106 protein-coding genes and 1 pseudogene (1 of these 107 running past the window's edge) are annotated in these 115,343 nt (G+C 40.7%); 67 read left to right on the forward strand and 40 right to left on the reverse strand.

Annotated elements, in window-relative coordinates; all coding sequences use genetic code 11:
* The 5 genes and pseudogenes from HMPREF1516_RS10085 to HMPREF1516_RS09060 all read left to right on the forward strand — a co-directional run.
* Positions 1 to 128: pseudogene (locus HMPREF1516_RS10085) on the forward strand (restriction endonuclease subunit S); the annotation flags it as partial.
* A gap of 28 nt (positions 129 to 156) precedes the next feature.
* On the forward strand, positions 157 to 3,507 hold the full coding sequence (locus tag HMPREF1516_RS09045; protein WP_033606386.1) for a DEAD/DEAH box helicase family protein: 3,351 nt from the start codon (positions 157 to 159) through the stop codon (positions 3,505 to 3,507).
* A gap of 17 nt (positions 3,508 to 3,524) precedes the next feature.
* Positions 3,525 to 4,298 carry a nucleotidyltransferase domain-containing protein gene (locus tag HMPREF1516_RS09050; protein ID WP_033606387.1) on the forward strand — a complete coding sequence of 258 codons (774 nt, stop codon included), beginning with the start codon at positions 3,525 to 3,527 and terminating at the stop codon, positions 4,296 to 4,298.
* An 8-nt stretch (positions 4,299 to 4,306) separates the two neighbouring features.
* Complete coding sequence (locus HMPREF1516_RS09055) at positions 4,307 to 5,359, forward strand: hypothetical protein (RefSeq protein ID WP_000521320.1); 1,053 nt, start codon at positions 4,307 to 4,309, stop codon at positions 5,357 to 5,359.
* 17 nt (positions 5,360 to 5,376) lie between these two features.
* On the forward strand, positions 5,377 to 5,988 hold the full coding sequence (locus HMPREF1516_RS09060; RefSeq protein WP_001070706.1) for a tetratricopeptide repeat protein: 612 nt from the start codon (positions 5,377 to 5,379) through the stop codon (positions 5,986 to 5,988).
* 20 nt (positions 5,989 to 6,008) lie between these two features.
* Here HMPREF1516_RS09060 and HMPREF1516_RS09065 read toward each other — a convergent pair whose 3' ends face one another.
* The 3 genes from HMPREF1516_RS09065 to HMPREF1516_RS10190 are packed head-to-tail and all read right to left on the reverse strand — an operon-like array spanning position 6,009 to position 7,858.
* On the reverse strand, positions 6,009 to 6,824 hold the full coding sequence (locus HMPREF1516_RS09065) for a TIGR03943 family putative permease subunit (RefSeq protein WP_033606388.1): 816 nt from the start codon (positions 6,822 to 6,824) through the stop codon (positions 6,009 to 6,011).
* A complete protein-coding gene (locus HMPREF1516_RS09070; RefSeq protein ID WP_033606389.1) occupies positions 6,821 to 7,726 on the reverse strand; it encodes a permease in 906 nt (301 codons plus the stop codon). Before HMPREF1516_RS09070 ends, HMPREF1516_RS09065 begins: the two co-directional genes overlap by 4 nt.
* Entirely contained in the window at positions 7,727 to 7,858 is a 132-nt protein-coding gene (locus tag HMPREF1516_RS10190) for an SPJ_0845 family protein (RefSeq protein WP_007522079.1), read from the reverse strand.
* A 136-nt stretch (positions 7,859 to 7,994) separates the two neighbouring features.
* Here HMPREF1516_RS10190 and HMPREF1516_RS09080 point away from each other — a divergent pair, with 136 nt between their 5' ends.
* From HMPREF1516_RS09080 to HMPREF1516_RS09100, 5 genes are all read left to right on the forward strand, one after another.
* Positions 7,995 to 10,124, forward strand: a complete 2,130-nt coding sequence (locus tag HMPREF1516_RS09080; protein WP_033606390.1) for a Tex family protein — start codon at positions 7,995 to 7,997, stop codon at positions 10,122 to 10,124.
* A complete protein-coding gene (locus HMPREF1516_RS09085; protein ID WP_000778614.1) occupies positions 10,111 to 10,554 on the forward strand; it encodes a SprT family protein in 444 nt (147 codons plus the stop codon). The genes HMPREF1516_RS09080 and HMPREF1516_RS09085 overlap by 14 nt, the downstream gene beginning before the upstream one ends.
* Positions 10,555 to 10,613: 59 nt before the next feature.
* Positions 10,614 to 10,886: a PspC domain-containing protein gene (locus tag HMPREF1516_RS09090; RefSeq protein ID WP_001060204.1), complete on the forward strand. Its 273-nt coding sequence runs from the start codon at positions 10,614 to 10,616 to the stop codon at positions 10,884 to 10,886.
* Between the two features lie 379 nt (positions 10,887 to 11,265).
* Positions 11,266 to 12,024: an ABC transporter ATP-binding protein gene (locus HMPREF1516_RS09095; RefSeq protein WP_000173377.1), complete on the forward strand. Its 759-nt coding sequence runs from the start codon at positions 11,266 to 11,268 to the stop codon at positions 12,022 to 12,024.
* A gap of 1 nt (position 12,025) precedes the next feature.
* Complete coding sequence (locus tag HMPREF1516_RS09100; protein ID WP_000489341.1) at positions 12,026 to 14,014, forward strand: FtsX-like permease family protein; 1,989 nt, start codon at positions 12,026 to 12,028, stop codon at positions 14,012 to 14,014.
* A gap of 39 nt (positions 14,015 to 14,053) precedes the next feature.
* Here the strand turns inward: HMPREF1516_RS09100 and HMPREF1516_RS09105 are convergent, their stop codons facing one another.
* Positions 14,054 to 14,749, reverse strand: coding sequence for a VIT1/CCC1 transporter family protein (locus HMPREF1516_RS09105; protein ID WP_000136037.1), 696 nt, complete (start codon positions 14,747 to 14,749; stop codon positions 14,054 to 14,056).
* Positions 14,750 to 14,954: 205 nt separating this feature from the next.
* Here HMPREF1516_RS09105 and HMPREF1516_RS09110 point away from each other — a divergent pair, with 205 nt between their 5' ends.
* Genes HMPREF1516_RS09110 through ftsY form a run of 3 tightly spaced genes read left to right on the forward strand, consistent with a single transcriptional unit; the run spans position 14,955 to position 17,863 of the window.
* Positions 14,955 to 15,746 carry a Cof-type HAD-IIB family hydrolase gene (locus HMPREF1516_RS09110; protein ID WP_002877833.1) on the forward strand — a complete coding sequence of 264 codons (792 nt, stop codon included), beginning with the start codon at positions 14,955 to 14,957 and terminating at the stop codon, positions 15,744 to 15,746.
* A complete protein-coding gene (locus HMPREF1516_RS09115; protein ID WP_000227643.1) occupies positions 15,746 to 16,564 on the forward strand; it encodes a Cof-type HAD-IIB family hydrolase in 819 nt (272 codons plus the stop codon). The genes HMPREF1516_RS09110 and HMPREF1516_RS09115 overlap by 1 nt, the downstream gene beginning before the upstream one ends.
* Positions 16,565 to 16,567: 3 nt before the next feature.
* Positions 16,568 to 17,863: a signal recognition particle-docking protein FtsY gene (gene ftsY, locus HMPREF1516_RS09120; protein ID WP_033606391.1), complete on the forward strand. Its 1,296-nt coding sequence runs from the start codon at positions 16,568 to 16,570 to the stop codon at positions 17,861 to 17,863.
* A 44-nt stretch (positions 17,864 to 17,907) separates the two neighbouring features.
* On the opposite strand, the gene zwf is transcribed toward ftsY, so the two are convergent.
* The 3 genes from zwf to HMPREF1516_RS09135 form a co-directional block, all read right to left on the reverse strand.
* A complete protein-coding gene (gene zwf, locus HMPREF1516_RS09125; protein ID WP_000096113.1) occupies positions 17,908 to 19,395 on the reverse strand; it encodes a glucose-6-phosphate dehydrogenase in 1,488 nt (495 codons plus the stop codon).
* 148 nt (positions 19,396 to 19,543) lie between these two features.
* Positions 19,544 to 20,284 carry an amino acid ABC transporter ATP-binding protein gene (locus tag HMPREF1516_RS09130; protein WP_000057879.1) on the reverse strand — a complete coding sequence of 247 codons (741 nt, stop codon included), beginning with the start codon at positions 20,282 to 20,284 and terminating at the stop codon, positions 19,544 to 19,546.
* Positions 20,284 to 22,449 carry an ABC transporter substrate-binding protein/permease gene (locus tag HMPREF1516_RS09135; protein WP_033606392.1) on the reverse strand — a complete coding sequence of 722 codons (2,166 nt, stop codon included), beginning with the start codon at positions 22,447 to 22,449 and terminating at the stop codon, positions 20,284 to 20,286. The genes HMPREF1516_RS09130 and HMPREF1516_RS09135 overlap by 1 nt, the downstream gene beginning before the upstream one ends.
* 180 nt (positions 22,450 to 22,629) lie before the next feature.
* Between HMPREF1516_RS09135 and uvrB the strand changes: the two genes are divergently transcribed.
* The 5 genes from uvrB to HMPREF1516_RS09160 all read left to right on the forward strand — a co-directional run bounded on the left by uvrB (position 22,630) and on the right by HMPREF1516_RS09160 (position 26,825).
* Positions 22,630 to 24,618: an excinuclease ABC subunit UvrB gene (gene uvrB / locus HMPREF1516_RS09140; RefSeq protein ID WP_000610400.1), complete on the forward strand. Its 1,989-nt coding sequence runs from the start codon at positions 22,630 to 22,632 to the stop codon at positions 24,616 to 24,618.
* 14 nt (positions 24,619 to 24,632) lie between these two features.
* Positions 24,633 to 25,259 (forward strand): NAD(P)H-dependent oxidoreductase, encoded by a 627-nt coding sequence (locus tag HMPREF1516_RS09145; RefSeq protein WP_000699277.1) that lies wholly within the window; start codon positions 24,633 to 24,635, stop codon positions 25,257 to 25,259.
* A gap of 8 nt (positions 25,260 to 25,267) precedes the next feature.
* Positions 25,268 to 25,831, forward strand: coding sequence for a GNAT family N-acetyltransferase (locus HMPREF1516_RS09150; RefSeq protein ID WP_000262762.1), 564 nt, complete (start codon positions 25,268 to 25,270; stop codon positions 25,829 to 25,831).
* Positions 25,797 to 26,285: a GNAT family N-acetyltransferase gene (locus HMPREF1516_RS09155; protein WP_001054579.1), complete on the forward strand. Its 489-nt coding sequence runs from the start codon at positions 25,797 to 25,799 to the stop codon at positions 26,283 to 26,285. Before HMPREF1516_RS09150 ends, HMPREF1516_RS09155 begins: the two co-directional genes overlap by 35 nt.
* 72 nt (positions 26,286 to 26,357) lie before the next feature.
* On the forward strand, positions 26,358 to 26,825 hold the full coding sequence (locus tag HMPREF1516_RS09160; RefSeq protein WP_000085292.1) for an 8-oxo-dGTP diphosphatase: 468 nt from the start codon (positions 26,358 to 26,360) through the stop codon (positions 26,823 to 26,825).
* On the opposite strand, the gene HMPREF1516_RS09165 is transcribed toward HMPREF1516_RS09160, so the two are convergent.
* The 5 genes from HMPREF1516_RS09165 to coaB all read right to left on the reverse strand — a co-directional run bounded on the left by HMPREF1516_RS09165 (position 26,822) and on the right by coaB (position 29,854).
* Entirely contained in the window at positions 26,822 to 27,337 is a 516-nt protein-coding gene (locus tag HMPREF1516_RS09165) for a transcription repressor NadR (RefSeq protein ID WP_000205862.1), read from the reverse strand. The two genes, HMPREF1516_RS09160 and HMPREF1516_RS09165, sit on opposite strands and share 4 nt — an antisense overlap.
* An 11-nt stretch (positions 27,338 to 27,348) precedes the next feature.
* Positions 27,349 to 27,876 (reverse strand): ECF transporter S component, encoded by a 528-nt coding sequence (locus HMPREF1516_RS09170; RefSeq protein WP_001026212.1) that lies wholly within the window; start codon positions 27,874 to 27,876, stop codon positions 27,349 to 27,351.
* A gap of 178 nt (positions 27,877 to 28,054) precedes the next feature.
* Positions 28,055 to 28,618, reverse strand: a complete 564-nt coding sequence (locus HMPREF1516_RS09175; RefSeq protein WP_033606393.1) for an ECF transporter S component — start codon at positions 28,616 to 28,618, stop codon at positions 28,055 to 28,057.
* Positions 28,602 to 29,153 carry a phosphopantothenoylcysteine decarboxylase gene (coaC, locus tag HMPREF1516_RS09180; protein WP_033606394.1) on the reverse strand — a complete coding sequence of 184 codons (552 nt, stop codon included), beginning with the start codon at positions 29,151 to 29,153 and terminating at the stop codon, positions 28,602 to 28,604. The genes HMPREF1516_RS09175 and coaC overlap by 17 nt, the downstream gene beginning before the upstream one ends.
* Before the next feature lie 11 nt (positions 29,154 to 29,164).
* Complete coding sequence (coaB, locus tag HMPREF1516_RS09185; RefSeq protein WP_007522039.1) at positions 29,165 to 29,854, reverse strand: phosphopantothenate--cysteine ligase; 690 nt, start codon at positions 29,852 to 29,854, stop codon at positions 29,165 to 29,167.
* 232 nt (positions 29,855 to 30,086) lie between these two features.
* Here coaB and HMPREF1516_RS09190 point away from each other — a divergent pair, with 232 nt between their 5' ends.
* The 4 genes from HMPREF1516_RS09190 to radC all read left to right on the forward strand — a co-directional run bounded on the left by HMPREF1516_RS09190 (position 30,087) and on the right by radC (position 35,446).
* Positions 30,087 to 31,757 (forward strand): formate--tetrahydrofolate ligase, encoded by a 1,671-nt coding sequence (locus tag HMPREF1516_RS09190; protein WP_033606396.1) that lies wholly within the window; start codon positions 30,087 to 30,089, stop codon positions 31,755 to 31,757.
* Between the two features lie 73 nt (positions 31,758 to 31,830).
* On the forward strand, positions 31,831 to 32,343 hold the full coding sequence (locus HMPREF1516_RS09195; RefSeq protein ID WP_001142348.1) for a GNAT family N-acetyltransferase: 513 nt from the start codon (positions 31,831 to 31,833) through the stop codon (positions 32,341 to 32,343).
* An 88-nt stretch (positions 32,344 to 32,431) separates the two neighbouring features.
* Positions 32,432 to 34,723, forward strand: a complete 2,292-nt coding sequence (gene pcrA, locus HMPREF1516_RS09200; RefSeq protein WP_033606398.1) for a DNA helicase PcrA — start codon at positions 32,432 to 32,434, stop codon at positions 34,721 to 34,723.
* Between the two features lie 42 nt (positions 34,724 to 34,765).
* Positions 34,766 to 35,446 carry a RadC family protein gene (radC, locus tag HMPREF1516_RS09205; RefSeq protein WP_033606399.1) on the forward strand — a complete coding sequence of 227 codons (681 nt, stop codon included), beginning with the start codon at positions 34,766 to 34,768 and terminating at the stop codon, positions 35,444 to 35,446.
* On the opposite strand, the gene HMPREF1516_RS09210 is transcribed toward radC, so the two are convergent.
* The 7 genes from HMPREF1516_RS09210 to HMPREF1516_RS09240 all read right to left on the reverse strand — a co-directional run bounded on the left by HMPREF1516_RS09210 (position 35,443) and on the right by HMPREF1516_RS09240 (position 40,210).
* Positions 35,443 to 36,132: a gamma-glutamyl-gamma-aminobutyrate hydrolase family protein gene (locus HMPREF1516_RS09210; protein WP_033606400.1), complete on the reverse strand. Its 690-nt coding sequence runs from the start codon at positions 36,130 to 36,132 to the stop codon at positions 35,443 to 35,445. The two genes, radC and HMPREF1516_RS09210, sit on opposite strands and share 4 nt — an antisense overlap.
* 15 nt (positions 36,133 to 36,147) lie before the next feature.
* Complete coding sequence (locus HMPREF1516_RS09215; protein ID WP_000653419.1) at positions 36,148 to 36,789, reverse strand: redox-sensing transcriptional repressor Rex; 642 nt, start codon at positions 36,787 to 36,789, stop codon at positions 36,148 to 36,150.
* A 93-nt stretch (positions 36,790 to 36,882) separates the two neighbouring features.
* Positions 36,883 to 37,086, reverse strand: coding sequence for a DUF4649 family protein (locus HMPREF1516_RS09220; protein ID WP_025169551.1), 204 nt, complete (start codon positions 37,084 to 37,086; stop codon positions 36,883 to 36,885).
* 6 nt (positions 37,087 to 37,092) lie between these two features.
* The gene (locus HMPREF1516_RS09225) at positions 37,093 to 37,440 is read right to left on the reverse strand and encodes a DUF1831 domain-containing protein (protein WP_000863524.1); all 348 of its coding nucleotides are present in this window, start codon (positions 37,438 to 37,440) and stop codon (positions 37,093 to 37,095) included.
* A 4-nt stretch (positions 37,441 to 37,444) separates the two neighbouring features.
* Entirely contained in the window at positions 37,445 to 38,560 is a 1,116-nt protein-coding gene (locus HMPREF1516_RS09230) for a cysteine desulfurase family protein (RefSeq protein WP_033606401.1), read from the reverse strand.
* Positions 38,561 to 38,569: 9 nt separating this feature from the next.
* Positions 38,570 to 39,529 (reverse strand): ribose-phosphate diphosphokinase, encoded by a 960-nt coding sequence (locus tag HMPREF1516_RS09235; protein ID WP_001283847.1) that lies wholly within the window; start codon positions 39,527 to 39,529, stop codon positions 38,570 to 38,572.
* Between the two features lie 111 nt (positions 39,530 to 39,640).
* Positions 39,641 to 40,210: a CYTH domain-containing protein gene (locus HMPREF1516_RS09240; protein ID WP_033606402.1), complete on the reverse strand. Its 570-nt coding sequence runs from the start codon at positions 40,208 to 40,210 to the stop codon at positions 39,641 to 39,643.
* 128 nt (positions 40,211 to 40,338) lie between these two features.
* Between HMPREF1516_RS09240 and HMPREF1516_RS09245 the strand changes: the two genes are divergently transcribed.
* The 8 genes from HMPREF1516_RS09245 to HMPREF1516_RS09280 all read left to right on the forward strand — a co-directional run bounded on the left by HMPREF1516_RS09245 (position 40,339) and on the right by HMPREF1516_RS09280 (position 47,901).
* The gene (locus tag HMPREF1516_RS09245; protein WP_000151551.1) at positions 40,339 to 41,010 is read left to right on the forward strand and encodes a GTP pyrophosphokinase; all 672 of its coding nucleotides are present in this window, start codon (positions 40,339 to 40,341) and stop codon (positions 41,008 to 41,010) included.
* Positions 40,994 to 41,812 (forward strand): NAD kinase, encoded by an 819-nt coding sequence (locus HMPREF1516_RS09250; RefSeq protein ID WP_007522021.1) that lies wholly within the window; start codon positions 40,994 to 40,996, stop codon positions 41,810 to 41,812. The genes HMPREF1516_RS09245 and HMPREF1516_RS09250 overlap by 17 nt, the downstream gene beginning before the upstream one ends.
* Entirely contained in the window at positions 41,809 to 42,705 is an 897-nt protein-coding gene (locus HMPREF1516_RS09255; RefSeq protein WP_001210027.1) for an RluA family pseudouridine synthase, read from the forward strand. The genes HMPREF1516_RS09250 and HMPREF1516_RS09255 overlap by 4 nt, the downstream gene beginning before the upstream one ends.
* Positions 42,706 to 42,748: 43 nt before the next feature.
* Positions 42,749 to 43,723: a phosphate acetyltransferase gene (pta, locus tag HMPREF1516_RS09260; RefSeq protein ID WP_000451563.1), complete on the forward strand. Its 975-nt coding sequence runs from the start codon at positions 42,749 to 42,751 to the stop codon at positions 43,721 to 43,723.
* 82 nt (positions 43,724 to 43,805) lie between these two features.
* Positions 43,806 to 44,984, forward strand: a complete 1,179-nt coding sequence (gene mutY / locus HMPREF1516_RS09265; RefSeq protein ID WP_002877683.1) for an A/G-specific adenine glycosylase — start codon at positions 43,806 to 43,808, stop codon at positions 44,982 to 44,984.
* A gap of 56 nt (positions 44,985 to 45,040) precedes the next feature.
* Positions 45,041 to 45,748: a response regulator YycF gene (yycF, locus tag HMPREF1516_RS09270; protein ID WP_033606404.1), complete on the forward strand. Its 708-nt coding sequence runs from the start codon at positions 45,041 to 45,043 to the stop codon at positions 45,746 to 45,748.
* A complete protein-coding gene (vicK, locus tag HMPREF1516_RS09275; RefSeq protein ID WP_033606405.1) occupies positions 45,741 to 47,099 on the forward strand; it encodes a cell wall metabolism sensor histidine kinase VicK in 1,359 nt (452 codons plus the stop codon). Before yycF ends, vicK begins: the two co-directional genes overlap by 8 nt.
* Positions 47,092 to 47,901, forward strand: a complete 810-nt coding sequence (locus HMPREF1516_RS09280; protein ID WP_033606406.1) for an MBL fold metallo-hydrolase — start codon at positions 47,092 to 47,094, stop codon at positions 47,899 to 47,901. Before vicK ends, HMPREF1516_RS09280 begins: the two co-directional genes overlap by 8 nt.
* 34 nt (positions 47,902 to 47,935) lie before the next feature.
* On the opposite strand, the gene HMPREF1516_RS09285 is transcribed toward HMPREF1516_RS09280, so the two are convergent.
* Entirely contained in the window at positions 47,936 to 48,283 is a 348-nt protein-coding gene (locus HMPREF1516_RS09285; RefSeq protein ID WP_033606407.1) for a thiol reductase thioredoxin, read from the reverse strand.
* A 111-nt stretch (positions 48,284 to 48,394) separates the two neighbouring features.
* Positions 48,395 to 50,113 (reverse strand): phospho-sugar mutase, encoded by a 1,719-nt coding sequence (locus HMPREF1516_RS09290; RefSeq protein WP_033606408.1) that lies wholly within the window; start codon positions 50,111 to 50,113, stop codon positions 48,395 to 48,397.
* Positions 50,114 to 50,339: 226 nt separating this feature from the next.
* On the opposite strand from HMPREF1516_RS09290, the gene HMPREF1516_RS09295 reads away from it, so the two are divergent.
* The 12 genes from HMPREF1516_RS09295 (at position 50,340) to HMPREF1516_RS09350 (ending at position 68,326) form a co-directional block, all read left to right on the forward strand.
* A complete protein-coding gene (locus HMPREF1516_RS09295) occupies positions 50,340 to 52,241 on the forward strand; it encodes an ABC transporter ATP-binding protein (RefSeq protein ID WP_033606409.1) in 1,902 nt (633 codons plus the stop codon).
* 3 nt (positions 52,242 to 52,244) lie between these two features.
* Complete coding sequence (locus HMPREF1516_RS09300; protein ID WP_033606410.1) at positions 52,245 to 53,108, forward strand: Rgg family transcriptional regulator; 864 nt, start codon at positions 52,245 to 52,247, stop codon at positions 53,106 to 53,108.
* An 80-nt stretch (positions 53,109 to 53,188) separates the two neighbouring features.
* Positions 53,189 to 54,367 (forward strand): MFS transporter, encoded by a 1,179-nt coding sequence (locus HMPREF1516_RS09305; protein ID WP_001079349.1) that lies wholly within the window; start codon positions 53,189 to 53,191, stop codon positions 54,365 to 54,367.
* A gap of 89 nt (positions 54,368 to 54,456) precedes the next feature.
* Positions 54,457 to 56,415 carry an NAD-dependent DNA ligase LigA gene (gene ligA / locus HMPREF1516_RS09310; RefSeq protein ID WP_001005749.1) on the forward strand — a complete coding sequence of 653 codons (1,959 nt, stop codon included), beginning with the start codon at positions 54,457 to 54,459 and terminating at the stop codon, positions 56,413 to 56,415.
* A gap of 147 nt (positions 56,416 to 56,562) precedes the next feature.
* Complete coding sequence (pulA, locus tag HMPREF1516_RS09315) at positions 56,563 to 58,848, forward strand: type I pullulanase (protein WP_000286531.1); 2,286 nt, start codon at positions 56,563 to 56,565, stop codon at positions 58,846 to 58,848.
* A 197-nt stretch (positions 58,849 to 59,045) separates the two neighbouring features.
* Positions 59,046 to 60,470, forward strand: a complete 1,425-nt coding sequence (locus tag HMPREF1516_RS09320) for an NADP-dependent glyceraldehyde-3-phosphate dehydrogenase (RefSeq protein WP_000199365.1) — start codon at positions 59,046 to 59,048, stop codon at positions 60,468 to 60,470.
* Positions 60,471 to 60,743: 273 nt separating this feature from the next.
* Positions 60,744 to 62,639, forward strand: coding sequence for a 1,4-alpha-glucan branching protein GlgB (gene glgB, locus HMPREF1516_RS09325; protein WP_033606411.1), 1,896 nt, complete (start codon positions 60,744 to 60,746; stop codon positions 62,637 to 62,639).
* 157 nt (positions 62,640 to 62,796) lie between these two features.
* A complete protein-coding gene (locus tag HMPREF1516_RS09330; protein WP_033606414.1) occupies positions 62,797 to 63,939 on the forward strand; it encodes a glucose-1-phosphate adenylyltransferase in 1,143 nt (380 codons plus the stop codon).
* Complete coding sequence (gene glgD, locus HMPREF1516_RS09335; protein WP_000687056.1) at positions 63,929 to 65,068, forward strand: glucose-1-phosphate adenylyltransferase subunit GlgD; 1,140 nt, start codon at positions 63,929 to 63,931, stop codon at positions 65,066 to 65,068. Before HMPREF1516_RS09330 ends, glgD begins: the two co-directional genes overlap by 11 nt.
* The gene (gene glgA / locus HMPREF1516_RS09340; RefSeq protein WP_033606415.1) at positions 65,065 to 66,498 is read left to right on the forward strand and encodes a glycogen synthase GlgA; all 1,434 of its coding nucleotides are present in this window, start codon (positions 65,065 to 65,067) and stop codon (positions 66,496 to 66,498) included. The genes glgD and glgA overlap by 4 nt, the downstream gene beginning before the upstream one ends.
* 58 nt (positions 66,499 to 66,556) lie before the next feature.
* Positions 66,557 to 67,201 (forward strand): phosphoserine phosphatase SerB, encoded by a 645-nt coding sequence (gene serB, locus HMPREF1516_RS09345; RefSeq protein ID WP_033606417.1) that lies wholly within the window; start codon positions 66,557 to 66,559, stop codon positions 67,199 to 67,201.
* A gap of 9 nt (positions 67,202 to 67,210) precedes the next feature.
* Positions 67,211 to 68,326, forward strand: coding sequence for a glycerate kinase (locus tag HMPREF1516_RS09350; protein WP_033606418.1), 1,116 nt, complete (start codon positions 67,211 to 67,213; stop codon positions 68,324 to 68,326).
* Here HMPREF1516_RS09350 and HMPREF1516_RS09355 read toward each other — a convergent pair.
* Positions 68,323 to 68,769, reverse strand: a complete 447-nt coding sequence (locus HMPREF1516_RS09355) for a DUF1694 domain-containing protein (protein WP_000131096.1) — start codon at positions 68,767 to 68,769, stop codon at positions 68,323 to 68,325. The genes HMPREF1516_RS09350 and HMPREF1516_RS09355 overlap by 4 nt on opposite strands.
* Before the next feature lie 162 nt (positions 68,770 to 68,931).
* Between HMPREF1516_RS09355 and eno the strand changes: the two genes are divergently transcribed.
* The 20 genes from eno (at position 68,932) to HMPREF1516_RS09455 (ending at position 89,914) form a co-directional block, all read left to right on the forward strand.
* Positions 68,932 to 70,236, forward strand: a complete 1,305-nt coding sequence (gene eno, locus HMPREF1516_RS09360) for a surface-displayed alpha-enolase (RefSeq protein ID WP_000022821.1) — start codon at positions 68,932 to 68,934, stop codon at positions 70,234 to 70,236.
* Between the two features lie 128 nt (positions 70,237 to 70,364).
* On the forward strand, positions 70,365 to 70,859 hold the full coding sequence (locus tag HMPREF1516_RS09365; RefSeq protein WP_033606420.1) for a YkgJ family cysteine cluster protein: 495 nt from the start codon (positions 70,365 to 70,367) through the stop codon (positions 70,857 to 70,859).
* A gap of 202 nt (positions 70,860 to 71,061) precedes the next feature.
* Positions 71,062 to 71,898, forward strand: a complete 837-nt coding sequence (locus HMPREF1516_RS09370; protein WP_033606421.1) for an AraC family transcriptional regulator — start codon at positions 71,062 to 71,064, stop codon at positions 71,896 to 71,898.
* Positions 71,899 to 72,081: 183 nt separating this feature from the next.
* Positions 72,082 to 72,996, forward strand: coding sequence for a hypothetical protein (locus tag HMPREF1516_RS09375; protein ID WP_001178523.1), 915 nt, complete (start codon positions 72,082 to 72,084; stop codon positions 72,994 to 72,996).
* Between the two features lie 126 nt (positions 72,997 to 73,122).
* Positions 73,123 to 73,665, forward strand: a complete 543-nt coding sequence (locus tag HMPREF1516_RS09380; protein WP_002880645.1) for a ClbS/DfsB family four-helix bundle protein — start codon at positions 73,123 to 73,125, stop codon at positions 73,663 to 73,665.
* A gap of 286 nt (positions 73,666 to 73,951) precedes the next feature.
* Positions 73,952 to 74,455, forward strand: coding sequence for a hypothetical protein (locus HMPREF1516_RS09385; RefSeq protein ID WP_000504321.1), 504 nt, complete (start codon positions 73,952 to 73,954; stop codon positions 74,453 to 74,455).
* 327 nt (positions 74,456 to 74,782) lie between these two features.
* Complete coding sequence (locus HMPREF1516_RS09390) at positions 74,783 to 75,670, forward strand: hypothetical protein (protein ID WP_001016297.1); 888 nt, start codon at positions 74,783 to 74,785, stop codon at positions 75,668 to 75,670.
* 60 nt (positions 75,671 to 75,730) lie between these two features.
* On the forward strand, positions 75,731 to 76,423 hold the full coding sequence (locus tag HMPREF1516_RS09395) for a YjjG family noncanonical pyrimidine nucleotidase (protein ID WP_001146396.1): 693 nt from the start codon (positions 75,731 to 75,733) through the stop codon (positions 76,421 to 76,423).
* A gap of 61 nt (positions 76,424 to 76,484) precedes the next feature.
* Entirely contained in the window at positions 76,485 to 77,138 is a 654-nt protein-coding gene (locus tag HMPREF1516_RS09400; RefSeq protein WP_001164843.1) for a uracil-DNA glycosylase, read from the forward strand.
* 9 nt (positions 77,139 to 77,147) lie between these two features.
* The gene (locus HMPREF1516_RS09405) at positions 77,148 to 77,612 is read left to right on the forward strand and encodes an NUDIX hydrolase (RefSeq protein WP_001135762.1); all 465 of its coding nucleotides are present in this window, start codon (positions 77,148 to 77,150) and stop codon (positions 77,610 to 77,612) included.
* A gap of 12 nt (positions 77,613 to 77,624) precedes the next feature.
* Complete coding sequence (locus tag HMPREF1516_RS09410; protein ID WP_000924514.1) at positions 77,625 to 78,893, forward strand: dihydroorotase; 1,269 nt, start codon at positions 77,625 to 77,627, stop codon at positions 78,891 to 78,893.
* A 41-nt stretch (positions 78,894 to 78,934) separates the two neighbouring features.
* Positions 78,935 to 80,275 carry an MATE family efflux transporter gene (locus tag HMPREF1516_RS09415; protein WP_033606422.1) on the forward strand — a complete coding sequence of 447 codons (1,341 nt, stop codon included), beginning with the start codon at positions 78,935 to 78,937 and terminating at the stop codon, positions 80,273 to 80,275.
* 178 nt (positions 80,276 to 80,453) lie between these two features.
* Positions 80,454 to 81,422, forward strand: coding sequence for a thiamine pyrophosphate-dependent dehydrogenase E1 component subunit alpha (locus HMPREF1516_RS09420; protein WP_033606423.1), 969 nt, complete (start codon positions 80,454 to 80,456; stop codon positions 81,420 to 81,422).
* Between the two features lie 15 nt (positions 81,423 to 81,437).
* Positions 81,438 to 82,430 carry an alpha-ketoacid dehydrogenase subunit beta gene (locus tag HMPREF1516_RS09425; RefSeq protein WP_033606424.1) on the forward strand — a complete coding sequence of 331 codons (993 nt, stop codon included), beginning with the start codon at positions 81,438 to 81,440 and terminating at the stop codon, positions 82,428 to 82,430.
* Between the two features lie 449 nt (positions 82,431 to 82,879).
* The gene (locus HMPREF1516_RS09430; RefSeq protein WP_000752733.1) at positions 82,880 to 83,923 is read left to right on the forward strand and encodes a dihydrolipoamide acetyltransferase; all 1,044 of its coding nucleotides are present in this window, start codon (positions 82,880 to 82,882) and stop codon (positions 83,921 to 83,923) included.
* 41 nt (positions 83,924 to 83,964) lie between these two features.
* Positions 83,965 to 85,668 (forward strand): dihydrolipoyl dehydrogenase, encoded by a 1,704-nt coding sequence (gene lpdA / locus HMPREF1516_RS09435; RefSeq protein ID WP_033606425.1) that lies wholly within the window; start codon positions 83,965 to 83,967, stop codon positions 85,666 to 85,668.
* A 58-nt stretch (positions 85,669 to 85,726) separates the two neighbouring features.
* On the forward strand, positions 85,727 to 86,716 hold the full coding sequence (locus HMPREF1516_RS09440) for a lipoate--protein ligase (protein WP_000874002.1): 990 nt from the start codon (positions 85,727 to 85,729) through the stop codon (positions 86,714 to 86,716).
* A gap of 196 nt (positions 86,717 to 86,912) precedes the next feature.
* Positions 86,913 to 87,209, forward strand: coding sequence for a lactococcin 972 family bacteriocin (locus tag HMPREF1516_RS09445; RefSeq protein WP_025169552.1), 297 nt, complete (start codon positions 86,913 to 86,915; stop codon positions 87,207 to 87,209).
* Between the two features lie 61 nt (positions 87,210 to 87,270).
* Entirely contained in the window at positions 87,271 to 89,280 is a 2,010-nt protein-coding gene (locus HMPREF1516_RS09450; RefSeq protein ID WP_033606426.1) for a DUF1430 domain-containing protein, read from the forward strand.
* Between the two features lies 1 nt (position 89,281).
* Positions 89,282 to 89,914, forward strand: a complete 633-nt coding sequence (locus HMPREF1516_RS09455; RefSeq protein ID WP_000590110.1) for an ABC transporter ATP-binding protein — start codon at positions 89,282 to 89,284, stop codon at positions 89,912 to 89,914.
* Between the two features lie 68 nt (positions 89,915 to 89,982).
* On the opposite strand, the gene xerS is transcribed toward HMPREF1516_RS09455, so the two are convergent.
* The 4 genes from xerS to ylqF form a co-directional block, all read right to left on the reverse strand.
* Complete coding sequence (xerS, locus tag HMPREF1516_RS09460) at positions 89,983 to 91,053, reverse strand: tyrosine recombinase XerS (RefSeq protein WP_000817874.1); 1,071 nt, start codon at positions 91,051 to 91,053, stop codon at positions 89,983 to 89,985.
* 561 nt (positions 91,054 to 91,614) lie between these two features.
* On the reverse strand, positions 91,615 to 93,165 hold the full coding sequence (locus HMPREF1516_RS09470) for a ClC family H(+)/Cl(-) exchange transporter (protein ID WP_033606427.1): 1,551 nt from the start codon (positions 93,163 to 93,165) through the stop codon (positions 91,615 to 91,617).
* Positions 93,166 to 93,180: 15 nt separating this feature from the next.
* A complete protein-coding gene (locus HMPREF1516_RS09475) occupies positions 93,181 to 93,966 on the reverse strand; it encodes a ribonuclease HII (protein ID WP_000207520.1) in 786 nt (261 codons plus the stop codon).
* Entirely contained in the window at positions 93,953 to 94,804 is an 852-nt protein-coding gene (ylqF, locus tag HMPREF1516_RS09480; RefSeq protein WP_000201291.1) for a ribosome biogenesis GTPase YlqF, read from the reverse strand. The genes HMPREF1516_RS09475 and ylqF overlap by 14 nt, the downstream gene beginning before the upstream one ends.
* Positions 94,805 to 95,015: 211 nt before the next feature.
* Between ylqF and mazE the strand changes: the two genes are divergently transcribed.
* Positions 95,016 to 95,231 (forward strand): type II toxin-antitoxin system PemI/MazE family antitoxin, encoded by a 216-nt coding sequence (gene mazE / locus HMPREF1516_RS09485; protein ID WP_001098936.1) that lies wholly within the window; start codon positions 95,016 to 95,018, stop codon positions 95,229 to 95,231.
* Positions 95,215 to 95,571 (forward strand): type II toxin-antitoxin system PemK/MazF family toxin, encoded by a 357-nt coding sequence (locus HMPREF1516_RS09490; RefSeq protein ID WP_000560800.1) that lies wholly within the window; start codon positions 95,215 to 95,217, stop codon positions 95,569 to 95,571. The genes mazE and HMPREF1516_RS09490 overlap by 17 nt, the downstream gene beginning before the upstream one ends.
* A gap of 32 nt (positions 95,572 to 95,603) precedes the next feature.
* On the opposite strand, the gene HMPREF1516_RS09495 is transcribed toward HMPREF1516_RS09490, so the two are convergent.
* The 5 genes from HMPREF1516_RS09495 to HMPREF1516_RS09515 all read right to left on the reverse strand — a co-directional run bounded on the left by HMPREF1516_RS09495 (position 95,604) and on the right by HMPREF1516_RS09515 (position 104,702).
* On the reverse strand, positions 95,604 to 96,782 hold the full coding sequence (locus HMPREF1516_RS09495; protein ID WP_033606428.1) for a hypothetical protein: 1,179 nt from the start codon (positions 96,780 to 96,782) through the stop codon (positions 95,604 to 95,606).
* A 17-nt stretch (positions 96,783 to 96,799) separates the two neighbouring features.
* Positions 96,800 to 100,450 (reverse strand): helicase-exonuclease AddAB subunit AddA, encoded by a 3,651-nt coding sequence (gene addA, locus HMPREF1516_RS09500; RefSeq protein ID WP_033606429.1) that lies wholly within the window; start codon positions 100,448 to 100,450, stop codon positions 96,800 to 96,802.
* On the reverse strand, positions 100,447 to 103,722 hold the full coding sequence (gene rexB / locus HMPREF1516_RS09505; RefSeq protein ID WP_033606430.1) for an ATP-dependent nuclease subunit B: 3,276 nt from the start codon (positions 103,720 to 103,722) through the stop codon (positions 100,447 to 100,449). Before rexB ends, addA begins: the two co-directional genes overlap by 4 nt.
* 106 nt (positions 103,723 to 103,828) lie before the next feature.
* Positions 103,829 to 104,248: an EVE domain-containing protein gene (locus HMPREF1516_RS09510; protein WP_001138495.1), complete on the reverse strand. Its 420-nt coding sequence runs from the start codon at positions 104,246 to 104,248 to the stop codon at positions 103,829 to 103,831.
* On the reverse strand, positions 104,241 to 104,702 hold the full coding sequence (locus tag HMPREF1516_RS09515) for a MarR family winged helix-turn-helix transcriptional regulator (RefSeq protein ID WP_000049664.1): 462 nt from the start codon (positions 104,700 to 104,702) through the stop codon (positions 104,241 to 104,243). Before HMPREF1516_RS09515 ends, HMPREF1516_RS09510 begins: the two co-directional genes overlap by 8 nt.
* A 146-nt stretch (positions 104,703 to 104,848) precedes the next feature.
* Here HMPREF1516_RS09515 and HMPREF1516_RS09520 point away from each other — a divergent pair, with 146 nt between their 5' ends.
* The 3 genes from HMPREF1516_RS09520 to HMPREF1516_RS09530 all read left to right on the forward strand — a co-directional run bounded on the left by HMPREF1516_RS09520 (position 104,849) and on the right by HMPREF1516_RS09530 (position 107,472).
* Positions 104,849 to 105,658 (forward strand): Cof-type HAD-IIB family hydrolase, encoded by an 810-nt coding sequence (locus tag HMPREF1516_RS09520; protein WP_033606431.1) that lies wholly within the window; start codon positions 104,849 to 104,851, stop codon positions 105,656 to 105,658.
* A 142-nt stretch (positions 105,659 to 105,800) separates the two neighbouring features.
* The gene (locus tag HMPREF1516_RS09525; RefSeq protein ID WP_000859672.1) at positions 105,801 to 106,709 is read left to right on the forward strand and encodes an ABC transporter ATP-binding protein; all 909 of its coding nucleotides are present in this window, start codon (positions 105,801 to 105,803) and stop codon (positions 106,707 to 106,709) included.
* 10 nt (positions 106,710 to 106,719) lie between these two features.
* Positions 106,720 to 107,472, forward strand: a complete 753-nt coding sequence (locus tag HMPREF1516_RS09530) for an ABC transporter permease (RefSeq protein WP_000581966.1) — start codon at positions 106,720 to 106,722, stop codon at positions 107,470 to 107,472.
* Positions 107,473 to 107,510: 38 nt separating this feature from the next.
* Here the strand turns inward: HMPREF1516_RS09530 and HMPREF1516_RS09535 are convergent, their stop codons facing one another.
* From HMPREF1516_RS09535 to HMPREF1516_RS09575, 9 genes are all read right to left on the reverse strand, one after another.
* Positions 107,511 to 108,389, reverse strand: coding sequence for a sensor histidine kinase (locus tag HMPREF1516_RS09535; protein ID WP_000990193.1), 879 nt, complete (start codon positions 108,387 to 108,389; stop codon positions 107,511 to 107,513).
* The gene (locus HMPREF1516_RS09540; protein WP_000146581.1) at positions 108,386 to 109,087 is read right to left on the reverse strand and encodes a response regulator transcription factor; all 702 of its coding nucleotides are present in this window, start codon (positions 109,085 to 109,087) and stop codon (positions 108,386 to 108,388) included. Before HMPREF1516_RS09540 ends, HMPREF1516_RS09535 begins: the two co-directional genes overlap by 4 nt.
* 106 nt (positions 109,088 to 109,193) lie before the next feature.
* Positions 109,194 to 109,931: a TraX family protein gene (locus HMPREF1516_RS09545; RefSeq protein WP_033606432.1), complete on the reverse strand. Its 738-nt coding sequence runs from the start codon at positions 109,929 to 109,931 to the stop codon at positions 109,194 to 109,196.
* Positions 109,932 to 110,075: 144 nt separating this feature from the next.
* The gene (aguB, locus tag HMPREF1516_RS09550) at positions 110,076 to 110,951 is read right to left on the reverse strand and encodes an N-carbamoylputrescine amidase (RefSeq protein WP_033606433.1); all 876 of its coding nucleotides are present in this window, start codon (positions 110,949 to 110,951) and stop codon (positions 110,076 to 110,078) included.
* Between the two features lie 9 nt (positions 110,952 to 110,960).
* Complete coding sequence (aguA, locus tag HMPREF1516_RS09555; protein WP_033606435.1) at positions 110,961 to 112,046, reverse strand: agmatine deiminase; 1,086 nt, start codon at positions 112,044 to 112,046, stop codon at positions 110,961 to 110,963.
* The gene (gene nspC, locus HMPREF1516_RS09560) at positions 112,043 to 113,170 is read right to left on the reverse strand and encodes a carboxynorspermidine decarboxylase (RefSeq protein ID WP_033606436.1); all 1,128 of its coding nucleotides are present in this window, start codon (positions 113,168 to 113,170) and stop codon (positions 112,043 to 112,045) included. Before nspC ends, aguA begins: the two co-directional genes overlap by 4 nt.
* A complete protein-coding gene (locus tag HMPREF1516_RS09565) occupies positions 113,170 to 114,429 on the reverse strand; it encodes a saccharopine dehydrogenase family protein (RefSeq protein ID WP_033606437.1) in 1,260 nt (419 codons plus the stop codon). Before HMPREF1516_RS09565 ends, nspC begins: the two co-directional genes overlap by 1 nt.
* The gene (gene speE, locus HMPREF1516_RS09570) at positions 114,426 to 115,286 is read right to left on the reverse strand and encodes a polyamine aminopropyltransferase (protein WP_000366713.1); all 861 of its coding nucleotides are present in this window, start codon (positions 115,284 to 115,286) and stop codon (positions 114,426 to 114,428) included. The genes HMPREF1516_RS09565 and speE overlap by 4 nt, the downstream gene beginning before the upstream one ends.
* A protein-coding gene (locus HMPREF1516_RS09575) for an aminotransferase class I/II-fold pyridoxal phosphate-dependent enzyme (protein WP_033606438.1) crosses the window boundary here: on the reverse strand, positions 115,287 to 115,343 show its 3' end. The gene runs 1,404 nt beyond the window's last position; 57 of the gene's 1,461 nt are visible here — the last part of the coding sequence; the start codon falls outside the window, past its right edge; it ends in the stop codon at positions 115,287 to 115,289.

Here is a 115,343-nt window from a genome sequence, read left to right on the forward strand (position 1 = left end):
TCCCCCTCCCCCCTCTTTCCCTCCAAAACGAATTCGCAGACTTTGTGGCTCAAGTCGACAAATCACAATTTGCTTGTGGGATAGTTATAAAACTGTGGAGAAATAGCTTGAAATCTAGTATAATATAGCTATCTATTTATTCAAAGTGAGAGAAAAATGGGAAATTTTGATTTTCTTTTAAATAACGAAGAGTATGAATCTTTTTCAAAGCCTTGTATAGAAGCTGAGAAAATGATCGCGACATCTACTGTAGCTACTGCTTTTATGGCACGCCGTGCTTTGGAGCAGGCTGTTCATTGGATATATAGTCACGATTCATATTTAGAAGCTCCCTATCGTGCTACCTTATCTTCTTTGGTATGGGATGATGATTTTAGAGAGATTGTGGATCCTGAGCTCCATAGGCAGATTGTTCTTTTAATTCGATGGGGAAATCATGCTGCACATGGTGGAGAAATTAAGGAACGAGAAGCGATTTTGGCTTTGCATCATTTGTATCAGTTTGTCAATTTTATTGATTATTGCTACAGTAACGAGTTCGTGGAGCGTTATTTCGACGAGCAATTATTGCCACTTTCAGCAAACATCAAGTTTCGAGAAACGCCACAATCTATGGCGAAATTACAAAACAGTTTGTCAGATCTTCCTGATTTCGATGAACAGATGGCTAGTCAGTCATTGGCTGTTCAAGAGACTTATACTGAAAAACGTGAAACAGCAGCTCTACGGCAAGATGTATCTTTCCATATCGATCAACTATCTGAATCAGAGACAAGAAAACTCTTTATAGATATCGATCTCCGTTTAGCAGGTTGGACATTTGAGGAAAACTGTTGTGTTGAGGTAGCCGTTCATGGTTTGAAGCATGGTACAGGAACTGGATACTGTGACTATGTCCTTTATGGCAAAAATGGGAAAGTTCTAGCAATTGTTGAAGCTAAAAAGGCATCTGTAAATCCAGAAGTAGGGGAGGTGCAGGTCAAGGAATATGCTGAAGTTCTTGAGAAACAAATCGGCTATCGGCCAATTTGCTTTATTACCAATGGTTTAAAGCACTACATACTTGATGGTGTTAATCGTCGCCAGATTGCAGGGTTCTACTCTCAAGAAGAGTTGCAACTGTTGATGGACAGACGTCACTTGCAAAAACCACTCGAGGATATTTCTAGCAAAATTAGGGACGACATTTCTGGACGTTATTATCAGAAACATGCGATTACAAGTGTCTGTGAAGCATTCTCCAATAATCGGAGACAGGCACTCTTGGTCATGGCAACTGGGTCTGGGAAAACCCGTACAGCGGTTTCCCTAGTTGATATCCTTTCGCGTCATAACTGGGTAAAAAATGTTCTTTTTTTAGCTGATAGAACTTCCCTAGTTAAGCAAGCTTATGATTCGTTTAGGAAATTACTTCCAGATCTTTCGGTTTGTAATTTCTTAGAAGATAAAGATAGTGCTCGATCTAGTCGTATGGTTTTTTCAACCTATCCGACTATGATAGGAGCGATCAGTGATCAAGAAGAAGTAAATCAACGCCCCTTCACTGTTGGGCACTTTGATCTCATCATAATTGACGAGTCTCACCGTTCTATTTATCAGAAATACAAATCAATTTTTGATTATTTTGATGCAAGGATTGTAGGATTAACTGCCACTCCGCGTCAAGATTTGGATAAAAATACCTATAGTTTCTTTAACTTGGAGAATGGTGTTCCAACATACGCATACGATTTGGAAGAGGCTGTAAAAGATGGTTATTTAGTAGCTTATCATTCGATTGAAACTAAGTTAAAACTACCAACGGATGGTCTACATTACGATGATTTATCCCAAGACGAAAAAGAATATTTTGATAGCCAATTTGAAGATGGTAGTTCTGAGAAAGATATTGATCCTGAGGATTTTAATACCTCTATTTTCAATAGAAAAACAGTCAAAATTGTTCTAGATGAACTAATGACAAGAGGAATTCAGACAGCTTCAGGTGACGAAATTGGTAAAACCATTATCTTTGCTAAAAACCATCGACACGCTGAATATATCAGAGATATTTTTAACGAACGCTATCCTGAAAAAGGAAGCGATTATGCTCAAGTGATTGATTATAGCATTAAGCATTATCAAACCTTAATTGATGATTTTAAAATTAAGGAGAAATACCCTCAAATTGCAATTTCTGTTGATATGTTGGATACAGGTATTGATGTACCAGAGGTTGTTAATTTAATCTTTTTCAAGAAAGTGCGCTCTAAAACTAAGTTTTGGCAGATGATTGGTCGTGGAACCCGTCTTTGTAAAGATTTATTCGGACCTGAGCAGGATAAGGAAAATTTCTTGGTATTTGATTATGGTGATAATTTTGAATATTTCAAAGCTGATCCAAGAGAAGGAGATGGCCGTCACATTGTTTCTCTGACTCAACGTTTGTTTAACATCAAAGTGGACTTGATTCGAGAACTGCAGGGGCTTCATTATCAAGATAATCAGTTTGCTAGAGAATACCGTCAGCAACTCGTCTCAGAACTTCATGAACGTATGGTGAGCTTAAATGAGTTAGACTTTAGGGTTCGTATGGTCTTAGATACAGTTTATACTTACAGAAAGTTGGAAAATTGGCAAAATCTAACGACCGTCACAAGTGAAACAATCCAGAAAGATCTTTCTCCGATTCTATTTGAAGAAAATAAAGAAGACGAGATGGCGAGACGATTTGATTTATGGCTGTTTCAGATACAGTTAGGACAACTGTTGGCTAAGCCAGCAACTGTCCATATATCTCAAGTTATGAAAACAGCTAAAGCCCTTGCTAAGGTTGGCAATATACCACAAGTTTTTGCACAGGCTGAAATTATCAGGAAAGTACAAGAACCTGAATTTTGGGAAGAAGTTAGTTTGTCTGAACTTGAAAAAATCCGCCTTTCTCTAAGAGATTTATTGCAATTCTTAGATAAAACGAGCCGAAAAGTCTATTATGTCAATTTTGATGATCACATTCTTTCCACTGTCCATGATACTAAGCCATATTTACAAGTCAATGACCTGCGATCTTATAATGAAAAAGTTGAACATTATTTGAAAACTCATCTAGATGATGAAGCAATTTCTAAGTTATACCATAATGAAAAATTGACCTCTCAAGATTTACTTGCACTTGAAACATTGCTATGGGAAAAATTAGGTAGCAAGTCAGATTACCAACAACATTATGAAAATAAGGCAATTCCTAGATTGGTTCGTGAGATTATTGGTTTAGATAGAGAGGCTGCCAATCAAGTTTTTTCTAAATTTTTATCGGATGAGAGTCTCAATGCCAAGCAGATTTCCTTTGTGAAATTGATTGTAGATTACATTGTAGAAAATGGTTGCTTGGAGACTAAAGTTTTAACACAAGAGCCGTTTAAATCGTATGGTTCAGTTCAACTACTCTTTCAACACCAACTCCCTATACTTCGTAATATTGTCCAAACAATTGAACTCATTAATGATCGAGCTGGAGAAGCAGCGTAAATAATAAGAGGTTGTAAATGCAAACGCAAGATGAAATGAATGTTCTGGTACCAGAAAAATTAGTAGAAATTGAGCGTGATTACGATGTCAAAGTTTTGTGGGCTATTGAGTCTGGTAGTCGTGCTTGGGGATTTGAGTCTCCAGACAGTGACTTTGATGTACGGTTTATCTACAAACACAAGCGAGATTTTTATCTCCGTTTGAATGAACAGCGAGATGTTATCGAGTTACCAATTGACGATACTTGGGATGTGAGCGGCTGGGATTTAGACAAAACTTTAAAACTCCTTTATAAGTCAAATCCAACATTGTTTGAATGGTTACAGTCACCAATTGTTTATCAACAAACGGATTTTATCGAGCGCATACGTCCTCTTGCGAACCAGTATTTTTCAGAGAAAAAAATGCTTTACCATTACTTGAACACTGCTAGAACTCAAATGAATAAGTATCTTTCAGGAGACAAGGTCAAACCTAAAAAGTATTTCTATGCGCTGCGTCCCATTTGGGCTTGTCGTTGGATTGAAAAATACCATTCTATTCCGCCGATTTTATTTGATGATTTGGTCAAAGAATTATTACCGTCTCAAATGAAGGAGCATGTGTCAAGATTGCTTGATATCAAGGTAAAGGGACCTGAAGGTATGGAAATTGAGCCTATAAAGCCAATTCAAGATTATATTTTAGATAATATCCAAGAGCTCGATGTTTACATCCAAAACGTTACTGAGAAGAAAAAAGAGTGGGAAACCCTAAATCAATTTTTCCTTGAAGAATTAGGCCACGACTGAGGTTATTTATGGGTAAATGGACATGTAGATGCGGGCAAGCAATGAACGACCACCGAGCGCCCGATCCAAATGCTTATTCAGTTTATTCGGATGAGTTGTTTGAAGAAATCATAAATAAAGCTGACGACCATAATAAAATTTCTTATGATGATATTTCTGAAGCATCCTTTTATATGTGGAAGTGCCCTGAGTGTGGTAGTTTCATGGTTTTTGGCGAAGACGGGGATAGGGAACGCTTTACTTTTTATGAGCGCCAAGAAGCAGAACAGGTTGAGCCTCTCTTTGATCCGAATCAAGAGCTAAATCTCGTTGTTGTTGAGTTTCAGGAGGGAGGGAATGGCTATACTTATATCTGCGATGACCCAAATATCCATATTAGGCATGCTGTAGTTGTCCCAGTGGGGAAGGAAAATACTGAAAAAACTGCTCTAGTTGTACAGAAGTATCATGCTCTACCAAAGGATATCACTTTTCCTGTTGAAAAGTTAAAACGAGTCACCCGTAGGTATTCACATTTCGACCCACACACTTCAAAAATCGTTTGTAGAAATTTAATTAAGCTTGGAAGAATTCTTGATGCTTGCTCTAAAAATGCTAAACCTGTCACTCAGCAAACATATTATAGTATCAAAACTCCCTTAGGCTATTTCTGGTTAGAATTAAATGGAGTTCCGATTCCAATGAAAATCACACAGATTCAAGTCAGAGATAAAAAGTACCAAGTAGAAGGTGCGTTTTATATTAAGCCTTTAGAGATTAACTGTAGAAGATTCTATGAACTGGAATTATGTGCAGATTTTGATATTGATGCTTCTAGATGGATCGATGTTCTCTCGGATGAAAATGTTTGGGGCAATAGCTGGGAACTAAATGGTCTTCAATTTGGTATTACTGCAGGGGAATCTCCAGAATTTGAAGACGAAGTTGTTGCAAGAAAATATAGTCGTATCCCACTTTATTATGACTGGCACCCTGAATTTGAAGATTATTATGGCTTCAGTTTAGCTTGGAAAAAATATAAGTCTGATAGCGATTTATCAATAGATTTCTATACAACGTAAGATGCAGGAGAATAAGCATGAATCAAGCATGGGAATTATTGTTTGAGGGCAAAATTGAAGAGGCTAAAAAATTAGTTGAAGCTGATTTTTCTTTGGAAACTTGCACTAATTTTAGTTTATTAAATTTAATGGGTTATATCTATCTTGAAGAGCAAAAATACAACGAGTGCTTAAGTATCTATCAGCGTTTCATTGACTTAGCACGAACTAAAAGTGATCCAGAAAATGAACATATAGGCTATCATCAGTTAGCCATGGTTTATCGTGAAATGAATGAATTTCAAACGGCCCTTTTCTATATCGAAAGAGAGCAAAAAGTCATTGAAGAAGCTTTTACAGAGGATACCCTCAAATCTTCTGTTAACAATTATGAGCAAGGTTATTTACGATTAAAGCTAGGGAAAGTAGCAGAAGCATTCATGTATATGGAACAGTCCTTAAAACAAGCTTTGCAAACAGATGATTTGATTGCCCAAGCTTGTGCCTATAGAGGTTTAGGAGAGATTGGTTCGATACAAAATCCTGAAGAATCACATGAAAATTTTTTACAAGCTATCGCTCTTTTTGAAAAGGCAGGCGATCAGATTGGTGCTCAAGAGGTTAGAAAATTGCTAAATAATAAAAAGTAGCCTGAAAAGGCTACTTTTTATTAAAACACGCGATATACATAAGGATTTTCTGGTTTGTCTACTTTTGTGAAACTCTCAACCTCTAGTGTTGGGAGTTTTTGTTTGAGTTCTTTATGGTAGTGGAGTGTCAGGGTTCCCCTAGCGGTAATCCAGGTATTGTCAGGATACTGGCGTGAGTTTCCCTTGGTCAAGAGTCCATACACACCAGAGTCTGCGATACAGTGGATGATCCCAAAGCGAAAGAGGAACTGGCTATCTGGATGGCTAGGATCGTTATAGACAAAGCCTGTAAACTCAATTTTCTTTCCTTCAAACTCTTGAGGATAGTCATAGAGAACTTCCATGACCTCCAGATAGTTTTCATCTGTAACTTGAATGGTTGGCTGGGAGAGGTATTTATCTGCTGTAGTCCTCATTTCCTTTTCATAAGCAGATTTGGAAAAATAGGTACTGGTATCGGGTTTGAGGTATTGACTGGATGTTCCTTCGCTTGCCTGAATAGCTGTATCGATTCCCTCAGCAAGTGGGAAATGATAGCCTTTGGCAGATACGGTTCTTGAGTCCAAACTTACTGTCGGAAAGGCAACTCCAATCAAGAGAGGTAGTGACAGTAACAGGATGCTGATTTGTCTAGCTCGACGACTTTCCATATGGCTGTGAGAGTTGATTTTCTTGATCCAGATGTAGAATTGGACCAGAGCCAACAGAAGAGAAAGGAGCATGGAGATATAGACTAGATAGGAATAGTGGAGGTTGATGTAGTGACTGAGCTTGCCAGATAGCTGCAGATACAGAGTTAGGGCAAAATAACCAAGTAAAATGAAAAATCGGATCATAGCATCACTCCTATCATGTAAGAATAAAGCAAGACAAGCACTGTCACGATGCCCATGAATTGCCAGATGAAGCGCGCTTTGAGATAGTGTTTCATCATGAGAAGATTTTTGATATCAAGCATGGGGCCAATGACCAGAAAGGCAAGGACTGGCGCTAGGCCGAAGCTCGAGAGGAGAGAAGCACCGATAAAGGCGTCCGCCTCGCTACAAAGAGAGAGGAGAAAGGCTAGAAACATGAGCAAGAGAATCGCAAGTATTGGACTTGCGCTGATAGAGGTCAGAATCCGAGTCGGGACATAGACCTGCACGATGGCTGCAAAGAGACAGCCAAAGACCAAGTAACGCCCCATATCGAAAAATTCGTCAATAGCTTGTATAAAGACCTGAAAGACCTTTCTAGAGGGACTCAAGTGTGAAAAGTCATGTTCATGACAAGCAATAGGATTCTCTTTTTGAATGGGTTCCTTCCAGAAAAATCCTAGGAAAATCCCCAGAACCAAAGCAATCACAATAGCTCCCAGAGCTCGCAAGATGGTAATTTTTAAGGAATTGCCAAAGGCAGAATAAGTGGCGAAAAGAACGATGGGATTGATGATCGGAGCAGTCACCAGAAAGGGAACGGCCGTGTAGCTGGGGACTTTCTTTTCCAAAAAACGATTAATAATCGGAACGATTCCACACTCGCAGGATGGGAAGAGAAAGCCAATGAAGGTACCAAAAAAGATTCTCCCCCAACGATTGCGAGGGAGAAACTCAGTGACTTTATCTGGTGTGATGTAGACTTCAATCCAGCCGGAAATAATACTACCAATCAAGACAAAAGGAAGGGCTTCGATGATGATGGAGAGAAAAATAGCTCCCGCTTGTAATACACTTGGAGGAAGAGATTGGAAAATTGCCATCTATTTTTTCTTCTCAACTTTTTCTTTTTTATCTTTGTCATTTGGGAAAGTGACCTGTGTTAAGTCAGGAAGTTTGGCAAATTCTTCAAACATCTTGTCCAAGTCATCAGTTTTTGTAAATTTAACAGCCATGGGCCTACCTCTTTTCTAAATTCTACCTCTATTATACTATTATTTTGCGGAAAAGGGATTATTTTTATTTTGATTATCAAAGAGGTAAAAACAGGTAAGGTGAAACAAGCCTTCTCCCTTATGGTATAATAGGTTTATGGATAAAAAATATGAAAAAATCTCCCAAGATTTGGGTGTAACGTTAAAGCAAATCGATACCGTTCTAAGTTTAACTGCCGAAGGGGCGACGATTCCCTTTATAGCACGTTATCGGAAGGATATGACTGGTAGTCTGGATGAAGTGGCGATTAAGGCCATTATCGACTTGGATAAAAGCCTGACTAATCTCAATGACCGCAAGGAAGCTGTCTTGGCTAAGATTCAAGAACAAGGCAAGTTAACAAAGGACTTGGAAGAAGCTATTTTGGCAGCTGAAAAATTAGCAGACGTAGAAGAACTCTATCTTCCTTATAAGGAAAAACGTCGGACCAAGGCAACCATTGCCCGTGAAGCTGGACTCTTTCCTCTTGCTCGCTTGATTTTGCAAAATGTAACTGGCCTAGAGAAAGAAGCTGAGAAGTTTGTCTGTGAAGGATTTGCAACTGGTCAAGAAGCTTTGGCTGGTGCAGTTGATATCTTGGTAGAAGCCCTATCTGAAGATGTCAATCTACGTGCTATGACCTATCAGGAAGTGCTGAGACACTCTAAAATCACTTCGCAAGTCAAAGATGAAAGTCTTGATGAAAAACAAGTTTTTCAGATTTATTACGAATTCTCAGAGACTGTTGGCAACATGCAGGGCTATCGTACCTTGGCTCTCAACCGTGGGGAGAAGCTAGGCGTCTTAAAAGTCGGTTTTGAGCACGCGACAGATCGTATTCTAGCTTTCTTTGCTGCCCGTTTCAAGGTGAAAAATGCCTATATAGATGAAGTTGTTCAACAGTCAGTTAAGAAAAAAGTCTTGCCTGCTATCGAACGACGCATTAGGACAGAGTTAACTGAGAAAGCAGAAGAAGGAGCTATCCAACTCTTTTCTGACAACCTGCGCAATCTCCTATTGGTTGCTCCGCTGAAAGGGCGCGTGGTTCTAGGATTTGACCCCGCCTTTCGTACAGGCGCCAAGCTAGCTGTCGTTGATACGACGGGTAAAATGCTGACGACCCAAGTCATTTATCCAGTAAAACCAGCATCAGCTCGTCAAATTGAAGAAGCCAAGAAAGATTTGGCAGACTTGATTGGTCAATACAGTGTAGAAATTATTGCTATCGGAAATGGAACTGCCAGTCGTGAAAGTGAAGCCTTTGTGGCGGAAGTTCTGAAAGATTTTCCAGAAGTTAGCTATGTTATCGTCAATGAAAGTGGCGCTTCTGTCTACTCTGCTAGTGAACTTGCTCGTCAGGAGTTTCCAGAATTAACTGTTGAAAAACGCTCTGCTATCTCTATCGCTCGACGTTTGCAAGATCCGCTTGCCGAATTGGTCAAAATTGATCCCAAGTCAATCGGTGTCGGGCAATACCAGCACGATGTCAGTCAGAAGAAACTGTCTGAAAGTCTGGACTTTGTAGTTGATACCGTGGTTAACCAGGTTGGCGTCAATGTCAATACAGCTAGCCCAGCTCTTCTTTCCCACGTAGCTGGACTCAATAAAACTATCTCTGAAAATATCGTAAAATACCGTGAAGAAGAAGGAAAAATCACTTCACGCGCTCAAATTAAGAAAGTTCCTCGCCTGGGAGCTAAAGCCTTTGAGCAGGCTGCAGGTTTCCTCCGTATCCCGGAAAGTAGCAATATCCTTGATAATACAGGAGTTCACCCAGAAAACTATGCTGCGGTTAAGGAGCTCTTCAAACGCTTGGATATCAAGGACTTGAATGAAGAAGCACAAAATAAGCTTAAGTCCCTATCAGTCAAGGAGATGGCGCAAGAACTGGATCTTGGACCAGAAACGCTTAAAGATATCATTTCCGACCTTCTCAAACCAGGTCGAGACTTCCGTGATTCTTTTGATGCACCTGTTCTCCGTCAAGATGTACTGGATATCAAGGACTTAAAAGTCGGCCAGAAGCTAGAAGGTGTGGTGCGTAATGTTGTTGATTTCGGTGCATTCGTTGATATTGGGATTCACGAGGACGGTTTAATTCATATTTCTCATATGAGTCGTAAATTTATCAAACATCCTAGTCAAGTGGTATCAGTCGGAGATTTGGTAACGGTTTGGGTCAAGAAAATCGATACCGAACGTGAAAAAGTCAATCTGTCGCTCTTAGCTCCAGATGAAACTGACTGAGTACGTTCAGTCTGTTTCCCTCGAAGACTTTGGTAGACCTTTTACCCACCAAGCCCAGTGGAATTCTCGTCTGCGAACGACAGGTGGACGATTTTTCCCCAAGGATGGGCATTTGGACTTTAATCCCAAGGTTTATAATGAACTAGGTTTGGAAGTCTTTCGCAAAATCGTGCGCCATGAACTCTGTCACTATCACCTTTATTTTCAGAAAAAAGGATATCGACATAAGGACCGAGATTTTAAAAAACTTTTGAAAGAAGTGGATGGGCTGCGCTTTGTTCCCCCTTTGAAAGACCAAAGTACCTACCTAGTCTATCAGTGCCAATCCTGCCAGCAATCCTATCAACGAAAGAGGAAGATTGACACGAAACGCTATCGCTGTGGCGTCTGCCGTGGTAAACTCGTCATCTTAAATCGGCCTAAGGACTGATGTTTGTGCCCCTGTTTCATGCTATACTACCTGTAAGAATACCGAAAGAGGAACATATCATGAATAACAAATTTTATAAAATGAAACGAAATAGTATGGTGTCGGGAGTTTTAGCTGGTCTATCAGACAAGTGGAATTTTGATGTAACTCTAGTCCGCTTTCTCTTTGCCATTTTTACCATATCAAATTTTGGGATTGGCGTGATTATCTACATCATCCTAGCCTCTATTCTGCCAACTAAGGAAGAGATTGAAGCAGAAATGTATGGAACAGGACCACGCAAACGCAAGGAAGCCGAGGCCATTGATGATAATGATGGACGGTTTTGGTGAGTCAGTTTTGAAAATAGTTTATAGACATTTTCCTTATTTCTCAAAGTCATCAGAAAAAGAAGTGAACCTTTACCCTTGCATCCGCAAGGGTTTTCTTCTCGCCTTTCTTTTATGGTAAAATATTGATAGCGAAATTGCTTGTTTTTTTTAATCTTACAAAAATGTAAGATTAAAGTCTCTTTTGTAAGGTTAGGTTATGGCAAGACCTCTTTTTTTGCGATAAACTAGACTCATAAAGAACAAAGGAGTAAAACCATGAAAAGAATCTTACAAAAGAAAACAAGAAAACCAAGTCAAAAAGATATCGAGCGTGTTCAACTGGGATGCGCTATGATGCAAGCGCAGTTTCAAATGATGGGATATTAAGAAGGAGAAAATCATGACACTTTTAGATGTAAAACACGTTCAAAAAATCTACAAAACACGCTTCCAAGGCAACCAAGTAGAGGCTCTCAAAGATATTCACTTTACCGTAGAAAAGGGTGACTACGTTGCCATCATGGGAGAGTCTGGTTCTGGGAAATCAACCCTGCTCAACATCCTAGCTATGCTGGATAAGCCAACTCGTGGTCAAGTTTACTTGAACGGAGTAGACACAGCCACCATTAAAAACTCACGGGCTTCCAGCTTCCGTCGTGAGAAGTTGGGATTTGTCTTCCAAGACTTTAACTTGCTAGATACCCTGTCTGTCAAAGACAATATCTTGCTTCCTCTAGTTTTATCAAGGAGATCCATCACTGAGATGATGAAGAAATTGGTAGTGACAGCTGAAAATTTGGGCATTAACCAATTGCAAGAGAAGTACCCTTACGAGATCTCAGGTGGTCAAAAGCAGCGGGTAGCAGTAGCACGCGCCATCATCACTGAACCTGAAATTCTCCTTGCGGATGAGCCAACAGGAGCTCTTGACTCCAAGTCATCTGCAGCTCTTCTAGATGTTTTTGATGAAATCAATGAACGCGGTCAAACTATTCTGATGGTAACCCACTCAACGGCAGCAGCAAGTAGGGCCAAGCGTGTACTCTTTATCAAAGACGGTATTCTTTACAACCAAATCTACCGTGGAGACAAGACAGAGCGTCAGATGTTCCAAGAAATCTCTGACACTTTGACTGTTATGGCAAGCGAGGTGAATTAGTATGTTCCGATTAACCAATAAGTTAGCGGTATCCAACTTGATTAAAAACCGCAAACTCTACTATCCCTTTGCCCTTGCTGTTCTCTTAGCAGTGACCATCACCTATCTCTTTTACTCACTGTCACTTAATCCTAACATTGGCAAGATACGAGGGGGAGAAACTATCTCTATGACCCTTGCTCTCGGTATGGTGGTTGTTACCATCGCTTCAGGGATTATTGTCCTTTATGCCAATAGTTTTGTCATGAAGAACCGCTCCAAGGAGCTGGGTGTATATGGTATGCTGGGTCTTGAAAAGCGCCATTTGATCAGTATGGTTTTTAAGGAGCTTCTTATTTTTGGTTCCTTAACCTTGACAGCTGGTCTCGGTCTAGGAGCTCTCTTTGATAAGCTAATCTTTGCCCTTCTTCTAAAGCTGATGAAGATGAAAGTGGAGCTCGTTTCTACTTTCCAACCAATTGTCTTTATCCTAGTTCTCATCGTCTTTGGAGCTATCTTCCTAGGTTTGATTTTTATCAATGCCTTTCGCATCGCACGCATGAATGCCCTTCAGCTCTCTCGTGAAAAAGCCAGTGGTGAGAAAAAAGGACGTTTCTTAGGTCTTCAAACCATTCTAGGTCTAATCAGTTTGGGAGCTGGTTATTACCTAGCGGTTACAGTTGAAAATCCACTTTCTGCTGTTCTGATTTTCTTCGTAGCAGTCTTGTTGGTAATTTTGGGAACTTATCTTCTCTTCAATGCAGGGATCACAGTTTTCCTACAAATCTTGAAGAAAAACAAGCGTTACTATTACCAACCTAACAACATGATTTCCGTATCCAATCTCATTTTTCGTATGAAGAAAAATGCGGTTGGTTTGGCGACGATTGCTATTCTTTCAACCATGGTCTTGGTGACAATGTCTGCTGCAACGAGTATCTTTAAAGGCTCTGAAACTTTCAAGAAAGTCATGAATCCACATGATTTTGGAATTACAGGACAGAATATTGAAAAAGAAGACATAAATAAACTCCTAGACCAGTATGCTAGTGATAAGGGATTGACTGTTACAAAGAAAGAAGTTCTTACATACAGTAGCTTTGGTGTAGCAAACCAAGAAGGTACGAAATTAACAATCTTTGACAAAGGTCAAAACCGTGTTCAACCGAAAACTGTTTTTATGGTCTTTGACCAAAAAGACTATGAGAATATGACGGGGCAAAAACTCGCACTTTCAGGAAAGGAAGTTGGATTGTTTACTAAAAACAAAGAACTTCAAGGACAGAAAGAACTGACTCTAAATAACCAGACCTACACGATCAAAGAAGAAATCAAAAAAGATTTTATTCTTGAACATGTCCCAAATCAGTACAATATTCTAACTTCGGACTATAACTATCTGGTTGTTCCTGACCTACAAGTCTTTCTTGACCAGCATCCTAATTCTTCCATCTTTAATCAATACTACGGTGGTATGAATGTAACAGCTAGTGAGGAAGAGCAACTCAAACTTGCCAACGACTATTCAAAATTCCTTGGTGATTTTAATAGAGAATTAAGCAAAGAAGGAAGCTATGTTTACGGAAGCAATCTAGCTGATAGCAGTGCGCAGATGAGTGCTCTCTTTGGTGGAGTCTTCTTCATCGGTATCTTCCTCTCTATCATCTTTATGGTGGGAACAGTTCTTGTCATCTACTACAAACAAATCTCTGAAGGCTATGAAGACCGTGAACGCTTTATTATTTTGCAAAAAGTCGGTCTCGATCAAAAGCAAATCAAGCAAACCATCAATAAACAGGTGCTAACTGTTTTCTTCCTCCCATTGCTCTTTGCCTTCCTACACCTTGCCTTTGCCTATCATATGCTTAGTCTCATCCTAAAAGTCATTGGGGTGCTAGATGCAACCATGATGCTGACTGTCACTCTGTCCATCTGTGCGATCTTCCTCATCGTCTACGTTTTGATTTTTATGATTACCTCAAGAAGCTATCGCAAGATTGTGCAAATGTAAAAAAGATACCTCGATGATTGTCGAGGTATTTCTTTTATTTTAAATGCTAAAGAGTTGTCCCAAGAGGAAGGTTACGCCCATGGTCAGAAGTCCGATACAGAGGTTGCGGATCATAGCTGTTTTCGTAGGAGCCTTGCCTAGTTTAGCACTGGTATAGCCAGTGACGAGAAGGGAAAGGGCCACGATAAAAACAGTAGCAGGAATACGATAGTCACTTGGAAAGACGGTGATTGAAAGCATAGGAGGAAGACTTCCCAGTACAAAGGCAATAAAGCTAGAGATAGCAGCATGCCAAGGATTGGTAAATTCTTCGTACTCGATACCGTATTTTTCCTCAACCAAGGCTTTGAGTGGATTTTTTAAAAAGGCCTTGTTGGTCAAAAGTTGGGCGGACGTTTCACACTCACCGTTTTGAAGATAGGCAGCATAGAGGGATTGTTTTGCAGATTCGATGTCCTTATCCAAGAGCAACTGTTCTCTAGCAACAGCGGCTTCTTCCGTGTCTTTCTGAGTGGATACAGAGACATATTCGCCACCGGCCATAGAAAAAGCACCAGCGAGGATAGCAGCCAATCCTGATAAAAAGATAATCCAGATATTACTCGTCGCACTGGCAACACCGATAACGACCCCAGCGATGGAAATAATCCCATCATTGGCACCTAGAACACCTGCACGTAGGATATTGAGTCGGCCTGCAAAGTTTGCATCAATTTCATGTTTTATTTCTGTCATAGTCATCTCCTTTCTCTCCATTATAGAGAAAAGAATAGGAGAATACAAACTTTTTAAACTATCTGAAAAAAGTTCTACGATTCTAATTTTTAGGCTCTTTGAAGTTTCTCCGAAAAAGTAGTGCTATCCTACTGTACTGGACCTTTTTAAACTTATCTATGGTATAATAGAAGATAGATTTATCAATTGGAGAATGAAGGATTTTATGATTAAACTTGTAGCAACCGATATGGATGGAACCTTTCTAGATGGAGAGGGTCGGTTTGATATGGAACGCCTCAAAAACGTACTTGTTTCCTACAAGGAAAAGGGGATTTATTTTGCTGTGGCTTCAGGTCGCGGTATCTTGTCCCTGAAAAAGTTGTTTGCGGATGTGCGTGATGAAGTGATTTTTATAGCTGAAAATGGGAGCTATGTTGAGTTTCATGGTGAGGATATGTATGAGGCTACTATGTCTCGGGATTTTTACTTGAGCACTTTTGAAGCTTTAAAGAAATCGCCTTATTTTGATGAAAGTAAAATGCTCTTGACTGGGAAAAAAGCTTGTTATGTTTTGGATACAGTGGATGAGACCTATCTCATGTTTAGCCGTCACTACAATGAAAACATTCAAAAAGTAGCACGTTTGGAAGATATCACGGATGAGATTTTTAAATTCACTACGAACTTCACAGAAGATACGATAGAAGCTGGAGAGGCCTGGGTCAACGAAAATGTTCCTGGTGTGAAAGCCATGACCACAGGTTTTGAATCCATCGATATTGTCTTGGACTACGTTGATAAGGGTGTGGCCATTGTTGAGTTGGCAAAAAAACTTAGTCTAACCATGGATCAGGTTATGGCATTTGGCGATAATCTCAATGACCTTCATATGATGCAGGTTGTTGGGCACCCAATCGCTCCTGAAAATGCGCGACCAGAGATTTTAGAATTAGCAGAAGCAGTGATTGGCCACCATAAGGACCAATCAGTGATGGCTTATATGGAGGGCTTATAATGGTAGATATTAAATTGATTGCATTGGACTTGGATGGCACCTTGCTGACAACGGATAAAAAGCTAACAGATCGTACCAAGGAAGTCCTCAAAGCTGCGCGTGATCGTGGCATCAAGGTCGTACTGACAACGGGGCGTCCTCTAAAGGCTATGGATTTCTTTCTCCATGAGCTAGGGACTGACGGTCAAGAGGACGAGTACACCATCACCTTTAATGGTGGTCTAGTGCAAAAAAACACAGGAGAGATTCTCGATAAAACGGTCTTTTCAATCGACGATGTGGCACGATTGTACGATGAAACTGAAAAACTCGGACTTCCGTTAGATGCCATTTCAGAAGGAACAGTCTATCAAATCCAGTCGGACCAAGAAAGTCTCTATGCGAAGTTCAACCCAGCCTTGACTTTTGTACCTGTCGCTTTTGAAAATCTATCTAGTCAGATGACATATAATAAATGTGTGACTGCCTTTGCCCAAGAACCTTTGGATGCAGCGATTCAACAGATTTCTCCAGAATTGTTTGACCAATATGAAATCTTCAAATCGCGTGAACTCTTATTGGAATGGTCGCCGAAAAATGTCCACAAGGCAACAGGTTTAGCGAAATTAATTAAACACTTAGGAATCGATCAAAGTCAAGTCATGGCTTGTGGGGACGAGGCCAATGACCTTTCCATGATTGAGTGGGCAGGTCTGGGAGTTGCCATGCAAAATGCAGTTCCTGCTGTTAAGGAGGTTGCAAATGTGATTACCCCGATGACCAACGACGAGGAAGCCGTTGCCTGGGCTATCGAAGAATACGTGCTAAAGGAGAACTAGAATATGGGATTATTTGACCGTCTATTCGGAAAAAAAGAAGAGCCGAAAATTGAAGATGTTGTAAAAGAAGCTCTGGAAAATCTTGATTTGTCAGAAGAGGTTGAAAAAAACCAAACGGCAGTCGAAGAAACAGCGACGGACAAAGTGGAAGAAACACCTGCTCAAGAAGAACTTCCTCAGGTCTCGACAGAAGAAGTTATTGAACCAGAAGCAGTCGAGGAAACTGCTCAGGAAGAGCCTGAGCTAGAAGCTGATGAATTGGAGCAAATCCAAGAGCCGGAAGAAATTCTAGAAGAAGAGAACCAAGAAACTGTAGAGTTCGAAGAAGGGGTAGCTTCTGAAGTAGTAGAAGAAGAACCTCCTCAGGTTGAAGAAACCGTACAGGAAAAATATGACCGCAGTCTCAAGAAAACGCGTACGGGATTCGGTGCTCGTTTGAATGCCTTCTTTGCCAACTTCCGTTCTGTCGATGAAGAATTCTTCGAGGAATTGGAAGAACTGCTCATCATGAGCGACGTCGGTGTGCAAGTCGCTTCAAACTTAACAGAAGAACTACGTTATGAAGCCAAATTAGAAAACGCTAAGAAGCCAGACGCACTCCGTCGTGTCATTATCGAGAAATTGGTTGAACTCTATGAGAAGGATGGCAACTACGATGAAAGTATCCACTTCCAAGATGGTTTGACAGTCATGCTCTTTGTTGGTGTTAATGGTGTTGGGAAAACAACTTCTATCGGGAAATTGGCTCATCGCTACAAACAAGCTGGCAAGAAGGTCATGTTGGTTGCGGCAGATACATTCCGTGCTGGAGCTGTTGCCCAGCTAGCTGAATGGGGCCGTCGTGTTGATGTTCCTGTTGTGACAGGGCCAGAAAAGGCTGATCCAGCAAGTGTGGTCTTTGATGGGATGGAACGTGCTGTAGCTGAAGGGATTGATATTCTCATGATTGATACAGCAGGTCGTTTGCAAAACAAGGACAACCTTATGGCCGAGTTGGAAAAGATTGGTCGCATTATCAAACGTGTTGTTCCTGAAGCACCTCATGAAACCTTCCTGGCACTTGATGCGTCAACTGGACAGAATGCCTTGGTACAAGCTAAGGAATTTTCTAAGATAACTCCATTGACAGGAATTGTTTTGACAAAAATTGACGGAACTGCCCGAGGTGGTGTTGTTCTGGCTATCCGCGAAGAACTCAATATCCCTGTAAAATTGATTGGTTTCGGTGAAAAAATCGATGATATCGGGGAATTTAACTCAGAAAACTTTATGAAGGGTCTCTTAGAAGGCTTGATTTAATACAAAATAAATATCCTGCAAGTCAATCTTGCAGGATATTTTTGCTATTCTAAACGGCCATCTTCAAGATAGGCGATATCTGGTTGCCAGGTCCATTTGGCTCCATACTTCTCAAGTAAGTCAAAACTAGCTTGAGGTCCCATGCTTCCAGCTTTATAGTCATGAAGTGGAGCACCGTTTTCAGCCCAGAGTTTTTCAATACGGTCAATCAATTTCCAAGAAGCACTGACCTCATCCCAGTGGCTAAAATTGGTTGAGTTGTTGTTCAAGACATCGTAGATTAATTTCTCGTATGGATCTGGTGAAGCTCCAGTAGCAGTAGCGTCAGTACGGTAATCCAGAGAGCTTGGTGCCAGGTTAAATTCTTCACCGACTTGTTTCCCATTTAGGCTGAGAGAGAATCCTTCAGTTGGTTGGATATATATGGTCAAGATATTTGGTGCCAATGGTTCTCCGAAGATAGAGTCCATTTGCTTAAAGACGATATTGACATGAGTCCCTTTTTCAGTCAGACGTTTCCCTGTACGGAAGAAGAAAGGAACACCACGGAAGCGATCGCTGTCTACAAAGAAGGCACCAGATGCAAAGGTTTCTGTTGTAGATTCTGGGTCGACATTTGGCTCGCTACGATAGGAAATGTATTTCATGCCATCGATTTTACCAGAGCGATATTGACCACGAATAAACTGTTCTTTCAATTCCTCCTCAGTTGGATGATAGAGGTTTTTAAAGACCTTTATCTTTTCAGCACGAATCTCATCTTTTGTAAAGCTAGCTGGTTTGTCCATGGCTAGAAGAGAGAGGAGTTGAAGAGTATGGTTTTGCACCATATCACGAAGGGCACCAGATTGATCGTAGTACCCACCGCGTTCTTCAACACCCAAACGTTCCGCAAAGGTAATCTGAACATTATCGATGTGTTCGCGATTCCAAACATTCTCAAAGATCATGTTAGCAAAACGAACAGCAAAGATACTCTGAATCATCTCTTTACCTAGGTAATGGTCGATACGGTAGATTTGCTCCTCATCAAAGGCCGCAAGGAGATCTTCATTGAGCTTGCTAGCTGTTTCGTAGTCTGTACCAAATGGTTTCTCAACGATCAAGCGCTCAAAACCTTTACCATCGACAATGTTTTCAGATTTGAGGTGCTTGGCAATGGTTCCAAAGAACTGAGGTGCCATAGACAAGAAGAAGAGCTTATTGTGTTCAGCTTGGTATTTTTCATTCAGCTCAGCTTGTAATTGACGCAAAGCAATGTAATGTTCCGTATCATTCACATCATGGCTTTGATAGTAGAAGTGGCTGGCAAATTCTTGGGCTTGCTCGGTACTATCTGCCAAATCAAGGATGGACTCGACAACTACAGATTCAAAATATTCCTTACTCCAAGGTCTACGAGCTGTTCCGATAACAGCAAAATGCTCAGAGAGATTGCCTGATTTATAGAGTCTGAAAAGGGAAGGGTAGAGTTTGCGTTTAGCTAAATCTCCACTCGCACCGAAAATTGTAACAATAACCTTTGATGACATCTAGTTACCTAATTTCTATATTTTTTCCTAGTTGGACTAGGGATGAGATTTTCTCATTGTCATAGCTTTTATTTTATCATAATTTTCAAAAAAATCAAAAATCCAATACGCAATTAAAAAAGTGTAAGGAGAACCTTACACTTTCGTTTTATACATTTAAGACCTTGTCCAAAAATTCTTTTAGACGAGGGTGTTGCGGGTTATCAAAGATTTGATCTGGTGTCCCATCTTCTAGGAATTCACCATCAGCCGTAAAGATAACACGGTTGGCCACCTGACGAGCAAATCCCATCTCGTGGGTTACGATAATCATGGTCATGCCTTGTTCCGCCAATTCCTTCATAACATTCAGTACATCTCCGACCATCTCAGGGTCAAGAGCAGAAGTTGGTTCATCAAAGAGCATGATATCAGGATTCATGGCAAGTCCACGAGCGATGGCTACACGCTGTTTCTGACCACCTGAAAGACTATCTGGATTGGCATTAGCTTTATCTGCTAGTCCAACCTTTTCAAGCAACTCCATCCCCAATTTCTCAGCTTCTTCTTTGGTCATCCGTTTGTGTTCAATAGGAGCAAAAGTGATATTTTCTAGGACGGACATGTGAGGAAAGAGGTTGAAATGTTGGAAAACCATTCCTACGTTCTCACGGACATGGTCGACATTGGTTGATTTGTCAGTCAAATCATAACCATTCACAGTGATGTGACCACTCGTTACCTCCTCGAGAAGGTTAAGGCTACGGAGGAAAGTGGATTTACCAGAACCGGAAGGACCGATGATACAAACAACATCCCCTTCATAGAATTTAGTTGTAATGCCTTTTAAAACTTCATTTTTTCCATAATACTTATGCAAATCATTTACATCAATTTTTAGTTGTGCCATTAACGAATCCTCTTTTCTAAGCGTTTCGCTAGTCTAGTCAAAAGCGTGATAATTACAAGATAGAAGATAGCAAGGATTGCATACATCTTGAAACTTTGGTAGTTACGGGCAATGATGATCTTACCAGTTTGGAAAAGTTCAACCAAACCGATAGCAGACACGATGGTTGTATCTTTGAGAGCGATAACGAATTGGTTGACAAAGTTTGGCAACATTAATTTAGTCGCTTGTGGCAAGATAATCTTACGCATGGTTTTTCCATAAGAGATACCAAGACTGCGGCTGGCCTCCATTTGGCCAACTGGAACAGCTTGGATCCCACCACGAACAATTTCAGCGATATAAGCTGCCGCATTGAGTGAGAGGGCGATAGTACCAGCTACAAAGTCATTGATTGGACTTTGTTGGCCTGTAATCGACTCGATGAAGTTTGGAATACCCCAGAAGATGAAGGCTGCAAGAATCATCAATGGGATACCACGGATAACATCAACGAAAATCTCAGAGATCAGACGAAGAGATTTGTATGGGCTAACACTAAACATACCGAAGATAATCCCGATGACAATGGCAATTGCAAATGAAATAAGCGCTAAGGCAAGAGTGATTCCAAGTCCACTAAGAAGTTGTTTGTAGTTGTTTTGAAGCAAGCCCCAGATAGTAGTTTCGTCAACCGTACTTGTAGAGTTAGTTGAAGATTCGCTAGCTAGATACTTGTCAAGAATCTTTTGGAATTCTCCGTTAGCTTTAAGATTTGCAAGTCCGTTATTGAACATCTGGATCAATTCTGGGTTTGTTCCTTTTTTAACCGCAAAGGCAGTTTCACCGATTGGAGTTCCAGCGATTGGTGTTTTCAATTTTTGACCTTGGCTGATAGAATATTTGAGAACAGGCTCATCATCCATCACAGCATCAATAGCTCCAGTATTCAGACTGTCATACATTGATGCGCCATCTGCAAAGGTTTTAATCTTATAGCCGTATTTGTTTTGATTCTCAGTAAGGAACGTTTGAGAGGCAGTTCCGTTTTTAACACCGACAGTTTTATCCTTGAGGTCTTCATAAGAAGCAATCGTGCTTGATTCTTTCACACCGAGAATCGTATTTGCTGTGTAGTAGGATTCTGAGAAGTCGAAGGTTTCCTTACGAGCATCTGTTACAGACATACCAGCAATGATACCATCTGCTTGTCCTGCTTGAACAGCACTGATTGCTGCGTCAAATCCTGGGTTGGTAATTTCAATTTCAAAACCTTGATCTTTGGCAATAGCCTTGATGAGGTCCATATCAATACCGGTATATTGATTGCTTGAATTTTGAAAGACGAATGGGGCGAAAGATGAGTCACTGGCAATAATGTACTTGCTTTTCACTGGAGTAGCTTTTTGTCCAGCAGCAGTAGTTGTCGTCGGGGTTGCCGTAGTTGTAGAAGCTGTCCATTTTTGGATGATTTGCTCCAAGCTACCATCTTTCTTCATTTGTGCTAGGGCTTCATTAAACTCGGTAACCAAGTGTTCATACTTGCTCCCTTTCTTGACACCAAAAGCAAAGCTTCCAACAGCCTCACCATCCATATTGATGCTGAGATCTTGTCCTTGGTTAATCGCATACTCAATAACAGGTTTGTCATCCATGATGGCATTTACAGCACCAGCACTTAGACTGTTATTCATCAAATCACCTGTATCAAAGGTTTTAATAGAGAAACCGTATTTATCTTTGATACTTTCGAGGAAACGTTGGGCGGCAGTTCCGTTCTTAACTCCAACTGTTTTGCCGCTAAGTTCCTCATATTTGGTGATTTTATTTGCCTTTGTCGTAGCAATGACAACTTTTGTATCATAATAAGTATCAGACATGGTAAAGACATTTTCACGTTCTTTTGTTTTTGTCATACCTGCCATAATAGCATCTGCTTGACCTGACTGCACTGCATTTACAGCTGCATCAAAGCCAGGATAAGACATTTGGATGTTCCATCCTTTGATTTCTGCAACTTTATTGATAATATCAACATCAATCCCTTTATAGGTTTGATCTGAATCTTTAAACTCAAAGGGCGCGTAAGCTGTATCAGACACAATCTTAACAGTATCAGCTTTTGCTATACCTAGTGAGAAAATGGGAAATAAAATGAGCAAACATGCTAGTATTTTTTTCTTCATTTTTAGTCTCCTTTTCCGAATATTTTTCCATTATACCAGAAAACAGGTTAAAAGGCAAATTTTATGAATTTTATGTAAGAAAATATAACATGAAATACTCTTTCTTATCAGTTTGGAGAAGAGTCTGAAAAGCAAATTTATGGTAAAATAGAAGGATAGAAAAATGCAGATGAGGCAATCATGATAAATCGAATTTCAGATAATAAATTTAAACTAGTATCAAAATATGAACCTTCAGGAGATCAACCCCAGGCAATTGAGCAGTTGGTTGATAATATCGAGGGTGGAGAAAAGGCTCAGATTCTGATGGGGGCGACGGGTACAGGGAAGACCTATACCATGAGTCAGGTCATTTCCAAAGTCAATAAACCAACTTTGGTCATTGCCCATAACAAAACTCTAGCTGGGCAGCTCTATGGGGAGTTCAAGGAATTTTTCCCTGAAAATGCTGTTGAGTACTTCGTATCGTACTATGATTATTACCAACCTGAGGCCTATGTCCCTTCGAGTGATACTTATATTGAAAAGGATAGCTCGGTCAATGATGAGATTGACAAGCTTCGACACTCAGCGACTTCAGCACTTCTGGAGCGTAACGATGTCATCGTTGTGGCTTCTGTCTCTTGTATTTATGGTTTGGGTTCTCCTAAGGAATACGCTGACAGTGTTGTCAGTCTGCGTCCAGGTCTTGAAATTTCTCGTGATAAACTTTTGAATGATTTGGTTGATATCCAGTTTGAACGCAATGATATTGATTTCCAACGGGGAAGATTTCGCGTTCGCGGGGATGTGGTGGAGATTTTCCCAGCTTCCCGAGATGAACACGCTTTTCGAGTAGAGTTTTTCGGGGATGAAATTGATCGTATCCGTGAAGTTGAGGCTTTGACAGGTCAGGTATTGGGAGAAGTGGATCATTTGGCGATTTTCCCTGCCACTCACTTTGTGACCAATGATGTCCACATGGAGGTTGCTATTGCTAAGATTCAGGCAGAGTTGGAGGAGCAGTTGGCTGTCTTTGAGAAGGAAGGCAAACTGCTAGAAGCACAACGCTTGAAACAACGGACAGAGTATGATATCGAAATGCTACGTGAGATGGGGTATACAAATGGAGTTGAGAACTACTCTCGTCACATGGATGGTCGTAGTGAAGGAGAGCCCCCTTATACGCTTCTCGACTTCTTCCCAGATGATTTCTTGATCATGATTGATGAAAGTCACATGACCATGGGGCAGATTAAGGGCATGTACAATGGAGACCGTTCGCGTAAGGAAATGTTGGTCAATTATGGTTTCCGTTTACCGTCCGCCTTGGATAATCGTCCGCTACGCCGGGAGGAGTTTGAAAGCCATGTACATCAGATTGTTTACGTTTCAGCAACACCAGGCGACTATGAAAATGAACAGACCGAGACAGTGATTGAGCAAATCATTCGTCCGACAGGACTTTTAGACCCAGAAGTGGAAGTCCGCCCAACTATGGGACAGATTGATGACCTCTTGGGTGAAATCAATGCCCGTGTTGAAAAGAATGAACGCACCTTTATTACTACCTTGACTAAGAAAATGGCAGAAGACTTGACTGATTACTTCAAGGAAATGGGGATCAAGGTCAAGTATATGCACTCGGACATCAAGACCTTGGATCGGACCGAGATTATCCGTGACCTACGCTTGGGGGTTTTTGATGTTTTGGTCGGAATCAACCTGCTCCGCGAAGGGATTGACGTTCCCGAGGTAAGCTTGGTTGCCATTCTCGATGCTGATAAGGAAGGTTTCCTACGTAATGAACGTGGTCTTATCCAAACAATCGGTCGTGCAGCCCGTAATAGTGAAGGTCATGTGATTATGTATGCGGACACGATGACTCAATCTATGCAACGTGCTATCGATGAAACGGCCCGTCGTCGGAAAATCCAGATGGCTTACAATGAAGAGCATGGTATTGTACCTCAGACAATCAAGAAAGAAATCCGTGATCTAATCGCCGTAACCAAGGCAGTTTCCAAAGAAGAGGACAAGGAAGTCGATATCAATAGCCTCAACAAACAAGAACGCAAGGAACTCGTCAAGAAACTAGAGAAACAAATGCAAGAAGCTGTCGAAGTGCTTGACTTTGAACTAGCAGCACAGATTCGGGATATAATGTTGGAAGTGAAGGCGTTGGATTAGATAGGAGAAAACGAATGAAAATTTTAGTCATCAATGGACATCCTGACAAGGGAAGTTTCTGTCAAGAAATTTTTCGAACGATTGTAGAAAATATTGACTCAAATCATCATGAGCTTGAATCTATTAATCTAAATGAGATAGATTTTGATCCCGTATTACGTTATGGTTATCGAAAACGTATGGAAGAGGACTCCTTCATACTTCGCTCTCAGGAATTAATCCAGTGGGCAGATCATTTTATTTTTGTCTATCCAATTTGGTGGAGTAGTATGCCTAGTTTATTGAAGGGTTGGATCGATCGTGTTTTCACGCCAGGAATTGCTTACTCTGCCAATAATAAAGGAAGTTTTATTTGGAACTACTTAAGAGGTCAGCAGTTTAAAAAGTTACTAAAAGGAAAAACAGCCAGTATTTACGCAACATCAATGGCACCAACATGGTGGTACAAAGTATTTTCAGGTCCTATCAATATCCCAGACAGTTATGGAATATCAGTATTAAAGAATGCTGTCTTAAATCACTGCGGTATTAAAACAAAGAAAGTTTCAATTTTGGGTGAGTTAGGGCGTGAGGTGAATACAAATTCTACAAGACAAAAATATCTACAAAAAGTAGCTGATGAAGTCAAGGCGTTGGATTAGGAAAAAGTATGGTTTATTTAAGAAAACTAATTGAAGAAGATTTGGTGTCTTTGTGGGAAATAGCTTATTCACAATCTAATCCAATTTGGAAACAGTATGATGCTCCCTATTATGACGATTATCAGCATTTTCCTAATTTTCAAGAATTTAAACTACAAAAATCAGAATCTACTCTAAACAACTCAAATCGCCTTGGTATTTTTGTTGATGATAAATTAGTTGGGACTGTTTCGCGCTACTGGGTATGTAAACAAACAAGATGGATGGAATTGGGGATTTGTATTTATGATAACAAATTTTGGAACTCTGGCATTGGAAAAGCTGCTATGCTACAATGGATAGATCGGACATTTAAGGATTACTTGGTGTTGGAGCATCTTGGTTTGACAACTTGGTCAGGAAATCTTGGTATGGTAAAACTTGCTGAAAAATTAAGAATGAAAAAAGAAGCTCATATTCCAAAAGTTCGTTATTACCAAGGCAAATATTTTGATAGTATTAAATATGGTATTCTGAGAGAAGAATGGAGTAAAATAAATGAACCTAACTATCAAACAAATGGAAACTCCTGAAGAGATAGAAGGTAAATCCTTCGTTCATTGGCAAACGTGGAGAGAGGCTTATGACGACCTTTTACCTGCTGAATTTCAGGAGACGATGACATTAGAAAGATGTCTATTCTTTAGTCAAAAATATCCAGAAAATACATTGATTGCGATGGACGGTATGAAGGTAGTTGGTTTTATCAGTTATGGAAACTTTCGTGATGAGACTATTCAAGCTGGTGAAATCATTGCCTTGTATGTTTTAAAAGACTATTACGGAAAAGGTATTGCTCAGAAGTTAATGAAGGAAGCTTTGAGTACTCTTGATCGTTTTTCTGAAATATTCTTATGGGTATTAAAAGAGAATCAGCGAGCCATTGCTTTCTATCAAAAAATGGGCTTTACTTTTGATGGACAAGAAAAGATGCTTGACCTTGGAAAACCTATAAAGGAAAAACGGATGGTATTCTATTCTAAATAATTTTAAAAAGTAAAAGCTAATGGCTCTGGTACCAAGTCTGAAAATTTAATAATTTAGAAAGCGAGCAAATCTATGTCCCGTGCCCAAGCAACTATTTTAACCAACATCTGTCTAATCGAAGATCTAGAAAATAAGCGAGTAGTCATGCAATATCGGTCTCCTGAAAGCAACCACTGGTCAGGTTATGCTTTTCCAGGAGGTCATGTTGAGAATGGCGAGGCCTTTGCCGAGTCTGTCATACGTGAAATCTACGAAGAAACTGGTCTAACGATTCAGAATCCCCAACTGGTCGGTATTAAAAATTGGCCCTTAGATACAGGTGGACGCTACATTGTCGTTTGCTATAAGGCGACAGAGTTTAGTGGAAATCTCCAATCCTCAGAAGAAGGAGAAGTATCTTGGGTGCAAAAAGACCAGATTCCAAACTTGGATCTGGCCTATGATATGTTGCCTTTGATGGAGATGATGGAAGCTCCTAACAAGTCAGAGTTTTTCTACCGTTACCGTACAGAGGACGGCTGGGAAAAAGAAATATTCTAGTCTTTTACCAAATAACCTAACTGATCCAAGGCCTCCTCGATATAGTGGAGGTCTTGTTGTGTCTCAGCTTCAACAAGGTGGTAATGGATGCCGTCTGTCAATTCAGAAAGGGGTCTAAAGTCTGAATTCTCGACTTGTTCCAGAAAGTGCTGGACATCTCGGCGACAGGTGAGTTTAAGATGGGTTTCAATTTCACCATAAACGGGATGATCGATTAAGATATTTTGAACGCGTCCGCCATTATCTACAATGGCTAGAAGTTCCTGCCCGATTTCTTCCAGTTCATGTTTCACTTTAAAGAGTTTGTGGACGTAAGGACTGGCATCATTTTCTTTGTAGATATAGCCACGATTGGTGGATAGGATAGGAGCCCCATCTGCTCGGAGAATAGCGATATCCTGTACAATGACTTGGCGCGTGACATGAAAGTGCTCAGCCAAGGTTTGACCATTGAGAGCTTTTGGCGCCTCTTTTAATAGTTTGAGAAGAGCTTGTTTGCGATCCGTTGTCATAGTTTTTCCTTTTAGCGACGTTTTCGAAGCACTTTATAGACAGCTAGTGCTAATGTATAGTCTACCATACTATGGACAATTGTGCCAAAGCCAACTAGGACGAAGAGAACATAAAACATATTTTCAACGTTTGTCCCTGAAGTAGCATAGAAGATGATACAAGCTAGTACTTCAGCGATAGCGTGAACAACACCCAAAACAAAGTTAAAAATCCAAGATGCCTTTGGTTTATCCAAGGTTTCAGGGAATTTCTTTAAGTACAAAGCCCCCAAAGTACCAAAAACGATGTGAGAAAAGGCGCGTAGGACAATAACCATAGGGTAGCCTGCCATCAGAAAACCAAGACTAGAAGCAATAATCACAAAAGCAGCCATCAAAGGCGAAAGAAACATGGCGATAAAGATGGGGATATGACTTCCCAAGGTGTAAGAAGCCGGTGGGATAACGATTTTAAAAGGCATAATGATTGGAATCAAAATCGCGATTGCAGTGAGTAGGGCAGTCATGGTCATAAACTGCGTTTTTTTCCGTATATTCATAAGAACCTCCATTTATCTGTATATACACAAGTATAGTACAATAAATAATCAGTTAAGTCAAGAAGCATTAGTGATTTTTAATGGATATCTGGTTAAATGTGGTAAAGAATACTGGGAACTTAATTCTTATGTTTTAACTACTAAACTCCACCTTCAGGACGAAAGTGGAGTTGTTTTTTTATTTCTTCAAGGTTTCGAGACGTGGGACAATCATTACAGTCAAGATGGCTGAGATAACCAATTCGGCGATTGAGTTTGTAGAGATAACAGTTGCTAGGAGTTTTTGGATATTCCCATCAAAGACATTTCCAAAAAGGTAGAAAATTCCACCAAGTACAAAGACTGTGTTGGTAAGTGAACCAAGGGCACCAGCTAGAATCAGACCAGTTTTATTTTTCATCAGTTTATAAACTAGATAAGGAGTTAAACCAATCAAAATACGTGGAACGATAGCTATGATAACTGAGTAGATGTTTCCGTTTGGTACAAATGGGGAGAAGAGGTAACTTGTCGGTAGAATCGTAATCGTGTTAACCGTCAAGCTAAGTAGTCCCATTAAAAATCCAAGTGTAACCCCAACGCGTGGACCGTAAATAATACTTGCAATAATAACAGGAACATGCACGATAGTTGGTTTAATTGGGAATGGGAATAGATTAAATAAGAGAGAGCTTAGAAAGTGAATGACCAACATGGTCGCAAAAAAGATAGCAATTGGGGCAATATTAGATCGTTTTTTCATTGAGAGTTTCCTTTATTCTTTCTAAAATAATATCAAGGTCTGCCAAAGCTCCCCTTCCGTAGTCTCCACAAGCAAGTAAGGATTCTTTTGGAGAGATAAGCTTGTAACCATATGTTTCTAAAGTTTTAAGGTTTGTTTGAGTTGCCGGATGGTCATACATTTTTGTATTCATAGCAGGAGCAAGTAGTTTAGGAATGTTTTGGGGTAAAGATAACGCTGTACTAGTCACCATGTTGTCCGCAAAGCCATGTGCTAGTTTTGCAATGGTGTTAGCTGTGGCAGGGGCCACGATAAATAAATCCGTTTCTTTACCAAGTTGGATATGATTGACCTGATCAGGATAGGGTTCCTTCATGACATCCAAGTGGACAGGATTCTGTGATAAGACCTGTAGTGTCAAAGGTTGGATAAACTCTGTAGCAGCCTGAGTCATTAAGACAGTGACTTGATGGCCTTGTTTTTTTAGAGAACTGACTAAATCTGCCGACTTGTAAGAGGCGATTGACCCAGTTACAGCCAAGAGAATGTTTGCCATAGCTTTCCTTTCTATGAATGATAGGATTGAATCTTTTCAAGGAGGAGTTCTGCAATTTCTTCTTTAGTATGAACCGTTTGAAGATGATCTTTCTCAACAAAGATTGCACGATGTTGGTTTGCTGAAATTTGAGTCAGATCATTTGCAATGATTAAGTCTGCTTGGTTCTTGATAAGACTTTTTCTAGCAATGTCAACCAGATGATCTTCGTTAACATCAACTAGCAGTTTGAAACCAATCAGATGAATAGCAGGATTCCATTCCTTGACTAGAGAGATGATTTTGGGTGTTTTTTTCAGGAATAAAACCTGAACCTCATCAGTTGAAGAAATCTTAGTTTGATGATTTTGCTTGCTTAAAAATTCTTCTAGATTGGAGCTAGCCTGAACTTCCTCAAGCCCTGTCATATAAACAGGAGTGTAGTCGGACACAGCCATTGAGTGGATCAAGACCTGATAATCCTTGACACGTTCTTGCATTTCTAGTAGAAGCTCGTGGGTATTGGTAATTTCTCGAATACTTAGGTTGGGATGGGATTCTGGCTTCAGAGATCGTTTTGTCGTTATCAAACAAACTTCATGTCCTGCAGCAAGCAAAGTTTCAGTGATGATTTTCCCCAGGCGACCTGTAGAATGGTTAGTGATAGCGCGGACGCTATCGATAGCTTCACTGGTACCGCCTGACGTAACTAAAATTTTCATAGGACTATTGTACCAAAAAATAAAATAGAATCAAAAGAAAGCGTTTGTTTTTTTCATCTAATTTTCCAGAAAGATTATAGTTTTTGGCTATAAAAACTTATAAAAAGTAAAAAAGATGACTAAAATCGGCCTTAAAACTTGATGTTTATAAACTTTACTAAGCTTTTTGTATGTGAAAAACCTTTTTTTGTGTTATAATGAATTATCATATAAGAGGTTAGAGGAGTTTTGAATGAAAACAGATATTGAGATCGCACAGAGTATTGAGTTGAAGCCAATCGTTGATGTTGTGGAGAAACTTGGTATTTCTTACGATGATTTGGAGTTGTATGGAAAGTACAAGGCTAAGCTCACCTTTGATAAAATTCGTGCAGTTGAGAGCAATCCAGTTGGTAAGTTGATTTTGGTGACAGCTATCAACCCAACACCAGCAGGTGAAGGAAAATCAACTATTACCATTGGTCTTGCGGATTCCTTAAACAAGATTGGTAAGAAAACCATGATTGCCATTCGCGAACCGTCACTTGGTCCAGTCATGGGGATTAAGGGTGGTGCTGCTGGTGGTGGTTATGCCCAAGTGTTGCCAATGGAAGACATCAACCTCCACTTTACTGGAGATATGCATGCCATTACAACTGCTAACAATGCTCTTTCTGCCTTGATTGACAATCACCTGCACCAAGGAAATGAGCTGGGAATTGATCAACGTCGTATTCTTTGGAAACGTGTTGTGGACTTGAACGACCGCGTCCTTCGTCATGTGACCGTTGGACTTGGTAGTCCTCTAAATGGTATTCCACGTGAGGATGGTTTTGATATTACAGTTGCTTCCGAAATCATGGCCATTCTTTGCTTGGCGACGGATATTGAAGATTTGAAACGTCGTTTGGCGAATATCGTTATCGGTTATCGTTACAATCGTACACCAGTTACTGTTGGTGATTTACAGGTTGAGGGAGCATTAGCATTGATTTTGAAAGATGCTATCAAACCGAACTTGGTTCAGACAATCTACGGAACACCTGCTTTTGTACACGGTGGTCCATTTGCCAATATCGCTCATGGCTGTAACTCTGTCTTGGCAACAAGCACAGCCCTTCGCTTGGCTGATTATACTGTTACTGAAGCTGGTTTTGGTGCAGACCTTGGTGCTGAGAAATTCCTTGACATTAAGACACCAAACTTGCCTACATCTCCAGATGCAGTTGTCATCGTCGCTACCCTTCGTGCCCTTAAGATGAATGGTGGTGTAGCTAAGGATGCTCTTACAGAGGAAAATGTGGAAGCAGTTCGTGCAGGTTTTGCTAACTTGAAACGCCACGTTGAAAATATTCGTAAGTTTGGTATTCCAGCAGTTGTTGCGATTAACGAATTTGTTTCTGATACAGAAGCTGAAATTGCAGCCTTGAAAGAACTCTGTGCTTCAATCGATGTTCCAGTTGAGTTGGCTAGTGTCTGGGCTGATGGAGCAGAAGGTGGCGTAGCGCTTGCTGAAACGCTTGTCAAGACTATCTCTGAAAATCCAGCCAACTACACTCGTCTTTATGACAATGACCTTTCTGTCCAAGAAAAGATTGAAAAAATTGTCACTGAAATCTATCGTGGTAGCAAAGTGAACTTTGAGAAGAAAGCCCAAACGCAAATCGCTCAAATCGTTCAAAACGGATGGGACAAATTGCCAATCTGTATGGCTAAAACTCAGTACAGTTTCTCTGACAATCCAAATGCACTTGGAGCCCCAGAAAACTTTGAAATTACCATCCGTGAATTGGTACCAAAATTAGGTGCAGGCTTCATCGTTGCCTTAACAGGTGATGTTATGACCATGCCAGGCCTTCCAAAACGTCCAGCCGCTCTTAATATGGATGTTGAAAGCGATGGAACCGTTTTAGGATTGTTCTAGTATATTGCAATTGATTTCAAATGAGTTTGGAAAAGCTATCCAAGCTCATTTTCGATTTTAGAAAGAGAAATATATGCCAACGATTCGAACAGTAAGGGAGTCTGATATTCCAGAACTGCTTGCAATTTATGCTCCCTATGTCCTTAATACAGCCATTACATTTGAATACGAGGTGCCAAGTGTTGAAGAATTTCAAAGAAGAATCCAAAAGACCTTGCTTAAATATCCTTATCTAGTGCTAGAGGAAGAAGGCAAAATTTTGGGATATGCCTATGCCTCCACCTATTATGATAGGAGGGCTTATGATTGGTCAGTTGAAGTGTCAATTTACTTGCACCAAGAAGCCAAAGGTCGAGGGTTAGGGAGTCTACTCTATGACTGTCTGGAGGAAGAATTAGTGCCAAGGGGTTACTTACGCTTCTTAGCTTGTATCGCTTTGCCAAATGATAGGAGCATTTCTCTTCACCGAAAGAGGGGCTATGAACAAGTAGCTCATTTCCCTAAGATAGGCTATAAGTTTGGAAAATGGCATGATATCGTTTGGATGCAAAAGTCATTGACTCCTCCTGATGATATGAAAGAGTAGAATTCCACACGCAATCAGTCTAGCTAAAGATATTTTCCCTAATTTCTGATATAATAGAAACATTGACTTCAAGAGTAAGGAAGAGAAAATGAACGCATTATTGAATGGAATGAATGACCGTCAGGCAGAGGCGGTGCAAACGACAGAAGGGCCCTTGTTAATCATGGCGGGGGCTGGTTCTGGAAAGACTCGTGTTTTAACTCACCGTATTGCTTATTTGATTGATGAAAAGATGGTCAATCCTTGGAATATTTTGGCCATTACCTTTACCAATAAGGCGGCGCGTGAGATGAAGGAGCGTGCCTATGGGCTTAATCCAGCAACCCAGGACTGTCTGATTGCGACCTTTCACTCCATATGTGTTCGTATCCTGCGTCGCGATGCGGATCATATTGGCTACAATCGAAACTTCACCATTGTAGATCCAGGAGAACAGCGAACCCTCATGAAACGCATTCTCAAGCAGTTGAACTTGGATCCGAAAAAATGGAATGAACGGACCATTTTGGGAACCATTTCTAATGCTAAGAATGACCTGATTGATGATGTGGCTTATGCTGCCCAAGCTGGTGATATGTACACACAAATCGTGGCTCAGTGTTATACAGCTTATCAGAAGGAGCTTCGCCAGTCTGAGTCTGTCGATTTTGATGATTTGATTATGCTGACCTTGCGTCTCTTTGATCAGAATCCTGACGTCTTGACCTACTATCAGCAGAAGTTCCAGTACATTCACGTTGATGAGTACCAAGATACCAACCATGCCCAGTACCAACTGGTCAAACTTTTGGCTTCACGCTTTAAAAATGTCTGCGTGGTCGGTGATGCTGACCAGTCTATTTATGGTTGGCGTGGGGCTGATATGCAGAATATCTTGGATTTTGAGAAAGATTACCCTAACGCCAAGGTAGTTTTGTTGGAGGAAAATTACCGTTCAACCAAAACCATTCTTCAAGCTGCCAATGACGTCATCAAAAACAATAAAAATCGTCGTCCCAAGAATCTCTGGACTCAGAATGCCGATGGGGAGCAAATCGTTTATTATTGCGCAAATGACGAACAAGATGAGGCTGTTTTTGTAGCCAAAACCATCGATGAACTTGGTCGTAGTCACAACTTCCTCCACAAAGATTTTGCAGTTCTTTATCGGACTAACGCCCAGTCTCGTACTATTGAGGAGGCCCTCCTAAAGTCCAATATTCCTTATACTATGGTCGGCGGGACCAAGTTCTACAGTCGTAAGGAAATCCGTGACATTATCGCCTACCTTAACCTCATTGCCAATTTGAGTGATAATATCAGTTTTGAGCGTATTATCAACGAGCCTAAGCGCGGAATTGGCCCAGGAACCGTTGAGAAAATCCGCGACTTCGCTAACCTACAAGAGATGTCCATGCTAGACGCTTCAGCCAATATCATGTTATCTGGCATCAAAGGGAAAGTAGCCCAGTCTATCTGGGATTTTGCTAATATGATTTTGGATTTGCGGGAAAAACTGGATCAATTAACTATCACCGAGTTAGTGGAAGCTGTTCTAGAAAAAACAGGTTATGTCGATAATCTTAATGCTCAGGCAACCTTAGAGAGCAAGGCTCGGGTTGAAAATATCGAAGAGTTCCTATCTGTTACCAAAAACTTTGACGACAATCCTGATAGCCAGGAAGAAGAAACTGGTTTGGACAAACTCAGTCGTTTCTTGAATGACTTAGCTTTAATCGCAGACACAGATTCAGGCAGTCAGGAGACATCAGAAGTGACCTTGATGACCTTGCACGCTGCTAAGGGACTCGAGTTTCCGGTTGTCTTTATCATTGGGATGGAGGAGAATGTCTTTCCGCTTAGCCGTGCGGCTGAAGATCCTGATGAGCTGGAAGAAGAACGCCGTTTGGCCTATGTCGGTATCACACGCGCTGAAAAAATTCTCTATCTGACCAACGCCAACTCACGCTTGCTTTTCGGTCGTACCAACTACAATCGTCCGACTCGTTTTATCAATGAAATTAGTTCGGACTTGCTTGACTATCAAGGCTTGGCTCGACCAGCGAATACTAGTTTTAAGGCTTCTTATAGCAGTGGTGGGATTGCTTTCGGTCAAGGTATGAGCTTAGCTCAGGCCCTTCAAGAACGGAAACGCAATGCCGCATCAAGCTCTATCCAGTCAAGTGGTCTCCCATTTGGACAATTTGCAGCTGAAAATAAAAATGATACGAGCGATACCAACTGGTCTATTGGGGATATTGCCCTTCACAAAAAGTGGGGTGAAGGAACAGTCCTTGAAGTGTCGGGTAGTGGCGCTACTCAGGAATTGAAAATCAATTTCCCAGAAGTGGGTCTGAAAAAACTCCTAGCTAGTGTTGCCCCAATTGAGAAAAAAATCTAATTTTCCATCCTTCTCACGAATAATAAAGTGAGGAGGATTTTTATGTACAGTATTTCATTCCAAGAAGATTCACTTTTGCCTAGAGAAAGACTGGTTAAAGAAGGAGTAGAGGCACTGAGCAATCAAGAATTGCTAGCTATACTACTCAGAACTGGAACACGTCATGCCAACGTTTTTGAAGTTGCTCAAAAAGTCTTGAATAGTCTCAACAGTCTAACTGATTTGAAAAAAATGACCCTGCAGGAATTGCAGAGTCTGTCTGGTATTGGACGGATTAAAGCCATTGAACTACAAGCAGTGATTGAACTGGGGCATCGCATTCACAAACATGAAACCCTTGAGATGGAAAGTATTCTCAGCAGTCAAAAGCTAGCTAAGAAAATGCAACAGGAACTCGGCGATAAAAAACAAGAGCACCTAGTGGCGCTCTATCTCAATACTCAAAATCAAATCATTCATCAGCAAACTATTTTTATCGGATCTGCGACACGCAGTATTGCTGAACCGAGAGAAATCCTTCACTATGCCCTCAAGCATATGGCTACCTCTGTGATTCTCGTTCACAATCATCCATCCGGTGCCGTATCTCCTAGTCGAAATGACGACCATGTCACTAAGTTAGTCAAGGAAGCTTGCGAGCTGATGGGAATCGTTTTCTTGGACCATCTGATTGTCTCGCACTCGGATTACTTTAGTTACCGTGAAAAGACGGATCTGATTTAGAGTTCATTAACAACATAGTCAAACAATGTTTTATCTTTGGGGCGATTTTCAAAGAGAAATTCAGGATGCCATTGAACACCAAGATAAGGAAAGCCATCCGTAGTTGTCACAGCTTCAATTATTCCATCTTTAGGATCATGTGCTACAACCTTAAGATTAGGAGCTAGATCTTTAATACTCTGGTGGTGGAAGGAGTTGATATGAGATATTTCTCCATAGATCTCTCGGAGAATTGTATCAGGTTCCGTTACGAGGCGTTGGGTCGTGTATTCGGCTGAACAGTCCTGCCAATGATCCTCGATATCTTGGTGAAGCGTACCTCCCATAGCGACATTGAAAAGCTGAGTACCCCGGCAAACAGAGAAAATTGGTTTCTTCTGTTTAATCGCTTCTCTGATAAGGGCTAATTCAAACTGGTCTCTTTGAAGATGGTAGTCATCACTGTCAATGGTTTTAGGCTCACCGTAGAATTTTGGATCAACATTTTGCCCACCCGTTAGGATAAGCTTATCAATGATACTGATGTAATGGGTAGCCATTTCTTGATCACCAATCGGTAGGATGATTGGAATTCCGCCAGCGTCCTTGACTCCTTCAACAAAGCCCTTTGCTGCATAGCTCATCATGATGTCATCATCTGGATGAGCTTTTTCATTTCCTGTAATCCCAATAACTGGTTTTTTCATAAATGCTTTCGCTTTCTAATCCTCTTTACGCATAAAATAGAGGAGGGTTTGGAGTTCGCTTGTCAAATCGACATATTGAACGACCACATCTTTTGGAAGGTGGAGGTGAACAGGGGAAAAACTGAGAATACCTTTTATACCTGCATCAACCAAAAGATTGGCGACTTCTTGTGATTTAACACTTGGAACAGTTAGGATAGCAGTTTTAACATCTGCTTCTTTGATTTTTTCTTTAATTTGAGAGATACCATAGATTGGAATTCCATCAGGTGTCTGGGTTCCAACTTCTGGATGGTCATCTAGGTCAAATGCCATGATGATTTTCATCTTGTTACGCTCATGGAAGCGATAGTGGAGAAGGGCATGCCCCATATTCCCAATCCCAACCAACATAACATTGGTAATGGAGTTGTCATTTAGGAGGTCAGCAAAAAAAGTCATCAGTTTTTTAACATCATAACCAAAACCACGACGACCTAGTTCACCAAAATAGGAAAAATCACGACGAACAGTCGCAGAATCGATACCAATAGCCTCTGCAATTTGCTTGGAGTTGGCACGTTCAATTTTTTCTGCATGAAATCTCTTGAAAATTCGATAGTAGAGAGAGAGTCTTTTTGCTGTTGCTTTTGGAATAGCAGACTGTTTATCTTTCACAAAACCACAACCTTTCTATTCTTCTATTTTATAGAAACATTGTGAAAAAATCAACAAAAACAAGAAAAAACTAAGAAAATCTTAGTTTTAGTCTTAAAAATTAGCTTGTGATAGAAAACGGTAGAGATCTCCGACCAATCCTTGATAGATAACTTTATCATCAAAGGTTAATGAGGTAACTAGGAATGTATCTGGAAGAGTTACACAACCTGATAGAGATAACATAAGCTCTTCGTAATCCTTATATTCAAGTGTACGTTCTACGTGATAGTTATCTTGATAGGTAAGTCGATACATAGCCAATTATCTTTCTTCTTTTGTGAAGATTCCGCGTTCTACAAGGCTGTCCATGAGGAAGTAGAATTTCTCTTGGTGGATATGATGGTCTTCTGATTTAAAGATATTCACCAAACGAAGGCCAGATTTGTCAGTGATGTTGAGTTTAGCACCTGTAAGGTCTTTATTGATGATGATTTTTAGGTTGAAGCCTTCACCGCTGTTAGGTACTTTCTCAAGCAGACGAGTTAGTTCGAAGTTTCCAACTTTTGTTTCAAAGAAAGTATTATCTTTCAGTGTGAACTTTTTGACAGTTGGGCTAAGTGTGTAGTCGTAGCGGCAGTTTTGTAGTTTAATGGTTTTTTCGAATGCCATTAGATTAATCTCCAATAATATTTTTTAAGGTTTGTGCGAGTTGTTTCAGTTCTTCCTCAGTGTTAAGAGGAGACAGGCTGATACGGACAGATTCTTTCAAACGATGCGAATCAGGTCCATAAAATGCTTTAAGCACATGACTGGTTTGTACAACACCAGCGGTACAAGCTGAACCGGTAGAAATTGAAATTCCTTCAAGGTCTAACCGTAGCAAGAGCAAATCATTTTTTTGACCAGGAAAGCCAATATTGACAACATAAGGAAGCTGGTATTGGCTTTCGTTGAGATAGTATTCTAGATCTGCAATCTCATCTAGAAAAGCAGATTTTAATCCCTCTAGTTTTTGGTAATGTTCAGCTTGCTGCTCTAAGTCCTCTTTAAGAGCAGCGACCATGCCTACAATGGCAGCGAGGTTTTCTGTTCCAGCCCGTTTCTTTTGTTCTTGGTCTCCACCGTGAAGATAGGAATCAAAGTCCGCGGAAGAAGCATAAAGAAAGCCGATTCCCTTTGGTCCATGGAATTTGTGGGCAGAAGCACTGAGGAAATCAATTCCCAATTCCTCAGGATGGATAGGAACTTTTCCGATAGCTTGAACAGCATCTACATGATAAGCCGCAGGATGCTCTTTTAAAACACGTCCAATCTCAGCGATAGGTAAGAGACTGCCCGTTTCATTATTAGCATACATAGTGGAAACGAGAATAGTATCGTCACGTAAGGCCTCTTGAATTTGCTGGGGAGTAATTTCTTGATTTACTGGTTGGATGATAGTCGCTTCAAAGCCAAAATGTTGCACCAGATAATCGATAGTCTCAAGCACAGAATGATGTTCAATAGCTGTCGTGATGATATGTTTTCCACGATTTTGATGACGGAGACAATAGCCAATAATAGCTGTATTGTTGCTTTCTGTACCGCCAGACGTAAAAAAGATATGTTGAGATTTTGTCCCCAATAACTGGGCTAGTTCCTGACGGGCTTCTCGCAAGAGTTTGCCAGCCTGTCGACCATGACTATGAATACTAGAAGGATTACCGTGGGTTTCTTGCATGACCCTGGTCATTTCTGAAATAGCAACTGCTGACATAGGAGTAGTAGCAGCATTGTCCAAATAAATCAAAGAATCACCTTATTTCTTTTTGTTGTAAGCAAAGAGTGGGCTGACTGGTTTTCTTTCATGGATGCGGACGATCGCATCTCCGATTAACTCGCTAGCAGTAATGTAACATACATTTTCAGGAGTTCTTTCTTTGGTTGCTACGGAGTCTGTCACTAGGATTTCTTTGATGTTTGTAGCGTCAAGGAGGTCTGCTGCACCTTCAACAAATAAACCGTGACTAGATACTGCATAAATCTCAGTTGCACCTTCACGTTCAACGATTTTGGCAGCTTCAGAGAAAGTACGACCAGTATTTAGAATATCGTCAATTAAGATAGCCTTCTTGCCTTCGACATCCCCAATGATATAGCCTTCGTTACGATTAGAATCGTCTTGGGCGTAGTCAATGATAGCGATAGGAGCATCAAGGTATTCAGCCAAACTACGTGCACGTTTAACACCAGAGTTCTTTGGACTGACAACAACAACATCGGAGCCAAGGAGTCCTTTATCACAGTAGTGCTTAGCAAATAGAGGAACAGTATAAAGATTATCTACAGGAATATCAAAGAAACCTTGGACTTGAACAGCGTGGAGATCAAGCGTTAGAACACGACTTACACCAGCTTTGACAAGCATATTGGCAACTAGTTTTGCAGTGAGGGGTTCGCGAGAAGAAGCGATACGATCCTGACGAGCATAACCAAAGTAAGGAAGGACAACGTTGATACTATGAGCACTTGCACGTACACAAGCATCAACCATTATTAATAATTCCATCAAGTGGTTGCTAACAGGGTAGCTAGTTGACTGGATGATGTAAACATCGTAACCACGGACACTTTCTTCGATGTTGACCTGGATTTCGCCGTCAGAAAATTGACGAGAGGATAATTTTCCGAGAGGTACACCAACTGTATCCGCAATCTTTTGAGCGATTTCTGGGTTAGAGTTTAGGGTGAAAAGTTTCATGTTGTTTCTATCTGACATTATAGACCGTCCTCTGTAAACTTTGTGAATCTCCTTTGAGAAAGTTCTGTTTTTCAAAGCAAGATTCTTTTATTTTTATCTTTTCTATTCTACCAAAAAAAGGAGATTATTTCAGCTTTTTTTCATGCTTTTAATAAAACGAATTAATTTTGAAGGAGCTTTCTGATAAGTTATGTGATTTTCATCTAAAAATTTCCGAAAATCGGCTTTCCCTTTTTCATGGTCTGTGACTTCAAGCTCGAGTTCATAGTCCGTTTGGTCAAAGTAGTGACTTTCATCTAACGCCATTAAGCCAATTTCTGTTTTCGTTTCATAACGAAGAGTCGAAAGGCAGCCTAAAACAAGCCAGTCATGACTTTCAATACCAATCTTAGCGAGCTTTTCTAGAACGAGCCCTTGAGGTAGTTTTTGTTTTTCTAGGTATGATTCAGCCTCTGAAAGAGTTAGTTTCTGGTTGTATTCCATATTTCCTACAGTTTGAGGCACTTTCAAGGTCAATTCCGCCCAATTTGAAAAAGTGCGAATGCGCATGGCAACCTTCTTTTCACGTAATTGAAAATCAGGTGTGTCAATGTAGTAGTTTTTCTGAAGGACGGGCTGGATATGGGAAAACTGTTTTTTTAGATGATCATATTCCTCTTTTTTCAGAAGTGTTTTCAATTCTATTTCTAAATGTTTCATTTTTTCAACCTTTTCTATATCTTTGAAAGCGATTTATGGTATAATGGACAATGTATTTATTGTATACGAATGTACTGAAAAAATCAAAGATTTTCGACAGAGCAATCAAACATTACAAGGGAGAAAGTATGACCATAGAATGGGAAGAATTTTTAGATCCTTACATTCAGGCTGTTGGTGAATTGAAGATAAAACTTCGAGGAATTCGCAAACAGTATCGTAAGCAAAACAAGCATTCTCCGATTGAGTTTGTAACGGGTCGTGTCAAACCGATTGAAAGTATCAAAGAAAAGATGGCTCGTCGAGGAATTACTTATGCAAATCTAGAACATGATCTGCAAGATATTGCTGGTTTACGTGTCATGGTTCAGTTTGTTGATGACGTTAAAGAAGTAGTTGAGATTCTACGTAAACGCCAAGATATGAGAATCGTTCAGGAACGAGACTATATCACTCATCGTAAGGCTTCAGGTTATCGTTCTTATCACGTGGTTGTCGAGTACACGGTTGATACGATCAACGGAGCTAAGACGATTTTGGCGGAAATTCAAATACGTACTTTAGCCATGAATTTCTGGGCTACGATTGAGCACTCGCTCAATTATAAATACCAGGGCGATTTCCCAGAAGAAATCAGGAAAAGGCTGGAAATCACAGCCAAAATTGCTTATCAACTGGATGAAGAAATGGGTAAGATTCGAGATGACATCCAGGAAGCGCAGGCTCTCTTTGATCCATTGAGCAGAAAATTAAATGACGGTGTAGGAAATAGTGACGATACAGATGAAGAATACAGGTAAACGAGTTGACCTCATAGCAAATAGAAAGCCGCAGAGTCAGAAGGTTTTGCATGAACTGAGGGAAAAACTAAAGAAACAACATTTTATACTGAACGATACCAATCCCGACATCGTCATTTCGATTGGTGGAGATGGGATGCTTTTGTCTGCTTTCCACAAGTATGAGAATCAGTTAGACAAGGTTCGATTTGTAGGTGTTCATACAGGGCATTTGGGATTTTACACAGATTATCGTGATTTTGAGTTGGATCAGTTGGTGACCAATCTCCTACTAGATACTGGTGCCAAAGTTTCCTATCCTGTTTTGAATGTCAAGGTAACGCTTGAAAATGGAGAAGTGAAAACATTTCGCGCCTTAAATGAAGCTAGTATCCGTCGATCAGATCGCACCATGGTAGCAGATATCATCATTAACCATGTTCCGTTCGAGAGATTTCGTGGAGATGGAGTGACTGTTTCAACGCCGACGGGAAGTACTGCCTACAACAAGTCCTTGGGTGGAGCTGTCTTGCATCCGACCATTGAAGCTTTACAGTTGACGGAGATAGCGAGTCTTAACAACCGAGTCTATCGCACTTTGGGATCATCAATCATTATTCCAAAAAAAGATAAGATTGAACTCTTGCCGACACGCAATGATTACCACACGATATCAGTAGATAACAGTGTCTATTCATTCCGTAATATCGAACGGATTGAGTATCAAATCGACCATCACAAGATTCACTTCGTAGCGACACCAAGCCACACTAGTTTCTGGAATCGTGTCAAAGATGCCTTCATCGGCGAGGTGGATGAATGAGGTTCGAATTTACCGCAGATGAGCATGTCAAAGTCAAAACTTTTCTCAAGAAACACGAGGTTTCTAAGGGACTTTTGGCTAAGATTAAGTTTCGAGGTGGGGCTATTCTGGTCAATGGCCAACCTCAAAATGCGACTTATCTCTTAGATATTGGAGACAGGGTAACTATTGACATTCCAGCAGAGGAAGGCTTTGAAACGTTGGAAGCAATTGAGCGTCCACTGGATATTCTCTACGAGGATGACCATTTTCTTGTTTTGAATAAGCCTTATGGAGTAGCTTCCATCCCCAGTGTTAATCATTCCAATACCATTGCTAATTTTATCAAGGGCTACTATGTTAAACAGGAATATGAAAACCAGCAAGTTCACATCGTGACTAGGCTTGATAGAGATACATCTGGTTTGATGCTTTTTGCCAAGCACGGCTACGCTCATGCACGTTTAGACAAGCAACTGCAACGAAAGTCTATCGAGAAACGCTACTTTGCTTTGGTTAAAGGAGCTGGTGTCTTGGAGACTGAAGGGGAGATTATCGCCCCGATTGCGCGTGATGAAGATTCCATTATCACGAGACGAGTTGCCAAGGGTGGGAAATACGCCCATACATCATATAAAGTTGTAGCTTCTTACGGAAATATTCACTTGGTCGATATTCAACTGCATACTGGACGAACTCATCAGATCCGAGTGCATTTTTCTCACATCGGTTTTCCTCTTTTAGGAGACGATCTCTATGGAGGAAGCTTAGACGACGGCATTCAGCGTCAGGCCTTGCATTGTCATTATTTATCTTTTTATCATCCCTTTCTAGAGCAAGATTTGCAACTAGAAAGCCCCTTACCGGATGATTTCAGCAATCTTATTACTCAGTTATCAACTAATACTCTTTAAAATCTATTTGGAGTATAATTTATTTTCTTAAAGGAGAAAACTCATGGAAGTTTTTGAAAATCTCAAAGCCAACTTAGTTGGCAAAAATGCTCGTATTGTTCTCCCTGAAGGGGAAGAACCTCGTATTCTTCAGGCAACAAAACGCTTGGTAAAAGAAACAGAAGTTGTTCCTGTTTTGCTTGGGAACCCAGAAAAAATCAAAATTTATCTTGAAATCGAAGGGATCATGGATGGTTATGAAGTAATTGATCCTCAACACTATCCTCAATTTGAAGAAATGGTTGCTGCTTTAGTAGAGCGTCGTAAGGGCAAAATGACTGAAGAAGAAGCGCGTAAAGTTTTGGTTGAAGATGTCAACTACTTTGGTGTGATGCTAGTATACTTGGGATTGGTTGACGGTATGGTGTCAGGAGCTATTCACTCAACTGCCTCAACAGTTCGCCCAGCCCTACAAATCATTAAAACTCGTCCAAACGTTACTCGTACGTCAGGTGCCTTCCTCATGGTTCGTGGTACGGAACGTTACCTATTTGGTGACTGTGCCATTAATATCAATCCAGATGCGGAAGCCTTGGCTGAGATTGCTATCAACTCAGCTATTACAGCTAAAATGTTTGGCATCGAACCTAAAATTGCAATGTTGAGCTACTCTACTAAAGGCTCAGGTTTTGGTGATAGTGTTGATAAAGTTGTTGAAGCAACAAAAATTGCACACGATTTGCGTCCTGACCTTGAAATCGATGGAGAATTGCAATTTGATGCGGCCTTCCACCCTGAAACTGCAGCATTGAAAGCTCCAGGAAGTAACGTTGCTGGGCAAGCAACTGTCTTTATCTTCCCTGGTATCGAAGCGGGGAATATTGGCTATAAGATTGCAGAACGTCTCGGTGGTTTTGCGGCTGTAGGTCCTGTATTGCAAGGTTTGAACAAACCTGTTAACGACCTTTCTCGTGGATGTAATGCAGATGATGTGTACAAGTTGACCCTTATCACAGCAGCTCAAGCAGTTCATCAATAAGATTTAGTCCTCTTTCCCATGGGAAGAGGCTTTTTAGTACTGAGAAAAGGACAGTTAGAAGCTTCTATGTTATACTAGATATATGTTAGATTTGAAAGAATACGGTATCGTCATGTGGCCGGAGGAGAAGATTATGTCTTTTCGTGAAAAACTCCTCAACTGGTATGATGAAAACAAGCGAGATTTGCCTTGGCGGAGAAGTAAAAATCCTTATCACATCTGGGTATCTGAAATCATGCTCCAGCAGACCAGAGTGGATACAGTTATTCCATACTACGAACGATTCTTGGACGGGTTTCCAACAGTAGAAAGTTTGGCGAATGCGCCTGAAGAGCGTCTGCTGAAGGCTTGGGAGGGTTTGGGCTATTATTCTAGAGTGCGCAATATGCAGGCTGCAGCTCAGCAGATTATGGCTGACTTTGGGGGGCAATTTCCAAACACCTATGAAGGCATTTCTAGTCTGAAAGGAATTGGCCCTTACACGGCAGGAGCCATATCCAGTATTGCTTTTAACTTGCCCGAGCCAGCGGTCGATGGCAATGTCATGCGGGTTTTGGCACGCTTGTTTGAGGTTAATCATGATATCGGAGTTCCCAGTAATCGAAAGATTTTCCAAGCCATGATGGAAATATTGATTGACCCAGAACGGCCAGGAGACTTTAACCAAGCTCTGATGGATTTAGGTTCTGACATAGAGGCGCCAGTTAATCCTAGACCAGAAGAAAGCCCTGTTAAGGACTTTAGTGCGGCGTATCAGAATGGAACTATGGATGTATATCCGATTAAAGAACCCAAGAAAAAGCCCCTCCCAATCTATCTCAAGGCTTTGGTTGTGTGCAATGACCGTGGTCAATATTTACTAGAGAAAAATGAAAGTGAGAAACTGTTAGCTGGTTTTTGGCATTTCCCACTGATTGAAGTTGATGATTTCTCTAGCGATGATAATCAACTAGATCTCTTTTCACAAGTCAAAGAGGAAAGCAGAGCTTTTGGACCAAGTCCCCAAGAAAACTTTGAGCAGGATTATGATTTAGAAGTGAATTGGTCCCAGCAAGTATTTGACCAGGTCAAGCATGTATTTAGTCATCGGAAATGGCATATTCAAATCCTAGCAGGTCAAGTGACGGAAACAAAACAGTTTTCTGACAGAGAAGTTCGTTGGGTTTCTCCTCAGGAGTTTTCTGATTATCCACTTGCTAAACCTCAACAAAAGATTTGGCAGGCTTATAAAACAACTTTTGAAGATGAAGGCTTACAGTAGCCATTTGTGCCTTCTTTGTATTTTTTTGTTATAATAGATAGAGAAAAGGTGATAAAATGAAAAAAATATTAATTGTAGATGATGAGAAACCAATCTCGGATATTATTAAGTTCAATATGACCAAGGAAGGTTATGAAGTTGTTACAGCCTTCAATGGTCGTGAAGCAATTGAGCTATTTGAAGCTGAGCAACCGGATATTATTATTCTAGACTTGATGCTCCCTGAAATTGATGGTTTAGAAGTTGCTAAAGCTATTCGTAAGACTAGTAGCGTGCCGATTATCATGCTATCAGCTAAGGATAGCGAGTTTGACAAGGTTATTGGTTTAGAGTTAGGTGCAGATGATTATGTTACAAAACCTTTCTCAAACCGTGAGTTGCAAGCACGTGTCAAGGCTCTGCTTCGTCGTACAGATCTAGTTTCTGTGGATAGCCAAGAGTCTGATGAGAAGAAGACGCAGCCCTTACAAATTGGTGATTTGGAAATCGTTCCAGATGCTTACGTGGCTAAGAAATATGGTGAGGAATTAGATTTGACCCACCGTGAGTTTGAACTCTTGTATCACTTGGCCTCTCATATTGGACAAGTGATTACGCGTGAACACTTACTTGAGACTGTATGGGGTTATGACTATTTTGGTGATGTTCGTACAGTGGACGTGACTATCCGACGTTTGCGTGAAAAAATTGAAGACACACCAAGCCGTCCAGAATATATCCTCACACGTCGTGGTGTTGGCTACTATATGAAAAATAATGATTGAAGATATTAGACAAACTATTCTGACCAGTGATTTTATCTTTATCCTAATTTTACTTGGCTTTATCCTAGTTGTGACCTTGTTGTTGCTGGAAAACCGTCGGGATAACATCCGGTTAAAAGAGATAAATCAGAAGGTTAAGGACTTAATTGCAGGTGACTATTCTCAAGTTTTGGACTTGCAGGGTAGTACAGAGATCACCAACATCACCAATAATCTGAATGATTTGTCAGAAGTTATTCGTTTGACTCAAGAAAATTTGGAACAAGAGAGTAAAAGGCTGCATAGCATTCTTTCCTATATGACAGATGGTGTCCTTGCGACCAATCGCCGTGGCCAGATTACTATGATCAACGATATGGCAAAAAAACAGCTAGGTGTGCAGAAAGAAGATGTTCTGAATAAAAGCATTCTCGAATTACTAAAGATAGAAGATGAATATGAACTGCGTGACCTGATTACACAGATACCTGAGTTGACGATTGATTCTCAGGATGCTAATGGAGAATATTTGAGCCTTCGTGTACGTTTTGCCCTTGTCCGCCGTGAGTCAGGTTTCATCTCTGGTTTGGTTGCCGTTTTACATGATACGACCGAGCAAGAGAAGGAAGAGCGTGAGCGAAGACTCTTTGTTTCGAACGTCAGTCATGAGTTGCGTACTCCTTTGACCAGTGTTAAATCTTATCTCGAAGCCTTGGATGAGGGAGCTCTGTATGATCCTGTCGCCCCTGATTTTATTAAGGTCTCACTCGATGAAACCAACCGTATGATGCGTATGGTGACAGATCTCTTGCATCTATCTCGTATTGACAATGCGACTACTAAACTGGATATAGAGTTGATTAACTTTACAGCCTTTATCACCTTCATCCTCAACCGTTTTGATAAGATGAGAAATCAGGATGAAGAGAAAAAATATGAGCTAGTGAGAGATTATCCAATAACCTCAGTTTGGATTGAGATTGATACGGATAAGATGACCCAGGTGATTGATAATATTCTTAACAATGCCATCAAGTATTCACCAGATGGTGGGAAGATTACGGTCAGCATGAAGACCACTGATGACCAGATGATTTTATCCATCAAAGACCAAGGTCTAGGTATTCCAAAGCAAGATTTGCCGAAGATCTTTGACCGATTCTACCGTGTGGATCGTGCAAGAAGTCGGGCTCAAGGTGGAACCGGTCTAGGTCTGGCTATCGCAAAAGAAATCATCAAACAACACAATGGCTTTATATGGGCCAAAAGTGAATACGGTAAGGGCTCAACCTTTACAATAGTGCTCCCTTATGATAAGGATGCCGTAAAAGAAGAAATATGGGAGGACGAAATAGAAGACCAGAATGAGTGAAAAAGGCTTTAAATACAGTATTTTAGCATCAGGTTCTAGTGGGAATTCCTTTTACCTGGAAACCCCAAAAAAGAAAATCCTAGTAGATGCGGGCTTGTCTGGTAAGAAAATTACCAGCCTGCTAGCTGAAATCAATCGCAAACCTGAAGATTTGGATGCGATTCTGATTACGCATGAGCATTCAGACCATATTCATGGGGTCGGTGTCTTGGCTCGTAAATATGGCATGGATCTTTACGCCAATGAAAAGACTTGGCAGGCTATGGAAAATAGCAAGTATCTTGGCAAGGTTGATTCTTCGCAAAAGCATATCTTTGAAATGGGTAAAACCAAAACCTTTGGCGATATCGATATTGAGAGTTTTGGTGTTAGCCATGATGCGGCAGCACCCCAGTTTTACCGATTTATGAAAGACGACAAGAGTTTTGTCGTGTTGACCGATACAGGCTATGTAAGTGACCGTATGGCTGGAATAGTCGAAAATGCGGACGGTTATCTCATAGAGTCCAACCACGATGTAGAGATTTTGCGAGCAGGATCTTATGCTTGGCGACTCAAACAGCGAATTCTATCGGATCTCGGTCACCTTTCTAACGAGGATGGTGCTGAGGCCATGATTCGTGCAATGGGAAATCGGACTAAGAAAATCTATCTTGGGCATTTATCCAAAGAGAACAATATCAAGGAGCTGGCTCATATGACTATGGTAAACCAGCTAGCGCAAGCGGATCTGGGAGTCGGAGTAGACTTTAAGGTTTATGATACCTCACCAGATACTGCAACACCATTAACAGATATATAAAAAGAAGGCGGGTGCCTTCTTTTTTATATATCTTTTACAATCCAGCAAATTCCTTGATTTCTTGTGCTGACATGGAAGAGTCGCAACGGACTTTGATTTGTCCATCCGCAATGTGAACAAATCCTGGTACGGTTGGGATTCCATAACGTGAGCGGAATTCTTGCAATTCATTGAGTTGGCTTGGTTCTTCACTGTTGATGAAGTAGATGTGGGCTTTAGTTTCAGCTACGACACCTGCCAATGTGCCAGAAAATTTACGGCAGTAAGGGCAAGTTTTGCGACCGATAAAGAAGGTTGCAGTTTCTTTTTTATCAAGAGCTTCTTGTGCACGAGCAACTGTAGTGACTTCAAGGTCTTTAATGTTTTCTAAAAATTGTTCCATGAGATTACCTCGCTTTCATTGATAAGTCTAGTATGCCATAAAGTTTCTAAAAATGCTTAGATTTGATACGAAAAAAAGATGAGATTGGTTGGTCTCATCTTTTATAATTTCTTATTTAACAAAAGCATTGATTTCAGCTTCGATGTTGGCAATCTTAGCTTGTGAATCTTCATTGCTTTCACCCACAACGGCAATGTAGAACTTGATTTTTGGTTCTGTACCTGAAGGGCGAACTGCAATCCACGAACCGTCAGCAAGTGTATATTTCAACACATCACTTGGAGGAGTTGTCAAGTTTGTAACAGTTCCGTCAGCAGCAGTAGCAGTTTGAGCCTTGAAGTCTTCTACGACAGTGATAGCTGTTGTGTTCCATTCTTTTGGAGCATTGTTACGGAATTTAGCCATAATCGCTTTGATTTGTTCAGCACCATCAACACCAGAAAGGGTAACAGAGATAGTCTTTTCTGCGTAGTAGCCGTACTCTTTGTAGATTTCTTCGATACCGTCAGCAAGTGTCAAACCGCGTGAACGGTAGTAGGCAGCAAGTTCAGCAACGACAAGAACAGCTTGAATAGCATCTTTATCACGTACGAATGGTTTAATCAAGTAACCGAAGCTTTCTTCAAAGCCCATCATGTAAGTGTGATTGTGTTTTTCTTCAAATTCTTGGATTTTTTCAGCGATAAATTTGAAACCTGTCAAAACGTTGAACATGGTTGCGCCGTAGCTTTCAGCAATCTTCGTTACCAAGTCAGTTGATACAATCGATTTGCAGAGAGCAGCATTTTCAGGAAGAGTTCCAGCATTTTTGTGGGCTTCCAAGATGTATTTAGCCATGATAGCACCGATTTGGTTACCTGAAAGGTTGAGGTAGCTTCCATCTTTTTGAAGAACTTCAACACCAACACGGTCAGCATCAGGGTCAGTTGCAACAAGCACATCTGCACCAACTTGACGACCAAGTTCTTCAGCAAGGGCGAAGGCTGCTTGGCTTTCTGGGTTTGGAGATTTTACAGTTGAGAAGTCAGGGTCTGCAGTCGCTTGCGCTTCAACGACTTGAACAGAATCAAATCCTGCTTGAGCAAGAGCACGACGAGCCAACATTTCACCAGTACCATGAAGTGGTGTGTAGACAATCTTCATGTCTTTACCGAATTCTTCAATCAAGGTTGGGTTGATGTTTACGTCTTTAACTTCTTTAAGGTATTCTGTATCAACAGCTTCGCCAATGACTTCAATCAAGCCAGAAGCTTTTTCAGCTTCGACATCAGCAACTTCGACAGCGAATGGATTTTCGATAGCACGAATGTAAGTGGTCAAAGCATCTGCATCATGTGGAGGCATTTGTCCACCGTCTTCTCCATAAACCTTGTAACCGTTAAATGGAGCAGGATTGTGACTGGCAGTAATCATGATACCTGCAAAACAGTTGAGGTGACGAACTGCAAATGAGAGTTCTGGAGTTGGACGGAGGCTTTCAAATACGTAAGATTTGATACCGTGTTTAGCAAGAACTGCAGCAGATTCAAAGGCAAATTCAGGTGAGAAGTGACGGCTATCGTAGGCAATTGCCACACCACGTTCTTTTTCATTTCCACCTTTTGACTCAATCAAACGAGCCAAACCTTCAGTTGCTTGACGAACAACATAGATATTGATGCGGTTTGTACCTGCACCGATCAAGCCGCGCATACCTGCAGTACCAAATTCAAGATTGGTGTAGAAAGCATCTTCTTTTGTTTTTTCGTCCATGTTTTCTAAATCTTGACGAAGATAGTCGGGAAGGTCGGCAAAATCGACCCATTTTTGATAATTTTCTTGGTAAGTCATAGAGTATCTCCTTTATCTATTGCTTTAATCGCTTTCATTATATCACGATTTGATATTTTAGTAAAACGTTAGCATAACTTAAAATGTAGGAAATTTACTTTTATTTCATTGTAGAAGAATAGCCCAATACGCTTTCTAATGAAAAAGAAGATGAATAGTCCGGGTTTACTACTCGAACCTTTCTATTGTAATTGTGAAAAAAAGAAAAAGATAGTAAAATAGTTGTATGATTATTTTACAAGCCAATAAAATTGAACGATCTTTTGCTGGAGAGGTTCTTTTTGATAATATCAATCTGCAAGTTGATGAACGAGACCGAATTGCTCTTGTTGGGAAAAATGGTGCAGGTAAGTCTACTCTTTTAAAGATTTTGGTTGGGGAAGAGGAGCCAACTAGTGGAGAAATCAATAAGAAAAAAGATATTTCTCTGTCTTACCTAGCCCAAGATAGCCGTTTTGAGTCTGAAAATACCATTTATGATGAAATGCTTCACGTCTTTGATGACTTGCGTCGGACAGAGACACAACTTCGTCAGATGGAACTGGAGATGGGTGAAAAGTCTGGTGAAGATCTGGATAAACTGATGTCAGATTACGATCGTTTGTCTGAGAATTTTCGTCAGGCTGGTGGCTTTACCTACGAAGCTGATATCCGCGCTATCTTGAATGGCTTCAAGTTTGATGAATCTATGTGGCAGATGAAAATTGCCGAGCTTTCAGGTGGTCAAAATACTCGTCTAGCACTGGCTAAAATGCTCCTTGAAAAGCCAAATCTTTTGGTCTTGGACGAGCCAACCAACCACTTGGATATCGAAACCATTGCCTGGCTAGAGAATTACTTGGTGAACTATAGCGGTGCGCTCATTATTGTCAGCCACGACCGTTACTTTTTGGACAAGGTTGCGACGGTTACACTCGATTTGACCAAGCATTCTTTGGATCGCTATGTAGGTAATTACTCTCGTTTTGTTGAGTTAAAGGAGCAAAAGCTAGCTACTGAGGCAAAAAACTATGAAAAGCAACAAAAGGCAATCGCGGCTCTAGAAGACTTTGTCAATCGCAATCTAGTCCGAGCTTCAACGACCAAGCGTGCTCAATCTCGACGAAAACAACTGGAAAAAATGGATCGCTTAGACAAGCCTGAAGCTGGCAAGAAATCAGCCAATATGACCTTCCAGTCTGAAAAAACGTCGGGAAATGTCGTTTTGACTGTTGAAAATGCAGCCATTGGCTATGATGGGGAAATATTGTCAGAACCTATCAACCTAGACCTTCGTAAGATGAACGCTGTTGCGATTGTCGGACCAAATGGTATTGGCAAATCAACCTTTATCAAGTCGATAGTAGACCAGATTCCTTTTATCAAGGGAGAAAAGCGATTTGGTGCCAATGTTGAGGTTGGCTACTATGATCAGACTCAAAGTAAGCTAACAGCAAGTAATACTGTTCTGGATGAACTCTGGAATGATTTTAAACTGACTCCAGAAGTTGAGATCCGCAACCGCCTTGGTGCCTTCCTTTTCTCAGGAGATGATGTTAAAAAGTCAGTCGGGATGCTGTCAGGTGGCGAGAAAGCTCGTTTGCTTCTTGCAAAACTTTCAATGGAAAACAATAACTTCCTGATTCTTGACGAACCGACCAACCACTTGGACATTGATAGCAAGGAAGTTTTGGAAAATGCCCTGATTGACTTCGATGGAACCCTTCTTTTCGTCAGCCATGACCGTTATTTTATCAACCGTGTCGCCACTCATGTTTTGGAATTGTCTGAGAATGGTTCGACCCTCTATCTAGGAGATTATGACTACTATGTTGAGAAGAAAGCAGAAGTAGAAGCGAGCCAGACAGAAGAAGTTTCAACTAGTAATCAAGCAAAAGAAACAAGTCCAGCTAATGACTATCAGGCCCAGAAAGAAAGTCAAAAAGAAGTTCGCAAACTCATGCGACAAATCGAAAATCTAGAAGCTGAAATTGAAGAGTTAGAAAGTCAAAGTCAAGCCATTTCTGAACAAATGCTGGAAACCAACGATGCTGAAAAACTCATGGAATTGCAGACTGAACTGGACAAAATCAGCCATCGTCAAGAAGAGGATATGCTTGAGTGGGAAGAATTATCAGAGCAGGTGTAAGAAATGGAACATCTTGGAAAGGTATTTCGTGAATTTCGAACAAGTGGAAAGTATTCCTTAAAAGAGGCGGCAGGTGAATCATGTTCAACCTCTCAATTATCTCGCTTCGAGCTTGGGGAGTCTGATCTAGCAGTTTCCCGTTTCTTTGAGATTTTGGATAATATTCATGTTACTATTGAAAATTTCATGGACAAGGCTAGGGATTTTCAAAATCATGAACATGTTGCCTTAATGGCGCAGATTATTCCGCTTTACTACTCAAATGATATTGCAGGTTTTCAAAAGCTTCAAAAGGAACAGCTTGAGAAAGCGAAGAGTTCGACCAATCCCCTCTATTTTGAGCTGAATTGGATTCTGCTACAAGGTCTGATTTGTCAAAGAGATGCTCGTTACACGATGAGTCAGAGTGATTTGGAAAAGGTAGCAGATTATCTTTTTCAAACAGAAGAATGGACCATGTATGAGTTGATTCTTTTTGGGAACCTCTATACTTTCTACAATGTGGACTATGTAGCTCGGATTGGCAGAGAAGTTATGGAGCGAGAAGAGTACTACAAGGAAATTGGTCGGCATCGTAAACTCGTTTTGATTTTAGCTCTTAACTGTTACCAGCATTGTTTAGAAAACCGTTCCTTTACGGATGCGGACTATTTTGAGGGCTATGTGGAGAAGTTGATTGGAAATGGTATCAAGCTTTATGAGCGCAATATCTTCCATTATCTCAAAGGTTTTGCCCTCTACCAGAGAGACTTGAAAGAAGAAGGATGTAGTCAGATGCAGGAAGCCATGCATATTTTTGATGTGCTTGGACTTCCAGAGCAAGTGGCTTACTATCAGGAACATTATGAAAAATTTGTAAATGCTTAAATTTCCCAAATAAGGGAAAAATAAAGAGACTCCTTTCAGTTTTGATACAATAGTTTCAAAATTTGAGAGGAGCTTTTTATATGAATCGACATGCAATCCAGTTGATTAGTCGTGGTGCGATTAATAAGATAGGAAATATGCTCTATGATTATGGAAACAGTGTTTGGCTGGCATCAATGGGAACGATAGGACAGACTGTTCTTGGGATTTATCAGATTTCTGAACTCGTCACATCGATTCTGGTCAATCCCTTTGGAGGAGTGATTTCAGACCGCTTTTCGCGTCGCAAAATTTTGATGATGACAGACTTGGTTTGTGGTATTCTCTGTTTAGCTATTTCTTTCATCAGAAATGATAGCTTGATGATTGCTGCTCTGATCTTTGCCAATATTGTTCAGGCGGTTGCCTTTGCATTTTCTCGTACAGCCAATAAAGCCATTATAACTGAGGTTGTAGAGAAAGACGAGATTGTGACCTATAATGCTCGCTTAGAGCTCGTTTTGCAGGTTGTAGGTGTTAGCTCCCCTGTACTTTCTTTCATCGTTTTACAATTTTCTAGTCTCCATATGACGCTTGTTTTAGATGCCATTAGTTTTTTCATTGCATTTACCTTAGTAGCTTTCCCCCCAAAAAAAGAGACTCAGGAACAAGAGAAAAAGACTCTCAGCTGGAAAAATATTTTTGCTGATATGAAAGAAGGACTTGGCTATATCTGGCACCAGCAAGAGATCTTTTTTCTTTTGTTAGTAGCTTCCAGTGTTAATTTCTTTTTTGCAGCTTTTGAATTTCTCCTCCCCTTTTCAAATCGTCTTTATGGGGTAGAAGGGGCTTATGCGAGTATTTTGACTATGGGCGCTATTGGTTCGATTATCGGAGCTCTTCTAGCTAGTAAAATAAAGGCAAGTGTTTATAATCTTTTGATTCTATTGGCTTTGACTGGAGTTGGAGTTTTTATGATGGGATTACCACTGCCAACTTTTCTTTCCTTTTCTGGAAATTTAGTCTGTGAACTGTTTATGACGATTTTTAATATTCACTTTTTTACTCAGGTGCAAACCAAGGTTGAGGGGGAATACTTGGGGAGAGTTCTAAGTACAATTTTTACCTTAGCCATCCTATTTATGCCGATTGCAAAAGGCTTTATGACGGTGTTGCCAAGTGTTCATCTCTCTTCTTTTCTGATAATTGGAAGCGGGGTTGTCATCCTGTCTTGTTTCTCCCTCGTTTATGTGCGAAGTCATTTTAAAAAAGAGTTATAATTTCTCTTTTTAAGAAAATATTACACTACGAACCATTTTTCAGCCCTTCTCTATTGTGAGGAGGGCTTGATTTATGGTAGAATAGTTTTATGAATGAAAGAATGAATGAGTTAGTTGCCTTGCTCAACCGCTATGCGACCGAGTACTATACGAGTGACAATCCTTCGGTGTCAGATAGCGAGTACGATCGTCTCTACCGAGAGTTGGTCGAATTGGAAGCTGCCTATCCAGATCAAGTTTTAGCGGACAGTCCGACCCATCGTGTTGGTGGTAAGGTTTTAGATGGTTTTGAAAAATACAGTCATCAGTATCCTCTTTATAGTTTGCAGGATGCTTTTTCACGTGAAGAGTTAGAAGCTTTTGATGCGCGTGTTCGAAAGGAATTACCCCATCCAATCTATATCTGTGAGCTGAAAATCGATGGTTTATCTATCTCGCTTACGTATGAAAAGGGGATTTTGGTTGTCGGTGCGACACGTGGGGATGGTTCTATTGGAGAGAATATCACAGAGAACCTCAAGCGTGTCAAGGACATTCCTTTGACCTTGCCAGAAGAACTAGATATCACCGTTCGTGGAGAGTGTTATATGCCACGCGCTTCGTTTGATCAGGTCAACCAAGCTCGCCAAGAAAATGGGGAGCCTGAATTTGCCAATCCTCGTAATGCAGCAGCGGGGACCTTGCGTCAGCTGGATACAGCAGTAGTAGCCAAGCGCAATCTTGCGACTTTCCTCTATCAAGAAGCCAGCCCTTCTACTCGTGATAGTCAAGAAAAAGTCTTGGAGCATCTTGAACAGCTTGGATTTGTAGTTAATCCTAAACGAATTCTGGCTGAAAGCATAGATGAGATATGGGATTTCATCCAAGAAGTTGGACAAGAACGGGATAATTTACCTTATGACATTGATGGGGTGGTGATCAAGGTCAATGATCTAGCAGGTCAAGAAGAACTTGGCTTTACCGTTAAGGCACCAAAGTGGGCTGTCGCCTATAAATTTCCCGCTGAAGAAAAAGAAGCCCAACTACTCTCAGTTGACTGGACAGTAGGCCGTACTGGGGTTGTCACTCCAACTGCCAATCTGACACCTGTTCAGCTTGCTGGGACAACTGTTAGCCGTGCAACACTGCACAATGTAGATTATATTGCTGAAAAGGATATCCGCAAAGACGATACGGTTATCGTTTATAAGGCGGGAGATATCATCCCTGCTGTTTTGCGTGTAGTAGAGTCCAAGCGTGTTTCTGAAGAGAAACTAGATATCCCAACAAACTGTCCAAGTTGTGGCTCTGACTTGTTGCACTTTGAAGATGAAGTGGCTCTTCGTTGTATCAATCCTCGCTGTCCTGCCCAAATCATGGAAGGTTTGATTCACTTTGCCTCTCGAGACGCCATGAATATTACAGGCCTTGGTCCATCTATCGTTGAAAAACTTTTTGCTGCTAATCTGGTTAAGGATGTGGCGGATATTTACCGTTTGAAAGAAGAAGACTTTCTCCTTTTAGAAGGTGTCAAGGAAAAGTCTGCTTCTAAACTGTATCAGGCCATTCAAGCATCCAAGGAAAACTCTGCTGAAAAGCTCTTGTTTGGTCTGGGAATTCGCCATGTCGGAAGCAAGGCTAGCCAACTCTTGCTCCAACACTTTCACTCTATTGAAAATCTAGCCCAAGCAGACCCAGAGGAAGTAGCAAGTATCGAGAGCTTGGGTAGTGTAATTGCACAAAGCCTTCAGACTTATTTTGCAACAGAAGGATCGAAGATTCTCTTAGACGAGTTGAAAGAAGCTGGAGTCAATCTGGACTACAAAGGACAGACACTAGTGGCAGATGCGGCCTTGTCAGGTTTGACCGTTGTACTCACGGGTAAATTGGAACGTCTCACACGCTCTGAAGCCAAAAGTAAACTCGAAAGCCTTGGTGCCAAAGTCACAGGCAGTGTTTCCAAGAAAACAAATCTTGTCGTAGCAGGAGCAGATGCAGGAAGCAAGCTTCAAAAAGCGCAAGAACTTGGTATCGAGGTTCGAGATGAAGCTTGGCTAGAAAGTTTGTAAAGAATAGTTGAAAATAGATGTCAGATAGTCTGAAACTATCTCTCCTGATGTGTTTTTATATCTATTAAACTATTCTCTATTGTGCTGAAATTCCCGTTAAATTCTTCAGCATAACTTAAAAATTAAAATTAGGAATTAGGAAAAGAAATGTATAGATACCCAGTAGTCATCCATTTTCACCGAAAAAATGGGGATTATGCCGTTTGTTCATTCAGTAGAAAACAAGCAGATGTTAAAGAAAATTTGTATTATGAAAATGACTATTTTGGAGCAAAATTCTCCTTTACAGTTACAAGTGCAGAAAGGCTCGATACTCTGACCTTTTCTGTCGAAATCGATGGAAAGACAAAGGACTATCTCCTATGGTTTAACCATTATCCACTGTTGACTGAGGTTTGGATTTTGGATGGTGATGAGACAGTTTATTATTCTGAAAATCCAGCCATTACAAGTTCTTACTATAAAGATCAAAACCCGTTTGCTTTTGATAAAGCCTTTCACAGTGAAAGTTTTGATCATCATTGGGGATACCAAGGAGAGTTAGGTTATAGTATCTCAGACTACCAGACAAGCTTTAAACTCTGGGCTCCAACCGCTACAGCAGTCCAAGTGGTCGTTTATGAAAATACAAGTAACGACGCGCCGATTTGGAAAACCTTTAATCTTGAGCGTGGGAATAGCTATTCATATAGTCATAAGTACAATACCATTGGTGTTTGGAGTGTAGACTTGGATGAAAATCTTGCAGGTAAAGCCTATCAGTATCAGATTGAGTTTCCACACCACCAGACTTTGACACGAGATCCTTACACCATTGCTACAAGCCCTGACGGAAAACGTTCTGTCATCCTCTCTCAGCAAGATAGACAGGTAGAAGGATTCGAAGTTAAACATGGGACAGACGCTCCTTGGCGTTTGGAAAATCCATGTAAAGCCGTTATCTGTGAGATGCACATTCGTGATTTTACAAAATCACCGACATCTGGAGTTCCAGAAAACCTTCGAGGGACCTTCCTTGGTGCTGCCCAGACTGGAACAGTTAACCAGTATGGTCAAGCAACAGCCTTTGACTATATCAAAGAACTCGGCTGTAATTATGTTCAACTCCAACCAATCTTTGATCGCCATAAGGAATATGATGAGGACGGAAATGTAACCTATAACTGGGGTTATGACCCTCAAAACTACAATGCGCCAGAACCAAGTTTCTCTAGTAACCCAGATGATCCTGGACAGGTTATTCGAGACCTCAAGACCATGATTCAGGCATATCATGATGCGGGAATCGGTGTCATTATGGATGTCGTTTACAACCATACCTTCTCAACGGTTGATGCGCCTTTCCAGACAACTGTTCCTGATTATTACTATCGTATGAATCCAGATGGAACCTTCCAAAACGGCACAGGAGTAGGAAATGAAACCGCGAGTGAACACGAAATGTTCCGCAAGTATATGATTGACTCACTCCTTTATTGGGTGAAAGAATACAATATTGACGGTTTCCGTTTTGACTTGATGGGAATTCACGATGTCAAAACCATGCAGGCAATTCGTTGGGCACTTGATGAAGTTGATCCCCGCATTATCACCTATGGAGAAGGTTGGGATATGGGGACAGGTCTTGCACCTTATGACAAGGCCAAGAAGGACAACGCCTATCAGATGCCAAATATTGGATTCTTCAATGATGATCAGCGAGATGCTATCAAAGGAGGAGAAGTTTATGGCTCAATCAAGGCAGGATTTGTTAGTGGTGCTGCTACAGAACCGATTGTAGCCAAAGCTATTCTTGGTAGTCGAGAGTTGGGCTCATATCTTAGCCCAAACCAAGTCCTTAACTATGTGGAGGCCCATGATAATTACAACTTGCATGATTTATTGGTGACCCTTCATCCAAATCACAGTTCAGATAAGATTATGCGCCAGGTTGAGACAGCAACAGCGATGAGCATTCTCATGCAAGGGATGTCCTTTATAGAGTTGGGGCAAGAATTTGGCCGCACTAAACTCCTTGCTACTGGTGAAAACGGGGAGCTGACTGAGGCAGATAGAGAACGGGCCATGAATAGTTACAATGCTCCGGATAGTGTCAACCAGGTCAACTGGGATTTAATCAATGAGAGACAAGAGAGCATTGAATTTATTCGCCAGATTATTCGCCTAAAAACACAGACCAGTGCCTTCTCCTATCCTACATACGAAGAAGTCTATCGCCATGTCTTCGTCCATACAGCTGCTGAAAATAGTGGGTGGATTGTTTACGAAATTCACGGTGGACCAGAGCACTTATTGGTAGTCTTTAATGCGAAAGGGACTTCCTTCTACTTTGAGAATGCAGGAAATCTTGAAATGCTGGTGTCTAATAGTCGTTCTAAAGAATCAAATGTGATTGATGATACCAGTGTCGTAGTCTTAAAAGTACTCTCGTAAATTAATGTTCTGAAAAGGTTTAGATTCACTAGACCTTTTTTGATTTTTATTGAAAAACCAATATCTAATAGGAATAAAATTCAAATAATTTGAAGAATCAAGTTTGTGAAAAAAATATCAATATTTTCACAAAAAGGGTTGTAATTTTCTGAAAATTTGATAAAATAAGTTTTAATCATTTTCAGGAGGACGAGAATTTGACAAGATATCAGAATTTAGTAAATGGAGAATGGAAATCATCTGAAAAGGAAATTACGATTTATTCACCAATCAATCAAGAAAAATTAGGTACAGTACCCGCTATGAGCCAGTCTGAAGTAGATGAGGCTATGAAAGCTGCGCGTGCAGCTCTCCCAGCATGGCGTGATTTAGCACCAGTTGAGCGTGCAGCCTATTTGCATAAGACAGCAGATATTTTAGAACGTGATAAAGAAAAAATTGGTACAATTCTTGCCAAAGAGGTTGCAAAAGGGATTAAAGCAGCCATTGGAGAAGTAGTACGTACAGCAGATTTGATTCGTTTTGCTGCTGAAGAAGGTCTCCGTATTACTGGACAAGCAATGGAAGGTGGCGGTTTTGAAGCTGCAAGTAAGAACAAACTAGCCGTTGTTCGTCGTGAGCCAGTTGGAGTTGTCTTAGCTATCGCGCCATTTAACTACCCAGTCAATCTTTCTGGATCTAAGATTGCTCCGGCTCTGATTGCAGGAAATGTCGTTATGTTTAAGCCACCAACGCAAGGATCTATTTCTGGTCTCTTGCTGGCTAAAGCATTTGACGAAGCCGGAATCCCAGCAGGTGTCTTCAATACCATCACTGGACGAGGTTCTGAAATTGGGGATTATATCATTGAACACAAGGAAGTCAACTTCATTAACTTTACAGGATCAACACCGATTGGGGAGCGTATCGGTCGTTTAGCTGGTATGCGCCCAATTATGCTGGAGCTTGGCGGGAAAGATGCAGCAATCGTTTTAGAAGATGCAGATTTAGAGAATGCAGCCAATCAAATCGTAGGTGGTGCATTTAGCTACTCTGGTCAGCGTTGTACCGCTATTAAACGTGTCTTAGTTGTAGAAAGCGTAGCAGACAAGTTAGCCGAATTGCTCCAGGCCAAAGTCGCTAAGCTAACAGTCGGTGATCCATTTGACAATGCTGATATCACACCTGTTATTGATAATGCTTCAGCTGATTTCATCTGGGGATTGATCGAAGATGCACAAGAAAAAGGTGCTAAGGCTCTTACACCAATCAAGCGTGAAGGCAATCTTCTCTGGCCAGTGCTTTTTGACCAAGTTACAAGAGATATGAAAGTAGCCTGGGAAGAACCGTTTGGACCTGTTCTCCCAATTATCCGTGTCGCAGATGCGAATGAAGCAGTAGCAATTGCCAATGAATCTGAGTTTGGTCTTCAATCCTCTGTCTTTACAAATGACTTCAAGAAGGCGTTTGAAATCGCTGAGAAACTTGAAGTGGGAACCGTTCATATTAATAATAAAACACAACGTGGTCCAGATAATTTCCCATTCCTTGGTGTCAAAGGTTCTGGTGCTGGTGTTCAAGGAATTAAATATAGCATTGAAGCGATGACAAATGTCAAATCCATTGTTTTTGATGTGAAATAATCTATAAAATCAGGAAATCTTCTTCCTGGTTTTATTTTTTTTAAAAAAATACAGTTTAAAATTGTTAAAAAACGAATATTCTGGTATTATAATAAAAAAATATATGGAAATTGTTTCGTATTCTATTTTCGGGATATATTTTTTAAAATGCTCGGTAATTTTTTGAAGACTTTCATAAAAAAATATGATTTTCTTCGTAAATTACTTGAAAGTTATCTTAAAAGAGTGTATAATAGAATTATAGAAAACGCTTACAAAAGAGAGGGGGATCGAATGAATAATCAAGAAGCATTAAGAACCTTTACTACAGGTGAAAACTTTCACCTCCAGCATTATTTAGGAGCACATAGAGAGGAGAAAAACGGAGAAATTGGCTATACTTTTAGGGTTTGGGCACCAAATGCACAAGCAGTTCATCTAGTTGGGGATTTTACTAATTGGATTGAGAATCAAATTCCTATGGTTCGTAATGAAGCGGGTGTTTGGGAAGTCTTTACTAGTCAGGCTCAGGAAGGTCAGATTTATAAATATCATATCACGCGTGCAAATGGTCACCAGATTATGAAGATTGATCCGTTGGCAGTTTATTTTGAAGCTAGACCGGGTACAGGAGCAGTTCTGACCAATATCCGTGAAAAGAAATGGAAAGATGGTCTTTGGCTAGCGCGTCGCAAGCGTTTGGGATTTTTCGAGAGACCAGTTAATATATACGAGGCCCATGCAGGATCTTGGAAGAGAAATCCAGACGGTAGTCCCTATACTTTTTCGCAACTGAAAGACGAGTTGATTCCATACTTAGTTGAGATGAACTATACACATATTGAGTTCATGCCTTTAATGGCGCATCCGCTTGGTTTGAGTTGGGGCTATCAGCTCATGGGGTATTTTGCTCTAGAACATTGCTATGGACGACCTGAAGAATTTCAGGATTTTGTTGAGGAATGCCATTTAAATAACATCGGTGTAATTGTGGACTGGGTTCCAGGTCACTTTACTATCAACGATGATGCCCTTGCTTATTATGATGGAACTCCGACTTTTGAATACCAAGACCACAACAAGGCCCATAACTACGGTTGGGGAGCTCTTAACTTTGACCTTGGGAAGAATGAAGTTCAGTCTTTCTTGATTTCTAGTATCAAACACTGGATTGAGTTTTATCATTTAGACGGTATTCGAGTAGATGCGGTTAGCAACATCCTCTATCTCGACTACGATAATGCACCATGGACTCCAAATAAAGACGGCGGGAACCTCAACTACGAAGGTTACTATTTCCTTCAACGCTTAAATGATGTGATCAAGTCAGAGCACCCGGATGTGATGATGATTGCAGAAGAAAGTTCGTCAGCCACCCAGATTACTGGCTCGAAAGAGTCAGGTGGACTTGGTTTTGACTATAAGTGGAACATGGGCTGGATGAATGATATTCTTCGTTTCTATGAGGAAGATCCTATTTATCGTAAGTATGATTTTAATCTAGTGACTTTCAGCTTTATGTATGTTTTCAAAGAAAACTACCTCTTGCCATTTTCACACGATGAAGTCGTTCATGGCAAGAAGAGTATGATGCACAAGATGTGGGGCGATCGCTACAATCAATTTGCAGGCTTGCGCAATCTTTACACCTATCAAATTTGCCACCCTGGTAAGAAATTGCTCTTTATGGGAAGTGAATACGGTCAATTCTTAGAGTGGAAATCTGAAGAGCAATTAGAATGGTCAAACTTAGAAGATTACATGAACTCTAAGATGAAACACTTTACTTCGCAGCTTAATCAATTTTACAAAGACCATCGTTGTCTTTGGGAGATTGATACTAGCTATGACGGTATCGAAATCATCGACGCAGATAATAGAGACCAAAGTGTCCTTTCCTTTATTCGCAAGAGTAAAAAAGATGAGATGTTAGTCTGCATCTTTAATATGGCGCCAGTTGAACGGAAAGACTTTACAATCGGACTTCCAGTCGCAGGTGTCTATGAAGAAGTTTGGAATACAGAATTAGAAGAATGGGGAGGAGTGTGGAAAGAGCACAATCAAACAGTTCAGACTCAAGAAGGCTTATGGAAAGATTATGAGCAGACTTTGACCTTTACCTTGCCTGCCATGGGAGCAAGCATCTGGAAGATCAAGCGTCGTTTGAAACAAGCTAAGAAAAAAGAATAATGGGCTGTTGATGATATTTTTTAGTTTTTAAAAACGGATGTACTTGTATTGGACTTGAAACACAAGAGAAATGGATTTCCTATTATTTTTATAAAAAGTTTGACTTCCGACCTTCTTTCGATTTTAACGTTCACATGTCTTTATAAAGGAGTAGAAAATGAAGAATGAAATGCTAGCTTTGATCCTTGCGGGTGGGCAAGGAACACGTCTCGGAAAACTCACTCAAAGCATTGCCAAACCGGCAGTGCAATTCGGTGGGCGCTACCGTATCATTGACTTTGCTCTTTCCAACTGTGCAAACTCTGGAATCCATAATGTTGGTGTGATTACGCAGTACCAACCTCTTGCTTTGAACAACCATATTGGAAATGGTTCGAGCTGGGGATTGGATGGTATCAATTCAGGTGTCTCTATTTTACAACCTTATTCAGCCAGCGAAGGAAACCGTTGGTTTGAAGGGACTAGTCACGCTATCTACCAAAACATTGACTATATCGACAGTGTTAATCCTGAGTATGTTTTGATTCTTTCTGGTGACCACATCTACAAGATGGACTACGATGATATGCTTCAGTCCCATAAGGATAACAATGCCAGTTTGACAGTAGCTGTCCTAGACGTACCTCTCAAAGAAGCTAGCCGTTTCGGTATCATGAATACAGATGCCAATAACCGTATCGTTGAATTTGAGGAAAAACCTGCTCAACCTAAGTCTACAAAGGCTTCTATGGGAATTTATATTTTTGACTGGAAACGGCTTCGCAATATGCTTGTTGCTGCTGAAAAGAGCAATGTGGATATGTCAGACTTTGGTAAGAACGTTATCCCTAACTATCTCGAGTCTGGTGAAAGTGTCTATGCTTATGAATTTAATGGCTACTGGAAAGACGTTGGTACGATTGAGTCACTTTGGGAAGCTAATATGGAGTACATTTCACCAGAAAACGCCTTGGATAGTCGCAATCGTCAGTGGAAAATTTACTCTAGAAACTTGATTTCACCACCAAACTACTTTGGTGCGCATGCACACGTTGAAGATTCATTGGTCGTGGATGGCTGTTTTGTAGATGGAACGGTAAAACGTTCGATTCTTTCAACAGAAGCACAAGTACGTGAAGGTGCTGAGGTCGTTGATTCCGTTATCATGAGCGGGGCTATTATTGGCCATGGAGCAAAGATTACTCGTGCTATTATTGGTGAAGGTGCCATTATTGCAGACGGCGTAGAGATTGACGGAACTGACGTAGTACAAGTAGTAGGATACAATGAAGTAGTGGGGGTAGCAACAGATGAAGATTGATAAATATTCAGCCATTTTAGGAAACACAGTTGGTTTTCATGATATGTCAACGTTAACAGAACACCGTCCGGTAGCTAGCTTGCCTTTCGGTGGGAAATACCGTTTGATTGACTTCCCTCTTTCCAGTCTTGCAAATGCAGGTGTTCGTAGTATCTTTGGTATTTTCCAACAAGATAATATCAGCTCAGTTTTTGACCATATTCGTTCAGGTCGTGAGTGGGGCTTGTCAACCCTTCTAAGTCACTACTATCTAGGAATTTACAATACTCGTGTTGAAAGCAGTACAGTTGGAAAAGAGTATTACCAACAGCTTCTTACCTATTTGAGACGTTCAGGTTCAAATCAAACCGTTTCGATTAACTGCGATGTGCTGGTGAATATTGACTTGAATCAAGTCTTCCACCTACACAATACAACGAATGGTCCGATCACAGTTGTATATAAGAAACTTCCAAAGAAAGACATTTCTGATGTGAATGCTATTTTGGAAATTGATGAAACAGACCATGTTCGTTCGCACAAACTCTTTGATAACAAATCTACGGATGAACTCTTCAACATGTCTACAGATATCTTTGTTGTGGACACTCCTTGGTTGATTGAACGACTTGAAGAAGAGGCTCAGAAAGAATATCCTGAAAAGTTGCGCTATGTTCTCCGCGATTTGGCTGTTAAAGAAGGAGCTTTTGCTTACGAATACACAGGCTACTTAGCAAACATTCATTCTGTTCAGTCTTATTATCAAGCAAATATTGATATGCTTGAATCTAAAAAGTTCTACTCACTCTTCTCACCAAATCAAAAAATTTATACCAAAGTTAAGAATGAAGAACCAACCTACTATGCGAACACTTCAAAAGTAAGTACTTCTCAGTTTGCTTCTGGTAGTATCATTGAGGGTGAGGTAGTTCAGTCAGTCCTATCTCGTAACATTTATGTTCACAAGGATAGTGTGGTGAAGGACAGCATTTTATTCCCTCGTGTTGTGATTGGTCAAGGTGCCCGAGTTGAATATGCTATCTTGGACAAGGGCGTTGAAGTTGCGGACGGTGTTGTCATTCGAGGCACAGCAGAACATCCAGTTGTAGTTAAGAAGGGTGAAACAGTAACAGAGGACATTTATTCATGAAAATTTTATTTGTAGCGGCAGAAGGAGCACCCTTTTCAAAAACAGGTGGTTTGGGCGATGTCATTGGCGCACTTCCCAAATCACTTGTAAAAGCGGGGCACGAAGTTGCAGTTTTCTTGCCTTATTATGATATGGTAGAAGCTAAGTTCGGAGACCAGATAGAGGATGTTCTTCACTTTGAAGTTAGTGTGGGATGGCGTAGACAGTACTGTGGTATTAAGAAAACGGTCTTGAATGGGGTTACCTTCTACTTCATTGATAATCAGTATTATTTCTTCCGTGGTCATGTGTACGGTGATTTTGACGATGGCGAACGCTTTGCCTTTTTCCAACTGGCTGCTCTTGAAGCTATGGAACGCATTGGCTTTATCCCTGACCTTCTCCATGTTCATGATTACCACACTGCCATGATTCCCTTCTTGTTAAAAGAAAAGTACCATTGGATTCAAGCATATCAAGGAATCAGAACCGTTTTAACCATTCATAATTTGGAATTCCAAGGTCAATTTTCTGAAGGAATGTTGTGGGATTTGTTCGGTGTTGGGTTTGAACGCTATGCTGATGGGACCCTTCGCTGGAATGATTGTCTCAACTGGATGAAAGCAGGTATTCTCTACGCGGATCGTGTCTCAACCGTTTCCCCTAGCTATGCGCACGAGATTATGACCAGTCAGTTTGGTTGCGGTTTGGACCAGATTCTTCGCATGGAGTCAGGTAAGGTTTCAGGTATTGTCAATGGTATTGACGCAGATCTTTATAATCCTCAAACAGACCCACTTTTAGACTATCATTTTGATAAAGAAGATTTGTCTGGAAAAGCTCAAAACAAAGCAAAATTGCAAGAGAGAGTTGGGTTACCTGTACGAGCAGATGTTCCTCTAGTTGGGATTGTCTCTCGTTTGACGCGCCAAAAAGGTTTTGATGTTGTTGTAGAAAGCTTGCATCGTTTCTTACAGGAGGACGTTCAAATAGTCCTTTTAGGAACAGGTGACCCAGCTTTTGAACATTCTTTCTCTTGGTTTGCGCAAGTCTATCCTGACAAGTTATCAGCAAATATCACTTTTGACGTCAAACTTGCTCAAGAAATCTACGCAGCTTGTGATCTCTTCCTCATGCCGAGTCGTTTTGAACCATGTGGTTTGTCCCAAATGATGGCGATGCGCTATGGAACTCTACCATTGGTTCATGAGGTTGGTGGTTTGCGTGATACAGTTCAATCCTTCAATCCAATCGAAGGAACTGGTACTGGATTTAGCTTTGACAATTTAACACCATACTGGCTTAACTGGAGTTTCCAAACAGCCTTGGATGTTTATAAGAATCAGCCAGACGTTTGGAAAAATCTACAAAAACAAGCTATGGAATGCGATTTCTCATGGGATACAGCCTGCAAATCTTACCTGGACTTGTACCGTAGTTTAGTCAACTAATAGATAAAATCGTATGATTCTTTCATACGATTTTTGGGCTGTTTAGAAAGGAAAGTTTATGTCTCAAGTAAAAGGCTTGTGTGTCATGGACGTTGACGGCACTCTGATAGCAGAAGAGGTGATTGATCTTTTAGGAAAAAAAGCAGGTTGCGAAGAAGAAATATCGCAGATTACAAGCCAGGCAATGCGAGGCGAACTGGACTTTGAAACAAGCTTACGAGCGAGAGTGGCTTTGTTAGAAGGTCTTCCGATTTCAGTCTTTGATACTGTCTTCAAATCCATTCATCTGTCCAAGAATGCTCAAGAATTTATCTCCATACTTCAAAAGAAGGGCATCCTAGTCGGTCTAGTGTCTGGTGGATTTGCACCAATAGTTGAAAGATTAACAAAGTCTCTTGGGATCACTTATTACTCTGCAAATCTGTTAGAAGTCAAAGACGGTTTTTTAACAGGTCGACTAGTTGGTGAAATTGTGACAGGTCAAGTAAAAAAAGCCACTCTTGAGAGATGGAGAAAGGAATTAGAACTGCCCAAAGAAAGAACGATTGCTATCGGTGATGGTGCTAACGACCTCTTGATGTTAAAGTCAGCAGGATGTGGTATTGCATTTTGTGCCAAAGAGGTCGTAAAAACAGAGATAGCTTGTCATGTAGATACGAGAGATCTTTTAGAAGTTCTACCTTTGATTGATTTCTTAGAATGAGAGGGAACTATGAAAATTGTAATTGCACCTGATTCTTTTAAAGAAAGTCTGACGGCAGAAGAGGTCTCTCAAGCTATAAAAAGAGGTTTCGAGAAAGCAATTCATGGTGTAGTTTGTTCTCCATGCCCAGTTGGTGATGGAGGCGAAGGAACTGTGGATGCGATTCGACATTCTCTTGAACTCAAAGAAAAATGGCAAGAGGTTACGGGACCTTTTGGCCAAAAAGAAGCCATGCGCTACTTTCAAAAAGGTCAAATAGCGCTCTTTGAAGTTGCTGACTTGGTTGGTCTTGGGAAGATTCCGCGGGAGAAACGAAATCCCCTCCACATCCAAACTCAAGGTATTGGAGAGTTGATTCGCCATCTCATTGATCAAGGGATGAAAGAAATCTATATCGGAGTTGGTGGTACGGCTAGTAATGACGGTGGGATAGGCATTGCTGCGGGTTTAGGTTATCGTTTTTATGATAAGAATGGAAAGGAATTGCCAGCTTGTGGTCAGACTTTGCTTGAGTTTGAGTCAGTTTCAGACAGCGAGTTGTATAGGATTCCTGAAGATGTGAAAATCCGCATTTTAGCAGATGTCGTGAGCCCTTTATGTGGTCATCAAGGAGCGACCTATACATTTGGAAAACAAAAGGGCTTGGATCCTGCTTTGTTTGAGACAGTAGATCTGGCTATACAGGAGTTCTATGAAAAATTTTCACCATCAACCCTGTCTCTCAATGGAGCAGGAGCCGGCGGTGGGATTGCGGCTGGGCTCTGTTCCTTTGCTGAGGCCACTATCGTATCTGGAATTGACACTTGTTTAGATTTGATTGATTTTGATAAGAAAGTTGCAGGGGCAGACTTGGTTATCGTTGGAGAAGGCAGACTGGACAGTCAAAGCTTTGTTGGAAAAGCTCCTATGGGAGTAGCAAAAAGAACCCCTAACGGAGTTCCTGTTATTGCTATTTGTGGTAGTCTTTCCGAGGATTTACCTTCCCTACCATTCGAAAATATACAAGCTGTCTTTTCTATTTTAGAGAAAAGTGAACCTTTGGAAGATAGTTTGAAAAATGCAAGTCTCTATTTGGAGCACACAGCTACTAATATTGGCCGTTTATTAAACATGAGAAATCATTAACCAAACCATTTTTTCCAGATGGATTTTTTAGGTGGCTCAGCCTTTTTCTCCTCCCAAAGACTTGAAAATGCAAGTCTAAGGTCCTTTTCTTCTACTTGAACAGGTTCATTTGTATGAATGACAAGACCGAAAGGAGAGGTGATATGATCATCTGAAACAATAGTCGCCTGACAGTTGCTTTCCTTTGCTTGCTTTAAGTAAAAGACCTGTTTGTCAAACTCGATATTTGGTGAAATCTTCACAAAAAGTGCCTCTACCTTTTCTTGAAAACCCTCTAAAATAGAGAAAAATCCATGTTCTAATTCAGGACTATTGGCAGTACTGATATCCGCGTAGCCAAGAACTCTTTCCTCGAAAGTGCCGAGATAGCGGCGTTGTTCGTCAGGGTTTAATTTCGGCCCACCATGAGCTTTTTCTAGTAGTTGTTTTGATAAATCTGTCATAAAAACAGTATATCACAAAAATCGCAAGAAAACAGATAAAAGAAAGCGATTACTTTATAAAGTTAAGGAAAATTTGCACAAAGATAACGTTTTTTCTTGAAAAACGCTTATTTTTAAGGTATCATAGAGGTGTAAAAAATTTAACTCAAAGGAGAGTAAAAAATGTCAATTATTACTGATGTTTACGCTCGCGAAGTCCTAGACTCACGCGGTAACCCAACACTTGAAGTAGAAGTTTATACTGAATCAGGTGCTTTCGGACGTGGTATGGTTCCATCAGGAGCTTCTACTGGTGAACACGAAGCAGTTGAACTTCGCGACGGTGACAAATCTCGTTACGGTGGTCTTGGTACACAAAAAGCTGTTGACAACGTAAACAACATCATTGCTGAAGCAATCATCGGCTACGATGTACGTGACCAACAAGCTATCGACCGTGCTATGATCGCACTTGACGGTACTCCTAACAAAGGTAAATTGGGTGCAAACGCAATTCTTGGTGTGTCTATCGCTGTAGCTCGTGCTGCTGCTGACTACCTTGAAATCCCACTTTACAGCTACCTTGGTGGATTCAACACTAAAGTTCTTCCAACTCCAATGATGAACATCATCAACGGTGGTTCTCACTCTGACGCTCCAATCGCTTTCCAAGAATTCATGATCGTACCTGCTGGTGCACCATCATTCAAAGAAGCTCTTCGTTGGGGTGCTGAAATCTTCCACGCTCTTAAGAAAATCCTTAAATCTCGTGGTCTTGAAACAGCCGTAGGTGACGAAGGTGGATTCGCTCCTCGTTTCGAAGGAACTGAAGACGGTGTTGAAACTATCCTTGCTGCGATCGAAGCTGCTGGATATGTTCCTGGTAAAGACGTATTTATCGGATTTGACTGTGCTTCATCAGAATTCTACGATAAAGAACGTAAAGTTTACGACTACACTAAATTCGAAGGTGAAGGCGCTGCTGTACGTACTGCTGCAGAACAAATCGACTACCTTGAAGAATTGGTAAACAAATACCCAATCATCACTATCGAAGATGGTATGGACGAAAACGACTGGGACGGTTGGAAAGCTCTTACTGAACGTCTTGGTGGTAAAGTTCAATTGGTTGGTGACGACTTCTTCGTAACAAACACTTCTTACCTTGAAAAAGGTATTGCAGAAGGTGCTGCTAACTCAATCCTTATTAAAGTTAACCAAATCGGTACACTTACTGAAACATTCGATGCTATCGAAATGGCGAAAGAAGCTGGTTACACTGCAGTTGTATCACACCGTTCAGGTGAAACTGAAGATTCAACAATTGCTGACATCGCAGTTGCAACAAACGCAGGACAAATCAAGACTGGTTCACTTTCACGTACAGACCGTATCGCTAAATACAACCAATTGCTTCGCATCGAAGACCAACTTGGTGAAGTAGCTGAATACCGTGGATTGAAATCATTCTACAACCTTAAAAAATAATCTAGTTCAGTGAACAAGGTTTGAAGCCCCTCGGATTTTTTCCGAAGGGCTTTTTTCTGTTCAAGGGGATAAGAAAGGGGCAGAGTTTATGGTATAATAGACAAAAACACTTGTATTAGGAAGAAATTATGTCTAAAGAGATTGATATTGAGTATTACCATCAGCTAGCCTTGCAAAAGCAGAAGGACCACCGCAAAGTGTTAGCTAATCTAAAGAAAAAACCTCCTAAAAACTTAGATAAGATTGCGCAGCAGATTCACCAAGAAGTCTTTGCTGAGATTGATTGCACTGCCTGTGCCAACTGTTGCAAGACTTTGGGGCCCGACTTTAAAGAAGCAGATATCACCCGTATCGCTAAGTACTTTAAGATTAAATTACCGGCTTTTGAAGCGGAATTCCTTCAGGTGGATGAAGATGGGGATAAAGTTTTCAAATCCATGCCTTGCCCCTTTCTAGGAGGAGACAATCTCTGCTGCATCTATGATGTTCGTCCCAAGGCCTGTCGTGAATTCCCCCATACAGATCGGAAAAAGATCCATCAAATTAATCATTTGACGATTAAGAATACCTTGACCTGCCCTGCAGCCTATCTCTTTGTTGAGAAATTAAAAGATAAGTTATAGAATTTACACCTTTAAATCTTGTACAAAGATTCTAGGGTGGAAGTATCCTGTATTTGTTAGAATATAGATAGAATTGAACACGGACTAAAAGCTATGCGAAAAAGAAAAAATTACCTAGAATCAGAAGAACCAGCGATAATTTTCCCATTTTCACTTTGCTTTTAATGACCTTTGTATCTTATGGAGGTAAGAAAAGAAGAATATGATGCATCAATTCAATCAAACCATGGATTATTTGGAGCAGCAACTGACTGGAGAAGTGGATATGAAAAGATTTCAGCAGCTATCGGGCTATTCTTACTCTCTCTTTAGCAGGCTATTTTCTATCCTGGCAGATATGACATTAGCAGAATACTTGCGCAATCGCAGGTTGTCAGAGGCTGTGATGGACTTGCGGGAAAGCACTGAGAAAGTCATTAACATAGCAATGAAATACGGCTATGAGTCTGCTGACGCCTTCAGCACAGCCTTCAAGAAATTCCATGGTGCAACTCCCTCAGAAGTTCGAAAAGGAAAACCTTATCGGATCTTTCCTAGACTTCAATTATCCTTAAAAATCACAGGAGGAAAGAACATGGATATCAAGATTCAAAAGAAACCTGCTTTTACCGTGGCAGGCGTCCTATTGGAAGCTATTGACAATAGCAAATGCCCGTCTGCTTGGGAGCATCTCTATGCCCATCACAGCTTTGAATGCCTAGAGAGTCTAGGCAGTGGCCAATCTTTTGGCGTCTGCTCGGATGTCAAAGAAGGCGAAATCATCAACTATATGGCTGCTTATGATGTGACGGATAAAACTAAAGCAGAAGAACTAGGTCTGTCCATCAAAGATATCCCAGCCGCTGAATATGCTATCGTACCAGTCAAAGGCCCTATACCTGCTAGCATTCACAATGCTTGGAAATATGTCTTAGAGGTCTTTTTTCCAGAAACTGGCTATCGCCACTCAGGAGCCCCAGACTTTGAAGTTTATTTCAAAGGAGATATGTCGTCCTCAGACTACCAAATGGAACTCTGGATACCAGTCATCAGGGACTAGATCATTTTCTGATTTTTTATAAAGATGCAAATCAAACTCTGTAGAAGATAGCTTTTACAGAGTTTTTAATTGTTGACATTCATGTCTGTAAACAAACAAACCATATTTTTTGTTTGGATTTTATGGGGCATGCGAATAGTTTTCTCGGTATAATAGTCCCATAGAAGATAAGGAGGCAGGAATATGCAGATGTATTTTGGAGATGTGTCACTTTGCTATAGTTATTCATTGGCAATGGCACTGGATGGCTATGGCTATGACTTTAAAGCAGAGTTTTTAGAGGCAATTATGGTGATGGGAAATGGAGCTAGTATCGTAAAGGAAGATGAGGAGCACCCTCTAGTATTTTTTGATAATGGAATGCCAGATCTTTCCATCTCTCATTCCTTAAAAATACTTGGGTTTGACTATGAGGACTTCTATCTAAAAGATGGCGCGGAAGTAGATTTGGAAGAGGTTAAAAGAAAGTTGGAAACATTTCTGTCAAATGGACCTGTCGTTCTGGGACCTCTTGATATGGGCCATCTGACTTACAATCCCAATCACACAATCCTTTATGGTGTGGATCACTTCGTAACCGTGTATGGCATTGATCATCAGCACCTCTATTTGCATGATCCAGCTGGTTTTGCCTGTATGAAGGTTGCTTTTAATGACATACTAGAAGCATGGAAGGCAGAGGCTATTGACTATAAGCGCGGAGCCTACTCCATGTGGGGAAATTTTAAGAAGGTCAGGAGTCCTAGTCAGACTGAAATCTATCAGGAAACAGCAAGGATTATGAAGAACAGATATCTGAATGGCCAAAACGGTGTTTTGGAATGTTATGCAAAAGCAGTTGCTGAAAACGGCTTAAATACGGAGCAAAAACAATTGCATCAGTATTTCAGCTTTAAACTTGCTGCTGTTCGAAATCTCTATCTCAGTAAATTCTTAAAAGACCATGATCCAGAAGGGGCAAGATTAAAAGAAGAATTGGCTACTCTATTTGGTCAAGCCCATCTTTCATGTTTAAAAGAAGATTACCAAGAACTAGCCCACTTGCTCTATCAGATAGCAGAAGTGGATGGTCGCTTTAGAGATTTATATGTAAACTAGTGACTATAAGCATAAAAAAATAGTTAGTAAAAGCAGTTGTTCGTAAAATGAAGAACTGCTTTTTGATTATGGTATAATGAAGTAACAAAATAGCTTATTCTAGTTGAAAATGAAGGGAGAACTCCTATGCCTAGACCGAGAACGAAAGAGGAGCTAGTGTTAGCCTCTAAGGAAAACTATGAAAAACTTAATCTCTTAATTTCTCTGCTAAGTGAAGAGGAGCTACAGACTCCTTTTGATTTTTCAAAAGACCAAAAGAAAAAAGAAGCTCACTGGAATAGAGATAAAAATCTACGGGATGTCCTGATCCATCTCTATGAATGGCATCAGTTACTTTTAACCTGGGTACATTCCAATCAAAAGGGTCATGAAAGACCTTTTCTCCCTGAACCTTATAATTGGAAAACTTATGGGGAAATGAATGTCGCTTTTTGGAAGAAGCACCAGAGAACGTCCTTAGAAGAAGCGACCAAACTCCTCAATCAATCGCATAAAGAGGTTTTAGAGTTGATGGAAGGCTTCATCAATGACGAATTGTTCACAAAAGGTGTCTATAAGTGGACGGGAGGAACAAGTCTAGGTTCCTACTTTGTCAGTGCCATCTCCAGTCACTATGACTGGGCTCTGAAAAAACTCAAAGCTCATCAGAAGAATTGTAAGTCCTACTAGTTAAAGTGAGTATGAAGTTTAGAAAAAGGTTCTTCTAAGTTTCGAATAGCATATTTCTCGTGATTTTAGAGCCATTCTAGCTTTAGAATCCTTCTAAAATTAAAATTTAGGTTTGTCATAAACTTAGAATAGCACCAAAACATTTATATCAATGCAATTCTAAGTTTCGAATCACACGGATATTAAAGGGATTGAGCAGTTCGACGCTTAGAATGCCTTGATTCTGAGAAATGTTGACTAGAAAATGATTCGAATAGCTTTTTTTCTGATATAGGATGATAGATAGATGGGTGAGATGATGAGCATAAAAAAAGAGAAAGTTAGAAAAGAGTTGGTGTCCCTCTGTTTGGGAGAGCTTACAGCCATCCTATCCTTTTGGTTGTGTTTTTTCCTTTTGAAAAATCGTCTTGGTGATTGGATGAGTCTAATTACCATTCTCTATCCTTTATCTTTACTGACATTTATATTGCTTCAAGGCTCGACCTATTGGGCGATTTTGATTAGAAGACTGTCGAAACCTCAGTTCGGAAGTGGAACTGTTCCCAAACTATATGGTTGTTTCAGAATACTAGACCTTGTTTTACTTATTTCAGGCTTTCCTTTTATAGTCTGGAACACCCAGAGTGTTCGAGTGGCTATTATAGCCACACTAATACAGCTTTTTGCCCTTATCGAATGGATTAATTATTTCCTCCTACGCTTATCTTATAGTTTGAATCTACTTGTTTTATGGAAACGAATTGTTAAGGGAAAACTTGAAAAAAGCAGAATAGCCAAGGAGTTGGGGTAGGGGAGTGTAGTATTTAAGATTTTGAATCCTTTAAATCAATTCAGATAACGATAACTGCATATTTACAGTATGAAGAAATCATAACAGATTTCAATGAAAAACTATAGCATACATTTGTAGAGTAAGTCGCCATCACGGTTGAAAAAAACGCAATCTTTACTTTAAAAAGTGGGCAAGAAATAGAACTATGATTTCTTGCCCACTTTTTCTATTGTTTACGGATAAATAGGATATTAGTAAATATTTTTTATTATGGTATAATATGTCTAAATCTAATAAATTAATGAAGGGAAATTTATTAACGTTAGAAGGATAAGTGAAGTAAATATGAACCATAATTTAAGTGCAAAATTAGGACTATTTTCCTTTGTAGAAGCTAACAATGTTATTATTCTAAAACCTAGTGAATTAAAAGATGCTAAAATCCCAAGCAATCACCATCTCTACATGATAATTGGTATTACCAGGACTTTAATCTCAGGTTGCAAATATACTGATAGTCCTAATCCAGATCTGCTTGTAGAAGTAGAAACTAATAGTGGAGACAAAATTGAACTTACGATAGAAATACCGGAAGTTATTCGCAGTTTAGAAGTAAGCAGCGATAAGCGAAAATTATATATAAATGATGAGGAGTTTTTGATTTCAGATTTATTATTTAAAGTGAATAGACAAGTATTGGGTGAGATATTGTATATTGGGCAAGCAAAAGGTAATAAAGAATCTAGAAATACCGGAAAACGATTGATTAACCATGAAACTCTTCAAAAAATATTAGCTGATATAATTGATTCTAAGTTAGATTTCGACATACGCTTAATAAGTTTTTCTGTTAAGGAAGATTTGATGTGGACTAACCTTACTACAGAAAGCACCTCAAATGCTGAATTATCTGATATTTATGACATATCAAGTCATAGTTTTCAGATTAAAATACAAGAGTCTGATTTTATTAACTTAGTTGAAGCCAAACTTATTAATTATTTTAAACCTGCTTATAATGATAGATTTACACAGGGTAAAGTACCTTCAAACAAACATACTTCTTATAGGCAATATTTAATACTTTTCAATGATATGTCAATAAACTTATACAAGCTTTCTAAATTCGTATTTAAGAAAAATGGTCAATTCTTTTTTCCTCAAAAAGATATAATAAAATATGCTATCAATGAAACGGAATATATAGATTTAATTGATAGATATATCGTATAATATTAAAAGAAATTTTAAAGATTAAAAACAGTGCATCCCCTAGAAAGGAAAACTCTCAAATTGCCCTACAAATTTCTACTCTTCGACCTCGACCACACCTTACTTGATTTTGATGCTGCTGAGGATGTGGCTTTGACGCAACTTCTAAAGGAAGAAGGAGTTGCGGATATTCAAGCCTATAAAGACTATTACATTCCTATGAACAAGGCTCTCTGGAAAGACTTGGAGCAAAAGAAAATCAGTAAACAAGAACTGGTTAACACGCGCTTTTCTCGTTTATTTGCTCATTTTGGACTGGAGAAAGAAGGTAGTTTTCTTGCCCAGCGTTACCAATTTTATCTCGCTCAACAGGGACAAACTTTTTCAGGTGCTCATGAACTCTTGGACAATCTCATCGAACGAGATTATGACTTGTATGCTGCGACAAATGGGATTACTGCCATCCAAACGGGACGTTTGGCTCAATCTGGTCTGGCTCCCTATTTCAACCAAGTCTTTATCTCTGAACAGTTGCAGACGCAAAAGCCTGACGCACTATTCTATGAAAAAATCGGTCAGCAGATTGCAGGATTTAGCAAAGAAGAGACACTGATGATTGGAGATTCTCTAACCGCCGACATCCAAGGTGGCAATAATGCTGGTATTGATACTATCTGGTACAATCCCCATCATCTGGAAAATAATACACAAGCCCAGCCGACTTATGAAGCTCATTCTTACCAAGACTTGCTGGATTGTTTGGATAAACTGTAAAAAGTGGTTTCAATAGCCACTTTTTGCTATAATAGAAGCAGTAAAAACGAAGGAGTTGGCGATGCAACACTCATCTTGGCATGCTTTGATTAAGGAGCAATTACCTGAGGGTTATTTTGGGAAAATCAATCAATTTATAGAGCAGGCATATGCACAGGGAACTGTTTATCCACCCAAGGAAAAGGTTTTTCAGGCTTTATTGACAACACCGCTTGAAGAGGTTAAGGTGGTGATTCTAGGGCAAGACCCTTATCACGGGCCAGGTCAAGCTCAGGGCTTGAGTTTTTCTGTACCGGATACCATTCCAGCGCCACCGTCCTTGCAAAATATCTTGAAAGAATTGTCAGATGACATCGGGGTTAAGAAATATCATGATTTGACAGCTTGGGCTGAGCAAGGAGTCTTACTTCTCAATGCTTGCTTGACCGTTCCTGCTGGGCAGGCCAATGGTCATTCTGGGCTGATATGGGAGCCTTTTACAGATGCTGTGATTCAGGTTGTCAATAATCTAGATAGGCCAGTGGTCTTTGTACTCTGGGGCGCTTATGCACGCAAGAAGAAGTCCTTGGTTACCAATCCTCACCACTTGATTATCGAATCAGCCCATCCCAGTCCTTTATCTGTTTTCAGAGGATTTTGGGGTTCCAAGCCTTTTTCTAAGGCTAATGCATTTTTAAAAGAGACAGGACAAGTGCCAATTGATTGGCTTAGATAAGGAGAGGATATGCCTCAGTTAGCGACGATTTGCTATATTGATAACGGAAAAGAACTGCTCATGCTGCATCGCAATAAGAAGCCGAATGATGTCCATGAAGGCAAATGGATTGGTGTGGGTGGTAAGTTAGAGCGAGGGGAGACACCTCAAGAATGCGCAGCGCGTGAAATCTTCGAAGAAACAGGTTTGAAAGGTAAGCCTGTGCTAAAAGGCGTTATCACTTTTCCTGAGTTCACGCCTGATTTAGACTGGTACACCTATGTTTTTAAGGTAACGGAGTTTGAGGGGGACTTGATTGACTGCAATGAGGGGACGCTGGAATGGGTTCCCTATGATGAAGTTTTGAGCAAGCCGACTTGGGAGGGTGATCACACCTTTGTTGAGTGGCTTTTAGAGGACAAACCCTTCTTTTCAGCTAAGTTTGTTTATGATGGGGATAAATTGTTGGATACTCAAGTTGATTTCTATGAATAAAGGAGAAAGCAGATGTTACTAATCAAAAATGGTCGTGTAATGGATCCCAAGTCTGGTTTGGATCAAGTGTGTGATGTTTTGGTCCAAGATGGGAAAATTGTCAAAATTGCGCCAGAAATTAAGGAAGAAGGAGCAGAACTGATTGATGCTACTGGGCTTGTAGTTGCGCCTGGACTCGTGGATATTCATGTTCATTTTCGTGAACCTGGTCAGACCCACAAGGAGGATATCCATACTGGTGCTCTAGCAGCCGCTGCAGGTGGTTTTACAACGGTCGTCATGATGGCTAATACCAATCCGACCATCTCAGACGTGGAGACTTTGCAAGAAGTTCTTCAGTCAGCTGCTAAAGAGAAAATCAATGTTAAGACGGTTGCGACCATTACTAAGAATTTTAATGGCCAAGACTTAACTGACTTTAAGGCACTTTTGGAAGCTGGAGCAGTTGGTTTCTCAGATGACGGTATCCCGCTTGAAAGTAGCAAGGTTCTCAAAGAAGCCTTGGAAAACGCCAAGAAACTAGGTACCTTTGTTTGTCTTCACGAGGAAGATCCTGGTTTGAATGGAATTCTTGGTTTCAACGAAAACATCGCTAAAGACCACTTCAAGATCTGTGGTGCGACAGGTGTAGCAGAATACGCTATGATTGCGCGTGATGTCATGATTGCCCATGCAACTAAGGCCCACGTTCATATCCAGCATTTGTCTAAGGAGGAAAGTGTCAAAGTAGTAGAGTTTGCTCAAGGTTTGGGGGCCCAAGTCACAGCAGAAGTGGCACCACAACATTTTTCTAAGACAGAAACTCTTCTTTTAACTCAAGGTAGCAATGCCAAAATGAACCCTCCGCTTCGTTTGGAATCAGACCGTCGTGCCGTTATCGAAGGTCTCAAGTCAGGTGTTATCACAGTTATCGCGACAGACCACGCGCCTCACCATGCAGATGAGAAAAATGTAGAAGATATCACCAAAGCGCCATCTGGTATGACTGGTTTAGAAACCTCTCTTTCTCTTGGATTGACTTATTTGGTGGAAGCTGGTGAACTAAGCTTGATGGAATTACTAGAAAAAATGACTGTCAATCCAGCCCAACTTTACAACTTTGAAGCAGGCTACTTGGCTGAAAATGGTCCAGCGGACATCACTGTCTTTGATGACAAGGCTGATCGTACTGTTGGTCCAAACTTCGCTTCAAAATCAGCCAATTCTCCATTTATCGGGGAAACTTTAAAAGGGCAGGTCAAATATACTATCTGTAAGGGACAAATCGTCTACCAAAACTAGATGGGACTCTGCTCTTAAATTGAAAAGAATAGAGAGCGTTTATGTATCCAACCCATCAATTTAAAGATAAGTTTATCTTATTTCTTAAGATATTTTTCCCTATCCTGATCTATCAATTTGCTAATTATTCTGCCTCTTTTGTCGATACAACCATGACTGGACAGTACAATACCATGGACTTGGCGGGGGTGTCAACCGCAACGAGTCTATGGAATCCTTTCTTTACTTTTTTAACAGGGATTGTTTCGGCCATGGTTCCCATCATAGGCCATCATCTGGGGCGGGGCAAAAAGGAAGAAGTGGCATCTGACTTTTACCAATTTATCTACTTGGCTTTCGGACTGTCTTTGGTCTTGCTTGGCATGGTAGTATTCTTAGCGCCCCCTGTCTTAAATCATATCGGACTAGAAGCTCAAGTAGCGGCAGTTGCAGTTTCCTATCTTTGGTATCTTTCTATCGGGATTATTCCCTTGTTACTTTTTAGTGTCATTCGATCTTTGTTGGATTCTCTTGGATTGACCAAGCTATCTATGTATCTGATGCTCCTATTACTTCCGCTCAATAGTGGTTTTAACTATCTCTTGATTTATGGAGCTCTTGGTTTTCCAGAGCTTGGTGGTGCAGGAGCAGGGCTAGGAACTTCTCTAGCCTATTGGGTTTTGTTGGGGATTTCTCTTCTTGTTTTGTTCAAACAGGAAAGGTTAAAAGCGTTACATCTTGAAAAACGGATTCCACTCAATATAGATAAAATCAAGGAGGGTGTTCGATTAGGTCTACCAATCGGAGGAACCGTATTTGCGGAAGTGGCTATTTTCTCCGTTGTGGGACTAATCATGGCTAAGTTTTCATCGCTCATCATCGCTAGTCACCAGTCAGCTATGAATTTTTCAAGCCTCATGTACGCTTTTCCCATGAGTATTTCCTCTTCTATGGCGATTGTTGTGTCTTACGAGGTTGGGGCTAAACGTTTTGAGGATGCAAAAATCTACGCTCGTCTGGGGAGAGTAACTGCCCTTATTTTTGCAGGTCTTACCCTGTCCTTTCTCTACATTTTTAGAGATCGTGTAGCAAGTCTATATGGAAATGACCCTCAGTTCATTGAAACAACTGCTGTATTTCTAACCTACAGTCTCTTTTTCCAGTTAGCTGATACCTTTGCGGCTCCGCTCCAAGGAATTTTAAGAGGGTATAAGGACACTATTGTTCCTTTCTATCTTGGTCTAATCGGATATTGGGGAGTAGCGATACCTCTAGGATATCTACTAGATCAAGCAACTGACTTAGGGGCATTTGCCTACTGGATTGGGTTGATTGCCAGCTTGATCGTTTCTGGTTGTTTGTATCAATGGCGTTTGAAATCCATAATGAAAAGGTTGAGCTAATTTTTAGAAAATATCCTGAAAAATAACTTTGTGAAAAAATGCTCTAACTAGAGAGAATCCCTGTTTTAACAGGGGTTTATTTTTTTACCTTGTGAAATTTTATTAGCCATATACTTTGACAGTGTATACTAAAAAAGGTAAAATAGTAAGGTAAGTACAAAGTTAGAAAGGCGAGATTATGTCAACTTTAGATAGAAATCTCTTGCTAGAGATGTTCCGTAAGATGGAAGAAATCCGTCGTATGGACTTAAAAATTGCGCAATTAGTAAAGAAAGGGAAAGTGCCAGGAATGACGCACTTTTCTGTTGGAGAAGAGGCAGCTAACGTGGGTGCTATGTTGGCTCTCAACCCAGATGATCTAATTACCTCAAACCACCGTGGTCACGGACAAGCTATTGCCAAAGGAATTGACCTCAACGGAATGATGGCTGAAATCCTTGGCAAATACACTGGAACTTGTAAAGGTAAAGGTGGATCTATGCACATTGCCGACCTTGATGCTGGTAACCTTGGTGCTAATGGTATCGTTGGTGGTGGTATGGGAATCGCTGTTGGCGCAGCCCTCAGTCAGCAAATGCAACATACTGGTAAAATCGTTGTCTGCTTCTTTGGAGATGGTGCGACCAACGAAGGTGTTTTCCACGAAGCAGTGAACATGGCTTCTATTTGGAAACTTCCTGTTATTTTCTACTGCATTAACAACGGTTATGGGATCTCTGCGGATATCAAGAAAATGACCAATGTGGAGCATATCCATCAACGTAGTGCGGCATATGGAATTCCTGGAATGTTTATCGAAGATGGAAACAACGTCATCGATGTCTATGAAGGATTTAAGAAAGCTGTAGACCATGTTCGTGGTGGCAATGGCCCAGTCTTGATCGAAAGTGTAACCTATCGCTGGCTTGGTCACTCATCATCTGACCCTGGTAAATATCGTACCCGTGAAGAAGTGGAATTGTGGAAACAAAAAGACCCAATCGAAAATCTTCGCAAATACCTCATTGAAAACAATATCGCAAGTGCAGAAGAATTGGAAGAAATTCAAGCACAAGTCAAGGAAGCAGTAGAAGCCTCTGTTAAATTTGCAGAAGAAAGCCCATTCCCACCGCTAGAATCGGCCTTTGAAGATATTTACGCAGACTAAGGAGAAAGAGATAAAATGGAAACAAAAACAATGTCCTTCCGTGACACCATTATCCTTGCTATGTCTGAGGAAATGCGTCGCGATGAAAATGTATTCTTGATGGGAGAAGACGTCGGTGTCTTCGGAGGAGACTTCGGAACTTCTGTCGGAATGCTCGAAGAATTTGGTCCAGAACGTATCCGTGACTGTCCGATTTCTGAAGCTGCCATCTCTGGAGCAGCAGCGGGAGCAGCTATGACAGGACTTCGCCCAATCGTTGATATGACCTTTATGGACTTCTCGGTTATAGCCATGGACAATATCGTCAACCAAGCTGCTAAAACACGTTATATGTTTGGTGGTAAAGGTCAGGTTCCAATGACAGTTCGATGTGCAGCTGGTAACGGTGTCGGTTCTGCAGCCCAGCACTCGCAATCTTTAGAGTCTTGGTTTACTCACATTCCTGGACTTAAGGTTGTGGCACCTGGAACACCTGCGGACATGAAAGGACTTCTTAAGTCTTCTATCCGTGATAATAACCCTGTTATCATTCTTGAGTACAAGTCAGAATTTAACCAAAAAGGGGAAGTGCCAGTTGATCCAGACTACACAATCCCACTTGGAGTTGGTGAAATCAAACGCGAAGGTACAGATGTAACAGTCGTTACTTATGGAAAAATGCTTCGTCGTGTGGTTCAAGCTGCTGAAGAGTTATCAGAAGAGGGAATTTCAGTTGAAATTGTGGACCCACGTACCCTCGTTCCACTTGATAAAGATATCATCATTAACTCAGTGAAGAAGACTGGTAAGGTGGTGCTTGTCAACGATGCCCACAAAACAAGTGGCTATATCGGAGAGATTTCAGCAATTATTTCAGAATCAGAAGCATTTGATTATCTAGACGCACCAATCCGCCGTTGTGCAGGAGAAGATGTGCCAATGCCTTATGCACAAAATCTAGAAAATGCTATGATTCCAACCGTTGAAAGCATCAAAGATGCAATCCGAAAAACTTACAACAAAGAATGATATTACATAAATTAAATTATGTAAAAATTCAAAGGTTTTTAACTTTAGTAACTTGAGTTATGTTTTGTATCCAAGTTGTATATAAAGTTGCGACAGTTTTTTGACGAATCGATAATATTCTACAAAAAACTTAGTAAGTCTACTAGGTTGACCGCCTAATAGCGGCAACCGTAGTAACTTGAGACGCGTTTCGTGTCCAAGTTACTTGTAGAGTTGAATTCGGACGGAGGTCTGCGAAAAAAAGATAGATTTCCTTGTGTTCATCGAACACATCGTCAATCTCCTATTTTTTTCATTGCCCACTTCGTCCTTAATATCTTATATTCGAACACGGGCTAAAAACTCAGAAAAAAGATAAATCTCCTTGGCTTCATCGAAGTCTGCGTAGATTTCCTATTTTTCAGTCGCTTTTTTACGCCCTTAGTATCATAATTAGAATTGGAGAGGTCATGGCTGATGACAAGCTAAGAGCGACTCCTGCGGCTAGAAAGTTAGCGAATGATCTAGGGATCAACCTCTACGAAGTTTCTGGCTCAGGTGCAAACGGTCGTGTCCACAAAGAAGACGTGGAAACTTATAAAGACACAAACGTGGTTCGCATTTCGCCACTTGCAAAACGAATTGCCCTCGAACATAACATTGCTTGGCAGGAAATCCAAGGAACTGGTCATCGTGGTAAGATTATGAAGAAGGACGTTTTGGCCTTGCTTCCTGAAAATATCGAAAACGACACCATCAAATCTCCTGCTCAAATTGAAAAAGTAGAAGAAGTTCCAGACACTATCACTCCTTATGGTGAGATTGAGCGTATTCCAATGACACCAATGCGTAAGGTGATTGCCCAACGTATGGTTGAATCTTACCTAACTGCGCCAACTTTCACACTCAACTATGATGTCGATATGTCTGAAATGCTAGCCCTTCGTAAGAAGGTTCTTGAGCCAATCATGGAAGCAACTGGTAAGAAGACTACTGTAACAGACCTTCTTTCACTCGCTGTTGTGAAAACATTGATGAAACACCCATACATCAACGCTTCATTGACCGAAGACGGCAAGACCATTATCACTCATAACTATGTCAACCTTGCGATGGCGGTTGGGATGGATAATGGATTGATGACACCTGTTGTCTATAATGCTGAAAAAATGAGCTTGTCAGAGTTGGTTGTAGCCTTTAAGGATGTAATTGGTCGTACTCTGGATGGTAAATTGGCTCCAAGCGAACTGCAAAATTCAACCTTCACAATTAGTAACTTGGGAATGTTTGGCGTTCAGTCCTTTGGTCCTATTATTAACCAACCAAATTCAGCTATCCTCGGGGTTAGCTCAACAGTTGAAAAACCTGTAGTTGTCAATGGTGAGATTGTTATTCGTCCTATCATGAGCCTTGGATTAACCATTGACCATCGTGTTGTAGATGGTATGGCTGGTGCTAAGTTTATGAAAGACTTGAAAGCCTTGATTGAGAATCCGATCTCAATGTTGGTTTAAGTCAGCTATTGTTATTTTAGAGATTTAGAAGGAAGTAAGACATGGCCTTAGAAGTAATTATGCCAAAAGCCGGCGTAGATATGACAGAAGGACAAATTGTCCAATGGAATAAAAAAGTCGGAGAATTTGTAAAAGAAGGAGAAATCCTTTTGGAAATCATGACTGACAAAGTCAGCATGGAATTGGAAGCCGAAGAAGATGGATACTTGATTGCCATCCTCAAAGGAGATGGTGAAACAGTTCCGGTTACAGAAGTTATCGGTTACCTTGGTGAAGAAGGGGAAAACATCCCAACAGCTGGTGTGGCTACGCCAGAAGCTAGCCCTGCTCCCGCGGCTAGTGTTTCAAACGACGATGGCAAGAGCGATGATGCCTTTGATATCGTTGTGATTGGTGGAGGTCCTGCTGGATATGTAGCAGCCATTAAAGCTGCCCAACTTGGTGGTAAGGTTGCCCTTGTTGAGAAATCTGAACTCGGTGGAACCTGCTTGAACCGTGGATGTATCCCAACTAAGACCTACCTTCACAACGCTGAAATCATCGAAAACATCGGTCATGCAGCAAACCGTGGTATCGTCATCGAAAATCCAAACTTCACTGTTGATATGGACAAACTTTTAGAAACTAAATCTAAAGTTGTCAATACCTTGGTAGGTGGTGTTTCTGGTCTTCTTCGTAGCTACGGAGTTACTGTTCATAAAGGAATTGGTACCATCACTAAAGACAAGAATGTCTTGGTAAATGGTTCTGAATTGCTTGAAACCAAGAAAATTATCCTTGCTGGTGGTTCAAAAGTCAGCAAGATTAACGTCCCTGGTATGGAATCTCCACTTGTGATGACCAGCGATGATATTCTTGAAATGAACGAAGTTCCAGAAAGCCTCGTAATCATCGGTGGTGGAGTTGTCGGTATCGAACTCGGCCAAGCCTTCATGACATTTGGTTCAAAAGTAACTGTTATCGAAATGATGGACCGTATCGTTCCTGCTATGGATGCGGAAGTGTCTAAGAACCTTCGTTTGATCCTTGATCGCAAAGGTATGACCATCTTAACTGGTACAAAATTGCAAGAAATCATCGAGGAAAATGGTCAACTTCGTATCAAGGTTGAAGGTAAAGACGATATCATTGCAAGCAAAGCCCTTCTTTCAATCGGTCGTGTACCAGACCTCGAAGGAATTGGCGATGTTGAGTTTGAGTTGGATCGTGGACGTATCAAGGTCAATGAATACATGGAAACTTCTGTTCCAGGTATTTACGCACCAGGTGACATCAACGGTACTAAGATGTTGGCCCACGCAGCCTTCCGTATGGGGGAAGTTGCTGCTGAAAATGCCCTCAAAGGAAATCATGCTGTTGCCAAATTGAACTTGACTCCTGCAGCCATCTATACTCTTCCTGAAGTAGCAGCAGTAGGTCTAACTGAAGAACAAGCACGTGAGAAATACGATGTAGCCATCGGTAAATTCAACTTTGCAGCTAACGGACGTGCTATTGCATCAGATGCTGCTCAAGGTTTCGTAAAAGTTATCGCTGATAAGAAATACGGGGAAATCCTTGGTGTGCATATCATTGGTCCTGCAGCCGCAGAATTAATCAACGAAGCATCAAGCATTATCGAAATGGAAATCACTGTTGAGGAAATGCTGAAGACTATCCACGGACACCCAACCTACTCTGAAGTGATGTACGAAGCATTTGCGGATGTTCTAGGAATGGCCATCCATTCACCTAAGAAAAAATAAAACGAAGATAGACTAGACTGGAAGATTATTTCCAGTCTCTATCGTATAAAGGGATATCATGAAATATATTATCAATCATTCAAACGACACTGCTTTTAATATCGCCTTGGAAGAATATGCCTTTAAACACCTACTAGATGAGGATCAAATCTTCCTACTTTGGATTAACAAACCTTCTATCATTGTTGGTCGTCACCAGAACACTATCGAAGAAATTAACCGTGATTATGTTCGAGAAAATGGTATTGAGGTAGTCCGTCGTATCAGTGGTGGTGGAGCTGTTTATCACGATTTAAACAACCTCAACTACACCATCATTTCAAAAGAAGACGAAAACAAGGCCTTTGACTTCAAGAGCTTCTCAACTCCAGTTATCAATACCTTGGCTCAACTAGGCGTTAAAGCTGAGTTCACAGGCCGTAATGACCTTGAGATTGATGGCAAGAAATTCTGTGGCAATGCCCAAGCTTATATCAATGGACGTATTATGCACCATGGTTGCTTGCTCTTTGACGTTGATTTGTCAGTCCTTGCTAACGCCCTCAAGGTTTCAAAAGACAAATTTGAATCAAAAGGTGTGAAATCCGTTCGTGCCCGTGTAACCAATATTGTCAATGAATTACCTGAAAAAATCACAGTTGAAGAATTCCGCGATTTGCTATTGGAATATATGAAAAAAGAGTACCCAGAGATGACTGAATATGTTTTTTCTGAGCAAGAATTAGCGGAAATCAATCGTATCAAGGATACCAAGTTCGGTACTTGGGACTGGAACTACGGTAAATCACCTGAGTTTAACGTCCGTCGTGGAACAAAATTTACCAGTGGTAAGGTTGAAGTCTTTGCCAACGTCATTGAATCAAAAATCCAAGATATCAAGATTTATGGAGACTTCTTTGGTATCGAAGATGTTGCAGCTGTAGAAGATGTCCTTCGTGGAGTGAAATACGAACGCGAAGATGTCCTTAAGGCCTTAGAGACTATTGACATTACACGCTACTTTGCTGGTATCAGCCGTGAAGAAATCGCTGAAGCGGTAGTAGGATAAATCAAACGAAGTTGGTTGCAGAACCAGCTTCGTTTTTTAGTCATCTTATATATAATAATTTGTATTTTTTGGAAAAAGTGATATAATACAGACGTAAAGGGTTGCTCTTGAAAGGAGAAGAAAACGGAAACTATATTTTGAGCAATTCATAATTTTATTGTTAAATAAAGCTTTTAATTATGGGAGGTAAACAGTCATGAAAACAAGCAAAATTATTCTTTCTGTCTTAACTGTAATTATTAGTTGTAGCTTAGCGTGTCCTGTTTTTGCTGATTGGGTATCTGGTGGTAACTGGAGTTACGGAGGATATCATGATCCAAGCAATTGGGGAGCATTCTCAAATTATTTCCACGACTATCGTTGGCATTGGTCAAGTGTGACTCGGAAAAGTGACAGCAAATCTAATGTAGGTTATGCTTCTGCTCATTACACATCAAAATCGTTCATAAATACAAGTTTTGGTGAATTTGTATATTTTAATTATGGATTTTAGTTGCTAAAGTTTATCCTAGAGAGAAAAAATCTCTCTAGGATAAACTAGAAAGAGTAGAATTATGAAACGTTTATTTATACTTTTCTCGAACCTTTTTATTCTAATCTTTCTGCTTTGGATTGCCTTTATTTCACCTAATACGGTCATCCATCGAATCCTACCTGTAATAGGGATTCTTCAACAAGAAAAGGAAGTTGTTTATGAAGAGCTTTCATCTAGCTTAGATCAGTTAGCAAAGGAAAACAATAGTTTGATTGCTCGTCAGATTCAAAAAACGGATTCTAAAGGGCAAGTTAAATTTTCGTATGATATCTATGGAGAAGGAGCACTTCCTAATGGCATCAAAAAAGAAGAGAAAGAATTCGCTTCAAAGGAAAGTTTGCTTACCAATTACTATATATTATCTGGGAATTTAACCCTTGAAAAATTGGATCAAAAACTCCACGATCTTGGTTTTTCAAAAAGTTTCATGAATAACCCCAATCCCCTGCAAAATTTTATCGCATTTTTTGGTTCTGGTGCCCAATCTCTAGCCTTGGTTATTTTTATCATCAGCTTTGGTGCATTGACCATTATTCAAAAAACACTTGAAATGAGAAGTGCAGGGATTCGTTATATTTCTGGGATAAGACGATACCAGCTCTTTGGACATTCTCTCATGGAAGATGGTAAAGAATTGTTTTTAGGATGTATTGGCGGCAGTGCCCTAGGAGCTATTCTGATTTATTATTTACAATTGACCCCTTTTGCCTATTCCCTCATCATTTCAGGTAGTATTATTTACAATACACTTTTATTTATTTTATCTGCTTTCCTATCCTTTTTCTTTGCATTCAGTATTCAGACAGTACACTTGGTTAGCCTTTTAAAGGGGAAAATTCCATTAAAAAGAGTCTTGTTTTTTCTCTTTACCTGTCAATTTCTTGCAATCACTGTCATAGGTCTCTCAATTCATCGTGTCAGCATCTATGGATCTATCTGGCAGACTTATCAAGAGGGAAGTTTGGCTTGGTCTAAAGAGACAAATTGGATTCAAATTGGTGTGAATCGGGAGGATATTTCACAGAATGCAAACAAAGAAATGCAAATTGAAAAGAGAGCTAAATGGTCTAAATTAATCGAGTCCGGCATTGAAAACGGCGGCCTCTTAGTCTATCATCAGCTCGCATCTTTTAATTCAAAAGGTTTTAGGAAGAATTCTAGAACAGGGAAAGAGCTTTCTATTACGGATTACGATCCTCTTGCCAATACCCTGTATGTCACTCCAAATTACCTTGATATCCAAAGGATCTCAGTTTCCTCTGAGGAAAAAGAGCGCCTGAATCATTTGCAAGCTGGAGAATTTGGACTCTTGCTCCCTGAAAAGTTGAAAGGTCAAGAAGAGGAGTTGAAAAAACGCTATGAAGATTATCTGACTCCTAGTGATGAACAAGGAAAGAGTCAGTTGCCTATGAAAGCACGGGTGACCTATCTTCCTAACAACCAAAAACGATTTATCTATAATAATACACCGATGAGCTATCAGCAATTCTTGACCGATCCGATTTTGGTTGTTGTTCAACCTAAAAGTTTTGGTGACTACGACAATCCTTATTTCTCTCATCTCAATTCTTATCTGTATTTTGATGGACTTGAAAAAAGCAAGAAGCTAGTAGCTGAGAATGGGCTTGAAAAAAACGTGAGTCAATACGACTATGCAGCAGCTGTCTATCAGCAGATGATGCAATCCATTCAATTAGAGAACCTCATGACCATTGCTGGAGGAATCTTTGCAATAGCTACTTCCATTCTACTCTTTAACACCATGAATTTCCTCTATTTTGAAGAGTTTAGAAGACCGATCTTTCTGAAGAAGATTGCGGGTATGGACTTTTTGAAAATTCATCAGAGCATGCTCGTATCAGAGATTGCCATGCTGTTGTTAGGTAGTGTTCTAATTTTCTTTCTCACACAGGAGTGGTGGATCGCTCTCGTCACGCTTTTATTATTTGCGACCAATGCATGGCTAATTCTCCTTTACCGCTCGCATAAAGAAGAGCATTTCTTGCCCATTATTCTGAAAGGAGCCTAATATGATTAAAATAGAACATCTAGCAAAATCATTTGGAGAACGGACTGTCTTTCAGGATATCAATCTGCAATTTGTAGCAGGTAAGGTCTATGCCCTAATCGGAAATAGTGGTTGTGGCAAAACAACCTTACTCAATATTCTGGCTAAGCTGGAACCTTATGAAAAGGGAAGCATCAGCTATCGAGGGCAAGAACTTAAGCAAATCAAATCTCATCACTTTTTTAAAAATGAATTAGGCTATCTCTTTCAAAACTTTGGTCTTCTTGAAAACGAGAGCGTAGCGGCCAATTTAGAACTTGGATTGATTGGTCAAAAATGGACTAAACAAGAGAAGAAGCAGCGAGAAGAAGAAGTCTTAGAAAAGGTGGGATTGAATTACCTCACACTCGATCAAAAAATCTATGAATTATCAGGCGGAGAAGCGCAACGTGTCGCCTTGGCTAAAGTCATCCTCAAAGATCCTCCTTTGATTTTAGCAGATGAACTGACTGCAGTACTTGATCCAGAAACTTCACAAGAAATTATGAACTTGCTTTTATCATTGAAAAAGCCAGACCGCTTGATAATTCTTGCAACTCATAATCCAGTGATTTGGGAAAAAGCTGATGAAGTGATTCGGTTAAATACTATCTAAGTAAAAATACTCTATGATTAAAAATCGTAGAGTATTTTCTGTTTGTGTCATAATTTTAATTATGTAAATTAAAGCTTATCTAGAGCATTCTTTTGCTCATCGTTGACGATATGGGTATAGAGGTCAGTGACTTGTGTGCTAGCATGACCTAACTGATGGCTGACCAAAACTTGCGATTTAGTAGCATCATAGAGCCTAGTCGCCAGGGTATGGCGTAGTTTGTGGGGAGTTACACGGACTTTGAAATCCTCTGAGTACTTAGCAACCATTTTCTCAACACTAGAAGCATCGATACGATTGGGAGCACCACGATATAAGGTCAGAAATAATGCTGTATCTGTCTTTTCCGTCTTATAGCGTTGATTTCGAATGGCTAGATAATTTTCAAGATAAGGCTTAGCAAAGGCCGCGACATTGACAGAATCACGTTTGCCACCTTTTCGAGTGACATCAATGACCATCATTTTGAGATTGAGATCTCTTAGATCCAGATTAACAGCTTCAGATAAGCGGACACCAGACGCCAAGAGAAGGGCAATAATGGCTAAATCACGTTCTTTATTCTTATTAAATGATGAGAGAGCGCGATTTGAGAGCTGTTGTGGGTACTCCTGATCGATATAGGTTAGAAAACCCTCTGTTTCATTCCCTAGAAAGAGTTTTTGCTTGATGTTTTCAGCTCTAGCAGCAAGTGTTTCTTTCTTTTTCTTGGTTGAAACTTTCTTCATTACATTACGATAGAAATAAGGCTCCCCCTGGTCGTTTTCAACCTCTTCGGTCAGATACTTATAAAGACTGGAAAGTGCTGACAAGGTCCGATTGATGGTCGTCTGTGAAACGCCTTGTTTAGTTGTATTAGCATTCAGCAAAGGTCGTTCTCTTAGATATAGGATAAAGGATTCCATATCTTTTTTAGACATATTTTCCAAGACCGATAAAGGAATGTCAGACATTTTATCAGCATTTGAAACACCAGACTCCAAAACCCAGCTGAAAAATCGATCGTATTCCTTGAGGTATTCGTACAAGGTTGTAAAACTGTAGGGCACAGCAAGCTTAGATTGGTAGTATTCCAAGACATACCAGGGCATGATTTGTTTTAGTTTGTCGATTCGTTCTAGTAAAATCTCACGTTTCATGTATTTTCTCCATAATTAAGTCTACTAGTAGTATAGCATAGACTTACTTGTTTTTCAAGAAAATTATAGTTTTTCGGAAAGATGTTATGAGAGTTTTCAAAGAATAGAAAAAAGACTTAGATCTATGAAATACAGAACTAAATCTTTTTTCTATTGTGAATCATTATCTAGTGCTTTTTCTAGTTTCCAAATACTAAACCAGAATGAAATAGTCAGCAGAATAAGGAAAATAAAAAAGAGATTATCAGTAACGATACTTCTGTTCATTCTACATAACTGAAGAGCTATATAAGGAGCTATGAGATACAAAATACATTGTATAATTGCTATTGTTTTCTTTTTCATGATTTTTAATCTTACTGTACAGATTTGATACAGTAAACTCCTTTCTAGCTTTATCATTCCTAACTTAATTATAGTCTTATTTTTTACAAAGTTCAATTACTTGTATGTTGAAATACCTTATCAGTAAGAAATAACCGATCTCATTGCAGAGAATCGGTTTTCAAATGTATTTAATTAAGAAATATTTTTGTTGCATAATATAAATTATGTAACATTCTACAACAACAAATCTTTTACTTCTCCAATTTCACTTTTAGGAATCACTAAGTGAATCATATCCCCCAGATACATTCTGGTTGAGCCGTTAACTGTTTGGCTCTTGCCGTTATGGACTTGGGTAGTGATGAGTACGTTATGTGGCAAGTTGAGTTCGTGTACTTGTTTTCCAGCGATCTTATCTGATACAGGGATTTCAATGAGGGTGACTTCTCCTTCGTCTGTTGCTTCTTCTGGCAGCATTTTTTCTAGCATGGCCTCATAGACTGGAGCACCTTTGAGCAGATCCATGACGATGTAGGCGACTAAGGTCACTAAGCCAAGTGGCATAAGATTGCGAATGTCCCCTACCATCTCAGTTACGAGGATCATAGCGGTTAAGGGAGCCTTGGATATTGCCCCAAAGTAGCCACTCATTCCAAGAATAACAAATATAGGAAATTGCTCCTGACTGACAAGTCCAAAATTCATACAAATGACACCGACTAGGGCACCAAGTAAGGAACCAAGCGCCAGAATGGGAAGGAAGATTCCTCCTGGGAGGCCACTTCCATAGCTAATCATGCTCCAAACAAAGCGAATCAAAAAGTAAGCTAAAAGAACTTGGAAACTAAAATCTTGCTCAGTTAAGGAAAGAACGACCTGATTTCCACCACCAAGGATTTGTGGTAAGAAGATCCCGACTGGTATGATGAGGATAAAGGCTAGGATTGGATAATAAGCTCTATCTAAATGGATTTTTTGACCAATCCAGTCATAAACTCGACCAACATTAAGTACAGCTTTCTCATAGAGAAAACCAGAGAGCCCGAGAAAAACTCCCATAAGGAGGTAAATCCAATACTGGTCTAGGGTCATGAGAGGAATGTTGTCTGGCATATCTAGTACGGGTGTTAGGCCAAATATGAGTAAAGAAATAAAGTTTGCTACGAGACTGGCTGCTAGAGTTGAGACCCAGAAAAATCGTGAAAAATGGTGGTAAACTTCTTCTATAACAAAGAGAAGACCTGCGATTGGTGCATTAAAGGCTGCGGCTAAACCTGCAGCAGCTCCACTAGCAATCAGGGAACGTTCTTCAACTGGACTAGATTTGAGCCACTTGGCTATACCTTTACCACCAACTGCTCCAAGTTGAATACTTGGTCCCTCTCGTCCCAGCATAAGTCCACTGGCAATTGCAAGAATACCTAAAATATATTTTTTCCAGAGAACGCCCCACCAGTTAAGGGTCATGAGACCTTTTAGTTCGGCTTCGACTTGAGGAATTCCAGAACCCTTGATGTCTTTTTCCGATCGAGTTAATTTCGCACTGAGCCAGCTAACAATTAAATAAAATAGGCCAATGATAAAAAGATTGCGCACTAGGTGCGCTTGATCTTGATAGAGTCCTTGTATCAGGTGGAAGCCTTTTTCGATTGAAAACCGAAAGGATCCGACGATTAGTCCGACGACGAGACCGACAATGATCCCTCGCCCAACTTGGGATAATATGGTGCTTGAGGCAAAGGCAAATTCCTTCTTGGAGCTGAGTATTTCTGACTGTTCCTCCATAATCATTCATTCCTTCTAACTTAAATTTTCTTTTTCTTCTGCAACCAATGATTTAACGGGTTCAAAGCTGATTCGGTGAATTGGGGTAACTCCTAGTTTCTTGAGTCCGTCTAGATGTTTAGCTGTTCCATATCCTGCATTAGCCGTGAAATCATAGCCGGGATATTGATTATCATAGTCCTTCATAATATTATCCCGTGTCACCTTAGCCACTATAGATGCAGCTGCGATGGAGAGGGAGTTAGCATCTCCTTTGATAATGGAGGTTTGTGAAATTGGTAACTCCAGTTTCATGGCATCTATCAAGAGATGCTCAGGTTGCGGACTGAGCTGGGAGATTGCTTCCTTCATGGCCAGTTTGGTCGCTTCATAGATATTGACTTGGTCAATGATGTGATTATCCATGATACCAATTCCGATTGCCAAGGCTTGATCTTGAACAGCATGATAAATTTCCAAATGTTTCTTTTTAGGGATCTTCTTGCTATCGTTTAGGCCTCTAATCTTACAATTTTTTGGCAAGATAACGGCTGCAGCGACTACAGGACCAGCCAGAGGACCACGGCCGACCTCATCAACACCTGCTACTAAAGTCACACCTCGTTTATACAGCTCTTTTTCATAAGAAAGCATAGTTTCCAAACGAAGATTCTCATCCAGTTCTACCTGAATGGCTTTTTTACGCTTGTAGATTTCCTTTTGAACTCCAGAACGAGGATCTTTTTCGAATTCCAGAAAAAGAGGATTGTCTAATTCTTTGACAGTAGCAAGAAGTTCTTTGATTTCTTTAATCGTTGTCATCGATGTCGTCCAATGTATCTAAGGTATAGTTACCAAGTTTGCCATCACGAACTTCCTTCACGAAGAGGCTGTAAAAACGGTCGTAGTCGTCACGGAAACCGAGAGCACGTGTCATATCCATGATGATAACAGGTGCTTCTTCTTCTATCTTCATTTGTTTGAAGCGTTCAGCCAGCTTTTCTGGATAATGTTTTTTGAAATAATTGAGACCAAAAATGGTCACTTCATCCATAGGAAGCAACTGGTCTTTAATGGCCCCTGTTAGGGCCAGTTTCAAAGCGACGGTTTCGTCTTCGAACTTAGGCCAAAGAATCCCTGGTGTGTCTAGGATTTCAAGATCTTTATTGGTTTTGAGCCATTGTTGTCCCTTTGTAACACCTGGTTTATTGCCGACAACCGCAATCTTTTTCCCAGCCAAGCGGTTCATCAGAGTTGATTTACCAGCGTTTGGAATCCCGATAATCATGGTCCGCAAGGTTTCAATCTGGATACCACGTTCTTTCTGACGAGCTATCTTGTCTGCCATGAGCTTTTTCGCTGCATCTGTCACAACTTTTACAGTCACTTGCTCTTTGGAGTTGATAGCCAGAGTTTGGATTCCCTGTGATTCAAAGTACTGACGCCATTCTTTGGTCATTGCTGGGTCTGCTAAGTCCGCTTTATTTAAAATCAAGAGTTTTGGTTTGTCACCCACAATCTTGTTTAACATAGGATTTTGACTAGATAGAGGTAAGCGAGCATCCACCAAAATCGTCACAAAATCAACAAATTTTAAATTCTCCTGAACTTGTCGCCGAGCCTTAGACATGTGGCCCGGAAACCATTGAATTGTAGCCATAAATTTCCCTTTCCGACTGAAAAACGCAGTAAAAACGTTTTCTTTCTCACCATCTATTCTATCATAAATTAGGAACTTTTGCACAAGCTTTGACCACAACAAATGATAAATAGTAATCGTGCGAAATATTCTTGATGACAGTAAGGATTTACTTGACTTTTTTTGCTAACAGGTATATACTTGGTGTATACAATTTCGTGGAGGTAGAGCAATGAATACAGTAAAGACTCGGAAGGTGGGGAATTCGCTCACTGTGACCATTCCTAAAAATTTGGGTATGACGGAAGGTGAAGAAATGGTTGTCTACAAAGGGATTGACGGAGTCATTGTCTTAGCTCCAAAACTAAAAGATCCTTTTGATGGGATTGCTGATTTGAGAATGACAAATGATTTTGAAGGGGTAAGGTTACTTGATAGCGAAATCTGATTATATTCCAGAAAAGCAAGATATCATTTGGCTTGACTTTGATCCATCAGTTGGTCGGGAGATTCAGAAACGGCGACCTGCCTTGGTTGTTTCTAGGAGAGAATATGCCTTGCAAACTGGTTTTGTGGCTGTCTGTCCTATCACTCACGGCCAACGTCGTTTGGCAGAAAAAGGCTTGCTCGTTCCTGTCTCTTCGGACAAGGTAGATGGCGCTGTCAATCCATTTCAACTGTATACCTTTGATTTTCGGATGCGTAATGCTCAAAAAATAACAAGAATGGACACGCAGTGTTTTCAGAAAGTCGTCCAACTTTACCAGTACATCTTTGGAGATACTTAAATCCTACCATGCATAGACAAGGTAGGATTTTTCTATATGAGTAACCTATTTAAGAACGGGTGAAGGCAATTAAGGAGAATTCCTTTAATCCAGCTTTCTTGTGCAGATGATAGATGTTCTGCCTGAAGGCATTCTTTTAGAAAATCGCGGACTTTTTCTGGTGCAATTTCAAACTCAAAGGCATTCATCTTGTAGAAAAAATCGATGAGATGCTCAGATAAGTATTCATCTGAAAAGGCTACTTCTCCACTTTTTCGATATTCTAATAGAAGCCGAGAAAATCTAGCTTTTTCATCAGGCAAATCCCGAAAATAGGAATTAAGAAGCCAAGTCTGCTTCTGCTTTCGTTCAATAGGATCTTGATTTGCAATTCGCTGATCCTTTTCCAACTCCTTTTGGTTTTGTTTAACCTTGATAGCCCGTTCGTCTCTATTTTTTCCAAAGAGGATTTTTTCCCATTTTCGTTCTTCTTGGGTCAAGGTTTCTGTAAAGCCAAAGTAATCTTGATAGACTCGTTCTGCAGGTCCCATGGCAAGAATGAGGTTGTCAGCGTATTGCTTGGCGATTTTATCTCTTTTCTTGCGTTCTTTCTCTGCTTGAATCCGTAGATGCTGCTCGTAGTCGATTTTCTCCTTGCCTAGTTTGACAAGGTAGAGTTGGTCATCGGTCTTACCAAGTAAAAAAGGTTTGATACACTTTTCCAGCACTTCTTCCATACGAGCCTTCTTCTTTGGATCTGCCTTGGTCCAATTTCCCCCTTGAAAGACCTCTAGGAAGAGCTGATAGTCTCTCTCAGGCGCAAAATGATTGCCACGATTGGCTTTGAAAACACCTTTTTCCCAAAACCATTTTAAAAGTCGTTCGTCAAAGTCGCTTTTATTGACCTTGATTTTTTCCTTTTTCTGAGCCTTTCTGGTTAGGTTTTCAAGTTTTCTGAGAAGCTTGTCTTCCTCTTCCAGTTGCTGATCGAGGATAATACGATGAAAATGACGGACGCAGTCACTACCGATTGGAAAGAGGCGTTGGCCTGTGACACCATTAAAGAGTTCGTAGGCGTATTTTATGGCATTCCCGCAAACACAATTACTACGGCCAATGCCATTAAAAATCAAGGAAACTTCATTCCATTCCTTGGTAGCTTGATCCCAAGTATCGGCTTTTGAAGCCTGTAAAACCGCATCGTGCAGGGATTTTCTAACTGGAAGTGTCATGAGGTCTCCTTTCTAGGTTATACTTTTACAACTTGAACCTCGTCTTTGCCGAGCAAAATCAAGTATTTTTCTATGTTTTCAATCGAATAGGCTCTAGATAAAGCCTCTCCGTATAAGGCTAACTGACCACGATAGCGGTCTATGAGTTGACTTGGTTCATCGTAACGGTCTGTTTTGTAGTCGAAAAGAACGATGCGATCCTCATAAAGCAGATAGCCATCCAAGATTCCACGGACAACGAAATCTTCCTTACTCTTTTGATCTTTTTTGAGCATGGAGAAAGGTTGCTCGCGGTAAAGATGGCTGGTATTAGCGAGAATTTCCTGACCAAGTGCTGTATCAAAGAAGGCAAGAATTTTAGAAAGATTGATCTTGTCTCTAACAGCTGGACTAGTCTGAACTTGTTTGAGAGTTTCTGTCAGGCTAGCAAGTGTTGGTTGCTGAATGAGGTCAATTCTTTGCATGAGTTCGTGGGTTGCACTACCAATCTCAGCTCCAGTTACCTTTTCTTTAGTTGAAAAATCTGGTAAATCAAAGCTGATTTTCTTTTCCGATGATTGAGTTTGGTTAGTAATTTCTACCCCTTCCATATCCATAACCGGTTCGTAGAATTTCTTGATTTGGCTTGGGGTTTGAACACTTGGTAGTTCAATGGCTGCGCGGTGAAGAGTATTATAAACTTCCACCTCTTTCAGCATTTCCAAAGCTTCTTTGATAGTTTCTGACTGGCGATTGTCTGCTTGAGAGCTATCTTGGAGAGGGCTCTTGTTTTCCAATTGACCAATAGCTTCTCTAGTCAACAGGTCTTCACCAACAAAACGATAGCTAAAGTTGAGATTGTCCTTGGTAAATACTTTACTGATAGCCCAGACCCAATCTTGGAAATTTCTTGCTTGCAGTCTGGTATTGCTATCTAATTTTCCGCTCTCAGCTGATGGATATTCCTTTGCTTCTAGCTTTTCACGAGAACCCTTGCCGACAAGATAGAGCTTTTTCTCAGCTCTCGTCATGGCAACATACAGCAGACGCATCTGCTCTGAATAGCTAGCCAGTTGCAGTTCTTTCTCATTCTGCGTATAAGTTAAGCTAGGAATAGAGAGTTTAATGGTTTTAGGATAGTGTGCTTCCACTGCTCCTGTTTCCACCTTGGCAATGTATTTGACACCAAGCCCATTTTGACGACTGAGAATGACGTCTGACGTCGAGTCTTGTTTGTTGAAGTCCTGATCCATGTTGAGGATAAAGACATAAGGAAACTCTAGTCCTTTACTCTTGTGAATGGTCATAAGTTCTACAGCATCTTTTGGCGGTGCGACGGCTACGCTTGCGAGATCGTGCTGGGCTTCTAGGACTTGGTCAATCATACGGATAAAACGCGACAAGCCCTTGAAATTGCTCTTTTCAAACTGGTCAGCTCGTAGAGCTAGGGCATAGAGATTAGCCTGTCTAGCAGGTCCGTTCGGCAAAGCCCCAACATAGTCATAATAAAAACGGTCGTTGTAAATCTTCCAAATCAAGTCATAGAGAGAGTGAGTTTTGGCATACAGGCGCCAAGAATCCAAGATATCCATGAATTGATTTAATTTTTCCGCTAGAGCTGTATGAATTAACTCTTTCTGCCTAGCTGCTTGTTTTTGAGCATTGATCAGTTTCTCAAAAAGATTCTCTTGGACTTTATCTTCTGCTTTCTGGAGGGATAAACGTGCCAACTCGTCCTCATCAAAGCTAAACATAGGAGACTTCATCAGGGCAACCAAGGCATAGTCTTGCAGGGGATTGTGAATGACACGCAGGGTGTCTAGCATGACTTGTACTTCTAGGGATTGGAGATAATTGTTTTGCTCACCGTCGGTTTTAACTGGAATTCCGTACTCAGACAGGGCAAGTAGAATCTGGTCATTACGACTCCGACTGGAAGTCAAAAGGGCAATTTCTTTGAAGGCAACACCTTTTTCCTGATGAAGCTTCAAGATTTCCTTGATGACCAGGCGCATTTCACCAGTGAGTTTCGTTTCTGCTTGTTCCTCTTCTTCCTCACCAGACTCGTCCTTGTCGTAGAGGAGAAATTCCGCCTTGTTATCGGGATTGGGAGTCAGTTTGGTATTGGCAAAAACAAGCTGGTGCATGCTATCATAGTTGATTTCGCCGACCTCTTGGTCCATAAGGCGTCCAAAAACATCATTGGTTGCTGATAGCACTTCTGAACTGCTACGGAAATTTTCCTTGAGGAGTATCAACTTACCCTCTTTAGGATTTTGCGCATAGCGTTGAAATTTTTCATTGAAAATTTGGGGATCTGCCTGACGGAAACGGTAGATAGACTGCTTGATATCTCCCACCATAAAGCGATTGTGACCATTAGACAGCAATTCCAGCATCCGTTCTTGAATGTGGTTGGTATCCTGATACTCATCGACCATGACTTCGTGGAATCGTTTCTGATAAGCCTCGCAGACTTGTGGGAAATTCTCTAAAATCTCAATGGTGTAATGACTGATATCAGCAAATTCAAAAGCATTTTCCTGGCGTTTACGTTCACGATAAGCCTCCACAAAATCACTCATAAAGGTTTGGAAGGTTTTAGCTAGCTCCCAGGTGTCTTCATGATAACGCTCTTGATAGTCGAGAATGGTTATCTGATCTGACAGTTGTCCTAGTTTAGCAAACTGGATCTTTCTCTCATCGTTATAGGCATCAGCCAGTGGTTTCAAATCGGCCTTACGACTAGAATTAGCCAGAGCCCGACCATTTTTCTCTTTCGAGATGGCAACAACACGCGCAAGCACTGCTTGATAAGCCAGACTATCGGACTCTTGATTTAAGGAGCTAATTTCATCCAGAACCTGTTGAACAGCTTCTAAATAGGCTGCTTTTGGAAACTCCTTGGCATCGTTATCCAGATGATAACGGAAGAAACTTTCCAAGTCCCAAAGCGCTTGCTTGATTTGCTCGGTCAGTTTGTCTTTTTCAATTGCAAAGTCAGCTTCTTCAAACCCTTTGAGAAAAGAGTCGCTCAGCCATTTTTGGGGGCTACTGGTGGATTGAAGAAAATCATAGATTTTGTAGACTTGCTGGCGCAGACCTCGTTCATCCTTGCCACGCCCAGCAAAGTTTTTCACCAAACGACTAAATTTCTCTTTATTTTCACCTTGGAAATGCTCTTCAAACACCTGATGAAAAACTTCGTTTTTGAGGATTAACTGTTCGCTTTCATTTTGTAGAATACGAAAATTGGGTGCAATATCAATTAGGTAGCCATGTTTACCGAGGAATTTTTGTGTGAAGGAGTCCATGGTTCCGATGGCCGCGTTTGGCAAATCTGCCAACTGGCGTCCCAAGTGTTGTTTGAGATCGACATCATCGGTTTCTTGGATTTGTTGGCTGATTTTTTTCTCCAAACGTTCCTTGAGTTCAGTAGCAGCCTTGACAGTAAAGGTCGAGATAAAGAGTTGAGAAATTTCGACACCACGCGCTAACTGATCCAGAATGCGCTCTGCCATGACAAAGGTTTTCCCTGAACCAGCAGACGCTGAGACCAGAATATTTTGCCCTGCTGTATAAATGGCTTCGATTTGCTCGGCTGTTTTCTTCTGTTCCTTGTTCGAACTCGCTTCTGCTTCTTGCAGTTTTTGAATCTCTTCCTCAGTTAAAAAGGAAATGGGCTTCATCGATTCAACTCCTCTCTCATTTTTTCAAACCAAGCTTGCTTGAGCTTTTCTCCGACTAGGCGCTTGCCATCAGTTAAGTCTAACTTCTCTAGGAAACGAGCTTGACCCAAGTGGTAATTGGCTTCAAATCCTGTAATGGCTTGGTGTTGCTGAACGTACGGGGCAATACTTCTGCCATTCTCTGTGTATGGATTGATGGCGAACTGGCCTTCTAGAATCTTTTCAGCAGCCTTCTTGTAAAGATGGGCATTGTAGTCCAATAAGAGCTGAAACTCCTCAACAGTCAGCTGGTTGGCCTTGTTTTTGTTGTAAAATTCGCCCAAATGACTGCTTTCTTTCTCTAAAAAGAGTCCCTGATATTTCATAGACTTGCTGGCTTCTGCTACTGCTCCAGCCAAACTCTTAACGGTCAACAGAGATTGGACGGGTTCAGCCATTTCCAAGTACATAGCGCCGAAAAAGTTCTGCTCCCCTTCTCTTTTTAGGGCAGCAAGATAGGTTGGCAGTTGGGAATTAAGCCCATTAAAGAAATGAGGAAACTGGAACTGAGTCAGACTAGACTTGTAGTCCACCACTCCTAGCGCTCCATCAGCTTTCAAACGGTCGATTCGGTCAACCTTGCCTCGCACATGGACACTCCGACCATTATCCAATTGAATAAAGGCCTGATCTTTACCACCAAATGTTGCTTCCTCTTGGATGGTTTCAATGGCTGGATTATGACGAAGGATGTGGCCCGTAGTTCGCGCGACATCAAGTAGAACTTCCTTGGTAAACTGGGCTTCCAAACTTTCCTGATAAATAGCTTCAAATTCGCGTTCTTGGCTGGTTTCCTTGATAGCTTTCTCCAAACGCTGATCAAAGGAATCTTCATCAGGCAGTTTCAAGGCACGTTCAAAAATACGATGCAAGAAATTACCATGACTGCGGGCATCCGGACGCAGACGCACTTCTTCCTGCAAACCTAAGACATAACGGAGGAAATAACTGTATTCATTGCGGTAAAACTCTGTCAAACCAGACGTAGACAGGTAAAACTCCTTGTCAGCGGGATAGAGAGCCTGCAAGGTTTCCCTAGCTAAAGGCTTGCTGATTGGACTGGTTGGGAGGGCAGGATTGGCCAAACCTTGCTGATCAAGTTTTTTTCCCATGACACGCGCCAGAACCTTGACAAAAGTCAAATCTTGCTCAGTATCACTCGTCTCACTCTGCTGATGATAGGCAACTAGACTAGACAAGAGACTGTGATAAGAACCCATATCATCCTTAGTCAGACTTTTTTGATGAATCTTCTTCTCTATCCGGCTAAATCCAAAACTCACCAGTTCCTGAAGATAGGCCGATTCCTTGCTCTCATTTTCATTGAGGAGACTTGGAGCGGATAACACCAACTGCTTACGAGCAGCATTGACTAAGGAAAGCATGGTGTAGCGATTTTTCTTGAGGTTTTCACTACTTGCAATCAGTAATTGTGCTCCCTCCTCAGTTGCTTGGTTTAGACTTTGTCTTTCTTCGTCTGTCAAAAGACTGGTATTTTGCGCGATTTTTGGTAAATGATCCTGAGTCAGACCGATGGCATAGACAAAGTCAGCTGTCAGAGGGGCAATCAGATCATAACTCTGCACCAGAACGGTGTCAACAGTTGCTGGAATGGTACGATACTGGGATAAACTCATTCCAGAATGGAGCAAGGCTAGGAAATCCTCTAGACTAACCTGTGTACCAGCGAAAACGGTCGCAATTTGTTCTAAAACATGGCAGAAGGCTTTCCAAACTTCAGCTTGTCTTTCCTGTTCTAGAGTTTCCATAGTAGCTGTCAATTCTTGCATCTGCTTGCTTAAAGCAGCATTTTTTAAAAAAGCATTCCACTTTTGCAAGAGATTTTCAGTCTTTTGCTTCCGACTGGCAAATAAGGTTTCAAGTGGCGCCAAAACTCGCAGACGAAGAGAATTTAAATGAACTAAATCAAATTTTCCATGGTGGGATTTTGTGAAGGTCTGCTGAAAAGCTGGCAAGCCATTGATGCCAAGATAACGGAGATATTGCTCAAAAGCATCAATATCAGCCTGGCTAAGGTCGGTATACAGACCAGTTCTGAGGAGATTAATCAAATCTTCCTGACGAAAACGGTAGCGTTTCAAACGCAAAATAGATTCGACATACTGAGTCAAAGGGTGGTGAGCCATGGATTCACTTCTACCAAGATAGAAAGGAATCTGATACTGGTCAAAAATGGTTTTCAACGATAACTGGTAAGAAGCCACATCCCCCAAGAGAATACGAAAATTCTTGTAACTCAGTTCTGGATGGTCATGTAATTTCTGACGAATAGCGCGAGCCACCAGCTCCAACTCCTCTTTTTGCGTCAAGCAAGACCAGATTTGCAAGTTTTCTCGGTCCTTCTCATCGACATCTAAAGCGAGTTCTGAAAAGTCATAAGAAGACTCCAGCAAACGAGAGGCCTTGTCAAAACTATCCATTTTCTCATGTGTCTGAGAACGATCCTGAGCAGGTGTTTGGTATTTTGCCCCCAAATGATGAAGAAATTCCACACTGGCTTGGTAGAGATTCCCTTCAGAGAACAGACTGGTATAAGCCTTCTTGCTTGCATAGGCCCCAATAACAATCTCGACACCTTTTCGATGAAGTAGATCCACTACACGCTCTTCCTCGGCAGAAAAACGGGTAAATCCATCAATAACCAAGGCAATCTGGCTGAAATCACTACTTACCTTATCATTCTCAATAGCCTCAATCAAATGGGATAACTGACTTCCCTGAGCCAACTGACTTTGATTGAGATAGGCTGTTACTTTCTCAAAAATCAAGAGTAAATCCGCTCGCTTATCTTCATCTGTTAAACTTTCCAAGTCCAAAAAGCTCATCTGAGCAGTCGTCATCTCATGATAAAGTTCAATCAACTGCTGGATAAATTGAGGATCCTGCTTAATTGCACCATACACACGTAAGACTTTGGGATCCAGTTCTGCAAGGCATTTATAAAAGGCCATCCCAAGGCCGATATCATCTAGACTGGTCTTGGCAGGCAAATCATTTAAAACTAGGTAACGAGCCATTTGAGCAAAGCGCGTGACGGTAATCGCAAAAGAAGCCTGCTGGGACAAGCATTCCAGCACGGCGCGTTCCTTTTCAAATGAAAGAGAGTTGGGGGCGATGTAGAAAACCCGCTTGCCTGCAGCAACTAGCTCTTCTGCCTCTCTCGTTAAAATTTCAGTCAAAGAAGTCCGAATATCAGTATAAAGTAATTTCATCTCAGCCTCGTTTGGTTTATCAAAGTTTCTTACTCTATTATAGCAAAGTTCGCTTCACAGTCCAAATCCAAAATTCTAGTTGACAATCATTTAACTAGCAAATCAATCATACTTCATCATCCATTTTCATATGCTGAAAGATATAGAGGAAAAAGTCTTTGGAAACTTCAAAATGTCCATAACGAAGTCGAGAAGTATAGTCTCTCCATTCAGGATGTTGTCTAGCTATTTCTATGGAGCAATCTTTGACTGGTTGATAATACTCGACATTACGTCTAAAGGGAAAGAATCCTTCGAACTGCTCTACTTGATAGGCCTTGTCGTCTATAATTTTACCTACGGCCACAAAAGCCTGTAACTTATCTTGACCGTTCATATCGTATTTTGGACTATAGTATAAAAGATAGTCACCTTTTTTCATACGATTTAAGGGGCCACCCTTTCCATGACAGACCTGGCAAAAATTTCCTTCAACTCCTCTTAAAACATGGTTCTTCGAAACAACTCCGACCCAATATCTAGGCATTTTTATCCTCCAACTCTACTAACATGCGATTAAAACTTTCTCTATCTTCAGAAAGTTTATCAAAAAATTCTTCATCAACCCCTTCTACTAAAGGTAAAGCTTGATTGACCTTCTCTGCGCCAGACTTCGTCACTGAGACAAGTTTTGCCCGACTATCCTTTGGGTGTTGATCACGCTTAATGTAGTCTTTCTTCTCCAGTAGTCTAACAATCTGGGAAACCGTCATGACATCCATACCAGTGAACCGAGCAATATCAACTTGCGTTATATATTCCTCTCTATTAGACAGAAACAAAAGCGAAGTCAAAACGATAAATTGAGGCAGAGTAAGACCAACTGATTTCAAAACTCTTTTTAAGTTGCTTTCCCACTTGTTGTAGACTTTAATGAACAGAAGACCTGTAGACTCTGTTTCATCATTTTTGTAAATTGAATTAAAGTGATACTTTGACATTTTTTCTCCTAAAATATTAAGTATACATATTATATAAGAATTTATTTTGTTTTTCAAGAAAAGGAAAGTCGAATGTTACAATTCTGTCGGACATTTTATAGTCTATATGCTATAATAATAGCAAAACACCTAGAAAAGGAAGTCTTATGATTAAACTACTAGCCTTGGATATGGACGGAACCCTCCTTAACGAAGCCAAGGAAATCCCACAAGCCCACATTACTGCCATTCACCAAGCCATTGAAAAAGGTGTCAAACTGGTTCTCTGTACAGGTCGCCCGCTTTTCGGTGTCCTTCCTTACTATAAAAAATTGGGACTGGACCTTCAGAATGAGTATGTCATCGTCAATAACGGTTGTTCAACTCACCAGACCAGTGACTGGAGTCTAGTGGACTGGCAAGAACTCAGTCCAGCTGACATCGAATACCTCTATGACTTAGCAGAAAAAAGCGACGTCCAGTTGACTCTTTTTGATGAGGAGCATTATTTTGTCCTCGGTGGCAAGCCTAATCAAATCGTTCAAAATGATGCCAAGCTAGTCTTTTCAGACCTGACTGAAATTTCCCTTGAGGAAGCCACCAGTGGTAAATATCGGATGTTCCAAGGAATGTTTTTAGGAACAAAAGAGCAAACAGACGATTTTGAGCAACGGTTTGCTGAGGAACTCTGTCAACGATTTAGCGGTGTTCGTTCGCAGCCAGTCATTTATGAAGCCATGCCACTTGGAACAACAAAGGCTACTGCTCTTTCTCGACTAGCAGCGATTTTGAAGATCGAGCCCTCAGAGATTATGGCCATGGGCGATGCCAATAACGATATCGAAATGCTTCAGTTTGCAGGGCTTGGCATTGCTATGGGAAATGCCAGCGACCATGTCAAATCCTTAGCCAATGACGTTACAACCAGCAATGAAGAAGAAGGCGTTGCACGCGCGATTGAGAAGTATATTTTATAATTGAGAAGCCCAGTTCATATCAACTGGGTTTTGTTTCTTTTAAGAATTACAAAACTTTAGAAACTCTTTAGAATTACTTGAACTTTCTTTGATTTCTATACCTTATACTAAAGTTAGTAAAACAAATCAAAAGGAGAAAATCATGAAAACAGTACTCGAAATTCATGGACTGACCAAACAATTTGGTAACCAAGCTATTCTTCAAGATCTTAGTCTAACCATAAAAGAGGGGGATATTTATGGACTAATCGGAAAAAATGGAGCAGGTAAAACTACTCTTATCAAAATCATTACACAATTATTGTTTGCGGACAAAGGTACATTTTCTCTCTTTTCTAGCAAAGAAGAAAATGAGTGGACCAAGGCTTTATCTCGAGTGGGTTCTGTTATCGAATCACCTGTAGCCCATAATCACTTAACAGCTTATCAAAACCTTAAATATTATTGTATGATTCGTCATATTCCAAATGCTGATAAGGTGATTCAGGAGACCTTGGACTATGTTGGCTTGTCAGATACAGGGAAAAAAGTCTTTCGTGATTTCTCACTTGGAATGAAACAAAGGCTTGGCATCGCCATTGCCCTCCTATCAAAACCTGATTTCCTGATTCTTGATGAACCCATTAACGGTCTCGACCCAATTGGAATCAAAGAATTTCGCCTCATGATCCAGCGACTCAATCAAGAAAAAGGCATAACTATCCTCATCTCTAGTCATATCTTGTCAGAGCTCTATCTCTTAGCTAATCGCTTTGGTATTCTGGATCAAGGTAAGATTATCCGTGAAATCAGTAAAGCTGAGTTTGAAACACTGAGTGAGGATTATATTGTGCTTAAAACAAGCGATAAAGAAAGAGCTTGTCAGGTATTGAAAGAACAGATCCAACTCCAATTTAAGGTTGTAAATCCTGAAAATGAAATCCATATCTTTGGTAATGAACAAGATGTCAAACAGATTCTTAAGCAACTAACTTTGGCCGATGTTGCTATTGATGAGATATACTTTGCCCGTCAAAACCTAGAAGAATACTTCACACAATTGGTAGAATAGGAGAAAAATCATGATACATACCATTCAAGCAGATTTTTACCGTCTTTTCCGCTCCAAAGGATTTTGGATTACAGAATTCATTCTCTTTGTCCTCTTGCTAATGGGTGCCACTATCGGGGCTACAGGACATTTAATGTCAGTAAATACAACACCACCAGAGACTCCTACCCATGGTTGGAATGGGATAGAAGCTCTAATCAATGCGTCTAGCAATGATTCAAACCTCGTTTTTCTCTGCATTGTTCTAGCATGTCTCGTTCTAGGAGTTGATCTAATCGGCAAACTCTATAAAAATAGTTTGACTGTTGGCGTTTCTCGTACAGAATTTTTCCTTGCTAAATTCTTTGTTCTAGCAAGTATCGCTCTCTTACAACTCATCGCCAGCCTTGTGATTGCTTTTGTTCCCTCAACTCTATTAAACGGACTTGGTACGATATCTGATGGTTTTATTGCTAATCTCCTCTTAATGATTTTCCTTCAATTTCTCTGCCTCCTCGCTTGGCTTTCGATTATTTCCTTTATTCTCTATGTGACTCACTCCTATCTTGCCGTATTTATCGGCTATCTAGTTACCTCTATCATCCTTTCTATGCCAATGCTTATCTTTCCAAATATCGAAATTTTACGATATCTGAGCCTAAATTTTGCCTATGCCATGACTGCTGATAGTCAATCAGTTCTCTATACCATAACGGTTTGCATCGCTATCATACTTTTCTTCTCTCTCAGTGGACTGACTGTTTTCAAGAAGAAAAGCTTATAAAAAGGACCTCCTCTAGGATATAGAGGAGGTTTCTTCTGTTAAAGATAAATAAAGACTGAAAACCATTCTCCATCAGTGGCTAGCTTCATTTCCGCTCCAAGAAGATGAACTAATTCCTCAGTAATATAGAGACCTAAACCAGAGGATTCTTCGGTATCTGACATATTTTCAGAATAAAAACGATTGCTGAGATTGTCTATATTCTTGATAGGTTTTTTGACAAGATTATCGATTTCTAAAACAAGCCTATTGTCTTCCTTTTTCAAAGAAAGTCGAGCCTTCTCCTTACCGTGCTTGAGAACATTTCCAAGAAGGTTTTGTATAATTCGATCAAGCAAGTCCTCATCAGTCGTCGTTTTCAATCCTGGTTCAACGTTAAAATCAAGAACAATCTGTGAAGATTGAAAAACGTCGTAATAAGCTAAAGTCTTTTTCGTTATAAAAGTTGATAAATCAAGTTCTTCCAGTTTCGGTTTGACTGCTCCTTCCATCAAATGACGGTATTCAAGAAGAGCTTCCAACCGTTTGGAAACCAAATCCTGATGATAGGCTATTTTGCTTAAAGTTTCCTGACTATTATCGGGGTGTTTTATTAGTTGCTGAGTATATCCTGAAGCGATTGTCAAAGGTGTCCGAATATCATGAGCGATGTTACTGATTGCCATATCTAGGGTGCGTTTTTCACGCTTCATGATTAGTTGGTTTTGCTCCACTTCTTGAAATAGATTCTCAATTTGGTTATGTAGACGCAAAATGGTCTTTGAAAAGAAATTTACACCGATTCTCTTCATGCTACCAGAGCGAATCTTTTCTTCGATTTGTCTGCTTAAATCTCTAATTGCTATATGATAGCGAATCAAAGAAATCGCCAAAATGATGTTAATGAGGAGCGATATAGATATCAAAATGTACATCATTGCTTGTCTCCTTTTAATCGAACACCAACTCCCCAAATGGTTTCGATGTACTCGTGATTTGGATCCAGTTGATGCAGTTTTTTACGGAGATTGCTTAGATGGGTGTTGAGCGTATTGTCTCCAGGCAGGTAACTTTCTTCCCAAATCAATTCATAGAGTTCTTCCTTGGTGAAGATCTTTTTAGGGTACTGGAGCAACATTTGGAGAATCTGACACTCTTTCTTTGCAAGGCGAATGATTTCAGTAGAGTTGCTTATTTCAAAACTATCCGCATCAAACTGGATATTTTTAAAATTTTGTACGAGGTTATCAATTTCTCTTCGATCTTCTGACTGATGTTCACCACTTTGGCGTAATTGCACGGTGACTCTGGCAAAGACTTCGTCCAAATCAAAAGGTTTTACTACATAATCATTGGCACCGTCTAGTAGATATTGGCTGATGAGCTTTTTATCACCTAAAGCAGTAAGCATGATGACCGGAGTCTGACTCGTTTGTCGAATAGCTTGCAAGACTTGGTCGCCATTTTTCCCAGGGAGCATGATATCTAGCAAGACGAGATCGATGCCACCTTTGTCAAATCGCATGATACCTTCCGTACCAGAAAAGGCTTGGATCACCTCGTGTTCCTCTGCAAGAAGGGTTCTTAAAATTTCCTGGATTTCATTATTATCTTCAACTACAAGTATGCTCGCCATAAACCTCATCCTTTCTAAAACTATTATAACATGTTTTGTTGGGAATTCCAGATACAGAAAAGCTCCTCTCACATTTTAAGCAAGAAGGAGCTAATGAAAATTGAATCTACTTAACCAAATAAGCAATCAGGGTAATAATCCATAAATGAGCTGGGTAGAAAATATAAAAGAAATATTTACTCCAACTAGTTTCTTTTCCTCGCTGTCCATTATACAAGGCCATAAAAGGAAAGACGGTGATAAAGAGCCAGTCAGAATTGTAAAGCATCATTTCCAGTGTTTGGTACCAAGTGTCGTAAATTTGGATGGAAGTCACTAACAAGAAGGCCCACAGAAAGGCATAGAGGAGATTTCGCAATCCCTTGCGATTTCGGCAAGAGTAACTAATCAAGAGAAATGGTAGCATGGTGATACCACCCTCAGTAAAAAGACAACCGAAAATCAAGAGAACAGCAAGCCCAATCCGACGCCACAACTTCTCTTTTTTATCCAGCTCTTTTCTGGGAAAACCAATCCAAAGCATGGTAACACCGATGGCCAAAGTCAGGAAAATGTTATTATTGACCATTACTCCTTTGGATGCAAATAGGGCGTTGAGTAGGCTATTTCCAGCAAACATGATAAGCGCCCAAGACCAGAGACGGATGAGATAGTTTTTTAGATTTCGAGTATGGATAAAACCTTCCATAGCCATATAGGCAAACCAAACTCCCACACAACGGGTCAAGGCGTGAAAGATACCTTCCCATAGAGGAGAAACGATTCCGGTAATATGTGGGATATGGTCTAGAACCATTACTGCCGCCATCAGATACTTCAACTGCGTCGCATTCCATTTTTTCATAATAAACCTCTTTCTTTTTTATCTACATAGAGTATAGCATACATTTCCACGTATAATCGTACACCTATCTTACATTTAAAAAGCCTATCTTACATTTTTGTAAGACAGGTGTAAATATCAAAAATTTATTATGAAAGTTACCTTCTAGTCGGTAATCCGTTGGTACATTTCTGGTCTTCTATCTCGAAATAGTCCCCAGTTGAGGCGTTCACTTGCTCCCTTGTCAAGGTCATAGGTCGCTAACAGAACAGCTTCACCTTGTCTTTCAGCTTTCTCTAGAATAGCTCCTGTTTCATCCGTCATAAAGGACGAACCGTAGAAGTCAAGACTGGAACTCTGTCCACCATTTTCCTCACTAGGAGTGACTTCTTCCAAACCATAACGATTGGCTGCAATGACTGGGACAATATTAGCTGCTGCGTGCCCTTGCATAGTACGTTGCCAGTGACCACAACTGTCTGTATCCAAAATTGGCTCTGAACCAATAGCTGTTGGGTAAAAAAGCAATTCTGCCCCATTCAACGCAAGACAGCGCGCTGTTTCAGGGAACCACTGATCCCAACAGATGCCAATCCCAATCTTAGCATAGCGAGTATCCCAGACCTTGAAACCAGTGTTGCCAGGCGTGAAATAGAACTTTTCTTGATAATAATGGTCATCTGGTATATGGGTCTTCCGATAAACGCCTAGTACCTCTCCATCTGCATCAATGACGGCGATTGAGTTATACAAGACATTTCTATCTTTTTCGTAGAAACTAATGGGTAAAACGACCTTTAGCTCCTTGGCAATGGTTTTAAAATGCTGAATGGCTGTATTTTCTGTCACTGACTGGCCATACTGGTAGTAGTCATACTGGCGTTCCTGACAGAAATAGGGACGTTCAAACAGCTCTGGCAAGAGGATGATTTGTGCGCCTTGTTCTGCAGCCTGACGTACTAAACGCTCTGCGGTTTGGATATTTGTTGTCACATCCTTGGCACATTGCATCTGGATCGCTGCAACTCTTACATTTCTCATCTTTTTCTCCTATTCTGGGATTTGTTGGGTGATACAGTGGATATTGCCACCACCTAAAAGAATATCTCTAGCTGGTATTCCTACGACCTTACGGTCTGGAAAACACTTGCTGAGGATATCCAAGGCCACTTGGTCGTTTACATCCTGAAATTGTGGCACTAAGACAGACTTGTTGGCAATATAGAAATTGACATAGGAAGCTGCAAGACGTTCACCTGCATAACGCTCCTCTTCCCCATCTTCATAGATATAACCTGGTAAATCCTCCTTAGTGACAACCTGACGAATAGCTGGGATAGGAAGCTTATGAATAGTGAAAGTGCGACCTTTTGCATCCGTTTCCTTTTCTAAAATCTCAAGGTCGGCTGCAGACATAGCATACTGAGGATCGCTTTTATCGTCTGTCCAAGCTAGAACAAGCTCTGCAGGACCAACGAAGGCTGCTACATTATCAACGTGCTCGTTTGTCTCATCTTGATAAATACCATAGGGAAGCCAGATAACTTTTTCAGCGCCAAGGCTCTCCAATAAGGTGTTTTCGATTTCCTCTTTAGACAGGTGGGGATTGCGTCCAGGACTTAGAAGACAACTTTCAGTCACAAGAATGGTTCCTTGACCATCGCTATGGATCGCTCCACCTTCCAGTACAAAAGGTTTAGCATCGTAAACAGGTATTTTCAAGATCTCAGCAAAACGACTAGCTACTTGGTCATCCTCTTCATAATCTTGATAAAGACCATCCACGGCCCCACCCCAAGCATTGAATGACCAATCAACTGCCAACTTTTCTCTTTTGTCATTAACAAGAATGGTCGGACCAGTATCACGCGCCCAGGCATCATTTGTCGGAATATCTAAATAAACGACCTTGTCTCCTAGATAGGATTGGGCTTCAGATAGATGAGCCTGATCCACCAAGAGATAGACTCTTTCCCCTTGGGCTATGTTTTTTATAATTTGGCTAAATGCTCTTTTGGCAGCCTTTCCTTGAAAGGGCCACGAACCTGGTCGAGTCGGCCAGATCATGAGGGTACCATGATGGGGTTCATATTCTGCTGGCATACGAAAGCCTAATTTTTTTGGAGTTTCTATCATGATAATCTCCCTTTAAAGTCTTGATAGTCGAAGGCTTTGACTAAGCTGCAGTCCTCCTGCTCGTTCATAAGATAGAGACTTGGCAAGCCAATACCGTTAAAGGTATTATTTTTGACAAAGGAGTAAATAGCCATATCTTCAAAATAAAGTCTATCACCGATTTGGATTGGATTTTCAAAGCTATAATCGCCAATCACATCACCCGTCAGACAGGTATTGGAAGAAAGTCTATAGGTATGGGCTTTTTCCTGCGGTTCAAATCCATTTCTCAAAGGTGGACGATAGGGCATTTCAAGTACATCAGGCATATGGCAGGTCGCGGAGGCATCTAAAACCAAAATATCCATACCGTTTTCGACAATGTCCAATACTTCAGTTGCTAGATAACCCGCATTGAGAGCAATAGCTTCTCCCGGCTCGATATAGACTTCAAGATTGTAAGTTTCTTGGATACGCTTGATTTCAGAAATTAGCAAATCCACATCATAGTCTTCTCTAGTGATGTGGTGTCCACCACCCATATTGAGCCATTTGACCTCATGTAAATAAGGACCAAACTGCGCTTCGACTGCTTTCAAGGTTGTCTCTAAATCATCTGCCCCCTGCTCGCAAAGGGTATGAAAATGAAGACCATCCACCAAGTCCAGCAAATCACTAGGAATCTTGTCTATAGTGACTCCAAAACGGGATCCAGGTACACAAGGATCATAGAGCGCGTGATCACCTTGGGTAGAACATTGAGGGTTGAGGCGCAAACCGACACTGATACCAGCCTCTCGGCAACGAGGACCATGTTTACGCAACTGTCTCTCTGAGTTAAAGACGATATGGTCCGTTATCTCCAGCAATTCCTCCAAGTCTGCATCCTTGAAAGCAGGTGCAAATACATGGACTTCCCCCGGAAACTCTTCTCTAGCTAGCTTAGCCTCATAGAGACCACTAGCCGTCGTACCAGATAGGTACTGGCTAATCAAGGGATAGGTTTTGTAGAGAGAATAAGCCTTCTGGGCCAGTAAAACCTTGCAGCCCGCTTCTTCCTGAACATATTGTAGAATGCGACAGTTTGCTTCTAACTTGGCCAAATCAATGACGTAAGCTGGTGTGGGTACTTGTTCTAACTTCATTAGTCCACCATTTGCGGATTTTCTACCACAACCCAAGGCAATCCGTACTCATTCAAAGCTTCCATGAATGGATCTGGATCCAACTCTTCAAGGTTGTAAACTCCAGGTTGTTTCCAAGTTCCGTTCATCACTAATTTGGTCCCAATCATGGCTGGAACGCCTGTTGTGTAAGAAATTGCTTGTGAACCAACTTCTGCGTAACATTCCTGATGGTCGCAAACATTGTAGATATAGATAGTCTTTTCAACACCGTCTTTGACACCTGTAAAGATACAGCCGATATTGGTTTTTCCAACTGTACGTGGGCCAAGGCTGGCTGGATCAGGAAGCAAGGCTTTTAAGAATTGAATCGGTACAATGTCCTGTCCATTAAAGTTAATAGCATCCGTACGAAGGAGACCAACGTTTTCCAAGCATTTCATGTGCGTTAGATAAGATTGGCCAAAAGTCATAAAGAAACGAATCCGTTTAACACCTGGAATGTTTTTGGCCAATGATTCGATTTCTTCATGGTGAAGGAGATACATGTCTTTTTGTCCAACCTGAGGGAAATCGTACTCACGCTTGATTGACATGGCTTCGACTTCGACCCATTTTCCATCTTCCCAGTAAGAACCTGGCGCAGAAACCTCGCGGAGGTTGATTTCTGGGTTAAAGTTTGTTGCAAATGGATAACCGTGGTCACCACCATTACAGTCTAAAATGTCGATATAGTGGATTTCATCAAAATAGTGTTTAAGGGCGTAGGCAGAAAAGACGCTGGTCACACCTGGGTCAAATCCAGATCCAAGAAGAGCTGTCAAGCCTGCTTCTTTGAATTTCTCCTGATAAGCCCACTGCCATGAGTAGTCAAAATAGGCTGTAAAACCTAGTTCCTCACAACGTTTCTCATAAATGGCACGCCATTCTGGGTCTTCTGTGTCCTCAGCCTCATAGTTGGCGGTATCGATATAGTGGATACCTGTTGCCAAGCAAGCATCCATAATTGTTAAATCTTGATATGGTAAAGCTACGTTCAAAACAGCTTCTGGTTTGTAGCTATCAATTAAGGCAATCACTTCTTCAACCTTGTCAGCGTCAAGGGCAGCTGTCTCAATCTTTGTACTTGTTTTACCTTCCAGTTTAGCCTTCAAGTCATCACATTTTGACTTGGTACGGCTAGCAATCATAATCTCTGTAAAGGTTTTGCTATCTTGGCAAATCTTTGAAATAGCAACTTGGGCAACGCCCCCACATCCAATAACTAATAAACGACTCATTTTTTTCCTTCCTCTTCTTCTAAAATGTCTTCTACATACTTAGGCAACATAAAGGCACCCACATGTAAGTTTGCAGTGTAGTATTCTGTGAAAAGCTGACGTTTTTTCCAGCCTTCCTTGTCAAAATCTTTGACAGGGTGATATTTTTTCGAAGCAAATCCAAATAACCAATAGCCAGCTGGACTGGTTGGGATGTGCGCCTGATAGACCCGGCTGATTGGAAAGGCTTGATTGACCTTGCGGTGCATGCTTCGGCAAGCTGACTCATCCTCGTCAAAGAAAGGACTCCCATGCTGGTAAATCATGATTCCGTCCTCTTTGAGAGCCCGATAACTATTTCCGTAAAATTCCTTGGTAAAGAGACCTTCTGTATGGCCAAAGGGATCTGTCGCATCGTTGATGATAATGTCGTAATCATCCTCACAGTTTCGTAAAAAACGAAGTCCATTTTGATAGTAAATGGTAACACGAGGGTCATCTAGCCCTGCAGCAAAGTCTGGGAAATACTCACGACAAACCTCAACCAACATCTCATCTGGTTCCACGATATCGATTTGTTCCAGTTCAGGATAGAGCGTCAATACTTGGGCAACACCGCCGTCGCCACCCCCAATAACCAAGACTTTCTTGGGATTTGGGTGGACAGCCATGGGTACGTGGACGGTCATTTCATTGTAGACAAAGTCATCCGCGTCTGAAAACAAGACATGCCCATTTAAAATCAAAATCTTTCCAAAAGCTGGCGTGTCTAAAACTTCTATATCCTGCCATTCACTCTTACCAGCGTAGAGTTGCTTGGCTGTTCTCAGGGACAGTTTCACATCTGGAGTATGAACTTCAGAAAACCATAAATCCATCTAGTTCTCCTTTCTCTTAATGACGTTGATGTGATTGACTTCTGGATCTTCCGTTCC

Source organism: Streptococcus sp. CM6, from assembly GCF_000526095.1.
GTDB lineage: Bacteria > Bacillota > Bacilli > Lactobacillales > Streptococcaceae > Streptococcus > Streptococcus oralis_BW.

Coding starts and splice junctions, on each gene's coding strand:
- HMPREF1516_RS09415 (WP_033606422.1), top strand. CDS start 78,935: ATGTATCCAACCCATCAATTTAAAGATAAGTTTATCTTATTTCTTAAG.
- HMPREF1516_RS09145 (WP_000699277.1), top strand. CDS start 24,633: ATGAAAATTTTAGTCATCAATGGACATCCTGACAAGGGAAGTTTCTGT.
- ylqF (WP_000201291.1), bottom strand. CDS start 94,804: ATGGCTACAATTCAATGGTTTCCGGGCCACATGTCTAAGGCTCGGCGA.
- HMPREF1516_RS09190 (WP_033606396.1), top strand. CDS start 30,087: ATGAAAACAGATATTGAGATCGCACAGAGTATTGAGTTGAAGCCAATC.
- glgD (WP_000687056.1), top strand. CDS start 63,929: ATGAAGATTGATAAATATTCAGCCATTTTAGGAAACACAGTTGGTTTT.
- mazE (WP_001098936.1), top strand. CDS start 95,016: ATGAATACAGTAAAGACTCGGAAGGTGGGGAATTCGCTCACTGTGACC.
- HMPREF1516_RS09405 (WP_001135762.1), top strand. CDS start 77,148: ATGCCTCAGTTAGCGACGATTTGCTATATTGATAACGGAAAAGAACTG.
- coaB (WP_007522039.1), bottom strand. CDS start 29,854: ATGAAAATTTTAGTTACGTCAGGCGGTACCAGTGAAGCTATCGATAGC.
- HMPREF1516_RS09055 (WP_000521320.1), top strand. CDS start 4,307: ATGGGTAAATGGACATGTAGATGCGGGCAAGCAATGAACGACCACCGA.
- HMPREF1516_RS09235 (WP_001283847.1), bottom strand. CDS start 39,529: ATGTCAGATAGAAACAACATGAAACTTTTCACCCTAAACTCTAACCCA.
- mutY (WP_002877683.1), top strand. CDS start 43,806: ATGTTAGATTTGAAAGAATACGGTATCGTCATGTGGCCGGAGGAGAAG.
- HMPREF1516_RS09475 (WP_000207520.1), bottom strand. CDS start 93,966: ATGACAACGATTAAAGAAATCAAAGAACTTCTTGCTACTGTCAAAGAA.
- nspC (WP_033606436.1), bottom strand. CDS start 113,170: ATGAAGTTAGAACAAGTACCCACACCAGCTTACGTCATTGATTTGGCC.
- aguB (WP_033606433.1), bottom strand. CDS start 110,951: ATGAGAAATGTAAGAGTTGCAGCGATCCAGATGCAATGTGCCAAGGAT.
- HMPREF1516_RS09425 (WP_033606424.1), top strand. CDS start 81,438: ATGGAAACAAAAACAATGTCCTTCCGTGACACCATTATCCTTGCTATG.
- HMPREF1516_RS09295 (WP_033606409.1), top strand. CDS start 50,340: ATGATTATTTTACAAGCCAATAAAATTGAACGATCTTTTGCTGGAGAG.
- HMPREF1516_RS09220 (WP_025169551.1), bottom strand. CDS start 37,086: ATGTATCGACTTACCTATCAAGATAACTATCACGTAGAACGTACACTT.
- HMPREF1516_RS09095 (WP_000173377.1), top strand. CDS start 11,266: ATGACACTTTTAGATGTAAAACACGTTCAAAAAATCTACAAAACACGC.
- HMPREF1516_RS09565 (WP_033606437.1), bottom strand. CDS start 114,429: ATGAGTCGTTTATTAGTTATTGGATGTGGGGGCGTTGCCCAAGTTGCT.
- HMPREF1516_RS09520 (WP_033606431.1), top strand. CDS start 104,849: ATGATTAAACTACTAGCCTTGGATATGGACGGAACCCTCCTTAACGAA.
- HMPREF1516_RS09240 (WP_033606402.1), bottom strand. CDS start 40,210: ATGAAACATTTAGAAATAGAATTGAAAACACTTCTGAAAAAAGAGGAA.
- HMPREF1516_RS09130 (WP_000057879.1), bottom strand. CDS start 20,284: ATGGCACAACTAAAAATTGATGTAAATGATTTGCATAAGTATTATGGA.
- HMPREF1516_RS09135 (WP_033606392.1), bottom strand. CDS start 22,449: ATGAAGAAAAAAATACTAGCATGTTTGCTCATTTTATTTCCCATTTTC.
- HMPREF1516_RS09065 (WP_033606388.1), bottom strand. CDS start 6,824: ATGATCCGATTTTTCATTTTACTTGGTTATTTTGCCCTAACTCTGTAT.
- HMPREF1516_RS09390 (WP_001016297.1), top strand. CDS start 74,783: ATGAACCATAATTTAAGTGCAAAATTAGGACTATTTTCCTTTGTAGAA.
- HMPREF1516_RS10190 (WP_007522079.1), bottom strand. CDS start 7,858: ATGGCTGTTAAATTTACAAAAACTGATGACTTGGACAAGATGTTTGAA.
- HMPREF1516_RS09050 (WP_033606387.1), top strand. CDS start 3,525: ATGCAAACGCAAGATGAAATGAATGTTCTGGTACCAGAAAAATTAGTA.
- HMPREF1516_RS09155 (WP_001054579.1), top strand. CDS start 25,797: ATGAACCTAACTATCAAACAAATGGAAACTCCTGAAGAGATAGAAGGT.
- speE (WP_000366713.1), bottom strand. CDS start 115,286: ATGGATTTATGGTTTTCTGAAGTTCATACTCCAGATGTGAAACTGTCC.
- HMPREF1516_RS09285 (WP_033606407.1), bottom strand. CDS start 48,283: ATGGAACAATTTTTAGAAAACATTAAAGACCTTGAAGTCACTACAGTT.
- HMPREF1516_RS09410 (WP_000924514.1), top strand. CDS start 77,625: ATGTTACTAATCAAAAATGGTCGTGTAATGGATCCCAAGTCTGGTTTG.
- HMPREF1516_RS09530 (WP_000581966.1), top strand. CDS start 106,720: ATGATACATACCATTCAAGCAGATTTTTACCGTCTTTTCCGCTCCAAA.
- HMPREF1516_RS09300 (WP_033606410.1), top strand. CDS start 52,245: ATGGAACATCTTGGAAAGGTATTTCGTGAATTTCGAACAAGTGGAAAG.
- HMPREF1516_RS09545 (WP_033606432.1), bottom strand. CDS start 109,931: ATGAAAAAATGGAATGCGACGCAGTTGAAGTATCTGATGGCGGCAGTA.
- HMPREF1516_RS09110 (WP_002877833.1), top strand. CDS start 14,955: ATGATTAAACTTGTAGCAACCGATATGGATGGAACCTTTCTAGATGGA.
- HMPREF1516_RS09540 (WP_000146581.1), bottom strand. CDS start 109,087: ATGGCGAGCATACTTGTAGTTGAAGATAATAATGAAATCCAGGAAATT.
- HMPREF1516_RS09060 (WP_001070706.1), top strand. CDS start 5,377: ATGAATCAAGCATGGGAATTATTGTTTGAGGGCAAAATTGAAGAGGCT.
- HMPREF1516_RS09375 (WP_001178523.1), top strand. CDS start 72,082: ATGCAGATGTATTTTGGAGATGTGTCACTTTGCTATAGTTATTCATTG.
- HMPREF1516_RS09175 (WP_033606393.1), bottom strand. CDS start 28,618: ATGAAAAAACGATCTAATATTGCCCCAATTGCTATCTTTTTTGCGACC.
- HMPREF1516_RS09225 (WP_000863524.1), bottom strand. CDS start 37,440: ATGGCATTCGAAAAAACCATTAAACTACAAAACTGCCGCTACGACTAC.
- HMPREF1516_RS09400 (WP_001164843.1), top strand. CDS start 76,485: ATGCAACACTCATCTTGGCATGCTTTGATTAAGGAGCAATTACCTGAG.
- HMPREF1516_RS09150 (WP_000262762.1), top strand. CDS start 25,268: ATGGTTTATTTAAGAAAACTAATTGAAGAAGATTTGGTGTCTTTGTGG.
- radC (WP_033606399.1), top strand. CDS start 34,766: ATGTACAGTATTTCATTCCAAGAAGATTCACTTTTGCCTAGAGAAAGA.
- HMPREF1516_RS09430 (WP_000752733.1), top strand. CDS start 82,880: ATGGCTGATGACAAGCTAAGAGCGACTCCTGCGGCTAGAAAGTTAGCG.
- HMPREF1516_RS09515 (WP_000049664.1), bottom strand. CDS start 104,702: ATGTCAAAGTATCACTTTAATTCAATTTACAAAAATGATGAAACAGAG.
- coaC (WP_033606394.1), bottom strand. CDS start 29,153: ATGGCAAACATTCTCTTGGCTGTAACTGGGTCAATCGCCTCTTACAAG.
- HMPREF1516_RS09420 (WP_033606423.1), top strand. CDS start 80,454: ATGTCAACTTTAGATAGAAATCTCTTGCTAGAGATGTTCCGTAAGATG.
- HMPREF1516_RS09105 (WP_000136037.1), bottom strand. CDS start 14,749: ATGACAGAAATAAAACATGAAATTGATGCAAACTTTGCAGGCCGACTC.
- HMPREF1516_RS09350 (WP_033606418.1), top strand. CDS start 67,211: ATGAAAATTGTAATTGCACCTGATTCTTTTAAAGAAAGTCTGACGGCA.
- HMPREF1516_RS09525 (WP_000859672.1), top strand. CDS start 105,801: ATGAAAACAGTACTCGAAATTCATGGACTGACCAAACAATTTGGTAAC.
- HMPREF1516_RS09210 (WP_033606400.1), bottom strand. CDS start 36,132: ATGAAAAAACCAGTTATTGGGATTACAGGAAATGAAAAAGCTCATCCA.
- HMPREF1516_RS09070 (WP_033606389.1), bottom strand. CDS start 7,726: ATGGCAATTTTCCAATCTCTTCCTCCAAGTGTATTACAAGCGGGAGCT.
- HMPREF1516_RS09370 (WP_033606421.1), top strand. CDS start 71,062: ATGATGCATCAATTCAATCAAACCATGGATTATTTGGAGCAGCAACTG.
- HMPREF1516_RS09365 (WP_033606420.1), top strand. CDS start 70,365: ATGTCTAAAGAGATTGATATTGAGTATTACCATCAGCTAGCCTTGCAA.
- yycF (WP_033606404.1), top strand. CDS start 45,041: ATGAAAAAAATATTAATTGTAGATGATGAGAAACCAATCTCGGATATT.
- pta (WP_000451563.1), top strand. CDS start 42,749: ATGGAAGTTTTTGAAAATCTCAAAGCCAACTTAGTTGGCAAAAATGCT.
- HMPREF1516_RS09045 (WP_033606386.1), top strand. CDS start 157: ATGGGAAATTTTGATTTTCTTTTAAATAACGAAGAGTATGAATCTTTT.
- HMPREF1516_RS09535 (WP_000990193.1), bottom strand. CDS start 108,389: ATGATGTACATTTTGATATCTATATCGCTCCTCATTAACATCATTTTG.
- xerS (WP_000817874.1), bottom strand. CDS start 91,053: ATGAAACGTGAGATTTTACTAGAACGAATCGACAAACTAAAACAAATC.
- glgA (WP_033606415.1), top strand. CDS start 65,065: ATGAAAATTTTATTTGTAGCGGCAGAAGGAGCACCCTTTTCAAAAACA.
- HMPREF1516_RS09250 (WP_007522021.1), top strand. CDS start 40,994: ATGAAGAATACAGGTAAACGAGTTGACCTCATAGCAAATAGAAAGCCG.
- uvrB (WP_000610400.1), top strand. CDS start 22,630: ATGATAAATCGAATTTCAGATAATAAATTTAAACTAGTATCAAAATAT.
- addA (WP_033606429.1), bottom strand. CDS start 100,450: ATGAAGCCCATTTCCTTTTTAACTGAGGAAGAGATTCAAAAACTGCAA.
- HMPREF1516_RS09470 (WP_033606427.1), bottom strand. CDS start 93,165: ATGGAGGAACAGTCAGAAATACTCAGCTCCAAGAAGGAATTTGCCTTT.
- HMPREF1516_RS09100 (WP_000489341.1), top strand. CDS start 12,026: ATGTTCCGATTAACCAATAAGTTAGCGGTATCCAACTTGATTAAAAAC.
- HMPREF1516_RS09330 (WP_033606414.1), top strand. CDS start 62,797: ATGAAGAATGAAATGCTAGCTTTGATCCTTGCGGGTGGGCAAGGAACA.
- ftsY (WP_033606391.1), top strand. CDS start 16,568: ATGGGATTATTTGACCGTCTATTCGGAAAAAAAGAAGAGCCGAAAATT.
- glgB (WP_033606411.1), top strand. CDS start 60,744: ATGAATAATCAAGAAGCATTAAGAACCTTTACTACAGGTGAAAACTTT.
- vicK (WP_033606405.1), top strand. CDS start 45,741: ATGATTGAAGATATTAGACAAACTATTCTGACCAGTGATTTTATCTTT.
- HMPREF1516_RS09510 (WP_001138495.1), bottom strand. CDS start 104,248: ATGCCTAGATATTGGGTCGGAGTTGTTTCGAAGAACCATGTTTTAAGA.
- HMPREF1516_RS09195 (WP_001142348.1), top strand. CDS start 31,831: ATGCCAACGATTCGAACAGTAAGGGAGTCTGATATTCCAGAACTGCTT.
- HMPREF1516_RS09305 (WP_001079349.1), top strand. CDS start 53,189: ATGAATCGACATGCAATCCAGTTGATTAGTCGTGGTGCGATTAATAAG.
- HMPREF1516_RS09280 (WP_033606406.1), top strand. CDS start 47,092: ATGAGTGAAAAAGGCTTTAAATACAGTATTTTAGCATCAGGTTCTAGT.
- HMPREF1516_RS09290 (WP_033606408.1), bottom strand. CDS start 50,113: ATGACTTACCAAGAAAATTATCAAAAATGGGTCGATTTTGCCGACCTT.
- HMPREF1516_RS09455 (WP_000590110.1), top strand. CDS start 89,282: ATGATTAAAATAGAACATCTAGCAAAATCATTTGGAGAACGGACTGTC.
- HMPREF1516_RS09445 (WP_025169552.1), top strand. CDS start 86,913: ATGAAAACAAGCAAAATTATTCTTTCTGTCTTAACTGTAATTATTAGT.
- HMPREF1516_RS09380 (WP_002880645.1), top strand. CDS start 73,123: ATGCCTAGACCGAGAACGAAAGAGGAGCTAGTGTTAGCCTCTAAGGAA.
- aguA (WP_033606435.1), bottom strand. CDS start 112,046: ATGATAGAAACTCCAAAAAAATTAGGCTTTCGTATGCCAGCAGAATAT.
- HMPREF1516_RS09165 (WP_000205862.1), bottom strand. CDS start 27,337: ATGACAACGGATCGCAAACAAGCTCTTCTCAAACTATTAAAAGAGGCG.
- rexB (WP_033606430.1), bottom strand. CDS start 103,722: ATGAAATTACTTTATACTGATATTCGGACTTCTTTGACTGAAATTTTA.
- HMPREF1516_RS09355 (WP_000131096.1), bottom strand. CDS start 68,769: ATGACAGATTTATCAAAACAACTACTAGAAAAAGCTCATGGTGGGCCG.
- pcrA (WP_033606398.1), top strand. CDS start 32,432: ATGAACGCATTATTGAATGGAATGAATGACCGTCAGGCAGAGGCGGTG.
- eno (WP_000022821.1), top strand. CDS start 68,932: ATGTCAATTATTACTGATGTTTACGCTCGCGAAGTCCTAGACTCACGC.
- serB (WP_033606417.1), top strand. CDS start 66,557: ATGTCTCAAGTAAAAGGCTTGTGTGTCATGGACGTTGACGGCACTCTG.
- HMPREF1516_RS09090 (WP_001060204.1), top strand. CDS start 10,614: ATGAATAACAAATTTTATAAAATGAAACGAAATAGTATGGTGTCGGGA.
- ligA (WP_001005749.1), top strand. CDS start 54,457: ATGAATGAAAGAATGAATGAGTTAGTTGCCTTGCTCAACCGCTATGCG.
- HMPREF1516_RS09450 (WP_033606426.1), top strand. CDS start 87,271: ATGAAACGTTTATTTATACTTTTCTCGAACCTTTTTATTCTAATCTTT.
- HMPREF1516_RS09170 (WP_001026212.1), bottom strand. CDS start 27,876: ATGAATATACGGAAAAAAACGCAGTTTATGACCATGACTGCCCTACTC.
- HMPREF1516_RS09440 (WP_000874002.1), top strand. CDS start 85,727: ATGAAATATATTATCAATCATTCAAACGACACTGCTTTTAATATCGCC.
- HMPREF1516_RS09085 (WP_000778614.1), top strand. CDS start 10,111: ATGAAACTGACTGAGTACGTTCAGTCTGTTTCCCTCGAAGACTTTGGT.
- HMPREF1516_RS09255 (WP_001210027.1), top strand. CDS start 41,809: ATGAGGTTCGAATTTACCGCAGATGAGCATGTCAAAGTCAAAACTTTT.
- HMPREF1516_RS09115 (WP_000227643.1), top strand. CDS start 15,746: ATGGTAGATATTAAATTGATTGCATTGGACTTGGATGGCACCTTGCTG.
- zwf (WP_000096113.1), bottom strand. CDS start 19,395: ATGTCATCAAAGGTTATTGTTACAATTTTCGGTGCGAGTGGAGATTTA.
- pulA (WP_000286531.1), top strand. CDS start 56,563: ATGTATAGATACCCAGTAGTCATCCATTTTCACCGAAAAAATGGGGAT.
- HMPREF1516_RS09080 (WP_033606390.1), top strand. CDS start 7,995: ATGGATAAAAAATATGAAAAAATCTCCCAAGATTTGGGTGTAACGTTA.
- HMPREF1516_RS09245 (WP_000151551.1), top strand. CDS start 40,339: ATGACCATAGAATGGGAAGAATTTTTAGATCCTTACATTCAGGCTGTT.
- HMPREF1516_RS09385 (WP_000504321.1), top strand. CDS start 73,952: ATGGGTGAGATGATGAGCATAAAAAAAGAGAAAGTTAGAAAAGAGTTG.
- lpdA (WP_033606425.1), top strand. CDS start 83,965: ATGGCCTTAGAAGTAATTATGCCAAAAGCCGGCGTAGATATGACAGAA.
- HMPREF1516_RS09160 (WP_000085292.1), top strand. CDS start 26,358: ATGTCCCGTGCCCAAGCAACTATTTTAACCAACATCTGTCTAATCGAA.
- HMPREF1516_RS09495 (WP_033606428.1), bottom strand. CDS start 96,782: ATGACACTTCCAGTTAGAAAATCCCTGCACGATGCGGTTTTACAGGCT.